This is a genomic window from Kordiimonas sediminis (assembly GCF_014656395.1).
Taxonomy (GTDB): Bacteria; Pseudomonadota; Alphaproteobacteria; order Sphingomonadales; family Kordiimonadaceae; genus Kordiimonas_A; species Kordiimonas_A sediminis.
The window spans coordinates 519,045-634,387 of sequence record NZ_BNCI01000001.1; the positions used below are offsets into that span (position 1 = coordinate 519,045).

Consider the following 115,343-nt stretch of genomic DNA (forward strand, 5'->3'; position numbering starts at 1 on the left):
GTCGCTGCGACGAAAACCTACATCGCAACGCTTGCCGCCATCTTGCAGTTCACTGCGCACTGGTCCCGCAGCGCGCCCCTGTTATCTGCTGTAGATAATTTATCTACTGACTTGCTGCAGGCGGCAGATCTGGACTGGTCTGCTGCGACAAAAATCCTATCCAACGCGCGAAACTTTTTTGTCATTGGTCGCGGTACAAGTTTTGGTATTGCGCAGGAAGCTGCGCTTAAATTCAAGGAAACATCCGGCCTGCACGCAGAAGCATACAGCGCGGCCGAGGTTAAACACGGCCCCATGGCAATTGTCGGCCAAGACTTTCCAATCCTTGTATTCCGGCAGGAGGACCAAACGGCAGAAAGTATCGACAGCGTTGTCGAAGATTTCATTGGCCGCGGCGCACGGGTCATGGTGGCAGGTAAAGACTTTGATGGTGCCGTCAATCTTCCATATATTGTTGATCGGCACCCGGCTGTTGCCCCGATTTTGCTGGTGCAAAGTTTTTACATTATGGTCAATGCTTTATCTGTCATGCGTGGCTATAATCCAGACAAACCACCACATTTAAACAAAGTGACAGAGACAGTATAATGACAATTGCATTCACAGGAGGGGCGATTTTAACGCCTGTCGGTTTTCAAACAGACATGTCCCTACTTGTTGAAGGCAGCGTCATTACAGCTGTTGGCCCAACAGCCCATCAGGATGCCGATACCGTCATTGATCTGGCAGGTGACATGCTGATCCCGGGTTTTACCGACATTCAGGTAAACGGCGGCGGCGGCATATTATTCAACGACAACCCCACTGTTGATGCCATCCGGGCAATCGGGCGTGCACACCGTCCCTTTGGCACAACGGGATACCTGCCCACATTGATCAGTGACGATCTGGACAAAACTGCGGCCGCCATCGCGGCTGTGGATGCCGCGATCACAGAGGGTGTGCCCGGCGTCTTAGGTATTCATATTGAAGGGCCGTTTCTAAACCCGTTGAAGAAAGGCATTCATAACGCCGACAAATTCCGCACGTTGGACGACGCCGCAATTGATCTTCTGTCCAGCCTCAAACACGGTGTGACACACGTCACCCTGGCCCCGGAACAAACATCACCAGACATGATCCGAAAGCTTGTGCAGCGCGGTGTGAAAGTATCAGCGGGCCACACCAATGCGACCTATGAAGAAACCATGGACGCGCTGGATGCGGGGTTAAGCGGCTTTACCCATCTGTATAATGCGATGACCCCGATGGAGAGCAGAAAACCCGGCGTGGTTGGTGCTGCATTTGCGTATGCTCGCAGTTTCGCCGGCATCATTGTCGACGGTTTTCATGTGCATCCCGGCAGTTTAAAAGCAGCAATCGCCGCCAAGGGCATTCACCATATGATGTTGGTAACTGACGCTATGCCGTGCGTCGGCGCAAAAGATAAATCCTTCCGCTTGCAGGGCATAGATATCAAAGTCATCGACGGCAAATGCACCGGACCGGACGGTACGCTTGCCGGGTCTGACCTTGATATGATCTCTGCCGTCAGAAACAGCATTAATTGGCTGGACATATCGCTGGAGAGCGCAGTGGCAATGGCAAGCACATCTCCTGCGGCATATCTGGGCTTAACTGAAACTATCGGCACACTGGAGACTGGCAAGCAGGCAAATATGCTGCGCCTGTCCGCATCACTGGACATAAAAGAAAGCTGGATTGGCGGAAGGGAAGCCACCGATCCGACGAGGAGCACCTAAGAGGGGAAATTCATGGCGTTAACACTTTTCGACTGGAGTATTGTTGCCGCAGTACTGCTAACAATATTGTTTGTTGGGCTTTATGTCAGCAAGCGGGCAAGCGCCAACAGTAGTTCCTTCTTTCTTGGTGGCCGGAATATGCCCTGGTGGCTTTTGGGGACATCCATGGTGGCAACAACCTTCGCCACTGATACCCCCAACCTGGTCACGGGTCTTGTCCGCACGGGTGGTGTTGCTGCTAACTGGGTGTGGTGGGCCTTTTTGATAACCGGCATGCTGACCGCCTGTGTCTATGCCAAGCTCTGGCGCCGGCTGGGTGTGACAACCGACATTGAATTCTACGAAAGACGCTACAGCGGCAAACCCGCTGCCTTTTTGCGCGGGTTTCGGGCGATATATCTGGGGGTCTTTTTCAATGTCATGATCATGGCGAATGTGACACTGGCCATCACAAAGTTTGGTAATGTCCTTTTCAATGTCTCTCCGATTATTGTGGTGATTGTCGCCGCAACCGTCACGGTTATCTTCTCTGCTGCCGGCGGCTTGCTTGGCGTATTGATCACCGACATGATTTTGTTTGTCATTTCTATGATTGGGGCCATTTGTGCGGCTTATTACGCGGTAAACCACGAATCTGTGGGCGGTCTTGACGCACTTTTAAGCGCGCCGGACGTCATCAGCAAAATGGACCTCTTGCCCGACTTTTCCGACCCAACCCAGTGGATACCGCTCCTGCTGATTCCGTTAGCGGTTCAGTGGTGGTCCGCCTGGTATCCGGGCGCTGAACCCGGTGGCGGCGGCTATGTTGCCCAGCGCATGCTGTCAGCCAAAAACGAACGGCATGCAGCCGGGGCTACGACCTTCTTCAACTTTGCCCACTATGCGCTGCGGCCATGGCCCTGGATACTCGTGGCACTTGCGTCCATCGTGGTATTCCCGGATCTGGACAGTATTCGCACGGCCCTCCCCCATGTGGATGAAAGCCTGATCAAAGATGACCTGGCGTATCCCGCTATGCTTACATTCCTGCCATCTGGTTTGCTGGGCCTTGTTGTTGCATCGCTTGTTGCAGCGTATGTATCGACAATCTCGACCAGCCTGAACTGGGGGGCCAGTTATACAGTTAATGACGTCTATTTGCGTTTTATCAAACCAGACGCCACCCCAAAGCAGCAGGTCATGATGGGGCGGCTGATGACGGTTTGCCTGATGGCGATCACCTGTGTCTTTGCCTTGATGCTGGAAAGCGCCATGCAGGCTTTCAACCTTCTACTGTCGGTAGGGGCAGGGACAGGCCTCTTGTTCCTTGTTCGCTGGTTCTGGCACCGGGTTAACGCCTGGTCTGAAATATCTGCTATGATCATTTCATTCAGCGTCAGTATCTATATGCAGTTTTTTGGCCCCGAAGGCTGGGCAGACTGGCAAATTTTCACCGTCTCCGTCGCTATCACGACTGTGGGCTGGATCACAGTCACGCTCTTTACAGGACGTACAGATCAGAAGGTTCTGGACGAGTTTGATGCGTCACTGGTCTCGGAACTTGAAGGGGATGAACAGTCAGTGCGGTCCGGTGTTATCGCGGCTCTGTGGGCGACAGCAGGCGTTTACAGCCTGTTATTTGGCACCGGCAACCTTCTGTACGGCGAGTATCATATCAGTGCCATGTGTCTTGCGGTCATGCTGATCGCTGTCTGGCGTACCAAAAACTATATTATGAGCATCCCGGAGAAATAAACCCAAGCCGAACGCCCTGAACCACAGGGCGCAAAGGTTCCCGGGGACAAAGCACCTCCCTGCTTTCCCCCAAAAGAAAAGGCACCCGCGTATGGGTGCCTTTTTTTGTACCGTGTGGCGTTTTTATACCGCCCTAACGCAAGACAACCTTATCAAGCGTGTACAGCATCTCTTCGCCACCAGCGGGGTCAAAGGCGGGCCGTGCAAAGCGGAAGCAAAGCGCCTCTGCAGCCAGTCCCGCAGGCAACTCTGCAGACAGATCAACAAGCCCAAACGAGCTTTGAACAGGCGCCAAAGAGACACTCACAACCGGTGCGCCAGTACACTGGTTGGCATATATGTTCAGTTCGCCATGCTCGGTTTGTGGCTGGTCAAATGTCACTTTTTTCCAGTCGTCCCCAATCTGGAAATTAAACGGAATTGTGCCAACCGTCAGATCGACGGTGCGAATACCTTCCAGATTTACATCCTTATATATCCAGCAAGGGTTCAGAATATTCAGTGAAAATGCTGCACGCGGACCCGTGTAGGGATAATCATCATCCAGTTTTAAATGATACCCGCTTTCACAGACAGCAAGTTGATCGTCTGTTCTGGTACGCACAGAGATCTGGTCCAATCCGCGTTCCGTCGGCGCAGATAGCATACGTCCATCCACAAACGTAGAAGCTTGCAGCTGGTCCGTCGCATCCACCACCACAGGTGCAGTATAAAGGTCACTGTCTGCTGTAACCTCTGTGCCGTCCAGCGTATAACGAATATTCCCGGCCGCCAGTTGGTTTGACAGCGTGATCTGACGCTGGCCGTCTGCAAGTTCGACAATATCTGCCTGTACTTCAAACGCTACATCCGCATAGCGGATACCCAAACTGTCATAGCGGGCAAGCTGGGCAGGTAGCCGCCCGACAAAGCCGTCGAAGTCCTTGTCCCGGCGCGACCAGACTGTTTCCGCAATCGCACTGGCACGCGGGAAAGTCATATGCATTACATGATCATTGGTCCGCATATGCTCGGTCCAGATATTACCCTGTGCGCCCTTAATCAATGCCACCTGGTCAGGTGTCAGTTCGTTCGGGACGGGGTCATAATCATATAACCGTTTCAGCGGCACCAATGATGTGCGATCTGGCCTGCCTGTTGGTTCACGTGTGCTCAAGGACTGGTGCATATCCAGATACATCATGGGCCACGGGCTCATGATTACTTCATGCCCTTCCTTGGCCGCTTCGATGCCGCCTGCCTCCCCACGCCACGACATGACAATAGAAGACTGGTGAATATCGCCCCCTTCCAGAATTTCATCCCACCCGATAAGCGTCCGGCCATGTTCGTTCAAAAACCCATCAAAGTGCCGGGTGAAATAGGACTGAATTTCTTCAACATCCTTGATGCCTTTATCGGCCATTAGTTCCTGGGTGCGCGGGTCGTTCGCCCAAAGATCCTTTTGCACCTCATCCCCCCCGATATGAACATAGGGGCTTGGGAATAAGTCCATCACTTCGCGCAGCACATCTTCCAGATAGGCAAAGGTATGGTCTTCAAGATTATAGGTGTCCTTGAAAATACCCCAATCGGCGGAAACAGCGCGCGGTGCATCAAACATTCCAAACTGCGGATAAACGGCTGTGGGTGCCTGCGAATGGCCCGGCAGTCCAATTTCCGGGATAATCATAATATGTCGTTCTGCTGCATAGGCGACTATGTCACGTATTTGTTCCTGCGTATAAAAGCCGCCGATCTTTTTGGGTTCGCCCGTTTCAGGATCAATATTTGCCCTCGAAGCCGCCCCCGCCGGCACCCGCCATGCACCCTTCGCCGTCAGTTCCGGATACTTCTTGATTTCCAGACGCCACCCCTGATCATCAACCAAATGCCACTGAAACCGATTAAATTTATGCAGGCTCATCCAGTCGAGCATTCTTTTGACAAAGTCCTCGCCCTGAAAGTGCCGTCCTTCATCCAGCATTAAACCGCGCCAGCCAAAACGTGGCCGGTCTGTAATTGTCATCGGTGTAAGGGTGACAACTTCGGTCCCGTTCAGAGGGGTCAGTATCTGCCACAGTGTCACTGCACCGTAATAGAGCCCGGCGGCCGCATCCGCCTCGACAGTGATTTTACCGTCTCTAGCCTCCAGTTTATAGCCTTCATAGCCAAGACCGGTTTCTGCCAACTGAAAGAGTATCTCTGGCGTGTCTGTCGTGTCAGGCTGAAAGTCAAAAGGACTGTTTTCCATGATACGCTTGAACGCGGTCACCGTTTCATTGTGCCCCCCGATGCGCCATGCATTTGTCACCTGAAACGGCTTACCAGCTTCATATGCAATATCTTCTGGCAAGGGGATAACAGACAAGGGGTGCGCACTTGCATGCTGCCCGGACACCCCGTCCTTTTCTGCACCAGTGTCTCGTACACTCTGGTCAGTGCATCCAGCCGCTAAAACCATTAGTGCGATAATACAGGCTGTTTTTCCCAGCATACTTAATCCCCTATTCTTCCGTGCAGAGCAGTTTATTACATATTGATTTGTTTGAGGTAGGCCATGTGCGGCAATGCCGTATGCGCCAACCGGTCGGACAAGGCCCTGACCCGGGCAAATATTTCTTCACTTTCCCCCAAATCTATCTGCAGGGACAAAGCGGGGTAATGTTTCATGCCGTACAGGATGTACCGGTAGTTTTCATCGCTGAAAACAGTGGAAAAACTGCCCGCCAGGTCATGATATTCGCAGACTTTATGCTTCCATATTCCCAGCTGCTTTTTAAGCCAGGGTGTATGATGGACCGTGTCTGGGGCCGCACGCCAAAAATCCGTATCATCCCGGTCCGTCAAGCAGTAATGCAGCACGATAAACTGTTTTAAGTCCTGATAAAATCCGTTCATCAATCGGTTGAAACTATCGCGGACATCCTGTGTTATTTCCCCGCGGTCAAGGTGCGTTGCCAACAAGCCTGCACTAAGATTAATCAGATGAAGGCCTGTGGATTCAAGCGGCTCGATAAAGCCGCCAGACAGTCCAATGGCAATGCAGTTACCTACCCAAAATTCCTTCAGGCAGCCAACCCGCATATTGATGTGCGTACATTTCAGTACAGCAGAGTCAGGCCCTAAGAATGTCCGCAGCTCTGCCTCTGCTTCATCTGCCGATAACCGGTCCCCGTCATACACATAGCCTGTGCCCTGACGGTTGATCAGATCAATCTGCCACGCCCAACCGTTGCTGAGCGCGGTTGCCGTTGTATAGGACCGCGGCATTTCCCCATCTGGCATTTCCCGCTGCAGCGCCACCGCCTTGGTGCAGGGAAGGGCCTCTTTGAAGCATTGCCAGTTATTGTCTTTCAGCTTGCCAATCAGCAGGGACCGAAAACCGGTACAATCAACAAAAATATCGCCGTCAAAGCGTCTGTCATTTGCAGTCACGGCCTTGATCATCTCGCCTTCGGTCTCGACCGCATCGATCGTGGCTTCGATATGGGTGACCCCGGCCTCAATCGCCTTACGGCGCAGATACCGCGCCAGCAAGACCGCATCAATATGATACCCGTACGGCACCAACCCTTCATATTGGCGGGACTGGGCACTTTTCGGCGCCAGATTTTGTGCGGCCAGCCCAGCGCTTAGGCAAACGCCTTCATCATATCTTTCCTGGCCCGCACGACCGGACAGCATCCACAGGCTGGAAATATCAAGCACTGCTGGCGATGTTTGCGCTTCAAATGGGTGAAAATAGGCATGCTGTGAACCATCTGGATTTGGTTTCATCCAGTTTTTGAACATGATGCCGGTTTTCAGTGTTGCATTGGTTTCACGCAGCAGTTCATGTTCATCAAGGCCCATGCCGCGGAAAAAATACCGCACACTGTGAACCGTCGCTTCCCCAACGCCGATGATACCAATATCGGGGCTTTCAATGACCGTAATATCAATGTTCTTATGGCTGTGATTATACAGACGATTAAGATAGAGAGCCGTCATCCAGCCGGCTGAACCACCGCCCACGATCACCATTTTACGCATGCTGTCCGCTGTGTGCATCTCTCTGTCCCTTTTAAATCTTTTGAAAACCAAACTGCTGCGCCCGCATCAGCAACTCCCGGTGGGGTAGAAGTTGCCCGGCCAATTGCTGCCGGTGCCCTTTGATTGCCTGCATGGTTGCTGCCGCTTCCTGGTCCATACTGTAGCGCGCTTTCAGCGGGGCCATATTGGTCTGGAAATCCATGCCGTACAGCACATACAGATAATTCTCGAGATTAAAGACCTCTAACCGGGACGAGAAATCATAGGCAGTTGGCGGCTGATGGCGCCAGATTTCCAAATTCTGTTGCAGGGCGGCTGGGATTGTCTCTGGCCGCCTGTTGTCTATCCAAAAGTCAGAATCTGTCCGCCGGGACAGGACATAATGGAGCTTGATAAATTCAATCACCTTTTCCCATGTATGGGTAACCCGCGCATTAAAACGGTCGGCCAGTGCCGGCATTGCCTCGAGCGTCGCTGGGAACTGTTCGGCAATCATGCGGGCCGTCGCATCAAAAATCAGAAGACCCGTTGCTTCAAGGGGTTCAACAAACCCCTGACTTAGCCCTATCGCGACACAATTTTTTTCCCAGAATTTTTGCCGGTAGCCTACCTTCATGGGAATACGGCGCAGGGTAAGATCATCTGCCTGATCGCCCAGCGTTTCACGGGCATAGGTTCGCAGTACCTGTTCTGCCGCATCGTGGCTGGTATGCGCGGACGAATAAACATAGCCTGTGCCCCGCCGGTTCAACAGCCCGATGTCCCATATCCAGCCAGCCTCTTTGGCCGTTGCAATCGTATGGCACGGCACTGCTTTTTCGTCGCCGTACGGAATTTGCACCGCCAGGGCCGTATCGACAAACAATATGTCGCTTTTGTCGACGAAAGGGACACCCACCGTGTCACCAAGAAGCAAAGACCGGAACCCGGTGCAGTCAACATACAGGTCTGCAGTCATCGTTCCCAGTTGCGGTGTCTCAATGCTTGCAATCATGCCGCCGTCACCAAGGGTGACCGTCTCGACATCGGCAAGCTGGTGGATAACACCAAGCTTTTCGGTAGCGTGTTTTGTCAAAAATGCCGCAAATTTGGCTGCATCCAGATGATAGGCATAGCTGACAACGCCCTCATATTCCCGGTGGGTCATCGTTTTGGGGCCATAGCCAGCGTCACAAAGTCCCCCCTGAACCGAGACGGTATTCACATAACTGTCATCCCCTGCCAGCCCCATCAGATAGTAAGGGGTCAGGTCGCATCCGTTCTGAACCGGGTAATCAAAAACATGATGATAGGCATGCCGCCTGTCGTCAGGGTTAAAGAGCCAGTCCTGGAACTTGATACTTTGCTTAAAAGAGACGTCACACGCCTGAATGAATTCGCTTTCACTAATCCCTAAATACTGGAGCGACCTACGAATGGCGGGCACCGTGCCTTCGCCAACGCCGATGGTCGGAATATTTGGAGATTCGACCAGAGTGACCTGCACCCCGTCCGGGTCTTTACTATTGAGTTTTTTCGCAAGATGACAGGCGGCGAGCCAACCGGCGGTTCCACCACCTACAATCAGGACTGATTTTATTTGTTTTCCCCCAGTTGCTGCCATGTATCTTATCCACTAACCAGATGCACGACGCTGCTTGCGAGAGAGAATACGGCGCATCTGGTGCAGTGAATTCAAATGCGCATAAATCAGCGGCAAAAGTCCGCGTTTACGCAAGTCCAGAAAGGCCTCATCATCGATGGCCCGTAATTTGTCTTCATCAACGAAATACAGACCGTCAAGCGTCATCTTCTGCCCTCCAATGTTTAAGGTCATGGCACGTTCCGCAAACAGGTCCAGTTTCACAAGGTCCTGAATAAACAAGGGGGTCATGGCACTTTGTTCATACGTGCGTTTCAACAATTCCTTACGGCCAGCCAGATACGGAGTTTCTGTGCCGTCTTCATTGAACAGGGCCTCTCCCTTGGATGTGCTGACATGGCCGCTGTCATCAATGATCGCCACTGTGACACGGTCACTGCCATCATCCGCAGGGATTAGCTTGAAGGGAAAAGCTGCAAATAATTCAGGCACATATGTATTGTCCCACTGATTATTATCGACAAACAGATTTTCTCCGGGTTCAAGCCCTAGCAAGGCAATCGTGGTAAATTGGCCGGTGTCTGAATTTTTGACAAAAAAGACAGGATAGTCCGCAGATGCTGCAGGAATTTCATGGGCGGTTACCGGCGCCATATGCTGATCAGCAACATGCGAAAAGTCAGCCTTCAAAACTTTTAAATCTTTATGCTTTTCAAAATGCAGTGGAACTATAGACATGCCTTTAAAATCCCCTTTCCCCGAAAAGTATGATGCTAGTACCCTTGGCGGGAAAATGCACACATAATTGCGCATAGAACAGAGGGGAGCCATACTCCCCCCTGATTTACTGCTGCAGCTTCTAGTATTTGAAGCTTACACCGAGCGTGATCCGGCGCGCAGTTTCATACTGGTACAGTGGGAACCCATCGGCAAAACCACTGTTTGGTGAAGAAACCTGATTATTACCGAACTGTTTGAAGTCCTGTTTCAGCAGGTTGTTCACGTCCAGGCTTACCGTAATATTTTCATTGGCAAACCATTTACCGGAAAGGTCCAGACTACCGTATCCATTATGCAGGCGGTTACCGTAGGCACCAACTTCCCGCATCATATATTTGCTACGGTAATTGTAGGATGCCCGAACGTTGAACAGTTCATTTTCATAATAACCAGATACGTTAAAGGCATGACGGGAACTGTCTGTCACCACCGGGTTAGCATCTGAGAACTGTTCTGGCGACACGTCAGAGTCTGTGTATGTATAGTTTACAATAGACCCGAACCCGTTACCGTAGTCCTGCTGATACTGCAACTCGAAGCCCTTCAGATCAGCGGAGCCACCGTTTTCCAGTTCCTGCACGGTCCAGCCTGCAGCTGCCTCGTCTGGATCAGGAAGATCGAACGGAATGTCAGACGATCCAACTTCATATTCATTGACCGTTACAAAGTTCTTCACATCCTTGAAGAAGATACCCCCTGAAAGGATTGAGCCTTCGGCAAAGTACCATTCAACAGAAAGATCCAGCTGGTTTGAAACAAACGGCTGCAAGCCAACATTACCTACAATCCAGAACTGGTTAGCAGGCAGATCATCGTTGGTGCCCGTCACATTCGGATTGACGTACATATCAACATATTGTGGACGGGTCAGAACGCGGGCCGCACTCGCACGGACGATCACATCCTCAGCCGCGTCAATCGCAATATTGAAGCTAGGCAGAAACTCGCTGTAAGATGCATCAGTTTCCTGCTGCTGGCCATCCAGGTAATATGTCGACGTTGCGTCAGTATTGACCCAGCGCAGACCGGCGTTACCGCGGAAACCATCCCCTTCAAATGTTGCCATTGCATAGGCTGCAAAGTTTCTTTCATCGATCTCGCTGTACGCGCCCAGGTCTTCTGTTTCGCCAACAATGGCTGCTCTTGCCAAATCTTTCAGCGCCTCGGCATCCAGTTTCAGGAATTCATAATTTCCTGCACCGGCTTCGATGGTACCATCAAGAAGGCCCGCGGTAGAAAAGACATTATCGAAGCCCTCGGCCGTCTGGTAAACATACCGGCGGCTTTTTGTATTATGGTCGGAATAACGAGCACCAACCTTGATACTGTTTATAACGCCGTAGTCAACATCACGTTCGAAGTCTGCCTGAATATATGTTTCAGCATCCTTTTTAGGTGTCCGGTTGAAATTTTCACCAAGACCCATCACAACTGTGCCTGGATCATACGTGCTCATATCAAAAGACCCGGTATCCCACGTCTGCTCACCACCGAAGAAATCATACGTTCCGTTAAGTGCAGGTGCCAGACCATCATCGACAACCATTTCAAAGTCGGTGCCGCCAGAAGCCTCTGTACGACCAACCTGGAAATCGAACACATAGCCTTCACCCGCATAGGTGATATCCATGTCATACACGCGGGACTTCATTGTTGCTTCCCTTGGGCGCGCCTGGAAGAAAGCAACCCCAAGCGGTCCACGTGCCGGAGTTTCGCTGATTTTATCAGCCTCTGGCACCTCAACACCACTCCATGTTGTGTTGCCCTGGGTCAACCACATTGCATAGTTGGTGTTGTTTGCCGCCATTTCCATATTCACATAGTTCAGAACTACGTCCAGATTTTCATTGGGGCGGTACTGCACTGTACCCGTGATCGCCCGGCGTTCACGGTCCTGTTCAAAGGCAACGGGACCTGCACCCCATTCCCAGAATGCTTCGTTACCCTGACGCTGCAAATTACGCTTCTGGTATACGCCAGAAACCAGCAAACCCAGAGTTTCATCATCGTTCTTCCAGCTAAACAAACCCGATGCTTGCGGGTCAATCTTGTCAGAATCATCCTGATGCGACCCTTCGACAGAAGCATAGATGCTGAAATTATCCATATCCAGCGGCTTGCGCGTGTTAACGGTAACCGTACCACCAACACCACCTTCGAGAAGGTCAGCCTGTGAGGACTTATACACCTCTACGCTGCCCACAAGTTCTGATGGCAGCAGGGTATAGTTAAACGACCGGCGCGCCGGTTCGAACACAAACCAGCCCGTAGAAGCAACATTCTGACCGTTCAGTGTTGTCTTGGTAAAACCGGACCCTGCACCACGAATGGAAACGTCAGAGCCTTCACCAAATGCACGCTGAATAGTGATGCCCGGAATACGCTGCAATGATTCCGCAACGTTTTTATCCGGGAATTTACCAATATCCTCCGCAGAAATGGCATCAACGATACCATTGGAGTTTCGTTTAACATCAAGTGCCGCACGCAGACCGCCACGGATACCGGAAACTACAATTTCCTCCAGTTCCATCGAGTCTTCTTGTGCGCCAGCCGGGGCAGACATCGCCCCGCTTGCCATCACTGCCAGTGCTGCTGCACTTACAGAATGGTAAAGACGCGTTTTCTTCGTGAACATATTTCCCTCCTGTTTAAACCGCCATCTTCCCTGTTCTTCGTTTCTGACTATCAAGCCCCATTTAAGCATGTGAACTACCCTTCTATTTAAGCCATAACCGGACAATCACAGCGCTGCCTGTTTGCATACCAACAAGCGGCACCGATAACACCCAGGTGCCCATGATCCATAAGAGTAACGGGAATGGCTTTGACATATGACTGCATCTTTCCCTGGTTGAGATAGCTAGCCAAAAACCGACTTTGTTGCAGATACTCTTTAAACTTCGGTAATATACCTCCTGCCAGGTACACCCCTCCTCTTGCGCCGTAACCGAGAGCCATATTGCCGGCTACAGAGCCAAGAATTTCACAGAATGTCGATAAGGCCTCATCCGCGAGTGCATCGCGCCCGCTGATCGCGGCATCGGATACAAGCGAAGGCCTGTCCAGGACGGCTTGCTGATCATTCATCTCTGCAAGCGCTCCGTAAATATTCAACAGTCCAGAGCCAGACAACAAGCGCTCCACCGTTACAAATTCGTATTTCTTACGTAAAATCTCTGCAATCACTGCATCGCGATCATTTGTCGGGGCAAATGTCATCTGACCTGCTTCTGTTGTCAGCGTGGCCGACCCATCCCCACACGGCACCAGAACCGCCGCGCCTAGACCCGTTCCCGGCCCCAGAACCACCCGCGCCTTACCGGGATGTGCCTTCCCATGCGGATTAAGCTGAATAGCATCATCCCGTGCAGGCAACAGCGTTGAATAGGCAACAGCTTCATAGTCATTTAAACCGTATAGAGTGTTCAGGCCCAGGACACTACGTAAGGGCGCAAGCGATACGGGCCACGGCAAATTGACAGAATGAAGAATGTCGCCGTCAAAATAGCCAGCACTGGCGATCGCACCAGCAACACAGCCTTCCAGCGCATGATCTGCTTTAAATGCTTCGAAAACAGAGGCTAGGGATTCAAAGTCTTTACAGCGGTATTTGGTATAAGCGCGCAAAGTATAGTCGTGAGCATATGATGACGGAGCAGCACCAGGCGCAATGTCCACAATACCAACGCGGGCGTGTGTGCCGCCAATGTCTGCTGCGATAATGGAAACCATAATCTCTGTCTCCGCTTCTCGATCCATCTGGCACTTTCCACCGCCGGATAGCTGCACGCGCACGATCACCTCATGCTCACAACCACCACTTCGGTAAAGCCATAGTAAAAAATCAGGACTTCAAATCCCTACTCCCAGAAACAAGCTACATACAAAATGATAACGTTGTCTATTGTTATTTTCAGCCAAATCTGCAAAAATGATAACGTTGTCAATTTAGACATGACTACGTTGTCAGGAAATTCAAGGGCTTAGACGCCATTTCGATATTTCAGATTTATGACAAACTTTTTCTGGCGGCGTCATATCTGGTTCACAGCCAACGGGGATAATCCATATCAGGGAACAGGGACCTGATATATTTTATAGAAGCTTGATTCGCTTACTTTGATCGGCATACTGGGGGTTTCCAGGGTTCAAACTGGCAGGGGTTCATGGTTAAATCTACAATTAAAGACGTCGCACAATTAGCCGGCGTATCACTGAAAACTGTTTCAAGGGTGATCAATAAAGAACCCTTTGTGCGGCAAGCCACTATTGAAAAAGTATCAAAAGCGATCGAAGAATTAGGGTATCAGCCAAATCTTGCCGCCAGGAACCTGCGCAGCGGGAAAAGTTACGCCCTTGGGCTCGTGTACGATAATCCAAACCCCTATTACATTATAGATATGCAGCAAGGGGCGCTGAATGTTTGCAGGGACATGGGATACGGCCTGCAGATTCACCCATGCGATGCCGCGCAGGATAATATTGCGGAAGAGCTGGTGGATCTGTACCGCGATGCAGACCTCTCTGGCCTGATCCTGGCACCGCCCATGTCAGAACGTGCCGACATTATCAAAGTGCTGCGCCGTAACGACATTCAATATGTAGGAATTGTTTCAGGCACAGCCGAAGACCCTGCTTTGACCCCGTGCGTTCATGTTGATGACCGCAAAGCCGCGTATAATATCACCAAACATCTGCTGTCGCTGGGCCATACACATATTGCCTTTTTCTGGGGGGAAGAAATCCATAAATCCAGCCCTGAACGCTTTCACGGCTATGAAGATGCGTTGCGGGAAGAAGGCATCACGCTTGACCCTTCCCTGATCTTTGACGGCGCCTACAGCTTTGAATCCGGCATTGAAAATGCGCAAAAACTGCTACAACTGCCAGACACGCCCACCGCGCTTTTCTGCAGTAATGACGAAATCGCGGCCGGCGCCTTGACCGTCTTTACAGAAAGGGGACTGCAGGTCCCGCATGATATTGCCCTGGCAGGCTTTGAAAACAGCCCGTTTTCCCGGCATTCAAGCCCGCCTTTGACCACCGCAGAACAATCAACAATAGAAATTGCAGCAGCGGCCACGCGTTTACTGATTGCGGGTATGCGCCCTCATACAATCGAAAGTGAAAATGAGCTCGTTACAGAATTTTCACCAACACTGATTATTCGTCAGTCAACCTGTCCTGTGGATGGTCGCTGATATGTGGCGCCGGGTCCAAGATCATCTTTCCGGCATTATGGCGCAGTGTAATCCTGACCGTTCTCTCGCGATTGATGTGTTTCGGGGGATCACAATCACCGGCATGATATTGGTTAACAACCCGGGCAGTTGGGATCATGTATATGCACCGCTTTTGCACGCAAAGTGGCACGGCTGGACCCCGACGGACCTGATTTTTCCGTTTTTCATCTTCATTGTTGGATTATCTGCAGCCTTTGCAGCCGCCAGTCAGAATAAAATACAGGGCACCACTGCCCCCAACCGGACAGCGCAATTAAAAACAGCGGCGATCCGAAGCGCAAAATTATTCGGCCTTGGTCTGTTTCTCGCAATATTCTATTATGATTTTCAGGCCAGCAATTATAGCTGGTTCACGGAGCGTATTGAAAACATCCGTATTTTAGGGGTGTTGCAGCGTATTGCCCTTGTCTTTTTCTGCATGACACTCCTGCGGTTATATGCATCCAGGACCGTTGAATATGCGGCCTGTGTTTTCCTGCTTGCTCTCTATACTTTCTGTATGGCTTTTACGCCTTACCCGTTACCGACGGGCGGCACTGGTGTTGGCGGCTGGGCATTTGGGGAAAACTTCACAGCCTATATTGATGCACTGATTTTAGGGTCAGCCCACAGTTATTATGCGAACGCGACCCCGTTTCCCTTTGACCCCGAAGGGATATTCTCAACCCTGCCCGCGATTGTTACAGGGATGCTGGGGCTTTTCACCGGGCGCTTTCTGCTTGCGGAAAAGAACGCGATAGCGCGTCTGAAACGTCTTATCCCTGCGGGCATTCTCCTGACACTCCTGGGGCTGGTGCTTGATCCCGTCATCCCGATCAACAAGGCATTATGGACCCCGAGCTATGTCCTTCTGACAGCCGGACTTGCGGTGCTCTCTCTCGCCTTTTGCATCTATCTGCTCGACATCAGAAAAACACAGCGCTGGTCCGCACCGTTTATCGTCTTTGGGGCGAATGCCATCGCGTTTTATATGTTCTCTGCCGTCGCTGCCCGTATCCTGACGATGATACCCGTGGGGGAAACGTCCTTACATGCCCTGCTGTACTCTAAGGTTTTCATGCCACTTTTTGGTCCGCTAAATGGTTCTCTTGCCTTTGCTCTGGCTTTTCTGGCTCTGTCCTACGGTGCCATGTACGCCATGTATAAGCGGAAGATTTTCTGGAAAGTATAGGCAGCGACTTCCCGCAGCGAAGGCTGCCTGGGGCAATTCAACCTGCATATGGTTTAGGCGATCAGGGGCCACCTGGGCCACGCCATTTTAGGCAAAAAACCATCCAAACCACACATATGTTAGCGCCAGTTTGCATGCCAGCGTGCGATTCATCAAAAATGTCGTTGCACTGAAGGCGCAGGATATGTATGGTCCGCCCGTCCTGAAGCGCGCACCCATAGCTCAGCTGGATAGAGCGCTGCCCTCCGAAGGCAGAGGCCAGAGGTTCGAATCCTCTTGGGTGCGCCAACTTTTATCTTTAAATTCAACAACTTAATTCCACAAGGCGCACGCGCTAAAGCGCTGGAGTTTCAATCTGTCACACTGGTGTCACAGTGGGAGACAGAGAAGTGGCGACTATTCGAAAACGTGGAAATCGCTGGCAGGTACAGATCAGACTTAAAGGTTACCCTGCCAAGACTAAGTCCTTTAGTCATAAAGGTGATGCAGTTAAATGGGGCAGAGCAACTGAAACAAATTTACTGTTAGGCTTAGATAACGAAACATTGACTGTCTTCAACAATGTGCGCCTTTCCGAACTTTTCAGCAGATACCTGAAAGAAGTGACCGCATATAAACGCGGTAAAAATGTTGAAGAATTACGCCTCAAAAAAGTTTTAAGGCACCCTATTGCACAAACTCTGGTTTCGGAAGTCTCTGTCGAAAAATTCGCAAGATACCGTGATGAACGCTTAAGGGAAGTTTCCACCAGCACTGTCAAAAGAGACTTGAATTTGCTGCACCATGTTTTCTCTATTGCGATCAATGAGTGGGGCGTCCCATTAAAATCAAACCCATTAACCACAATCCGAAAACCTCAGGAACATGCGCCAAGAACTAGGCGGCTTCTTAATAATGAGGAAGCCAAACTTATCGCAGAGGCAGACTGTTCTCGTACTGAATATTTGAAACCAGCAATTATTCTTGCTCTGGAAACAGGTATGAGACGCGGGGAACTACTTTCCACAAGGTGGGAAGATGTTAATGCCGACGCCCGGCTATTAACTATTAGAGAAACCAAAAATGGGGAAGTCAGAACAATTCCATTAAGCACAAAAGCAATGACTACGATTACCTCCCTCCCTAAACTTCAACATAAACTATTCAATTGCACACCAAATGCTCTCCAAAAATCTTGGAAAAGACTTACTCAGCACATCAACATTCAAGATTTACATTTCCATGATCTGCGCCATGAAGCAATCAGCCGGTTTTTCGAATGCGGTCTAACAATTCCAGAAGTCGCACTTATTAGCGGTCACAAAGACTACCGAATGCTTCAGAGATATACCCACTTAAGACCAGAAGATTTAGTCTCAAAATTATCTTAGGCAGAAATTTTTAAAATTTCTGCAATAGGGACGACCGCCCCTGAACAGTGGTGAACAATGGCGAATGTGATTCGTTGTGAATCTACATTTGAAAACTGGAGACCAGCATGAAACCATTGCTCACAATTGATGAAGCCTCACATTATTTAAGGGTTGGCCGCACAAGTATCTACAAGCTAATTCGCCATCGTCAGTTAAACTCTTACAAAATTGGACGTAGACGATTAGTGGATAAAGAGTCCATCGACTTGCTGCTCAAGTCACTAAGTTCAAGTTAGCATCAACCTAGAAAACAAAACCGCCCCTACTTGTTAGCAAATGTAAGAGGAGCGGCTTTTATCATATCTATTCTGATGTCCAACACCCTAGCATTTCTCCAATATACAGTCGTCCATGGTGGATGTGTATGCTTATGAAGGCCGTCAGTAAATTACATAGGAAAATCATATGACGTTCTCGTTCTCCACCCTTGACCTAACTGCTATCAAACCCGAGCCAACCCCTCCAGAAGCAATGCAGGTAATGGACCTAAACCGCTTCTTGTGCGCCCTGTACAGTAAAGTTGATACAGAAACCGGCAGGCTGGCGTTATCAGCAATACGTCCTAAAAACACATCTCCCGAAGGACAAGAGAATAGCATTATTGGCAATACTTTTAGTCTTATAGAAGCTGCTGTATCATGGACTATTGAGGGTGTGCAGGAGAGAAACTCCTATTGGAGCATAGGGCTAGCGGACACTACCAAACTAGGCCCAAAACTTAAAAAATCCGAAGTACAGCACACTCTTGCTGTCATGGTTGACCTTGATGACCCTAAAGCCGCTGCCAATTGGCAAAATGTAGCACGGGAAAACGGCATCCCTAAGCCTTCAGCAATAGTCAAAACAGGGTCGATACCGCATGAACGGCTCCAATTGATTTGGATATTTAACGAGCCTGAATCTGATTTGAACAAATGGGTTTCGATCTCTAAAGGGCTGTGTTCGCTATTTAGTGGAGATAAAGCCGTAGCTGGTGACTATTCAAGACTATGCAGACTTCCCGCAACACTATCCCACCCTAACCAAGACAAGCGGGATAAAGGATATGTGACAGAATGGACAGAGCTTCTGGACCTGAACGCTGCTCGATATGAACTAGATGACTTTTCCGAATGCAATCCCATCAATGCAATCAGCGACATGCCCCCATCTTGCACTTCTGCTTCCCATCAAGCATTATCTTTTTCTGCTGTAAGGCTTGAAAAAATTGAGGATGGCATTCGACTTCAACTTGAACGGTCCTATGGGGAAAACAACCCTCAACGTCATAAACATGTTTACAGATGTGCCTGCTTGCTTTTCGAAGCAGGATATAATCCGGAACAGACTGCATGGGTCATAAGCCAATTTCCTAATGGAGTAGGTGACAAATGGCTAACCGATTGGGATAAATCTGAATCTATCTTACTCCAAAGAATATCAGCGAACTATGAAAGGTGGAGCCAAGAGCATGAGGCCCTCACCCTTAGTCCCGAAGCTGTAGACGAGATAATCTCGCATATAAACAGCGCACCATCAAACACCGCCCCAAGCACTGGTGCCACAAGTGCAGAACACTTGAAAACTACTCCCACCACCTCCTCAGACACAAAAAAACCTGCTCTCCGGTTAAGAACCTTGGAAGAGGTGTGCTCAATGGAACTCCCAGTGCGGAACAGCTTACTCGGACCTTGGCTGCTAGAGCAATCACTCAACCTCGTGCATGCACCCCGCGGCCTTGGTAAAACACATTTCATCACTGCAATTGGATTAGCCGTTGCAGGTGGCGGAAGGTTTCTTAACTGGGAAGCACCATCTCCCAAGCGAGTGGTACTGATTGATGGTGAGATGCCGAAAGCTGCATTACAAGAACGCTATCTCTTAGCAAGGCCACAATATCCTGAATTAGCGAGTGAAAATTTCCACCTTATAGCATCGGAAGATCACCCCAATGGACTTCCTGACTTGTCTACCGTTGAGGGACAAGAGATTATGGACTCAATCCTTAAATCTGGTGACCTGTTAATCATCGACAATCTTAGTACCTTATGTCGTACAGGCGTTGAAAATGATGCGGAAAGCTGGTCACAAATGCAGCAGTGGCTAATTAAACTAAGATCACGCAAAATTACGGTTATTCTAGTGGCCCATGACGGCAAAAGTGGTGATCAACGCGGCACGTCCAAGAAAGAGGACATTATGGACAATATCATTCACTTGACCCGCCCCAAAAACAAAAGCGCCATGGATGGGGCCCATATGACCGTGACCTTTACCAAATGCCGTAACTCCAAATCGGGGGAGTTGCAGGAAATTACTTGTAACTTAAATGAAGATGGCTCTTGGTCCACTGACGACGGTTACTCCGAAACTGACAAAGCAATCATTGCTAAAATCAAGGAAGGAATACCTTATAGTGAAATTGCTAAAGACCACAACTCCTCCACCTCCTCAATCAGCAGGCTAAAAAAGCGAGCCGAACTGGACGGCCTTTTTGAGCCCAAGCCATAGACTGAACACTTGTTTCAAACGCTATGGGACAGACCATTGTATCTGTCCCATTACCAAAAACATATTGCGGGATGAATTTGTCCTGATATTTCAGATGGTTACAATTTTCGTCCCGCACTATTCCCAGTATATCGGGAATCTTGTCATACCCAATCCCGCTGTCCCGCCACCCTTTAGGGGCGGGACGCTGGGATGAACAAATTTGCAAATTAAACGCTCTTTTCGGAAGCCTGTATAATCATCTCTTCCAAAAGTTGGGGAGAAGGTGAAAAGCCAGATATTCCAGTAGCCGCTTCTTCGAGCTCTGCTCTTGTCATTGTGGTGATGTCCCGCACCTGCGATGAAAAAGACACATCCGTTCTCTTAGGCGGAATCCAGCCCAAACGGTCCATTATATCTTTTGCGGCGGCAAGTCTGGTTCGAGGTGGAGTGTCTGGATCTGTCATTAAGTCCCTGATTACGCTAACGGCTGCCGGGCCTAGGTCCCTTAAAGCAAGGTCAATTTCCTTTTTAATTAGGTTTACGATTTGTGGATTTCTCAACCACTTATAAGCCACAGTATGTGCACTGGCTGCAGGTACGCCAGCCTTCCTCGCTGCATCCGTTGCATTATTTGACCTCGCGTATTCTCGCGCGAAAATATGACGTTTATCCCAATCTGCGGCTGGCATAAAAATTCTCCAACTTTTTTCTCGGATTTCGGATGTTAATTTTGGGCTGTTTAGATGAATGGGTCGTCCCAAAAAAAAAGGTGACATCAAGAACCGTCAGAAATAATGTGCAGAGCGTGACACTAGACGCAGGGGGGATCATGACTAAAGCACCTAAAAAGTCGAACAGTGCCAATCTGGGATTCGAGGAAACACTCTGGTTGGCGGCGGACAAGCTGCGCGGCAGTATGGACGCGTCCGAGTACAAGCATGTAGTCCTCGGCCTGATCTTCCTGAAATATATCTCCGATGCCTTCACCGAACTGCATGAGGAGCTCAGCAAGGATGACATGTCCGATCCAGAAGACCGGGACGAGTATCTGGCCGAGAACGTCTTCTGGGTGCCAGAACAAGCCCGGTGGGCCCACCTGCAGGCAAATGCCAAGTCCCCCAATATCGGTATTATGATCGATGACGCCATGCGGGCGATTGAGACCGCTGAGGGCAACGACAAGCTTAAGGGGGTGCTATCCAAGGACTTTGGCCGCGAAAGCCTGAATAAAACCATGCTGGGGGAACTGATCGATCTGATCTCCAGCATAAAAATGGGGGACCGCGAAAGCCGCTCCAAGGACGTGCTGGGCCGGGTTTATGAATATTTCCTCGGCAAGTTTGCCGGGGCCGAGGGTAAATCGGGCGGCGAGTTCTATACGCCCCAGTCAGTGGTGCGTCTGCTTGTGGAGATGATCGAACCCTTCAAGGGCCGTGTGTACGACCCCTGCTGCGGGTCGGGTGGTATGTTTGTGCAGTCGGAGAAATTTGTCGAGGAGCATGGTGGCCGCATCGGCGACATCGCCGTCTATGGTCAGGAGATGAACCACACCACATGGCGACTGGCGCAGATGAATATGGCCGTGCGCGGGATCGATGCTGACATCAAGTGGAACAACGAGGGCAGTTTCCACCGTGACGAGCTGCAAGACCTCAAGGCCGATTTTATCCTTGCCAACCCACCCTTCAATATCAGTGACTGGGGCGGTGACAAGCTCAAGGAGGATCAGCGCTGGACGCTCGGTATCCCACCGCAAGGGAACGCCAACTTTGCATGGCTACAGCATATCATCCACCATCTGGCCCCGCGTGGTGCGGCAGGGGTGGTGCTGGCCAATGGCTCCATGTCGTCGCAGCAATCCGGCGAAGGGGATATCCGCAAGGCAATGATCGAAGCTGATCTGGTGGACTGTATGGTCGCGCTGCCGGGGCAGCTTTTCTACTCCACGCAAATTCCGGTCTGCCTGTGGTTCCTGTCGCGCTTCAAGGGACAGAACGGCTTCCGCGAACGTAAGCACGAAACGCTGTTTATCGACGCCCGGAAAATGGGCCATCTGGTCAATCGGACGCTCAGGGAATTTACCCGGGAGGACATCGCCAGGATCGCTGACACCTACCATGCTTGGCGCGGTGAGGCAGGTGCCGTCGAGCGCCGCGGTGCCTATGAAGACATCGCCGGTTTCTGCAAGGCCGCCACGCTCGATGACATCAAAAAGGCCGATTACGTCCTCACCCCGGGCCGCTATGTGGGCACCGAGGCCGAGGAGGACGATGGCATCCCCTTCGATGTGAAGATCAGGGACTTCCGCGCTACGCTTAAAGACCAGTTCGCGAAGAGCGCTGAGTTGGAAGACGCCATCAAACAGGCCCTCGGGGGACAGTGGTGATGTTGGTCGAGTTTTCCAAATTATTCGCCGAGCCTACAAGAAATGGCTTGACGAAGCCCAAGCGAGTTCGTGGGCAAGGCTACAAAATGGTCAATATGGGTGAGATATTTGCGCATGACCGAATTTGTGGCATTCCTATGGACCGCGTACCACTTACTGAAAAAGAAAAAGAAGTTAATCTGTTAAATATCGGGGATCTATTGTTTGCTAGGCAATCACTTGTTCTTGAAGGCGCTGGGAAATGCTCAATATTTCTTGGGGATGATGAGGATGTTTGTTTTGAATCGCATATAATTCGTTGTCGACTAGATGCCGAACTGTGTGATCCTCGATATTACTTTTATCTTTTTCAATGCAAATTAGGGCGCGACTTAATTTGGACTATTACAGAGCAAGGCGCGGGAGCATCTGGTATTAGAGGCTCTGACCTTGCAAAGCTTGAATTGCCAAGACCAAACATAGGTATTCAGCGCAAAATTGCAGATACACTGGATTTTTTTAGCGACAAAATAGCGCTGAACCAGCAGATGAATGAGACGCTCGAAGGGATAGCGAGGGCGATCTTCAAGGACTGGTTTGTGGATTTCGGGCCGGTGAGAGCGAAAGAGCGCGGAGAGCACCCCATCGGCCCCGACGGCGAGCCCATGAGCGACGACCTCTTGGCGCTCTTCCCCGACCGCCTCAACCCCGACACCGGCCTCCCCGAAGGGTGGGCGGAACAGCCATTCAGTGATTTCGTGGATTTGCGGCGTGAAACGGTCCAGCCGGGTGCTGTAGAAGCCCATGATCCGTACATCGGCCTTGAGCATATGCCAAGGCAATCAATAGCCCTGCATGAATGGGAAGGTGCAGATAAGGTTACCAGCAACAAGTCCCGATTCTATATTGGCGATATTCTGTTTGGTAAATTGCGTCCTTACTTCCACAAAGTTGGCCGGGCTGTTGTTGATGGAATCTGCTCAACTGACATCATGGTCTTCGCTCCCAAGGCAGAGCAGTATGCAGAGTTTTCGTTGATCTGCGCCTCCAATGCCGACTTTGTCACTCATGCCAATCAGGCGTCGACAGGCACACGGATGCCACGCGCCAACTGGCAGAACGTATCAGAATTCCAGATCACTTGTGGGTCTGAGGAACTTGTTAATGCATATAGCAATCTCACCACAGGGACGATCACCAAAATCGCAGCTAACATTGCTGAAAACAAGACCCTCGCCAAGCTCCGTGATACGCTGCTGCCGAAACTGATGTCCGGCAAGGTCAGTGTTGATGAGATCAGGGAGATCGCTTGATGCCATCGTTGGGGGGAGGAGGCGACCTGTTATCTGATTTCCATGAATGGAACAATGGCAAGCGGCTTTGTGTCCTCCCCGTTCCGAGACTGCTGTTGCATCACAAGCTTACCTCTGATGATACCATCATCTATCCAGCGGACAGTGTTGACCTATCGCCCCTCAACATCGTTTCAACTCCAAGGGATGAGTTTCACCGTACCATCAGTAGAGGAGGCGGTGAACTGGATTGGATGAAGGCTGCCTGTACGCAGATCAGTCTGGATGATCTGAGTGGTAATGCCTTGATGGCATTCTACATGACGATGGACTGGCGCCGGTTTTTAAGCGGTGATCATGACTATCATCTAGACCTGCTTGTGGAAGCTTCGGAAATCGGCAACCGGTTTCTTGATGTGGTCCGATATGATTATTGCAATTTGGCACAGCCTGAGACACTGCCGGGGTCACCCGGCAGTCTGATGGCTGCGCAGGGGCCTTTTTCGACAGCAATATTCTACAGTAATGACGGTGATCATGAAGCTTATATGACCGCCGGGCAGACAATATCACATCACCTTTCCACAGGATTGGGGCTTGAACTTCACTCCCATGGTTCGATGACCACCCTTCCTCGCGGTGACGTGGGGCAGGTTATCAGGCATGCTTTGCGCCTGCGATCTGTTGCCATGGAGAGTAATAGCAATTCGACCAAGTTTATATCAGCCTTGTCCGTGATTGATTTTCTGGCGGCCCCTGCTGGCTATATCAGTCACAAGGATATGGGGAAGGTGGTCGGATTGCATATGGCTAGTAGCAGGCAAGGCTATGACCCTGTCCTGCGCCGTTTTGAAGAGCTGACGGGAGGGAAGGGTAGCGGCGTTCGAACCAAGCTGGTACACGAAGGGTTAAGGCTTGAAGATATACTGGGCAGAGCTGATATTACAGCATTGTTCCGTGAGGTCGACCGCTATATTTGTAAGATCATTCATGATCTGTTGCAGTTCGAGGACGCACAATGGCGAGCGGTTGAGCAGTATCGTGAAGAGCGAAAATATGAACTGGGGCTAAAAAGTGATGGTTAGAGAAGAGATTGCATGACCCGCATTTATAACATCTACTGTGACGAAAGCTGTCATCTGGAAAATGATGGTCAGCAGTATATTGTTTCTGGCAGGGGTACGTTGCCCGGATGAGGTGAAGGATGAGGTCTTTAGCCCCATCACTCATCACAGTGAATGCATTTTGGACTGGTCTGCAAAACATATTCCATTGGATGGGAGCAAAATATGACCCTTAGTAAAGCAACACCCAATGTACTAGATCCTGAAAATCCTTGGGGCGACGATGCTTTGGACCGCAAGCGTGTTGCTGATTATCTGACGCCAGTAGTCGCGGGTATTACTGAGCCTTTTGTCATCAGTCTTAGCTCATCATATGGGACCGGTAAAACCTTCTTTGTGGAAAGATGGCGTTGCGACTTAGAGCAAAAAGGGTTCAAGACAGCCTATTTTAATGCCTGGGAAAGTGATTTTTCACATGATGTGATATCGGCCTTTATTGTTGCACTGGACCGACAGTTTACTCCTGAGGGAGGAGGAGAAGTAACAGACAAGATTAAGATTTTGGCTAAAAAGACAGGTGGTTTTCTTAGGCATAAGGCATTGCCAGTTCTTCTGAAAGGGTTGGGACGTAAACTGATTGGTGAAGATGGTGTGCAGGAGGTTATTGAGGGCTTTGGATTGAAAGAAGATGAAGTTGCTGAGTTGCTCAGTTCCACGGCTATAGAGGCTCTGAACAGTCAAAAAGCCGCAGAAAATGCCATGTCAGAGTTCCGAGAATACCTATCCGAACTCGCTCAGATACTATCCGAACCGGAAGACGAGGAGGATGGAGATCCGCAAAAAAGAAAATTGATTATCTTTGTGGACGAGTTGGATCGGTGCCGTCCTGATTATGCAATTGAAGTGCTGGAACATATTAAGCATCTGTTTGCCGTTGATGGCTTGGTCTTTATTCTCTGTGTTGATGAAGCGCAATTGAAGAGCACGATAGCTTCTGTCTATGGTGCGGGGCTGGATAGTGACGGTTATCTGCGACGTTTCATTGATTGGGGGTTTACACTACCCGCCCCCTCACGGTCTGCGTATACTCAGAGTTTAATCAGCCGGTTTGGTATTGAGTCCCTTGAGATTTACCGAGATACAGATGTGCGCGGATCTCTTGAAAGCTTATTCCATCCTTTATGTGATATATATGAGGTGTCGCTTAGAAAAATGAGTCAAGCATTCATCTTTGTTAATCTTGCTATCCGCTATGCTTCGGAGCAGAAGATCAACAACCGCTGGACCAGTATGATACCATTTTTTGCGGCTCTAAAATTTGCCCGGCCTGATCTGTATCGCCAGATCCAACGTAGAGAGATTAATCCTCGAGCCTTAATCAATGAGCTGATAGATGCATGGAAAAGCTATAGTGAACGCCCCCCCTTTTTACTTAAATGGGGTGAGTTTTCCGCATACATGGAGGCTTATATGATGTCACCTGAAGAGCGCAGGTATTTCTACCAAGAACGCTATCAGAGATTGCGCGATATTGAGCGAAAGCTTCGAGATGGTCAACTGGCCAGAGATGATGATGAAGCGTTGGAGGCTGCGCACCTCCAACTGCTGGATAAACATATTTCTAATGAAATCGGACGCTGTTCTGATGCTGAAGTTGTTATCGACCTTGTTGAAGGCGCGGCTGAATATGCAGCGTAGTCATTCTGCGGATAATATATTCAAAATAACTCGATCACGCATTTTCTCATTTGAGCCATTCATAATATACAATCAGTGACACCAAATACTGATTGACTGTGATTGATCCAATGCTACCTTAAGTCATATAGCACGATGAGGAGGTTTGGGGTTGTGTCAGTTGGGGTGTCTGAAGATGGGGTGGAGGCACTAAGCCTCGAATGGTTTAAGGACCTTGGCTATTCGGTCTTGAATGGTCCTAATATTGGTCCTGATGGCGCCAACACTGAGCGTTCCTCCTACGGCGAGACCATCTTGCAAGGGCGGATGATGGATTCCCTTACCCGCATCAACCCCGACCTGTCATCCGGCGCCATTGAAGAGGCCATGCGGCGAATTGAGGATATCCAGACCCCTTCCTTGATTGAAGAAAACCGCCGCCTGCACCGGCTGATCAGTGAAGGGGTGGACGTTGAGGTGATCCTGCCGGATGGCTCTCGCGGTACCCGGAAATGCCACCTGATCGATTTCGATACCCCGGACAACAACGACTTCGCGGCGGTCAATCAGCTTACTGTCATCGAGGGTGGCCACAATCGCCGTCCGGATGTCGTGGTCTATGTGAATGGGATGCCACTTGGTGTGATCGAACTCAAGCGCCCCGGGGATGAGGACGCCACGCTCGGCGCGGCCTATAACCAGTTACAGACCTACAAGGCCCAGATACCCAGCCTGTTTCGCCAGAATGTGATGCTGGTGACCAGTGATGGCCTCAAGGCCCGTGTGGGCTCCCTGACCGCCGGTGAGGACCGCTTCATGCCGTGGCGGACCATGAACGGCATCGATGTCTCACCGCCCGGTTGGCCGGAACTGGAAACCGTGGTCAAGGGTGTGTTCGACAAGGAACTGTTCCTTGACTATCTGAATGGTTTCATCGTCTTTGATGATGACGGGTCCAAGGTGATCAAGAAGATCGCCGGGTATCACCAGTTCCACGCTGTCCGCAAGGCCCTTGCCAAGACTATTGAGGCGACCCGGTCCGAGGGGGACCGCAAGGCTGGCGTCGTCTGGCATACGCAGGGTTCGGGCAAGAGCTTGTTGATGGCCTTCTATACCGGTCAGTTGGTGCGGCATCCTGCGCTTGAAAACCCGACCGTGGTGGTGATCACTGACCGTAATGATCTGGATGACCAGCTCTATGGGACTTTCTCAAGCTGCGCCGACCTGATCCGCCAGACCCCGGTGCAGGCCAAAGACCGCGATGATCTCAAGGAGAAGCTGTCCGTAACCAGTGGCGGGGTGATTTTCACCACCATACAGAAGTTCCAGCCCGAAGACGGCGAGGAAGCCTATCCGGTGCTCACTGACCGCACCAATGTTGTGGTGATGGCGGATGAAGCACACCGCAGCCAGTACGGTATGACAGGCCGGATGAATGACGAAGGGGTGCGCAAGTACGGTTACGCCAAATATATGCGCGATGCTTTGCCGAACGCCTCCTTCATCGGCTTCACCGGTACCCCTATTGAAACGTCAGATGTGAACACCCGGGCGACGTTCGGTGATTATGTGGACGTCTATGATATCTCACAGGCGGTTGAGGACGGTGCGACGGTGCCGATCTTCTATGAAAGCCGGTTGGCGCGGATCGAACTGGATGAAGAGGTCGCCGACGAGATTGATGATTTCGTCGAGGAAGTCACCGAAGACGAAGACCTTGAAACCCGCGAGAAGATCAAGGGCAAGTGGGCCCGGGTTGAGGCCCTCGTGGGTGCCGAGAACCGCCTGAAACTCATTGCCAAGGATATGGTTGAGCACTTCGAGGCCCGACAGGTGGCGATGGACGGTAAGGCCATGATCGTCTGCATGAGCCGCCGCATCTGTGTCGAGCTATACAATGAGATCATTGCGTTGCGGCCTGACTGGCACTCCGATGATCCGAATGCCGGGGCAGTGAAGATCGTGATGACTGGTTCCGCCAGTGATCCGGAAGACTGGCAGAAGCATATCGGTAACAAGACCTACCGCGACAATCTGGCGAAACGGGCGCGGAAGGTGGATGATCCGCTCAAGCTGGTCATCGTGCGGGATATGTGGCTGACGGGGTTTGATGCGCCCAGCATGCATACGCTCTATGTGGACAAGCCGATGCAGGGGCACGGCCTGATGCAGGCGATTGCGCGGGTGAATCGGGTGTTCGGTGACAAGCCGGGTGGTCTGGTGGTCGATTACATCGGCATTGCCCAGAACCTCAAGAAGGCCCTTCACCAGTATAGCGAGGGTGACCGCGAGAAGACCGGCATTGATGAGGAAGAGGCAGTCGCCGTTCTCAAGGAATGTGTCGAGGTCCTGCGCGGCATGTTCCATGACTTCGATTACAGCAAGGGTGTGCGCGGTGAGCCCAAGGACCGGCTCTATGCACTGGCCGGAGCGCTCAATCATGTCTTGGAGATGCAGGAACGTGACATGGCACGGGAACAAAGCGCAGAAGCCAAGAAGAAGGCAAGGAACCGCTTCTCTGACGCTGTGGTGCGTCTCAGCAAGGCCTTCGCCCTCGCGAGTGCCAGTGATTACGCGCTTGAGGTGCGGGATGAAGTGGGCTTCTTCCAGACGGTGCGCTCTGCACTGGTCAAGGATCAGGGGCTCAGTCGCGGTACGGCCAAGGACCCGAATATCGCGCTGCAACAGGTGGTCAGTCGGGCCGTGATCTCAACCGAGATTGTCGATATCCTCAAGGCCACCGGCATCAAGTCGCAGGACCTGTCGGTCCTGTCCGATGACTTCCTCGCCGAAATCCAGAATATGGAGCGGAAGAACCTCGCACTGGAAGCCCTCAAGCGGCTGCTGAACGGCGAAATTCGCAACCAGTCCCGGCGCAACATCGTGCAGGCCCGGGCCTTCTCCGAGCGTTTGCAGGAAGCCATGAACCGCTATCACGCCAATGCCATCACGGCGGTTGAGATGATCGAGGAACTGATCAGGATCGCCAAGGAGGTCCGCGCTGCCAAGGCCCGGGGTGAGGAGCAGGGGCTGAGCGAGGACGAGATCGCCTTTTATGACGCTCTGGCAGCCAACGAGAGCGCCAAGGACATGATGGGCGACCAGAAGCTGCTGGTCGTCGCTCATGAGCTTCTGGAGCGCGTTAAACGCAGCGTGAGCGTGGATTGGCACAAGAGCGAGAACGCCCGGGCCCGTATCCGCCTGATGGTGAAGAAGATACTCAAGAAATACGGCTACCCCCCTGACTTGCAGGATGAGGCAGTCAAAACAGTCATCGCACAGGCCGAGCAGCTGAGTGCGCTGTGGACAAAATAACCAAGCGTTTCGAATTTTGCTAAATATTTTTGACCTACTAGCTAACAACAATAGAGGGACCATCGGCGGGCACCTATACCCCGCCCCCTGTCACAGTCGTGTCACAATGTGTAATGCAAAGTGTATCGACTTGTTGACAACAACAATCAGAATTAATACAAGCACACTTGTAACAGATTGATTTTATTGTGACATTTTGAGATGTTGGATAGGTAATAACAGTAGAGCGCTGCCCTCCGAAGGCAGAGGCCAGAGGTTCGAATCCTCTTGGGTGCGCCACTTACGGTCAGAAATAAGTACCGATCCCTTCTTCCCTTCTTTTTCATCAAATACGGTTGCAGCTAGCGCTTGCTTAGAGCCGCGTATCCTGACCTCTGAAGCGCTAACTTCAATCCTGTCCACAAGCAGGTCCAGATAGGCCTTTCTGAAGGCTGTAGGGCCGTTCTTTAGCGTTTCTTGAATAGCTGCGCATATCTTGTCCAACTGGCCGTTTGTAAGCCTGTGAACAGGCAGTGACAGCTCACGCTCTTTAATACCAATGAGACGCAGTATATTTTCCTTGGATAGTTCCCTGTCCTTCAGAGCCTTCTCAACCGAACTATGCTGACGCCCTTCGGCAATAAAACTGATCAGGTTATCAATCTCCTTATCAACTGTCCGCAGCTCTCGCTTGAGACGCTTGAGGTCTTGGCGCGCCTGATCCTGACGACTGCCGCTCAGATCCAGCGTTTCCTTGATCAGCGCACGCAGTCTCTCCGGGTCAAAAATTTGTTCTGAGATAGCATCAAGCACAAGCTGATCAAGAGTGGCCTCTGGCAAACTGACAGGCGCATTACAGGCACTTTTTCCCTTCAGCTTCTTGCTGGCGCAGGTGTAGTAGCGGTACTGATTGTTTTTACCTGTCATCAACATCAAACCTTGACCGCACCCACTGCATACCCCCTTGCCAGACAGGAGGAGTTTATTGGAGACCTGTCTAGGATTGCGTTTCTTCGGGCTGTTTGCTGACAGTCTCATCTGTACCGCCTGAAAAGTCTCTGGATCAATGATAACAGGAGCTTCCACCGCGATCCATTCTTCCCGAGGACGCTGCTTGCCAGTCTTACTGCACTTCTTGTTAAAGTAATGGGTGCCGCTGTATGTTTCCCGTTTGAGAATTTTCTCCAAAACACTCGTATAGAATTTATTGCCGTTTCTGTTGCGGTAGGACTTGGAGTTTATGGTATCTGCAATCTTTTTAATCCCCATGGGGCCGGACGTGCCATCACCATGAAGATAGAGACGAAAGATAAGTTTGACGATCTCGGCTTCCTTGGGTTCAATCTCCAGTTTCTTCTTGTGTTTGGCACCACGGACTTCGGCAGTGAAGGTTCTATAGCCAAACGGAGGCTGTGAGCCGTTCCAGAAACCCTGACGGGCATTCTCAACCATCGAGCGGCTAACATGTTTTGCCGTCTCAAGGCTGTTATGTTCGTCAAAGAGCGATGTCACCTTTCGCATCAGATTCCCGGAACCGTCATTGCTGAATTCCTGGGTAATAGAGATAAGCTCTACCCCTGCTGCCTCAAGCTTCTTCTCATAGCTTAAAGAATCCGCAAGGTCGCGGCTGTAGCGGGAAAGGCTATGTACCAGAATACAGTCAAACGGCTGTTCAGGGGATATTGCATCACGGACCATACGCTGGAACTCGGGCCGGTTGTCAGTGCGCCCGCTTACACCGCGATCTGTATAGGAAGCTATTACTTCCCACCCCTTGCTAGCAGCATAGCGCTCCATCTGAGACAATTGGTCAGGGATAGAGATATCTCCATCCGCCTGTCGCTTTGTTGACACCCGTGCATATAGTGCAACCCGTTTCATAGATTATACTCCCCCATTGTCGTTGGCGACTTGCTGAATTAAAACCCCTAAATACTTCTGCAGGAGTTCAGGTTCACCAATGATTACCCGCTTCAGATTCTTTACATCATAGTCGACATGAACCGAATCTGAACGGCTGTTGTCATTTGCGGCTTTCAAGGCTTTGGAAGTATATGCTTCTTTGCGTGCAGTCTGTCTCATAATCCGAAACCCTTTGCTGCCATGCGCTTTGCTATATCCTGATCCCACAGATGAGGCTGATGGAAAGCGTCCATAGAAACGAAAGCCTTGTCCATCGTCTCCTCCAGACTGAAAGGCTCTGACCTACCCTCTGCGAGCGCAAATGTAACTGCCAGCCCCTTAAAGGTTCCGTATACAGACTGCATCTGTTTATAGATCTTATAATCAATGCCATTCTCTGGCCGGTAGGCTGCGATCAGGCCTGTTTGCGGCTGCGCATCTATATGTTCTGTCAGGGACTGCCAGATAGGATGAAGCGGCCATCTTGACCTGTTGCTGTCTGTGTTGGGTACTCTCAGGCTTGTATGACTGGTCGAGAGTTCTCTCAGTAAATCCGCGCCGAATTCCTTCAGGTCTTGCAGTGTTATAATTCCGGCTTTCTTCAGTCGCTCAGTCCTGACCTGAAATTCTACGCGCCAGACATTCTCTCGTTTGCCCCATAGGTCATAAAGCCAGTATTTTTGGCTTTGTTGTTCTATCTCGGCAACTTTATCATACACCCGGACAACAATATCGCCTTTACCAAAGGAGAAAGTCTCAACCGAGCCCCTGTTGCGCCATACACTGTCCTTGCTCGCTCGGCTGACAAAATGATCAATACTGAAATCAACCTCTGGCACATGGAAATCATAGGCAAAGTCAATCCTAGTAATGGATGCAGGACGCAAGGGATACCCTTCAAGGCTCTTGATCCAGCTTTCCACCTCTGCGGTTACAGCATCAAGGCCTCGTAGCCATAATCCCTTGCTGGCATACTGAACCTGTATGTTGGGTATGTTGTTCTCAGACAGAAGGATACGGTAGTCCGCATGCTGTAACTGGAAAGTATATTGTCTGGTACCAGCCGGAAGCAGTGCGAATGTCCTGCCGCCTATCTGAACCGGTGCATAGTTACTCTGACGGTCTGCCTTCAACCGTTCTTTTTGGAAATGCAGTTCCTCCCAATCAATCTGAGGGAGGTTGATATAATAGCTCATATAAAGGCTGTCGATTCCCGACAATAGGAGTGGATCAAAATGGGCCTCTATCCCCTGCGTAGACTTCATATAGATACCTTTCGTTATGTATGTGGTCCGCAGGCAGAACATACATTACGTAGGAAGCCAGATTCCCTACGTAACGTATACGTAGGAAAGTTCAGATTTTTTTGAGAGGAATTTGCAGGTCTCTACACATACGGAAATGTAAAGCCGGGCACTGCTCTGAGATAGGTACTGGCACAGCAATTGCGCAGGCCATTTTGTACTAGAGGGTTCAAGAATTGGAAAATTTATCCAGACGAATACTACGCCCAAAATACCCCCATGTATTTTGAGCCCCCCGTGTTACAAACAACGGGGGACAAACATATTTGGAAATATCATGTGGCAGGAAACATTAATATGTGTGTCCTTCTACGAGATATGACCTATCATTTTCGCTGGTTAGATATTTATATGATTGCATAAATTATACCTAATGTTACCATTCTGCCGATTAGACAGGGAATTGGTATGATTAAAGCAGATAAGATTATTACAGCTGTCAAGGACCAAGTGAAGAGCGCCGGACCGCGATATACACCTCAAGTTGAACAAGGTGCACCAAATATTCAAATTGAGAACTTGCTGAAACCTTTAGCTTCTTTGTCATTTGATAACGGTTTTCGAAAAGAAATAACTATAATCAAGGAAGAACTTTCAAAAGAAGTCAAAAATCAGAGTAGGCAAGTCTCTAGGCTATTTGCGAAGAGGGTTCGCACCCCTTCGGTTCTGGTTGGATTGTTGGAAGAATTAACAGTTACATCTTTGGACCAAGTATCCAAAACATTGAAGAATACCGAAATTGTAGCAAGCCAATGTAAACGGACTCTGAGTAAGGCGTCTGCAAACATTTGGGATGAAATCAACCAAATCAGAACTAACAGTACTGGAGAGGACGAGCTTGCAAGTCACTTAGACAAGAAAAAGCAAAGCTTGAAATATGCTGATCAAGAAATACGCAAGCTCCATTCCTGTGTCGATAAAGTTGTTGATTATCTTGGTAGTTCGTCAAGGCAACTTTTGGAAAACAATATTTGTTTTATAGAAGGCGGCTGGGGCACTGGAAAAACACATACTTTATGTGATTTGGCATTATCAAAACTAGAAGGTAAACGACCTGTCTTTTTTGCGCTTGGGAAGAATATTAACGGCCCAAATATCATTACTGCCGGAATTTTGGATGGCCTAGATAACAAAGCATTATTTGAATACCTTAATGAGGCAGGAAGGAAGATAGGAGAACGCTCACTAGTTATAATTGATGGTATTAATGAGGGGGATAAAGAAGAGTGGTACAATGAGATCTCCAGTTTGTTAACCTTAGCCTCAAACTACCCATTCGTTGGTTTAGTCCTATCGGTTCGCTCTCCTTTTCAAAGCCTTTGTGTGCCAGAAGCTATTTATCTCGCACATACTAAACTTACTCACTATGGATTTGCAGAAAACGAGTTTGATGCTCAAAAAGAGTTCTTCCATTTTTACAATTTAAACTTACCAGAAGTGCCTATTTTGCGAGATGAATTCTCAAGGCCCCTAATGCTCAAAATTGTTTGTGAGCAACTTTCAAATTTGACAACCAAGAAAGCTCGAAAAAACTTCCTAGGGATAACATCAGGTCAGGTTGGAATGACTTATATATTCGAGGGTTTTGTCAAAAAAGTTGGCAGGCGGTTAGAAGATGAGCATGGTCTATCAAGGAATTTCTGTTGGAACATTATTAAGGAATTAAAAGTTAATCCTACTACTACGGTTGGAATTGCCAAAAGCATGGCAGAAAAATCAACAGATTACATACTTCATACTGAAGCTCTAGACCTGTTGATGAGCAGCGAAGGGTTTCAAAGCAGGCAGGCCGCTAAGGACTTTCTTCGCAATATGCTGAATGAAGGCTTACTAATTGATGGCATACGCTACCTTGACCACGGAGAACCAGACTCTAGAGAAGAAATTATTCAACTTCCATACCAGAAGTTTAGCGATCATATTATTTCGAGATGGCTGCTAAAAAATCACTTAGATACATCCTCAGAAGACACTATTAGGCGCTGTTTCTACGGGAATAAGCCTTTGGGCAAAATATTCAATTTTGATAGTAATTCTTGGGAAAAGGAATATGCAGAACCAGGCTTGGCGGAAGCATTAATGATAGAATTTCCCACGCGTTTATCGGGTGAGAAATATGATAACAAGCGGGAACTGATATTCTATTTGCCAAAGGATAAGAGGCTTATCTCTTCATCCGTTACCCCCTTTTTAGAAGGGTTATATTGGCGACATCCATCAGGTATTGGTTTAGATACAAATTCTATAATTCGTCAATTACTTGGAACAAAAGATCAAGAAATAATTGACAATACTCTAGATGCACTAATGGTGTTGGCATTGAAGCCTAACCATCCCCTTGGGAGTAAGAAATTTAGCGATTACCTCGCCGATATGAGTATGCCTGACAGGGATTTGTATTGGGGTGAGTATCTTCGAAAGTTATACAAAGAACAAAGCCCTTGGCGTCTAATAGAATGGGTAACTAAAGCAGAATGCATAAATATCCCCGCTGATTATGTACCGGGTTTACTAAGGGTTCTAAGTTGGTTGCTGGTGACAGTTGATCGTCAATTGCGTGACTTAGCCACTAAAGCGTTAGCTTTGATCGGGGCAGCATTCCCACGGGAGATATATAAATGTTGCCTTAGGCTTCTAACTACGAATGATCCATATGTTTCTGAAAGGCTTCTTGCTGCCTGCTATGGAGTAACGATGCTTAAGTGGCATGGCTCAGATGAAAGATATAAGTCTGATTTGAGTGTGTTTGCCCGCCTGTTGTATAAGAAAATATTCAGAGAAGACGCTAAACACTCGACTAATCATGTTTTGGTTAGGGACTATGCGCTTGGCATAATTGCCCTTGCTCATAAAATTGGTCCCTTTCAATTTACAAGTGCTGAAATTGAAAACATGGAGCCACCATTCCCGACCATCTCAAATATATTTCCTGACCCTGAAGAGATTCAACAGGAAACATGTGATTACGTAAAGCCTGCAATCCATATGGACTTCGGTAACTATACTATTGGACGCTTGATTGAAGGTCGGGCCAACTATGATTCTAATCATCAAGAGTACCAAGATGTTCTAAAGCAGATTGAGTGGAGAATAGCAGACCTAGGGTATGACACTGATCGTTTTGAACCTCTTGAACGACGAGAAGTCTTTGGGCGTCAAGGCGGTGAGGCAAGCAAAATTGATAGATATGGCAAGAAATATTCTTGGATCGCTTTTTTTGAAATGGTTGGTCTGCGACAGGCACATGGAAAACTGCCTGAGTTCCGGCAAAATGAGCGTACTAGTGATTGTGATATTGACCCCACTTTCATATTGCCGCCAGAGCAAGCAGATATTCCTTTGCCAGTGATATACTCGGAAGAAATGAAGATAGAGACTTGGCTGGCAGAGTATGAATATCCGGACCTCACCAAGTATTTAAGTGTGAACCAAGCTGATCAGAAGTGGATAATTATCGACGCTCATTTGAAATCAGACTGCGAAACAGATGATAGAAGTTTTTGGTTAGACGTTAAGGCTTTTATTGTCGAGGATAAGTACTTAGAGACATTTATTGAGTCATTTTCACCAGAAATAAGGTTGGATGAATTCACATCTCCGGCTGAGTTCTATTACACGTATTTCGGTGAAACCCCTTGGAGGGAAAGTGCGTCAGAAAGTTGGTTCGCGCCGTGTAAAGAGCCCACTGAAGAGCAACACTTTACGAAGCATCAATATATTACCGACGAAGAGGCAGAGCCCATACTTCACTCTGGATTAATGGTAAATGGTCAGGTGCTAATAGAGGATGAATATCGTAAACCGGGTGAATGGGTTACGAGTGGTGGGGTTAATTGTATCAGTATGGTATCCCATTATACTTGGGAATCTTATCATTCTATATGTAACGATGTGTCAGGGATCCCGTTCCTAAATACAAGAATTGCCGATCAACTGAATTTGGGTATCAGATCAAGATCACCCGACCTGTACGATGCGAAAGGATGTCCCGCAGTCAAAATGCGTAAGATAGATTTATTCTCTAAGTATCCGTCGAGTAAATACTTGCTTTTACGGAAGGATATTGCGGATAAATTGATAGAAGAAGATAAGTCTATTGTTCTATTAGTCGCTGGGATGAAGGAAATAAAAATGGATTCTAGCTACAAAAGGGATGAGTATGATTATACTTCATACCCTTCTCATATATGCGACATAATAAACGAAAATAGAAATCAAGTCCGGCATCTTTATAGATACAAAAACGGTGCAATATCTGATCTCGCTAAAACGGATGATGGATTTCAGCAATAATGTTTATTGATCAATAAAATAACGGGTACATCTTTTGATGAAAAGTGGGGTTTGATCGCAGGATATACGGTAAATGACGACCTTAAAGAGAAATTGACCAACGACAAAGATTTTATCAGCAAATATGACTCCTACATCAGCCTCCTAAACGAGCACAAAGCAACAGTGAGGCCAAGAAGGATGAGGCAAAAAGAGTCCTACGTGATTTCAATTACAGCAATTGATTATGCTTCAGACATTTACGCAGGCCGGTATAACGGTCAGATGGTTTATGACGCGAGAAGCAACTTTCAGACTATGGCTATTCATTCTGGTGTTTTAGCACCTGATGAGACTGGAATTATCCGAGTGACGGCCCAAAACCCTGACGGAAATAAGCGCGGCATCAAGCTAGAGGGTGTGACACAAAATGATATTACAGGTGTTGGCATACCTACGCGTTATTTTCACACAATTGAGCTGATAGCAAAAAGGCCTTACTAATAGACAGGCAGGTTAGAAAAAAGAAAGCGCTCTATTCGGGCGCTTTTTGGTTCCGATGGATTATGCCACGACTTGAGCGGTTGTTCCGCAGTATATCTGTTCAACGTATCCAATGCAGCAGCAGAACCATGAAGATGAAACATGCTCAGTCTTGTACACCGTCAGCAAGAGTTGGCATATAGAGAGTTTAGGAGCAGTAATAATAATATCCATCCGTTTGATTGAAGCCCTTCTCTACTTTGCGTATCAAAAACTAAAAGGCCTTAAGCTTAAGGTGCACTGTAAGTAACCAGTTCTCATTTTCATCCTCCCCGGCGCGCCACTTACGGTCAGAAATACGTACCGGACCCTTCTTCCTTTTTCATGGCCATTTTAGCTGCCTGCCACGATCTGATCTGCTATAACTACCGTTCTTTGACTAACCTCTAAAACCTCGTTTTGGCTGCCTGCCACGATCTGATCTGCTATAACTATTTTTCCATTTAGTGCCACAGTTAACAGGTTTTGGCTGCCTGCCACGATCTGATCTGCTATAACCTGCTTCGAGAATTGGGTGAATGAGTGGAAGTTTTGGCTGCCTGCCACGATCTGATCTGCTATAACAGGCGCAACCCCTCCCCAAACTGCGGGACAGTTTTGGCTGCCTGCCACGATCTGATCTGCTATAACTCGCTCAAATATTGTAGCTAGTGCAGGGCAGTTTTGGCTGCCTGCCACGATCTGATCTGCTATAACTTTGAGCCGCCTCGAAATCATGCAGGCCGAGTTTTGGCTGCCTGCCACGATCTGATCTGCTATAACGCGTTTGTTTTGTGCTTCTGATCCAGTAGTGTTTTGGCTGCCTGCCACGATCTGATCTGCTATAACTCGCTCAAATATTGTAGCTAGTGCAGGGCAGTTTTGGCTGCCTGCCACGATCTGATCTGCTATAACTTATTATTCATTCATCAACAGCGGCAACGAGTTTTGGCTGCCTGCCACGATCTGATCTGCTATAACGTTTCGCGCCGGGACATCGTCGGTCATCGGGTTTTGGCTGCCTGCCACGATCTGATCTGCTATAACACCACCGGTGGGCTGTGCTTTTTTATACCCGTTTTGGCTGCCTGCCACGATCTGATCTGCTATAACATTCCAGATTGAAGTGGATATTGACGGCGCGTTTTGGCTGCCTGCCACGATCTGATCTGCTATAACCGGATGGCGCGAGTATTTGAAGGATTTGGAGTTTTGGCTGCCTGCCACGATCTGATCTGCTATAACCCCGATCGGCTGTAGGCCGAGCGGTGAACAGTTTTGGCTGCCTGCCACGATCTGATCTGCTATAACGCCCTTGTTTTGCAGTGTGACGCGACCGAAGTTTTGGCTGCCTGCCACGATCTGATCTGCTATAACCTTTGCATACTTGTGCCGACACATAGACTTGTTTTGGCTGCCTGCCACGATCTGATCTGCTATAACCAGATCGGCCAAGGATGCTTCGGAAAAGTCGTTTTGGCTGCCTGCCACGATCTGATCTGCTATAATGAAATATCTAGGATGCGTCGTTCCAATGAAATGTCCCTTGTCTTTATGTCAGTTTAATCGGGCCGCGATCCAGTATTTTGCCTGTTCGGGACACTGAAATTTTACGTAATCCTTCTTTCATGATGGTCCCCGCTGATTTTTGCAGTGGTTTGTATTGCAATTGCGTATCTTTTGTTCTTGACCTTTCACGAATATTCCCCGCTTCGTTATGATCTACCATAACGATTGTTTGGCCCGATAGCTGTTGCACTCTCAGGATGCGGCGTTCTGTGCCTTCCCCTGTTGCGACCATGTCATTAATGTGGAGCCGCATCAGTTTTTTGGCTGTGGGATGGTCGCGCTTTATCTCCGACGTCCAGTCTTTCTGGTGGGCATTATAGCGTGTGACTGTCTCGCCCTTGGTTTTCCCGTTCGGCAGCAGCCAGATATCCATGAAGGCGTTACCGTCTGTCTTATAGGCTTTATAGGGTTTCCCGCCTTTATCCCTGATCAGTGCGAGCGACCCTGCGGACAGGGTTTCGTAAATGCGCACTGACCGTATATTGAGATCGGCAGAGCATCCTAAGCAGAATTGTTGCCATTTTTGTTTTTCGCTTACTGCACCCTCTGCATAGCTTTCCCAGAATGTTTTTAACTTTTGTTTCAGGCCAGGATTTCTAATTTTATCAAGCTCCCCCGGTCCTGACATGCTGTCTAATGGCTTTCTGTATACCAGCGTGTACATGCCTTTTGCGTCAGGGCCATCAACAATGCCGTAAGCTGTATCATTGTGCAGGGCGCCGGTTGTCGTACCTTTTGCGGGTTTCGCATGGTTTGGTTTAAAGTGCACAGTCGAACTACGCACGAGGCTGGCAAGCTCCTCGCGGAAACCTTCCCACGGTACAGGCATATCTGCAATCAGGCGGTCTGTATCTTCTGCACGGTGACTGGCTGTGGCTACTTTTTGCAGGATAGAGCGCGTAGTAAGACCAACGACAGCCGCATCGATCATATGGTGACGATGATCCAGCCTGTCCTTTATGTTGCTATCGTTCAGTATATTGTTTAACCCCCATTTTCCGCGAAGAAGGGCGGTCAGATGGCCGGGAGAAACAGTTATCTTGTCTGGATGTACCACGGTTGTTAGATATTCCCGCACCATTCGTGATAGATAGCGGGTTTCATTAAGCTGGCGGGAAAGAAAGTCGCCTTTAGCTTCGAATTGCTGCCATGCATCAGGGGCAAAGCGCCATGCCTTGGCCGGGATGCAGTCCTGTACACGGGCTATCATTGCCTGATAGGCGTCAACGGACTTTGACTGCATGAACCACTCGGCCGGCGTTCTGCGGCCTTTTTCCCTGTTGGCATCGCGCATAACCAGGACCTTGTTATTGCGCAAGTCGTCAAGGGATTTGGAGAATGGCAGCAGGTGTTCTATTTCTGTGGCATCACTTAATACCATTTCTATATTAAGGGGCGTACCTGTGAAGGGGCATTCAGCAATGCCCGTAGCGTTTTTCTGTTCATGCCACAACTGCATCTTTCGCAAATTATGAGGGGAAAAGGGAACGCCCGCAGTTTCCATTTGTTCTTTCAATAGCAGATTTAGATCCTGATTTTTTTTGTTCTGCTTCTCGATTTCTTTTTTATCGTCCTGCGATCGTTTTAAGTCACGCGCCAGTTCAATTGCCACCTCTGAAGGTTTTCCGTGAAGGTCCGTAATTTCATTGAACAGGCGCCGTATTTGGCCAAGGGCTATATGAACGGTGGGATTTGCGAGACGGCCATAGCGTCCTACGGGGTCGGTATTACCATCTTTTGTAGAGTCTGCCCCCAGCACACTTCGCGGAAGCGCTGCGCCGTAATACGGCAGGGCGACAGCAGAGCCATCATGCTGCAATTGGCTGTGGCTGTCGTAGCCGATTTCTTTTACAGCATCGGACAGGTTCAATCCCTGGTCCTGTATGACCTCAACCAGTGCAGACAGTATAGAAAGCGAAAAACTGGCCGTGCCGGCGGGTAGTGGACTTGTGGTAATTCTCTCTGCGGTGGATTTGTCAGCGATGCCATTGTCTTGCAGCCAGGATATCAGTGCTTCCTCATTTTCCTCATGCAAAAGCTTGGTGACAATTTCATCCTGCTTAGCAAGGGACAAATTTCTCCACTCCTTGCCCCAGCGGTTTTTGTTGGCCATGGAGTAGGCTGTCAGGTCGCCATCCAGTTTACTGCGGCTAGTTCCTTCCAAATTGAAATGTGTTCCGGCAGGTAAGTCGAGTAGTAATCGCATACGGTCGAACGGCAGATCTTTTCTGTTGAGCAGTTCATAATACATTTTATAGCGTTGTGACTGATCAAGAAGTTGTTGTGGCTCACCGGGGCGTGCAAACCGCAGATTAGCGAGGTCCTGCAGAATGCGAAACCGTTGATAGGTTGGCATTGCCTTGTAGGCGCGAGGCAGATTAGGGTTCAGGGTGCATTTCCCAATCTCTACAGGTTTTAGTAGTCGCTGGTAGAGAATCGTATCAATGATTGATTGCCAGTCTTTTTCAGTTATGTCCGGATGATATTCAGCCTGCGCTGCCATGATGACGCCGAGTTCCTGTTCAATCATGGAACGATCCGGGTACAGGCCGTTACCCAAACGCGCCTTGATGCTTCTGCCACTTTTGTGTCGGCGGTTATTCTTTCTAAGGTGAAGAAACTCGCCCAGAGTTCTGGCAGGTGATTGATCAATGCGCTTTTGTAACAGGTTGATATCCTGTTTCATTTTGCCTTTGTCATCAGCTTTGTCAGTTTTTCTGTTACTTTTAAAGCCGCGCCGGTCGTGGAAAGACCACAAGGCTCGTCCCAGTTCAAAGGGTGTGACTTGCCGATCAAGAACCTTTGCTCGTAAATACCAGGGATCAAGCTTGAAAATGGCGTCACGTTCTTCTGACTGTGTCGGTAGCAGGCCCAAATCTGTTAGAAGGTTATCTAAACGCCTTCTGCGGCGTAGGCCACGATCGCGGTTACGGCGTGGACCTCGTTTTTCCCGACGCTTGGTTGCATTTGATGTTTTGTCTTTTGGATTGCGTCCATCTGGAAAAATCAACGTACCGCCATCAACGAAACTGTGATTCTCAGTATCAATTAGAATCCAGCCAATACTGTTTGTGCCAACATCCAGCCCTAATCTGTGCATAATTCACTCCCCCTCAAATAGATATTGCTATACTAATCAGGGAGTGCTAGATATGTAAACAGCAGATCAGATTGTGGCTGGCTTTGGTTTTTTCCAGTCAACAACAAGTTGAGCCTTCGGGCAAGATACACCAGATTGAAAGGCGGTGCTCAGGCCCGCCTTTTCCCATTTATACAATAAAAATTATCGTTGAATTATGGCAATCCTTCCCGGTGCGCCACTTACGGTCAGAAAAACGTACCGGACCCTTCTTTCCAAACCCAATCATGCCATTTGCCGCTTTAGGCCAGCACAGTCGAACCGGCGGGTGCCGATGCATCTACATCATTTACGATCAAGCTGCGCATTTCATTGAGAAAGTCTATGCCCGTGTTGGTGGAATTCCTAATCTGTTCAATCGCACCTTCAAGTGTTAGGGCCATGATATTATCCTTCACCTTCTTGCCATTTTGATGCAAAAGGCCAAAACGTGACAATATGTTGTTGATATTGGCATCTTTCAAACAGTTCAGGGTACGTTGTCTTATCGATTGTATTTAATGCCAGAACTGCTTCTTCCATTATTTTCAAACTTTCCTTGCGGCTGTACCCTTGGATTTGCGGTGTCCTTAGAGGTGGCAGATATTCATCGCCGTCTTTTCTTCCCCGCTTTCCGACAATACGAAATTCAACGATATGTGTCTTATCCGCTGGATAAATTGATCTTTCTTCATCCGTCATGATCCGGGCAAATTTGCTCACTACCTTAAACCCACCCCCCAAGCTGTCACATTCTTTGTTCTTATCTCTGCATTGGCCAGTTCTGTGGAAAAAATATGTAGAAGTATCCATATGACCACTATAGAAGCACAGTTCCAAATCTCTCTTTGGGTCTATTAGGCGGCCACCAGTAACTTGTTGAAACGCCATCACACTTCTCCCCCAATCACAGTCACAGTCTTTTCACCCCTGCGCACATCAGTTTTAATCATGTTCAGTTTTTGCCCCTTCAGGGGGCCCGTCATCATGTCGGTCAGGCAGGTTTGCGCTAGCCATTCTGGTCCTTATAATGTCTTAGAGTCATAATCTTTCTCGACCCCTGACCAATCAAAAAGCACCCTCAACCTTTAATTTAAGACTAGTTAATACATCTAAGGCGAGAATTTTCCCTTAGTTATCCAAGATCTGTCAAATACTTATTTGCCGTGGCCCAGACAGGTTTTCTTAAAACCCCATATCAAACCACAGGGCTGTATCTTCTAGCGACCTGAGCCACCATCAGGGTCTGAGACAGTTGACCGGTAGATCATCGTGACCAGATACTGGCTATTGGCGTCAAAGTCAGCATACTCAGATCGGTATTTTGGCCCCAGTGCAGTCACCACATCCCTAGTGACTTCCTCAGGGCTTTTACTGTTTGCTTTGCCGTTCATCACTAATTTTACGACGTCGCGCAATAACTCACTATCACGAATAACGGATCTGGTGGTTGTTGGCTGGCCGTGTCCGGGCAAAATAATCGCGGGGTTTAATGCCGTTAGGGCCTGCAAACTCTCTATCAAGGCTGTCAGGTTTCCGTGGTGTGTCATGATCGGCAAATAGTCAGAGCTAACGACATCCCCGCCCAAAACCACATTGGGTCCAGGCAGATATACCAATATATCGCCGGGAGAATGACCGTCATTTGAGAAAATGAACGCAGCCTCCAAGTCCCCAAAGAGGCGTTTTTCACCATGGTTTATTATAATGCCCGGCAAAGAAAGGCGCGGTGTGCCTGTGGCCCCCTCTGTCATCTGCGCGAAGGCTTTGACATCCAGCGGCCCGTCATTTTTCATTGTATCAATCGCCTGCGGTGAAGAAAGGATCTCAGCGCCCAAATCTGCAAAGGCGGCATTGCCCAACCAGTGATCAGCATGACTATGAGAATTTATCACCCACCGTATTGGTTTGTCCGTTATGGTCTGTACAGCCCCGATGATTGCTTTCCCAATTTTCTCGGATGAGCCTGTGTCAAACACCAGCACGCCTGTGTCTGTCACAACAAAATAGCTATTTGAATTCCACCCCTGATTTTCTACCGTTGGTCTGCCGTAGGACGGTGAAATAATACTGTAAATACCATCAGTGATATGCACAGGCTTAAAGGATAAATCGGAATCCGATGCCCAAACGCTCCCTGCTGTAAAGGTTTGGAGACTGATACAAAGGGCAGCCAGTATGATTTTGTTCAATGTAAAGTCCTTTAACAGATGGCTAGTACGTGCGGTGCGCTCGTAACAAAAAGCCGAACACGCTTAAATAGATTTGAGATGGGGTGAGCCTTGGCAGGGACCAACGGAAAAGTACAACCATACCCTGAAATGACTATCGCATTGTGTCAGGAATACCACACCTGCAAATAATACAGCCTTAATGTCAGACAACCCCCCATAAACGATTGTATCAGTCTGTAACTTTTGATCTAGTACGCGTGGCACTAAATTTAACGCGTTAACAATTTAGCTAGGGAGGAAATATTCATGCGCAATTCAGAATATTTCAAAAAGTTATTATTAGGCTCTGTTGCAGCTGGGGTACTGGCGGCGCCAAACGCACCAGTAATGGCTGCAGAAGAGGAAGAAGTTGCAAGTCTTGAGGAGATTTACGTAACAGCACGGAAACGTCAGGAACTGATCGTAGAAGTTCCGATGAACATCGCGGCTGTTGGCGAAACAGAAATCCTGAAACGGAACCTTGTCACCAAGGAAGAGATTTTCCGTTCTGTGGCGGGTGCAGCCAGCCCACGTGGCGAACTGATCCTGCGCGGTCTTGCTGGCGGTAACGACAGCACACCGGGTACAACCTCTACTTTTACCGACGGTATTCCATACGACTTTAGCAACCTCTATGATATTGAGCGTGTAGAAGTTCTGCGTGGTCCGCAGGGGACTTTGTACGGTTCAAATGCAATTGGTGGTACGGTTCGCGTAATCACCAAAAAGCCAAACCTGAATGAAATGGAAATTGGTGGCTCTGCCCTGTTCCTGTCAGAGAAGAACCGCCCGGGTGTTGGTGTTCGCGGCTCTGGGTATGTCAACATTCCTGTAGTTGAAGACAAACTGGCGTTCCGTGTGACGGGTTCTGCCGCCAAAGAAAATGGTAAAATTCTGAACACATACACCAATAATACAGGCACGAATGAAGACCACTTCATCCGCGCACAGGCGTTGTGGGCTCCGAACGAAGACACGAAAGTTAATCTTTCTTTCGTGAACTCTCGTGAGTATTCAAGCACCCGCTCTGATGCGGACCGGTCCACGCCTGATTATTATTATGAAGCGATCCTGACAGCCAACCCCGATGCGAAATACGGCTATGATGTCGCTTTCGATTTCCCAAGCTGCCCTGAAGGAACTGAGCGGTCGGAATGTCGCGGTGGTCAGCTTAATGGTCACGACCCGAAATTTGCTGTCTGGCAGATCATGGACCCATTCGTTAAAACAACATCCAATCTGGTTGTCCTGAATGTTGAAAAATATAACCTGGTCGACGGTGTTGATCTGGAATATTCAGGTTCCTGGCGCCGCAATACCTATGATGGCCGTCAGTCTGGCTGGTCACAGTTTGATGCGAACGATATGTTCCGCACATGGATCATCGACAAGGACGGCAATGATCGCTGGACACATGAACTGCGCCTGCAGTCCAACGGCGAAGGACCTCTTCAGTGGACCGTTGGTGGCTTCTACGACAAGGACATCGGTCTGAAGACTCCTGACGGACAGTGGCAGTATCACGCCAGCGACAACAAGTCCCGTGCGATTGCAGCATACCTGTGGGGTGAATACTGGGGCCTGGGTGATCCAACTCAGATCGGCCTTGACTTGTATGGCGACCCGACCAAAAACTACAATTACACCGTTCACAAGTGGAACACGCGCGAGCTCGCATTCTTTGGTGAAGCAGGCTACACGTTTGACCTGAAAGACGCTGGCAAGCTGGAAGTAACTGGTGGCCTTCGCTATTATGATCTGAAAGATGACCTGCATGATGAAGTATCAGGCATCTGGATCGGCGACGAACCCCAGGAAACAATCACCAAAGACGGTGAGAGCGGCACACGGAAGAAAATCAGTGTAAACTGGATGCCGTCCAATGACTTCGCCGTTTTTGCGATCTATTCCGAAGGCTACCGTCCGGGTGGTAACAACGGCCCGAACGCACCTGCTGACTGTCGCAACGACGAGAATATCGGCTCTTACACTGACCGATATTCGTCAGACAAGATCAAGAACTATGAGATCGGCTTCAAAGGTTTTGCGTTTGACCGTAAGGTTCAGTTCTCTTCCGCTGTGTACCAGATCGACTGGACCGACGTACAGGCTGTTGTCTATATGCCGTCCTGTGGCTTCTCCTACACGGCAAACGCGGCGTCTGCACGGTCCCGTGGTCTGGAGTTTGAAAGTACTACAACCATTACAGACAGCTTGAAGCTGATCTTGAACGCTGCATATACAGATTCAAAAATGACCAGTGACGTAGAATCACTGGGTGCCAAAGATGGTGACGATATGACCATGGTGCCTAAGTATAACTTCTATGCAGCACTGGATCAGGAATTTGAACTGTATGGCCGTGAAGCAAGTGTGCGTCTGGATGTTGCCGGTTACGGTGAATATAAATCACACTTTAATACAAAAGATTCTGACGTCTCTCCTGCGTATGAAGTTGTGAATCTGTCCGGTTCTATTCAGATCAACGAGAATGCACGCCTGAGCCTGCATGTGAATAATGTTCTGAATACAAACATCATTACTTACCGCCGCTCCCGTTCCCGGAGCGACTGGTCCGGTAATACGCTGTATGAAACATACGGCGATCAGAGAAATCTTGCTGTTCGCCTGGACTTTACTTTCTAGGCCAGACTAAAATACAGTAAACGAGGCGGTGACCCCAAGTTGCCGCCTCACTTGTATCTAAGCCAACCTTTAAAGATCGGGAACATGCGTATGTCTTTTCACAGCAAAATGGCTGACCTCATCAAAAATGGACAATGGACACAGGCAATTCCAACGCTTGCAGCGCATGTAACTGATAACCCGGACGACGAAACCGCACTGTCTCTCTATGCCACAGCACTGATGCGCGCGGGTGAAAAGGACGCGTCCCTCAAGGTATTATGTGACACTGCCAGGCGGTTCCCACAGTCCGCTGCTGCGCAGGCTGATCTGGGTTTTCTCGCAATGAAAGCTGACAATCTGGCGCTCGCGGTAGAAGGGCTGCAGGCAGCAACAAAACTACAACCAAATTTCTATCAGGCCTGGGTGTTTCTTGCACAGGCCCAGTTTGCGTGTGGCAATATGAAAGAAGCACTGACAGCCAATGAGGCCTGCGAAAATACAGACCCCTTGGGTGCTGAATTTCCCAAAATGCAGAAAGCTATAAAGAAAGGGGACTTCGCCCGCGCAGAAGGAACCGCACGCAACATGCTGGCACGTGTTAATGGACATCCGCGCGGTGCCTTTGCATTGGCCTATCTTGCCAGCACTGTCGGTGCCCATGAAGAACAGGCACAAATACTGGAACATTCGCTGGCACAGTATCCAGCGAACCCCATGCTGTATCGCTCCCTGAGCGAGGCATACGAGGCAGTTGGCGCCTATGAAAAGGCAATCAAAGTCGCCGATATGCTGGTAACCCTTGATCCAAGTGTCACCAGCCACTGGATACGTGCACGGGTCGCTGGCCATGTTGGTGACTTCAATAGCGCGCTCGACCATGCAGACAAGGCAATTGCCCTATTGCCTGGCGGCAGCGAAGAACGCGGCAAACTGGACCTGATGCGCGGTCATGCTCTAAAAATTTTGGGGCAGCGTTCCGAAAGCGAAGAAGCTTACCGGGCCTGCATCAAGAACACACCGGGGAACGGTGCAGGCTGGTGGGGACTTGCCGACCTGAAGACATTTCAGTTCACCCCGCAGGATGAAGCAGATATGCAGACACTGGTGGATGATGAAACGCTGGATGCAGCCCAGCGGTCACAGGCTGCGTTCGCACTTGCAAAGGCATTTGAAAACCGCGGCGATGCAAAGGCAGCCTTCGCACAATATACAGTCGCAAACAACCTGCGCCCGGACATAGATTTTGATCCCGGTAAAAATGACCAGTTTATCACCAGGCTACTGGCTTCATTTGACAGCCAGACATTACAGCAACAGGCAAAAACAGTGCCCACCGGCCCGACCCCGATCTTTATCGTCGGTATGCCGCGGGCCGGGTCAACTCTGATAGAACAAATCCTTGCCAGCCATTCTGCCATTGAAGGGACCATGGAACTGAATACCCTGCCCAATCTGGAACGCACCATCCGTATCGAAGGCGGCAGACGGTTTAAATGCGACTATCCTGAAAGCCTGCAAAAATTCAGTCCTGATGCGCTCACTGCCTATGGGCAACAGTATCTGGATAACAGCGCAATCTTCCGCACTGGGAAGCCCTATTTCATCGATAAATTGCCGCCCAACTATGAACGTATCGGCCTTATCCACAAAATCCTGCCCCAGGCTATTATCATTGATGCCCGCCGAGACCCGATGGATTGCGGCTATAGTGCATACCGCCAGCATTTCGCTGCTGGACATGAATATAGCTATAACCTGGGCCACATCGGTGCTTACTACAAAGGATACTTAAGGGTTATTGACCATTTCAACGAGGCATTACCGGGAAAAGTATTGACCGTTCAATATGAAAATATGGTCCAAAATACAGAAGCGACTATTCGCACGATACTGGACCATATTGGCCTGCCATTTGAAGAAAACTGTCTACGCTTCTTTGAAAATAAACGCCCGGTCAGAACCGCAAGCAGTGAGCAGGTCCGACAGCCTATCTATACGAAAGGCATGGGACAGTGGAAAGCCGTCGAAGAAGAACTGGCCCCTTTGAAACAGGCCTTAGCATCCTAAGTCTTGAAAGAGTTTGCCGCCCCACGGGGCGGACATGCTGCAAAACAAAATGGGCCGGAGTACCGGCCCATTCATCCAATCCTGCATTAAGTAACCTTAGAACGAGCGAGAGAGAGAGAGGCCCCATTCGCGTGGGCGCCCATATACTGCGTTCCTGATACCAAATGCCGGAATAGACTCTGCACTGGTGAAATATTCCTTGTCCGTAATATTCAGGACGAATACAGCCAGTTGCCAATCTTCATCAGCACTGTCCCACGTCAGACGACCGTTCAGAACGGTGTAGGCCTTCTGAGCAATTTCAGGCGTGTTTTGCGGATTATTGAAAGTTTTGCTGCGGTGGACAATATCGCCGCGCAGCGTCAACCGGCCACTGTTATTCAGATCGAAACCATACTGCGCCCCTGCATTAAGTGTCCATTTAGCAGCGTTAGGCAGTTTGTTGTCAATTGAATAGCCCGTTGATGCAGCAAGGCTTTTATACTCATTGTCCATATAACCGATGCCCGCATTCACATCGAACCCTTCTGACAGGCGTGCAACCATCTCGGCTTCGAAACCCCAGATATCGACATCACCTGCATTATCAACCGTTAATAGCAGGGATCCATTTTCTGGGTTAACCGAATTGGAGAAAAGCTGCAGGTCTTTATAGTTGCTAAGGAAACCCGCGACATTAAGGGTCATGCGGTTGTCCAACAGGCGGCTTTTCACACCAACTTCATACGCAGTCAGATTTTCCTGATCGTAGCGCTTGAACTCTGCAGGCTGTAACGGCCGCGGGTTCCAGCCACCGCTTTTAAAGCCTTTGGAATAAGTCGCATACAAAAGCACATCCTCATTCACATGATAATCAAGACCAAACTTAGGCGTAAACTTCGACCAATTCTGACTGTCTTCTGTCGGCGGAGTCGCAACACGTCCCGATGCCGGGTAAATCGAGTCGATGAAATAGGTTTTCTTCTCGTAGGAGTAACGACCGCCAACGGTTACCGAAAGCTTCTCACTGATATCATAGCTGACATGGAGAAATGCCGCCAAATTGTCTGTATCAAGGCTCGTCGTCGGACTGACATCCAAGTCCAGCATACTATTTAGCGGATTGCCGGCGCCGCCAACGCACGGTGCTGGCGGTGCTGCCGGACAGGTTATCCCCGGCACAAGGGGAACAAAGGCACCTGGCATCATCTCCAGGGATTGATACAGACCGTTCGCCAGAAGGGTCAGATTTTGATCACTTATCTGCTCGTTAAAATAATAGCCGCCAAGCAACCAGGACAAGCGGCCGTCAGACGCATCACCACTCAGCTGGATTTCCTGACTGAACTGTTTCTGGTCCTGTTCTTCATCCGTATGGATTACCGGGAACGGTGAATAGTCAATGTCCGTTTGAATAACAGCATCCATCTCGCGGTACGCCGTAATGGACTTCAACGCAACGGTATCAGACAGTGCCCAGTCAATTGTCGAGCTTAGCCCCCAGGTATCATTTTTATCCTGCGTTGGCCCTGTACCGCTAGACAAGTACGGATCACCCGTTACATACCGGTCATCATAAATACTGCCCTCGGGCAACCCTTCCATTGCGGCAATTAACGGCGCTCCGATGGCATTATAAAGACCATACAAACTACCCGGTGAATCAAACGTTTCCAGCAAGGTGCCCGGCGCACCGTTCTGACGAATGCGGCTGGCATCAAAATTCAGATATACCGTCACATCCTCGCTGGCATTCACATTCAAACCAGCGCGGATAACATCAACATTGGTATCCCCAAGGTCCAAACCATCCGACGTGCGTTTTACATATCCGTCCTGGTTTTTAGACGCCACTGCCACTTTGGCGGAGACTTTGTCATCCGTGATCGGGAATTTGATGTCTGCTTCAATATCCAACCTGTCACGCTGGCCAATAGTGGCCTTGACCTTACCGCCAAATTCGCCGTCAGGGCGACTGGAAATAATATTGATCGCCCCACCGATGGTATTCTTACCGTACAGCGTACCCTGTGGACCCCGCAGCACTTCAACCCGCTCGATATCAGCAAGATCCATCATGCCGCCAATACTGCGCGCGATATAGACACCGTCCATATAGATGCCCACGCCCGGATCAGTTGGGAAAATAAAGTCATTCTGACCAACACCGCGGATAAAGATAGATGCATTGGTGCTGCCGCCATCTGCTTTGCCGTGGTTAATGTCAACGTTCGGTGTATAGGCCGAAATATTGCTGACATTGGTAATACCTTTGTTCGCCAGGCCTGACTGTGTAAAGGCCGTTACAGAAACAGGCGCATCCTGCAGGCTTTCAACCCGCTTACGCGCTGTCACTGTAATTTCCTCTAACTGGAAACCGCCCTCCTGTGCGGTCGCGGCTGGCGCAGTTACTACGCCTGCCAGTAAACTACCCGATAATACGGTTGTTCCCAGCAATCGATGCATTCTGGTAATCTTAAACATATTCTCTCTCCCATCTTCCCAAAACTGGGTCCAAAAAAGTCGCGGCCTTACCGCGATAAAACCGCCACTGTGCAGGACTTGGTGTCTCCCTTTTTGTCACCGCCCATACAGTGCGCCACTCCGAGGTTGCAGTCTTCGACCTGTCGGTCGCCTGCTTCCTGTCGTAACTGCGTCACAAGCTCTACGATTTGCGCTACACCTGTTGCGGAAATCGGATGGCCGCGACTGAGAAGGCCACCGGACACATTGACCGGAACCTTGCCGCCCAAAGAGGCATCGCCCCTTTCAACGAACCTGCCGCCCTCGCCTCTCTCACATAGACCAAGGGCTTCATAGTGCAGGATTTCTGCGATTGAAAAAGCATCATGGCATTCAACAATATCAACGTCCTCGGGCGTGGTACCGGCCTTTTCATAGGCCAGCGCAACCGAGGCATAATCCGTATGCCAGCGTGTTAAATCGGCTGGATTTTCATACCGACCTGATGTCAGAACGGCAGACCGAATAGCAATCGCCCTGTCCATTTGAGCGGCGACCCGATCGCCTGCTAAGATCAGGGCCGCTGCACCGTCCGCAATAGGACAACACTGCGGACGCGTGAACGGATCCACGATCATCGGACTTGCGAGAACACTTTCTGTTGTCTCAGGCTTCGTAAACTGTGCGATCGGATTAAGGGATGCATGTTGTCTGCTTTTCACGGTAACAGCGGCCAACTGCTCGGGTGTTGTGCCGAACTCATGCATATGGCGTTTCGCCCTAAGGGCAAAGCCCGCAGGTGTTACCATCCCAAGCAACGTATCCAGCTCGGTTGCCCCGGAGTTGATCAGACCAAAGTCAGGGACACACATCTTCTCTGACCCAACGACAAGGGCGATGTCGCACTCGCCAGCCAGGATGGCGTTTCTTGCAAGATAAAAAGCTGTTGAGCCCGATGTGCAGGCATTTTCAACATTGACCACAGGAAGATCTACCATCCCCATGGCAGATGTCAGATTCTGTCCAAGGGTGGTGTCCCCAAAAAGGGAGCTTCCGAGGGCATTGGCAAAATAGCAGGCACCGATCTGGTCCCGGGTGATGGCTGCATCATCCAGGGCCCGACGGGTGGCTTCTATCGCCATTGAAACGATCGATCGTTCTAGATGACGACCAAAGGGAATTATGCCTGTTCCTATAATAGATACCATGGTTTTATCGCTTACTTATCTGCGCTGAAATAGGGCCTTAGACAGGCCTTCTGCTCGTTATTGACACCGATGGGCGCAACATGGAGGGAAACCCGTTGACCAATCGAGAAAGACCCGGCTTGCTCTGGGTCCATCAGCGCAAATATCCTGCACGGCACATCCTCCAGATCAACAAGCGCTACGCTGTAAGGGCTCGGCAAACCAAGCGGTGCCCGCGTCCGAACGGTCGTCACGCTGTAGATGGTCGCCGATTGACCAAAATCTGCACCGCGTACTTCTGACAGACAGTCAGGACAAATATCGGGCTTTGGGAAATGATGCGCTCCGCACGACGTACACTGTCCCCCTATCAGGGAAGGTGGCTTATCAGCTGTGAAAATACCGGCATATACGGGCGGAATTTGTGAAAAGTCGTTCATGCTTACTGCCCCTTGCCAGCCGCTTCACGGTCAAAGGTGTCTGGTGTCACCCCTTCATCGCGCAGTTGATATTTTTGCACACGCTCGGTGGGAGTTTTGGGAAGTACCGGGAGAAAGCGTACATAGCGAGGGACCATGAAATACGCCATTTGTTTTTCGCAGTGTGCAATCAGATCTTCTGCGGACAAGTGCTGACCCGGCTTCAGAGCGACACAAATCATCACTTCATCTTCGCCAAGTTCAGATTTCACCGCAACAGCGGCAGATTCAAGGACACAGGGATGAGCATTGACGCCCTGCTCTACTTCAAAGGAAGAAATATTTTCACCACGTCTACGCAGGGCATCCTTTTTCCTGTCAACAAAGTAGAAATAGCCTTCTTCGTCCTGCATCAGATAGTCGCCTGTGTGGAACCATAAGTCCTGCCATGCTTCGACAGTCTTTTCAGGCATTTTATAATATTCCAGCATCATGCTACTGGACTGCAGCGGCCGGATCAGCAGTTCACCCGGAGTGTTTGGTCCAACCTCTTCCCCGTCATCATCAATCAGTTTAACCTGATAACCGGGGTTAAGCGTTCCGCAACTGCCCGGACGGCGGTCGCCAGGTGATGTATTCAGGGGCGTTCCAATTTCGCTCATGCCGTAGCCTTCGACAAGCTGGACCCCGAACCGGTCTTCAAATGCTGTGAAAATCTCTTTGTTGGCACCTGCGCCAACCATTACCCGCAGCGGATTGTCCCGGTCATCATCCTGTGGCTCAGCCTTCAGAAGGATAGCAAGGATACCGCCAATATAATTAAACTCGGTACAGCCATGCTTGCGGACATCTGACCAGAAACTGCTGGCAGAAAAACGTTTGGCAAGCACCATGCGTGCACCGCTAATCAGTGCTGGCATTGTCGACAGAGTCTGTGCATTGCCGTGGAAAAGCGGCAAGGCGTTATAAAGACAATCATCTTCGGTGTATTCAGCCATGCTGCAAATAATTTCAGCCATAACAAGCTGATAATTATGGGGGAGCAGCGCACCCTTTGACGGCCCGGTCGTACCAGACGTAAACATCATGGCGCAAGGATCAGACGGCAGCACTTGCACACGGTCAAAGCTGCCGTCATTTTCTATCATCTGGTCATAGGAACATACACGGTCATCAAGGGATACAGGACCATCCAGAACAATAATATGCTTAATCACACCCAGGTCAGACAGCACATCGCGCACCTGATCTGCAAAGCCCGCCTCCAGCACCAGTGCAACACTGTCAGACATACACAGCATATAAGACAGGAGAGCGCCTTTGTGGGCAGTATTGATAGGTACTTCTACCGCCCCCAGTTTGGACAGTCCAAACCAGGTGAACAGAAACTCGGGACGGTTACTCATCATAACCGCTACCTTGTCATTCTTGCCTATTCCCAGCTTTTGCAGTCCAGCCGCGACAGCATTGGCGGATGCATTCACATCCGCGTAACTGAACGCCTGATCTTCAAAAGTCAGAAACCTATCATTGGCGCGCACACTGGAAAGCTGTTCGACAACACCGTGTACTGTTCTGTTTTTGAACTCCAGTCCCATGACCAGCCTTTCTATGCTACCAGTGCCTTGGTTCCAGGATGCGGGAATTCACCGTAATAACGCAGAACATCCTGTGGTGGTGACTGCTTTTCCCACTCCTTGACAAAGGCATCATAAGGCTTGGCAGATGCAATACGTTCCTTGCGTTTGGCAGCACGGGCAGTCTCGGTTGCGGCAACATCAAGACGCATTGTTTCCTTGTCATACACAATGCAGTAGATGTTTGTTGCAGCCCATTCGCTGACCATATCAGTTGCCAGATCACGCATGATGTCTTCTGGATCACGCTCCAGCGCATCGCCAAGGCCAGCGCCGCCACCTGCATATGAATAGACCACATCACCGTCTGCAGAGGGTTCAACAACAGCACTGATATTGCCGTGCGAGACAGAGCCTGTCTCTGGGCTTGTGCCGTCATACACATGTTCAAGGGACGTCGGGAGGTCGACATTACTTTCCCCAAGCAGTTCCTTAAAGTTACTGTGGGCGACCTTGCGCACGAACAGACTTGGCAAACCGTATCCGCCGAAAAGACCCTGCGTGGTTGGGAATTTCGACCCGCCACCATGTGACCCCATCAACAGATAGTCTGTGTCGTGGGTGATCAGGCTGTAGCCAAGGCCGGCACCGCCACGGCGCTTACCATGGCCGTAAGAACCATTATAGTAATTGCGGAACCCATACAGGAACGGCTTGTCTGCCTCGGTTGTTTCAACATCTGAACAGTCAGCCATGGTTGCGAAGAACGCACCCGCCGCATCAACACCGTCCATATCCATCCGGGCACCACACCCGGTTGCGTTAATCTCTGGCGTAATATCTGCCACAGGCTCGCCAAACTGGTTCAGTCCACCAAATGTCGGGATAGAAAATCCGCTGAACCATGATGCCACAGACCGTTCCGGCATCGTCGCATATGTCATCCGGGCGCCAGACTGGAACATGCCGTGGGTGAAAGTGATCTGCACAAGCGGCGCAATGGATGTTGCCACATCGCCTTTGGCATTAATGAACGACCCGTCTGGAAACTTCCAGTCTATTGCCTCCAATAGTCCATTGTTGGGAGGCAGGTCATGGAACAGCCAGCCGCAGAAATACACCATGGCAAGACCAATGATACCCTGAAAATAGGAGTTACACGGCCTGTCCATCAACATGGGTGAGCTGTTCTCCAGATTAAGGGTAATCTGGTCATCCTTTTTGATAACAGTCAGATCAATTTTAACAAGGCCGGAATCTTCGCCAAGCGTGTCAAGGAAACGCGGCTGACGATATACACCGTCGTTCAGACGGGAGATCTTCTTGCGAGCTGCCTGTCCAGTCATCGCCAGAATTTTACGCAGACCACCAATGACAAAATCAGCGCCTTTTTCTTCAACTACCTCAAGAACGCGGCGCTGCGCGATACGGGTTGCTGCAAGACGTGCCTTAATATCCAGGATCATGGTCCGGGGGTCCCGGTTCATGGCAGCAAACATGTTCAAGAGATCTTCTTTCAGCTGATAGTTTTCACCAACCTTAATTGGTGGAATCAGCATCCCTTCATCATACTTGCTTTTTGCGGCGGTCACTGTGCCGCCCGGCTCGGACCCGCCCGCTTCACCCGTATGCACGGCGGCACCGATAAAGCAGATCAGACGACCTTCATGGAACACAGGCACTGACAGCCCCATATCCGCATTGTGAACCCCTGCGTAATATGGATCGTTATAGAAGAAACTATCGCCGTCTTTTACTCCAACGGAAGGTTCTTCCACCAAATGCTTCACAATATACTTCAGCGGAATTTGGCCAAGAACAGCATGGTGATAAATACCCGTGGCACATACTGCCAGATCACCCTGTGCTGTGAAGATACCGAAAGCAACATCGCCAAAACGCATGGCCGTAGAGGCCCCAAGTTTCATGGTTGTTTCTTTACCTTCAAGACCAATCATATGCATTTTATGTTTGAATATTTCAAACTCTACATCATCGATTGTATCCTGTGCCTTTGCTTCTGCTTCTGTCATTGGTTCAGGGCGCATGCGCTGAACGACTTCCTCGTCACGACCGTATGAAATCTTTCCCATGATTTTGCTCCCTATTCCTGTTCCATAATACAGTTGCGATACGCATCCATTGTGAACGTCCAACCTGGCTCCACAACATACGTCGTCTCTAAAGATTCGAGGATCGCAGGCCCCATGATCTGGTTACCCGGTTTGATTTTTTCATAATCATACACCGGTGTTTCCTCGTAGCCCTGCTCTGGCGACCAGTAGACAGGCCGCGCCTCGCGCTGTGCCTCTGCGTCCGGTGTTGGGTCCGCTAACGGAAGAGGTGCTGGCGCTTTATAGGTAGATGTTACAGATGCCGTCAGTGAGAAATTCTCAACATTGATACCACCTGCCGGGAAGGTTGCTTCCGGTGAATAAATCTCGCCGTACAGACGGGTAAATTTATCGCAGATATCCTTAACGTCGGCACTGCTGTCCAGCTGCAGTTTTTCTGAACGCACCTTGATCATATTATACTGACTGCCGTAACGCATATTCAGCTCAAGCTTGAAATGCATCTGGTCTTCTGAATAGCCCTCAAGCATCAGGTCACGTCGTGCCTGATCTTTCAGATCGCGAACCAGTGCGTTGAAACCTTCGACATCCTCAAGATACGTTTGCGTACCCCACTGGAATAGTTTCATTGCATGGCTTTTGTCCCATACCTCTTTGGTCGGCATCGTCGACGCACCGTAAGCGCCAAAAACAGACGACTGGCTGGGTGCAATGATCTTCTTGGCACCAATGAAGGGGCCGAAACCACACGCATGTGCACCACCTGCACCGCCACACGCCAGCACCACAAATGTCCGCGGATCGTGGCCTTTCAGTGCCACTTCGTTGAACACTTCCTGCCCCATACGCGCATCCACCAGACGGCGAATACGGTAGGCAGCTTCTTCTACAGAAATGCCCAGTGGGTCAGCGATTTTCGTCTTGATTGCTTCACGGGCCAGATCAACATCCAGTAGCATTTCACCGCCCAGATAGTTTTCCGGATTATACAAACCCAGTACCAGATCAGCATCACTGATAGTAGGTTCCGTCCCGCCCTGGTCATAACATACCGGACCTGGCATGGACCCGGCAGACTGTGGTCCGATTTCAAGCGCATTACCCATCAGTTCATTCAACCAGGCGATAGAACCACCGCCAGCACCGATAGACTTGACCTCAATCGCAGGAATGTTTGTCCGCCAGCGATCTATCACCGGCATAAAGTCGTGGGCTTTGATCTCGCCGCCTTCGATCAGACCGATATCAAACGAGGTTCCCCCCATGTCAGTGAAGACGATATTTTCATCACCCGTCAGGTTGCCCAGCACCGCAGAGCCGTGCAAACCGGCGACTGGTCCGGCATTATGGGTCAACACAGCCCGTGTTCTGGATGCCTTTTTAGTGCCACCCGTATTGTGAACAAGCGTCAATGGCTTCTTATAACCACCATCCCGCAGCTCGTTACCGAGCTTGGTCAACTCATCCGCCATCACACCGTGAATATAAGCATTCACAATTGTCGTCATGGTCCGGGTGTATTCACCAGACTTCGGGGAAATATCCGACGACAGAATAACTGGCATCGACCCCAGATAATCCTCTGGATATTCCTCTTCAATGATCTCTTTGATCATACGTTCGTGGTCCGGATTGATAAAAGACCAGAGGAGCGAGACAACAAAGCCCTGCGCGCCCTTGTCCACCAGTTCCTGAACCTTCTCAAGAACATCTTCCCTTTTAAGGGGGCCAATTACCTTACCGGAATAATCCATACGCTGACGCACACCGACAACCATATCTGGGCTGATCAAAGGTTCCGGTTTCTGAATCCGCGCCTGATCACGGCCTTCCTGCCAGCCAAGGCCATCAGCCCAGCTTCTTGCACGTCCAACAAAGATCGTATCCTCGAACCCGGCAGTTGTAATCAGACCCAATTTCGGTCCGCTGCGTTCGATAAGCGCATTTGTACCAACCGTCGTCGAGTAGCGCACATGCGAAACATTGGACAAAAAGTCTTCAACGCTTTGTTTATTCTGCCGTGCCAAAAGGGACATACCCTTCATAAAGCCAACGGACAGATCATAATGTGTTGTCGGCGTTTTGCAGGTTTGGGATTGATCGTCACCCGTGCTGCAGAAAAAGTCGGTAAATGTACCACCAACATCAATACCAATAGTGTGTTTGCCTTCTGGATTGGTCATAATCAGCTTCCCATTTCTCTCAAATCTTTAATCAGCTCAAGCGTTGCCTCGAGATCAATCTCGCGGCCCAGTTCGCCCGAATGCGTGAAAAGAATATTCGCCCCTTTGAGTGTATTGCAGGCGTCCTGAGCCTGCTGTCTTGCTGCCTGCGCATCAGTAAAATTAATCGGCACACCAATGCCGTCTACCTCTGCAGCCAAATCACGCAGCAAACTTAAATCCGGCAGATTACCTGCCTTGTCCGCCCCCAAGAAAATGTAAGGCACCTTCAGCTTAGCCAGCGACGGAATCATAGAAGGAACATAGTCTTCCAGATAGATTCCAAGCGGCACACTATAATAAGACGCCATGTTTTTGATGGTGTTATAGGCCTTACGCTCTGCCATGCTGACATCTTGTCCACCAAGGGCATTGCCCTCTCTGAACAGCAAAAGGTCTGGTCTGGTTTTACAGAATGCCTCTGCAATTTCTACAAGGGAATGCTTCAGATCTGCAGCGTCTGGAACCTCTGCCCCAAGGGTCATGGGCCCTGTAATGCTGGCAATACATCCGGTGAAGGACTGCTCTGTTTTGACCAAACGGTCAAAAGCGTCCAGTGCAGTTGTGACACCAGCTGTCTCCAGCGCGGAAGCGCCACCCTTGACAGCATCACGATAAGAGGCAGCACCTGCGCCAAACCCCAGAACCAACGCATCGGCCGATAAGAGCTTACCCGTCTTGGCCAGATTTGAGCTCCACGCCCCGGCATCAGCAATCATGTCTTCTGCCCCAAGCGATCCAACGCGGGAGGCAAGGTCTTCGAACATTGGCACAAGTGGCACTTCCGCGCCTGCCTGCCCGTTCAAAAACCGGTCAAATGCTGCGCGGGTCATTTTTCTAAACCCGCACTATCCGCATGCCGCTTTTTCAGCGCATCAATATCCAGTTCGATTTCGTGCGTAACCGGGTGCCCTGGGGGCAAATACTCATTTTCAAGCATTGTCCCACAATTCGGGCAGTAAAATTCAATCAAGCGACAATAATCTGGATCTGGCATGAAACTGTATGCCTCGCCCTCCACCATCGGTGGATGCACGTCTGCCATGTTACGCTCTGTTACCAGGCACGCTTCCTTGTAGTTTTTCCGCGCGCTATTCAATTCCTGATCACAACGATTACAACACCAGACTTCTTTGGACAGGTCGATATCAAGATATTCCGTAATTCTAAGTTTGGTCATCTTTACTCCCCTTCCAACACGGCATTATTGAATGTATCTAGAGTCATCTTCCACCCTTCAGGTACCAGGATGGATGTCTTGTCACTTTCCACGATCGCCGGGCCAGATATGGCTGCCCCGCATCCAAGTTTGTCACGGTCATAAACCGGCACATCCGCAAAGGATGATTTGGATGCAATATACAGTGGACGATGTGCCTTGACGGCCTGCGCAGGATCGTCAGCTGTGACTGGCATTTCCGACGTTACATAATGGCTGATTTCCGCAGATACCCTTACGGCCAGCGTTTCCAGAGACAGGGCTGCATCAGGGTTTTCCCCTTCTGCTGCCAGCGTTTCCTGCGCCAGTTTCAAAACGACATCAAGGGCAGCGTTATCCTTGTAGAACCCAAGAGGTGCCGGAATAAGAACCTCCTTGTCCCCGCCCTTCGATTTTACAAACAGTTGCAGTTCGCCAGTTAAAGCGTCTTCGCCGAAACCCTCGCCGCGCATATCACGGACAGCTTCCTGCCAGCTTTTGGAGACAAGCTTATCAAGCAGATCCGCATCAATCTTCTCGTCCAGCGCAACACCAGCGCGGGCATAATAAACGTGCCCCACATCCATCAAAGAGGATGAATAGGCAGAGGATACGGACGAGAAAGGTGTCATAATGACTTTTGGTGTCCCGGCTTCTGCCGCAATACCACATGCATGAAGACCACCGGCGCCGCCGTACGCAATCACCACAGGTGCAGCATCTGCATCGAAATTCGTTGCAACATCCGCAACAGCCCGGCCCATTTCCCTATTGACGGTATCAAGGATTTTCTGTGCGGCTTCTTCAACCGTAATTCCAAGCGGACCTGCAATGTCCCGTTCAATCACTTCGCGAGCCTTATCCGCATAAAGCTTCATCGTACCGCCCAGGAAGAAGTCAGGATCAAGTACACCCAAAACCAGATTGGCATCTGTAACAGTTGGCTTGCTACCACCAAGGTTAAAACAAGCTGGCCCCGGCAAGGCACCTGAAGACTGCGGTCCAACCTTGACGGCACCACCCTCAACACGGGCAATTGATCCGCCGCCGGTTCCAAGCGCCCGGATTGCCATCATCGGCAGATTACACGGAAATCCTTCCACATCTGGCTGCAGCGCGTAACTGGCAAGACCATCCTTCACATACCCAATATCATAAGAGGTTCCCCCCATATCGGTAGAGATCAGATTGTCGTATCCATAGAGCGCACCAATTTCGCGGGCACCCAGCAGACCGGCCGCAGGGCCAGAGTTATAGGTATTGATCGCCCGCGTTTTGGCAACCCGTGCAACCGAGGCATTATTGTGCCCGATAAACAGGGTTTTACGGTACCCCTTCTGACGAAGGTCTTCACCAGCTTTATAAAGAAGGCGTGCAAGTTTCGCATGGATATAGGCATTTAAAACGGCGCTGTTCAACCGTTCACGACTACCTGCACGCGCAGTTATGTCTGAACTCAGGAAAGAGGACACAGACCCCAGATAATCCCGCGGATATTCTGCCTTGATGATTCGGCGAACGGCCTGCTCATTTTCTGCATTCAGATGCGAGTTCTCAAAGGACACAACAATTCCGCGCGCACCCCGGTCAACCAGTTCCTGAACCGCTTTCAGAACTTCTGTGGCATCCGGCGCCTTTGTGGCCTTGCCTGCTTCATCCGTTGTTTCAGCAATTTCCATCACCATTTCAGGGTCAACAAGCGGTGCCTTACCGTCATCGCCACCAGTCGGCGCAAGGGATTTCATCCCCTTAGACAACAGCAAACCGATCTTAGATCCATCACGCTGAATAATTGTGTTGGTTCCAATTGTATTGGAAAAGCGAATGATATCAGCCTCGCTCAGAAAATCCTCAACACTTACTCCAAACACTTCCGCAGCTGCGGCAATCGTTTCCTGAAAACAGATGGTTAGATCATGTGGGGTGGTTGGTACTTTTACCAACCGTGCATCGCCATCATGCACCACAAAACCGTCTGTAAACGTACCCCCTGTATCAATATCTAATGTATATCCCATTAGCACTTCCTACTCGCCTTGCCAAAATCGACAACCGGCCCCTTACGCACGTATTACTCGGAACACATACCGTGAAGAACAAAACCGATTATCTCGTCAAAAACTTCCTCTTTACTCATGTCCCCTTCAGGGTCGTACCAACGCAAAAACCAGTTGATCGTCGCCAGAATATTGAACGCCAGTATCTTCAGATTCTTCGTTCTCAATAGTTTGTGGGATTGGAGGATGCGGAGTTGCTCGACATAAATATCCAGAATTTCTTTCTGGATTTGTTTGTTGATCAACTTACCCTTTGGGGAGAGCCGCTCTTCATCAATGAAGAAAATTTTCGTCTCCCGCCGGTGCATAATCGATCTATTCAAATGCACCCGAAGCAATTCCTTGAACCGGTCAAGCGGTTCTCCTTCCCCGTGTGCAACACTGCGAAGCTTCTCTGGAAGCCCCTGCACAGAATATTCAAGAATGGCGAGCCACAGCTCCTCCTTATTCTCAAAATAATGGTACACATTTGACACACTCCGATCGATCGCCTTGGCGATATCGCGGATCGAGGTGCCCACATATCCATTCTGTGCAAACAGATCGATTGCAATCTCCAACAGCTCTTCCCTGCGATATTTTTTCTTGGTCATAGTCTCTCTCTCCAGTTCGACTGTCTCTGAACAGCTTCTACACGAAATCACCATAAAACCACTTCACAGATTAGAGCAACAAACTTAACGAACGTTCGACATTATCGATCGATCGTTCTATTTTCATTAAACGCTATAATTTTTAATGTCAAACATTTTTTGGATCAATCGTTCTAGTAATTTATTCTTTATTTATAGTAGTATATACTTTTGTTAGAAAATTTTCTTGCTGGATCAATTTGTGTGATTTAAGGTCGGGTCAATTATTTTTGGAACTAACGTTCTATTTGAATTGAGAGGAAAACCTATGACTGCCCTCACATCGTGGTACCTGAATTGTGCCGGCAGAAACATGCATTTTCTGGAAGGTGGCGACCGGGAAAATGAAACCGTGGTTATTTGGCATGGAGTAACAGGAACCTGCATGGACCACCTGGAACTGGCTAAAGCACTATCAGACACCTACCATGTTATCTGCCCTGATTCGATCGGATGCGGCCTGTCATCCTGGGTGCAGGACAAAACCAACGACACGGGCCTGCAATTTTATGCGGAGATGGCTAAAAGCCTGCTGTCACAGCTGTCTGTGTCATCCTGTCACTGGATTGGCGTATCCAAAGGCGGCGGCCTTGGCATGATGCTGGCAGATCACAGGAGCGGGCTTAATGTCCGTAAACTTATCCTAAATGATGTCGGCCCCACCCTTGATGACTGGGTACAGGGCGCGGTTGCCAAAGGCGTTGCCAAAACACCCCGATTTGAATCATATCTGGCATTTGAAGATCGCCTGCGCGGCAGCTTGCAAAAACGTGGCCTGAACCTGAGCGACGCCAAATGGCGTCAGCTGGCACAGGCATGGGCACGACGTACCGATGATGGCGGCGTTACATTCCACCATGACCCCGCACTTGCAGAACAGTTTAGCCATCATAAACAGGACTTTGACCTGTGGGATCATTTTGAAAACATTCAAATACCGACCCTGCTTATCAAAGGGCAGCCGTCGATTGTAAGTGATGAAGACACCGCGCGCATGCAGTCTTCAGGCCCTAAATGCACGGTTCACGACCGCACCGGTGGTCATATCAGCTTCATGGACAGCCCGGAAGAACATGCCATCATCAAAAACTTTTTGGGGGCATAATACTAACCCCCGCAACCGGAAATATAGGTGAAGACAAACGGGCACTATATGCCCAAGCTTAAAAAGGAAGACACAATGGGAAGGGTTTCAGATAAAGTATGCTTGGTAACAGGCGGCGCCAACGGTCTAGGCGAAGCATCGGTTAGACTGCTGGCTAAGGAAGGCGCAAAAGTCATCATTACAGACATTGATGACGCCAAAGGCAGCGCACTTGCAGACGAAATATGCAAATCGGGCGGAGAGGCTTTGTTCCTATCGCACGACGTAACCTCAGAAGATGTGTGGAAAAACGTCTTTCAGACCGTGCTTGAAAAATATGGCCGGCTTGATGTGCTCGTCAACAATGCAGGTGGCGGTACCTACAATGACATTGAAACCCTTAGTCTGGAAGACTGGCGCAAAATCATCTCTTTCAACATGGACAGCACTTTCATCGGCACCCAGCTCGCCGTTAAGTCCATGAAGGAGACAGGTGGTGGGTCGATCATCAACATGTCTTCCGTTGGTGGTCTTGTTGGATCTCCCAACCTGGTTGCCTATTCGGCGGCCAAGGCCGGCGTGAAACTTTTCACCAAAAGTGTGGCGGTTCACTGCGGTAACAATAACTATAATATCCGCGTCAACAGTGTACATCCTGGCTTGATTAAAACAGTGTCCGGCATAGACATGGCGTCCAAAGCAACTGGTATGAGCCCGGAAGAAGCAGAAGCTGCCTTTGCCTCCCTGCATCCAATTGGCCGTATCGGCAAACCGGAAGAAATCGCCCAAATGGTTCTGTTCCTTGCGTCTGACGAATCAAGCTTTACCACAGGCGCTGAATTTGTCGTCGACGGTGGCTATACGGCACAGTAATTGCGGATTAATGCACATAGATTCTGAAAAGCTGACCACCTGTTAGGCGCTTTTCAAGAAGATCGCTGGTCCCGGATAAATTAGTATCGAGCACGGGGCCAGCCAGTTTCCCCACACCACACCCCCTCTTTAAAAAAGAACAATATTCCTCCTATTTCTGCATAGACGGGAAGTTTTATTCAATATTTACGGTTTATTTATTTTTGCACCCTAAAAAGCACCGCATGATTGGGATACGCTAAACCGTGGTCGAGTAATGTCTGTAAAGCGATAAGACATTTACACCAGAGTGAAGAGTAGCTTATTCATGTTCCAAATATTTACCCCCAGTAAAACCAACAGTGAAACCCAGTTCATCAAGGCTCTGGACACGTCTTTAGCCATGATAGAGTTCTCCATTACGGGCGAAATACTGAATGCCAATCAAAATTTTCTGGATATCCTTGGCTACAAACTGGAAGACATTGTCGGCAAACATCACCGTATCTTTTTAAGTGAGCAGGAAAGAACAAGCAGTTCCTATAAAGCTTTCTGGCAGGAGCTGGCTGGTGGCATACAGAAAACTGGCCAATTTTGCCGATTCAGTAAATCCGGTGAACAAGTCTGGATACAAGCTACTTACAGCCCCGTCTCTGATAAAAACGGCAAGATAGTCAGTGTTGTAAAAGTGGCGTCCGATATTTCAGCCGAGATGGCGCAGAAATTTCGCAACGATGGAATTCTGCAAGCGATTGACCGTTCTCAGGGCGTAATTGAGTTTGCACCTGATGGCACCATCCTCAACGCTAACAACAATTTTTTGAAGCTGGTTGGGTACACGTTAGAGGAGCTGAAAGGGCGTCATCACCGTCTGTTTGTGGCGAATGAATATGCCATGAGCACAGAATATGAAACCTTCTGGCAAACCTTACGGCAGGGTACATTCTTTTCTGACACTTTCCGCCGCTTTAATAAAGATGGCGATTCTTTCTGGATACAGGCTACCTATAATCCGATAATGGACCATGCGGGCAATGTGATCCGAGTGGTTAAACTTGCAACAGATGTCACAAATGAAGTTAATCGTAATATTGACACAACCGCCCAGCTTGAAGCTCTGCGTAAAACCACGGCGGTGATTGCATTCTCGCCAGACGGTATCATCCTTGACGCCAATGCAAACTTCCTGTCTGCCCTTGGGTATTCTCTACCGGAAATTCAGGGAAAGCATCACAAAATTTTCCTGGATGCCTCCCAGATTGCCTCCAAAGAGTATCAAGAATTTTGGACGAGTCTTGCCAGCGGCAAAGCCTTCACTGGTGAGTTTAAGCGCATTAGTAAAAATGGCGACGAAGTCTGGATTCAAGCATCCTATAATCCGGTTCTAGACACCGACGGCAAGGTAGTGAAAATTGTCAAATTTGCAACCGACATAACCGATGTCATCCAGCGCCGCAGAATACGGGAGCAGGTTGGTGGCAAGGTCGACACGAGCCTGCAAAAAATCCTGACAACTGTGTCAGACGTAACAAACAAATGCACCTCTGTAACCACTGCAACCGAACAATCATTGATGACTGTTCAGTCTGTTGCTGCGGCAACACAGCAGTTCGAAACGTCCAACTCCGAAATTTCCCGCAATATGGCCATGTCGCGGGACATGGCTCGTACTGCGAAGGAAGAAGCAAGGTATGTTGACCGCTCTTCTGCACAGCTGCAAAGCTCAGCCCAGTCTATGAGTAGTGTCACCAAGGTAATTTCAGATATTGCTGCCCAGATTAATCTGCTGGCGCTGAATGCCACGATTGAATCAGCGCGGGCAGGTGAGGCGGGCAAAGGGTTTGCCGTTGTCGCAAGCGAAGTTAAAAACCTGTCCACACAGGTTGCCGCCGCAACCGAAGATATCGGTATCGAAATACGGAAAATGCAAACCGTCAGCGAAGATGTTGTTGGTAATCTTGCACGCATTAACCAATCCATCGAAGAACTGGAACATAACATCACATCCATTTCATCCGCCGTGGAAGAGCAAAGCAGTACCACAAGCGAGATCAACCGTAACATGCAACTGGCCCAACAAGCCGTGACCGAGATCAACAGCAATATTAAGGATATCAGCGATGAAGTAACCTTGACCGATGAACTCGCAAACGCCGGTGTTCTCCTTTATAAGGAACTGAGAGCACAGGAGATGAACGCCTCTTCCGTTCAGTAGCGCATACCGGACCAGGCGCGCAGACCTGAGGGCCTTAACCAAACCCATAGGCAGGTGCGCCTACGATTTCTTGCGGATATCACCTTCAGGCAAACCGGTGGCAATAAAGTGGTTTCAACACCCACGCGAATATGCATGATGGCAGCGTCTAGGAATAGCTTTCATAGTAAAGGATGCCCCAAATGCAAGCAGAGCGCAGACTTGGAAACCAACTGGTCCCACCGGTAGGGCTGGGCTGTATGTGCCTTAGCCACGGCTATTTTCCCGTACCTGACCCCGCAGAAGGCCTGAAATTACTCCATGCTGCGCTTGATATGGGGTACCGGCATTTTGATACTGCGCGTCTCTACGGCATGGGCAAGAATGAGGAACTAGTCGCCAACGTCCTGCGTGATCGCAGGGATGACGTTTTTCTGGCATCCAAATGCGGTTTCAACATGGAAGGCGGACCGCGGCGCATCGACTGCAGGCCCGATACGATCAAACGCGCCGTAGATACCAGCCTCCGAACCCTTGGTGTTGATCATATTGATCTATATTATTTGCACCGAAGGGATTTTGATGTGCCCATTGAAGAAAGTGTCGGCACGCTCGGCGACCTGATTGCAGCTGGTAAAATCGGCGGCATTGGCTTATCGGAAATGTCAGCGGAAACGCTAAGAAAAGCGGCGAAAGAGCACCCCATTGCTGCCATGCAGTCTGAATATTCCCTATGGACGCGCAATCCGGAAATCGCCGTTCTTGATGCCTGCAAAGAGCTTGGTACGGCTTTTGTAGCTTTCTCCCCCCTTGGGCGCGGCGCCTTGGCCGGGGCTGTATCCAACCCCGCCGCCCTGCCTGATCCTGACATGCGGAAAACACAGCCGCGATTTTCCGAGGACCATTGGCCCGCCAATAAAAAATTGCTGGCCGAATTTGCCGCCCTTGCCAAAGATCATGACATGACACCGGCGCAACTTGCTCTGGCATGGCTTCTCGCCGCCGATGACACCCTGCATGTCATCCCCGGCACAGGGTCGATTGCACATTTGCAGGAAAATTGGCAAACAGGCGGAAAGCCAATTACAGACGATCTGTTGAAGGCCGCAGATGCCCTGATCAACCAGCAATCAGTATCAGGCCACAGATACCCCGTCAGCACGCGGCCCGAAATTGATACAGAAGACTTTGAATGATCCTACACCGGGGCGACCGTCACTCTGAAAGGCCTAGAAGTTCCGGTACCATGTCTCTTAGTTTGAATTTCTGTACTTTACCTGTGGCATTGCGCGGTAACTCGTCCATTATAACACAGTGTTTTGGGTGTTTGTAACGAGCAAGCTTGCCCTCTGAGTAAGCTTGCAGGTCATCAAGGGTGACCGTGCAGCCATCTGCCGGCACAATGACAGCGCAGCCAACCTCGCCCCACTGGTCATCACCCACACCGATAACAGCGACTTCTGCAACACTATCAAGCCCGTATAGGGTGCTTTCCACCTCTGCCGGATAAACATTTTCCCCGCCAGAGATATACATATCCTTGGTTCGGTCTTCGATATAGAAATATCCCTCCGCATCACGGCGGGCGATGTCCCCGGACTTGAACCACCCGTCGCTGAATGCTGCGGCATTCGCCTCTTCATTACGCCAATACCCTGGTGTGATCACAGGCCCCCGCATCCAGATTTCTCCTGGCTCATTCGGCTCTGCATCTGTGCCGTCAGCTCGCACAATCCGCATTTCTGTAAACATCAAAGCCTTACCCGACGATCCAACCCTGTCAGGCACATCACTGTGCGATGCAATACAGTTGGATGCGGCCGATTCTGTCATGCCGTATCCATCCAGAATTGTTACCCCGCGATCATACCACCATTTAACCAGCGGTACCGGGACGCTTTCACCGCCTGCCGCTGCGGAGATCAGACGGGAAAAATCGGTGTCTGCATTTTTTGGATGGGCCTTCATTGCCGTATACATGGCGGGAACAGCCAGCATGTGTGTAACCCCAATATCCGGGTCATTGATAACATCCAGCGCCAGGCCCGGATCAAAAGCCCGCATCACCACCGATGTACCGCCCAAAATCAGAATCGGCAGCGATGTCACATTCAAACCACCAATATGAAACAGTGGCATGACAGCCAGACTGACGGTGTCAGTGCTGTTCTTGAAAGGCGCAACCCCGTGATAGGCCGAATAAAAGATCATCCCGTACGTAATGATAACCCCCTTGGGGTGACCTGTTGTCCCGGATGAATACATCAGCAAGCATTGATCATTCATTGTTTGCGGAACACGGTCGTAAATAGGATCAGCGGATGTGATCGCTTTTTCCAGTTCCGATTCCGCGCCTCCCAATCCGTCAAACCTGATCCAGTGGCGAACGGATGTTACCGTCTGCAATTCCGGTATCAAGGCAGCAAATTCTTCCCCGATAAATACAACGTCCGGTTCTGCATCGTTTAAGATATAAGCAAGCTCTGTCGCTGTAAGACGAAAATTCAACGCCAAACTGATTCCGCCAATGCGCCAGGTAGCCAAAATGATGTCTGGAATATCTGTAGTATTCAGCGACAGGAAACCAACACGGTCTCCTTCTGCGACACCCAGTGCTCTGAGATGGCCGGCGATCCCGGCGACACGTTCGTGCATCTGTCCGTATGTTTCACGTCGGCCACTGGCCAAATCAATCTGAGCTACCTTATCAGGTGTCACACCCGCATACTGTTTAACAAAATCACTTACCTGCGGCACATACCCTGGCAGCGTCATACTATTCTCCCTGTTTTCTCCCTATGCATGTCTTAATATACCAAAACAAAAAAGAAAATACCCGTCGGTCAAATTGCTACTGAGTCTCTGACATTAACTCTGACATCCCCCAAATTTACGGCACGACAATTAAAGAGATTCTATCACCCCGAGCAGGGTAGTTTGCCTGATAATCAGGGCAACTTTGACGCTGTAACGATTCTTTTCGAACGGAATTTCTGCATAGAATCAAGCCACTGTGAATATTGTTTAAAATTGAATCTAATGGCTTACCGCACCTTAACAGATTGACGTGCATTATAACTCTGGAAGTGGAATTTCTTAATCTTACTTGCCGTCTGACTTGCACAAGGATCAGCCGGCTCATGCAAAAGGAGATCAAGATCATGTTTAAGAAACTCGGAACACTACTAGTCTTTGCCGCTGCACTCTTGATGGGCAGTGCAGTCTCTGCCGCCGGAGATATGAAATCCTGGCAACAAGCCGTTGTTAAGATGGTGCAGAAAAACCAAAAATACCCACGCTCTGCTGTATCCCGCGAGATTGAAGGCAAAGCAAAAGTCCGTATCTCTGTAGCAGCTGACGGTGCGATCACTACGTACGAAATAGCAGAAGCGACTGGCGAAACCGTACTTGACCGGGAAATCCCGAAACTGATGGAACGGCTGAACCCGCTACCGGCCCTGCCCGAAGGCCAAACAGAACTCACCTTTGTTCTGCCGCTGAACTGGTCGCTTGATTAATCAGCGAGACTAACCATCATTGCTAAAATGAACCCCGGCCATGACCGGGGTTTTTTATTTCTCTCCACAGCGCCGACCACGACTGTGCCGTCATATGACCAACTATCGTATTACTTGATTCGGGCACCCGAGGAATCACACCCTGAAATGAGGACCATATCAGTTAAGATTCGCAGCAAAGATGTTAATTTCAAGCAAAATACAGCGTTCAAAAATTCCACCGAAAAACTTTTCTTGAAAATTTTTTTATTTTTATTTTGTTGTTTTTCAACAAGTTAAGCCTTGTATTTCAATTCAAATAAAATTGTTTCTTTTCGCTTACTCAAGTTTAACGAGCCACGCATATACCTATTGTCAGACGCCAAGGGCAAAACAAGAAACAGCCCGGCGAATTTGCTTTAACACTCGGAAAGGTTACTAGAATGTTTAAAAAGATCAGCGCGCTTATCGCTCTTACTGTTGCAATTTCTTTCACTGGTGCAGTTACTGCTGCAGGTGACATGGGTTCCTGGCAGAAAGCCGTTATTAAGAAGGTTCAGGAAAACCAGAAATACCCACGCTCTGCCGTTTCTCGTGAAATCGAAGGTAAAGCAAAAGTTCGTATCTCTGTAGGTGCTGACGGCGCTATCACTGCACACGAAGTAGTAGAAGCTACTGGCGAGACTGTTCTGGACCGCGAAATCCCTAAGCTGATGGAGCGTCTGAACCCACTGCCAGCACTGCCAGAAGGCCAGACTGAGCTGACTTTCGTTCTGCCACTGAACTGGTCTCTCGACTAAGACCACAGCAGAACTGCTAAATCAAAAACCCCGGTCTGGAAACAGGCCGGGGTTTTTCTTTGCCCTCAAATATAATCACTTATGCAACGCGGTCCGCAACCGCCCTGCCAAAGGGCACCAAAACTGTATCGGCAGGGTCATCCGCAAGGTCTGGATAATCCGACGTATAATGAAGTCCACGCGATTCTTTGCGCATCAAAGCCGACCGAACAATAAGGTCCGCAACTGTCACCAGATTACGCAGCTCCAACAAATTGGCTGTTACGCGGAAATTGCCGTAATATTCCATAATTTCTGACGACAATAGATCAACCCGGCGTTTTGCACGCTCAAGCCGTTTGTCTGTTCGCACAATACCGACATAGTCCCACATAAACCGGCGTAATTCTTTCCAGTTATGGCTAACGACAACTTCTTCGTCCGAATCTGTAACCTGACTTTCATCCCAGTTTCTGGGTAGAGACTGGGCCGGCATCTCGCAGTAACGCGCCAATATATCGTCAGCCGCACTGGCGCCGTATACAAGACACTCAAGCAGGCTATTGGACGCCATCCTGTTTGCACCGTGAAGCCCCGTATGGGCGCATTCCCCAATCGCATACAGAAAGTCAAGATCGGTTCGCCCGGCTTCGTCCACCTTAACGCCGCCACAGGTATAGTGCGCCGCAGGAACCACCGGGATTCTGTCCGACGTAATATCAATGCCAAACTGTAAGCAGTGCCGATAAATCGTTGGGAAATGGGTTACAATAAAGTCAGCATCTTTGTGGGTTATATCCAGCCAGACACACTCTTCACCTGATCGCTTCATTTCCGAATCAATTGCCCGCGCCACCACATCTCTGGGCGCCAGTTCTTCACGTTTGTCATAATCCGGCATGAAACGGCTACCATCCCCCCGGCGCAGCACAGCGCCTTCACCGCGCATGGCCTCGGTAATCAGGAATGTTTTCGCCTCTGGATGATACAGACACGTCGGATGAAACTGATTAAATTCCATATTGGCAACCCGGCACCCTGCCCGCCAGGCCATGGCAATACCATCCCCTGTGCTTGCATCCGGGTTAGAGCTGTAAAGATACACCCTGCTGGCACCACCGGACGCCAGAATCGTCGCCCGCGCGGAAAACGTCATCACACGGCCTGTTTTTGTATCCAGAACATAGACACCGTGCGCCATGTCATTCTTGCCTGACTTGGTACCAAGATGCCGGTTGGTAATGACATCAATGGCAACATGATGGGTATAAATATCGATATTTGCCTCTTCCGCGACGCGTTCAGACAGTGTTTTCTGAACGGCACGACCGGTGGCATCTGCGGCGTGAATAATTCGGCGATGGCTGTGTCCGCCTTCTCGGGTCAAATGATACCCGTACCCGTCTTCGTGCGTGTTCCTGTCAAACCCGACACCCATGTCGATCAAGGATTCGATAGCCTCCCGACCGTGTTCGACAACGAAACGCACCGCCTCTTCACTGCACAGCCCCGCACCGGCCACAAGTGTATCATCAATATGAGACTGTACGCTGTCTGTCGCTTCAAGAACCGCTGCAATGCCGCCCTGGGCCCAGTTGGTTGACCCGGCATCCATATCACCCTTGGAGATAACAGCCACCCGGACATGCGGCGCCAGCCGAAGTGCCGCCGTCAACCCGGCAGCACCTGATCCGACTATGACCACATCGTAGGTTCGTCTCATGCAGCTACCTCTGGTGACTTGGTCAGTTGCAGGAAGATATCTTCCAGGTCGGTTTCGTTGGTAGAAATATCAGTGATATCCAGCCCGGCAGCTTGTACAGCGGCCAGGACCTGTCCGACAGACGCTGATTCCTTACTAATCTGGACGGATAATTTGTTGTCGCCCCGAATTTCCGCATTAAAGGCGGACAATTCTGGCGGCAGGGTACCCACACTTGACCCTACCACAATAATTATCTCTTTTTCATCAATCCGGGACAGAAGCTGTTCGGTTGGTTCGCAGCAAACAACTTCGCCGTGGTTAATGATAGCGATCGTATCGCACAGTTCTTCTGCTTCTTCGAGATAGTGTGTGGTCAGGACAATCGTCGTACCCCGTGCGTGCAGCTCGCGTACATATTCCCAAAGCTGGGTCCGCAGCTCAATATCAACACCGGCCGTTGGCTCATCCAATACCAGAATTGGCGGCGTATGCACCATGGCTTTCGCAATCAAAAGGCGCCTTTTCATGCCGCCAGACAGGGACCGGGAATAGGCATCTGCCTTGTCGAAAAGATGCACAGCCTTCAGCAGTTCATCTGTCCGGCGCTCTGACTTGGGGACACCGTACATGCCCGCTTGCACCTCGAGCATTTCCCGCGGTGTAAAAAAGGCATCAAACATCAGTTCCTGCGGAACAATTCCGATATTCACACGGGCATTCCGAGGATGGTCCGTAATGTCATGGCCCCAGATTTTTGCGGTGCCGGATGTTTTATTCACCAGCCCTGCAAGAATATTAATGGTGGTGGATTTTCCTGCCCCGTTTGGCCCCAAAAGACCAAACATAGACCCCTTTGGAATCGTAAGATCAATCCCCTTCAGCGCGACTTTTTCAGGAGAATTACCGCTGCCTTTATAGACTTTGGTCAGATTACGGATTTCGATTGCATTGTCGGTCACACGATTTTCCTCTTCAACCTGGCAGGGATCACACCCTTTTCGTGGGCTATATATAACGATGTTCAGACCGATTGATAAGGGTCAATTCTTTTGATCTATCAATTTCTGGTGATTATAGCATGCAAGACAGCTTGTCCCTGCACGATGTCGGGGCTATAAAGCAGAAAACATCCACTTAATGAGGCTGACTGATGACATTAGAGGCTCCTGAAACTATTCGTGTAAAAGAAAAACGTGTCTCCTGTGACGGTGATGAAGGTGCACTGGGCCACCCACGCATCTATTTGAACCTTGGGGAAGACGGCAAAGTTGAATGCCCTTACTGCGACCGCCTATTCATCCTTGAAGGATCTGACGCAGACAAAAAATAATCCCTGAATATTTTGGAGGAATTCTATGCCTGATCCGGCTAAACGACCACATTTGTATCTGATTGACGGGTCTGGCTATATTTTTCGCGCCTATCATGCCCTTCCCCCCATAAGCCGGGGGGACGGTACACCAGTAGGGGCGGTGTATGGTTTCTCCAATATGCTGTTTAAACTGCTGCAGGACCTTGGCGACAACGACAGACCAAGCCATTTGGCTGTGATCTTTGATGCAGGCCGTACCACATTCAGGAATGATATCTATCCCGAATATAAGGCCCATCGTCCCCCCGCACCAGAAGACCTGATCCCGCAATTCCCAATCATTCGCGAAGCGGTAGAAGCCTTTGGCGTGGAAGCCATTGAAATGCAGGGTTATGAGGCGGACGACCTGATCGCCACCTATGCCACGCAAGCACGGGACAAAGGATGGCGCGTTACGATTGTCAGCTCTGATAAAGACCTGATGCAGTTGATCGACGATAATATTTCCATGTTTGACAGCATGAAAAGCACACGCATTGGTATTGACGGCGTTGCCGATAAATTTGGCGTCGGGCCTGACCGTGTAATTGATGTGCAGGCCCTTGCAGGCGACAGCGCAGATAATGTCCCGGGGGTTCCTGGGATCGGCGTCAAGACCGCCGCACAGCTTATCAATGAGTATGGGAACCTGGAAACTCTTCTCGATAAAGCAGAAGAGATCAAACAGCCAAAAAGACGACAAAATCTGATCGACTTTGCAGAACAGGCAAGAGTTAGCAAACAACTGGTAACACTGGCAGTTGACGCACCAGTTGAAACAGGCCTGGACGCGTTCGCCGTCAGAAACCCGCAGGCCGAAAAACTATTGTCGTTCATTGATAAACAACAGTTCCGGTCCCTAAGGGCAAAGGTTCTTAATCACTACGGGGATACTCTCGAGGGCAGCGACCCGGTCACAGATGTGCTCGTCACACCTAAAGAGATAGAATATCAGTGTGTCACAACCAAAGACGTCTTGGCCACATGGGTGGAACATATTAAAAAGGCCGGGCAGGTTACCATTGACACGGAAACAACCTCCCTTGACCCAATGTTGGCAGACCTTGTTGGTATTTCCCTGTCCATTGAACCGGGTAAAGCCTGCTACATACCGGTTGGCCACGTCGGGGAAAGTGATGACCTGCTGGCAGAAGCACCGGAGCAACTTTCAAAAGACCATGTTATTCAGACACTGAAGCCCGTGCTTGAAGATCGGTCCATACTGAAAATTGCCCAAAATATGAAATATGACCGCACCATCCTTGCACGGTGCGGCATCAATGTATCCCCCTTTGATGATACAATGCTGATCTCCTATGCGCTGGACGCGGGCAAACACGGGCACGGTATGGATGAACTGGCGGGTATCCATCTGGATATTACCCCCATCCCGTTCAAGGAAATTGCCGGCACCGGCAAAAACCAGATTACCTTTGATAAAGTGCCACTGGACAAAGCAACGACCTACGCTGCCGAGGATGCGGATATTACCGGCCGGCTATGGCGTATTTTGAAACCACGTCTTGCGGCAGAGGGGGCGACCACTGTTTATGAAACGCTGGAACGGCCGTTATCGTCAGTTTTATCGGCGATGGAACAGGAAGGGGTCAAAGTCGACACCGATACCCTGCGCCGCCTTTCAAACGAATTTGCCACCGGCATGGCATCACTTGAGACAGAAATCCACGAACTGGCAGGTCGGGAGTTTAATATCGCATCTCCCAAACAGCTTGGGGAAATCCTGTTTGATGAAATGGGGCTGTCTGGCGGCAAGAGGTCTGCTAAGACCGGTGCCTACACTACAAATGCTGAAGTGCTGGAGGCGCTGGCGGCAGAAGGACACACCCTGCCAGCCAAAGTGCTCGAGTATCGCCAGTTTGCAAAGCTGAAAAGCACCTACACCGATGCCCTGGTCGCACAGGTAAACCCAACAACTGGCCGGGTGCACACAAGCTATCATATGGCGGCAACGACAACTGGCAGATTATCATCCAATGACCCTAATCTGCAGAACATTCCGATCCGGACATCTGCTGGCCGCAAAATCCGACAAGCCTTTATCCCAGAGGCGGGCAATATTCTTCTGGCCGCAGATTATAGCCAGATTGAACTGCGTGTACTGGCGCACATGGCAGATATTGATGCCCTGAAAACGGCCTTTTCAGACGGCATCGACATTCACGCCATGACCGCGAGCGAAGTATTTGGTGTGCCCATAGACGATATGGATCCAATGGTCCGCCGCCAGGCTAAGGCAATCAATTTTGGTATCATTTACGGTATCTCTGCCTTTGGCCTTGCACGCCAACTGGGGATCAGCCGCGGTGACGCCCAAACATATATCAATGCATATTTCGAGAAATTCCCCGGCATTCGCGCCTATATGGACACGACCATCGATTTTGCCAAAAAACACGGGTATGTCGAAACACTTTTCGGTCGGAAGTGCCATATCAAGGCACTGACAGAAAAGAACCCAATGCGACGCCAATTTGGCGAAAGGGCTGCCATTAACGCCCCCATTCAGGGAACCGCAGCCGATATCCTCAGACGTGCGATGATCCGCATGCCAAAAGCCCTGAAAGAAGCGGGTCTTGAAGAGGTTAAAATGCTGTTGCAGGTCCATGATGAACTGGTCTTTGAACTACCAGAAACGTTGCGCGACAAAGCAGAGACCGTCATCAGGGAAACAATGGAAGCGGCGTGTAAGCCTGTGCTGGACTTGTCTGTACCATTGGTTGTTGACTGCGGCTTTGGCGCCAACTGGGACGAAGCACACTAACAGCGGCACAGTACTGCTCTGCAGCGTATTCTGTCTATCAATACAAAAGGCATCTGGATTTCAGTCCAGATGCCTTTTTCTTATCAGTCAGCTAGCTAAGAAGCCGTCTTATAGATTGATAAATATCGCATACAGAAGACCGGACAGCATCGCAGACGCTGGCACAGTAATCACCCATGCCGCGGCAATACCCATCAGATGCTTACGGCGCACAAGGCGGCGACGCTGCTGCTGGAGTTTTTCTTCCTTCGTTAGCTTTTTCTTGCCTTTACGGTTCGCCAGATATTCCCGCAAAAAACCAACGCCGAACACACCGCCTACGGCGATATGTGTACTGGATACAGGCAAGCCAGCCCAGCTGGCAGCAATAACGGTGATCGACGCACTAAGCGCCACACAAAAAGCCCGAACACGATTAAGCTTGGTGATCTGTTCACCAACCGTGCGGATCAGCTTTGGTCCAAACAGAACAAGACCAACAGAAATACCCATCGCACCGATCATCATCACCCAGAGCGGCAGTGCCACCTTACCATTGGTGGCCGTATGTGCGCCTTGTCCAAGTTCAGCTGCCGCACTTACAATCGCTGCAAGCGGGCCAACAGCATTCGCAACATCATTGGCGCCGTGTGCAAAAGAAAGTAGCGCCGCTGAGAAAATCAGCGGTACCGTAAAGAGCGTTGCCACGGACGATCTACGGTTTTCCAACCTGTCCGCAATGCGGTCCACACGAAACTTTGTGAAGCCCCACGCCAGAACAAACATGCCAATACTAACAGTCGCAAGCGTCGCAGTATCCGGCTTCCAGATTTTGCTAAGCCCCTTGATACCCAGATAAAAGGAAAAGGCTGCCCCCATAATCCCCACAAGAACCGGCACCCACACACGGGCCGCTACGATTTTGTCATCCTTAAACAGGATCATCTTTTTGATGAAGGCTAGAAACAGGGCCGCAATTATTGCACCCATCAGCGGGGAGATTACCCAACTGGCGGCAATTTTGCTCATCACCGCCCAGTCAACACTGGAGAAACCTGCAGCCGCAATCCCTGCGCCCATTACACCGCCGACAACCGAATGGGTTGTCGACACAGGTGCGCCAATCCAGGTAGCAAGGTTAAGCCATAGTGCCGCAGCCAACAGTGCCGCCATCATCGCCCAGATAAAGGTCATCTGATCGGCCATGGAATTAGGGTCTACGATGCCCTTACGGATGGTGGAAACTACATCACCGCCCGCCAAAATGGCGCCCGCCGCTTCGAAGAAGGCTGCAATGATCAGTGCCCCAACCATCGTTAGTGCCCGCGACCCCACCGCAGGCCCAATATTGTTGGCAACATCATTTGCCCCAATATTCATCGCCATGTAGCCGCCGATTACAGCGGCTGCGACCACAAACATACCCGCACTGTGTGCATTCTGTTCAATCGCAGCATAGATAAATACAAAAATCAGAAAAACGACGGCAATACCCAGCTTTACAAGCGGTTTATTCTCTCGTCTGACGCCCTGCTGAAACCCTTCAACGCGTCTTAAGTCCTTGTCAATTTTATTCATCGACATTGGCCAGCCTCATTTATTGGCGATATAGGGAATCGCTTGTCATCAATATGTAGCACGGCTGTAACAAATTAGACATAAAAAGCAAAGGCAGAATCAACCCGCCAAACAAGAAAAAAGGGGCAGCAATGCCACCCCTCTCATATATCTATTCGGTATTCTGAACCGAAATGTTAGGACTTAGAAGTCGTACCGTGCAGTTAGACCAAATGTCCGCGGATCATTCGGGTACGCATTGAAACTGCCTGCAGCAGCGATGGAATCAAACACCACCTGATAATCTCTTTCCTTGGTCAGGTTTTTCACCCAGATATACACTTCCCACGGATTATCATCCATGCCAAGCAAGCCAATGCTGGCGTTTAACTGGGTATAGGACGGACGGTCGCCCATCGGATCCCAGTCCCCTGTGATGTTGCGGCTGCTCTTATGATAAATCTCACCGCGGACAAAGCCTGTCCATTTTTCCGAGATTGGGTATTCATAATTCACAGAAGACGAGAAGGTAAACTTCGGCGCATCATCCTTGGCAAACCCTGTCAGGTCACAAGAAGTCTGTCCTGTCAAAATCGGGCAGGCTGCATTCGGATAAGACGTGTAAACCGAATCGTTATAGGCAGCTGCGAATGTCAGGGACAGATTTTCTGTCGGCAGGATCATGGCGTCAACTTCAACCCCGGTCAGATTAAGTGACCCGGCATTTTTCAGCTCAAAACCCAGCCCTGTGAACAAGTTAGACTGGAAATCTGTCACATCCTGATCATACAGTGCCAGGTTGATCCGTGCCTTGCCGTCCCACAGACGGGCTTTAAGGCCAATTTCCCAGCTTTCCACATTCTCCGGCTCAAAGGTTGGGTCATTTCTGCGGGATGTCTCCCGGCTGGTGTCAAAACCACCGGCCTTATACCCTTTGGAATAACTGATGTAGGTATTCAGGTTATCATTCCAGTCATATGCAAGAATGGCATTGCCCGAGAACTTGTCTTCATTCCGTGATTTATCGAAATTATCCCGCGGTACGAAGAACTGCAGCGCCTGGAACCCAAGAAGCGGGTTTTGTGCCGGATCTGTACTTTGTGCTGTCACAATAGCCAGCGCCTGTGCAGCCGCCACATCAGCGGGCAGTCCCATGCCAATAAGTGCCTGAGTAGTCGGCTCCAGCGCCTGTGCAATATAAATATCCGGGAAGCTAAGCGCAGAGAACGGATCAACAATATTGAACGTACCGGCTGCGGACTTATCCTCATTTGTATAACGAAGACCAGCGGTGAATGTCAGCTTGTCTGTAACGTGAACATCTACCTGACCAAAGAAGGCATAGCTTTCACTGTCCGTTTTAAAGTTTTCCTCCAGCAGACCTGTGTTATCCGCGAAGAAGGTGCCCACAGGCAAGCCAAAGGCCAATTCCATCCCTGTTAGGTTATCTGTACCCGGAACAAAGGCATCTGACCCCGCAAGTCCTGCGAAATAGGCACGCGAATCTGTACCGTACGGCACTTCATCCGTTGCTTCCAGATCCTGATTAGACAGGAACGCACCAACAAGCCAGTCCACCTTATTTGCCCCAGTAGAAGTAAGGCGGATTTCGTGGGTCATGATATCAATTTCTGTATGTTCGCCATTCCGCTTGATCAAATCAAGATTGGTGAAATCAGCATCAAAGTTTGCATCAGAAGAAAAATCACGGAACGAGCCAATATAGGTCAACGCCATCGAACCAAAGTCGTGGTTTGCCTCAAGCGAGATACCTTTATCTTCCATTTTGTTCAGCATGTTGGCGTTGGTCGCAACCTTTCGGCTGAACTTATCCACTTCCGGGAAGACGGCGCCGAGGGCACCACTAACCGCGGCGGTTGGCCCCAAACCTATAAACGGTGCAGAACAGCAACGTTCATCAATTTTCGACGCATCGGCAATGATCCGCACTTCGGTCTGATCACTTGGTTCAAATAGCAGTTGCCCCCGAAGCGCCCAGCGGTCCCGGTTATTATATGTATCACCAGATACCGTATCTTCAATAAAGCCGTCCCGTTTGTTGACGTTACCAGAAAGGCGGAAACCAACCTGATCTGAAATTGGGCCAGTCACAGTGCCTTTCAGGATCACCTGATCATAATTTCCGACCGTTGCCTCTACGCGACCACCAAACTCTTTTTCCGGCTTTTTGGTGTGAAAGCTGATCACACCGGCAGATGTATTTTTACCAAACAGTGTACTCTGCGGGCCGCGCAGCACCTCTACCCGCTCCAGCGACAGAAAGTCACCAATTGCTGAGCCGGTTCGTGACCGGTAAACACCGTCCACATAAATACCGACAGATGGCTCCAGCCCCGGATTAAATCCAGACGTACCAATCGACCGGATTGACACAACAGTCTGGAACGATGCAGCAGCCTGCGTTGTCGTCATTGCTGGCACAGCAAATTGCAGATCACGAATATCGCGGATACTTGCCTTTTCCAAGGACTCACCCGTATAGGCGCTAACGGCAATCGGAACGTCAATCAAAGACTGTGCCCGTTTTTGCGAGGTAATGGTAATTTCCTCAATTGACACGTCAGCCGCCGCGTCCTGTGCTGACACCGTGGGCGCAGCAACCATACAGGCAAGCGTCGTCGCAAGCGCAGTACTTACAGTAAATACTGATTTCATAAAAATATCTCCCTATCTCCCCGTGCGGGCCCCTCAACCCATTGCACGCTTCCACTTGCAGTTTCACAATCAGAAACTGTTTCGTCAAGTTTCAACTTTTACTTAAACCGTATTAAATTCGGCAGCATTACTGACGTTACACACTTTACGTTACGGAATGTTGGGGAAACTGCAGGCACAAAAAAACAGGGGCGGCACTGCCACCCCTGTGGATTTGCAACTTTCTGTCTAGTGCCTAGAAACGGGTAGTAATCTTGGCATAGACCATACGACCACGTGGATCATGTGTCTTTGATTCGAAACCACCATTTGTGAACACCTGTGGTGGCTTTTTATCAAATGCATTGATAACACCAAGAGACAGGCTAGTACCATCAAGCGATTCTGAGAAACCACCAAAGTTCATGCTGAAACGGGCATCAACTGTTGTCATGGACCCAATCCGGGTGCCCGGATTTTGGTCATCATCCATACCGCTGATCCGGCGAACATAAACCCGCGCATCCGTTGTTTCGCCAGCAAAGGCCAAACCACCGTTCATGCGCCATTTTGGTGTTGGGCTACCAAAATTGGAGAAGTTACGGCTACCTGCGCCATCAATCTTGCCAGCCTGCGGGTCATCAATATCATAATTAAGAACATGCGTTGCCTCGAAGAATGGCTGGAACACACCCATATCTGTGTTGATGGAGTATTTAGCCGAAATATCGAAACCTTCTGTTTTGACACTTGATGCATTCACAAAATCAACCATAACCATAACGATACTGCCTGTATCGCCGAAGGCACGGATAACGCGGTCTGTATTCATCGGGTCGGCATTCACTACAGCCTGATAATTTTCCCCGATAATAACGTCGGTGAATTTATAGTGCCAATAATCCAGATCGATCTGCAAGCCGTCCGCTGGCTCCCAGGAAATACCGGCATTCCAGGCTTTACCCTGCTCTGGCTTAATCTCGCGTGTGCCGTCTGCAGGCAGGAAGCTGCGTACCGCCGCAAAAGCAGTACTGCCGTCCAGAGGATCCGTTACCTGATTAAGCGAGGTAGATGTACCAGACACCTGGAACACGCTCGGAGCCCGGAAGCTGGTTGAATAGCTCAGACGAATCGCAGTCCGGTCATTCGCGCGGAACAGGCCAGAAATTTTTGGATCTGTCGTACTGCCGATATCACCGCCGTATTTCTCGTGGCGCAGCGCCAGAGACAGGTCAAACTTCTCCGTTACAGGGATCAATGTCTCGGCAAAGATTGCTTTTGCGGTCCGATTATCTTCAAAGTCATCGTTACCAATGATGAAAGCAAAACCGTCTGCATTGGAAATATCATCATATTCGCGACCCCAAAGTTCATCGCGAACCTGAATGCCAACGGCAAGACCAATATCACCAGAAGATGTAGAACCAATCGTCCCAGACAGAATGGCATCCACAACGGTCGTTTTCGACGTACCGTTAATCACCTGTGTGCCAATCACATGATCTAGGATTGACTGACTGTTCGGTGCCGTTGTGTATGACGTGGCAAACGGATTGAAGAATTCACACCCATTTGCACCCGGTACACCCAGACTGGCATTACAGTTATCACCACCATAGCCGAACAAGGCATTCTGGAAGTTTTGCGTAATGACATCACGTGTTTCCAGGTCATATCCGTTATAGGCGTGGGTTACAGCTACATCATAGGACCAGTTTTCACTGACATCGCCGGTCATTGATGCACTGAAACGGTACGTATCTGACGCAAACTGGTTCGGTGACGCGTCCCCGCCGTTACCAATTGCACGTCCCAGGAACACAGCATACGGGCGTGTCGGATCAAAGAATGGATTGGACAAAAACGGGAATTCTGGATGGTATGCGGGCACTACAGAACTAGCCAACTGCAAATATGGGAAAGTTGGTGAGTTATTTCGTGTCGCACGGTTGCGGGCGTAACCGCCTTCTAGACGCAATTCATGCCCGTCTCCAAGCTCCTGCGTCAATGTCAGGTACCCTTGCAGCCGATCTTCTTCAGGCACAAGATTATAATAATCACCGAAATCAAAACGGCAAACACCAAGCGCCGTGCCAGGTGCAATCACGGTACCGCCACCGCCACTGTCGCCGCCGTGTTCATCACACCCAGTAGGGTCAATGATTGGTGTCGCGCCAAGACCCAGGTTTGCGGCCAAAAACTCATTCAGTGCTGGCAGATAAAATGCACCAGGATTACCTAGCGAGGACTGATCATCCTGAGTTCGGCTCAGACGACGTTCGGAAGTAGTCAGCGGCGTCCGATCATAGTAGCTGACAGCGCCCATGACATGGGTCCGGTCATTGCCCCAGCCGAATTTACCTTCAACCTGAAGGTCGCGCTGGCTACCCTCATCAGTCAGCGCCTGCCACTTACCTGACAGTTCCACACCTTCGAAGTTATCATCGGTGATAAAGTTAACAACACCTGCCACGGCATCTGTACCGTAAATGGCTGCGGCACCATCTTTCACAATCTCAATACGCTGGATCGCGATCTGCGGCACAAGGGAACTGGTATCAACAAACGCGATACCGTCATTAGTAATCGTACCTGCCACAACCTGACGGCGGCCATTCAGGAGAACAAGTGTTGATGCAACACCAAGACCACGCAGGTTAAAGTTTGACGTACCGGTCGTACCGTTCTGTGTAAAAGCATCAGGATTATTCTGTGCACCATTATTGATTGTCAGAGTCTGAACCAGATCCGCAATATTACTTGCGCCGATTTCATTCAGGTTAGCTGCACCAATAACTGTCAGGGGTGATGGGCTGTCGAACTGGCTTTTACCTTTCAGATAGGTACCAGTAACAACAACTTCTTCAATGGTCATTTCTTCGTCGGATTGGGCTATTACCTGACCTGATAGTGCAAGTGTCAGACAACCAGCGACGAGGGCCGTAGACCCACGATACTTCAAAGTGCGCATAAACATCCTCCCATGACTTCAACGCGATTTTTAAACTTCCCAATTTAATGGATAAGATTAAATACTCTGAGGTCAAGAAATGTTTATACAATTCCGTTATTTTTTTGACGATTTATCGCCAAGTGGTGTTATTTTGCGACAATCTGTGACTTAACCACGTATATTTTAACCGCCCCTTTACCAAGCCGACGATCAGCAAATGGCGTCAGATAGGCCGTCACTAAATTGGGATCAATCGGACGATCAACCGAAAAAGCCTGACGGGAAAGCGCCACAAGTGCAGCCCCAAAATCTGCTTTCAATTGAGGTTCGCGGTAGGTCACTTCTTCCAGAGGCGTATCATTCAAAATTTCCAGCGCGAGATTGATTGTTACCACACCGCGCCCCCCGGAACGCTGCTTCATGTTGAACGTAATCGGCTGCATCTCAAAAACACTGACAGCTTGTTCAGCAGCTTCTGTATCCTCGTCTTCCTCAAACACCGGGTGTGCAGACACACCGGACGCACCTGTCGCCAGAAAAGCTGCTATTAAACCTACATATGTCCACTTGTTCATCATATCGCCTGATTAGTGTAGTTACCGTGTACCGCTAACGGGATCTGATCTTTTAACCGATCATTCCTTAATAAAACCATTACATTTTACATTATTAGGACCGCATCCCCCGCCATAAACAGGAAAAGCTCCAAACACTGGCTCTCGATTGTTGCAAATTGCGTCATAATTATTGCTTATTGCAATATAATTAACTGCATAATGCAATAAACGCACACCAACAAAAGTTACAATGCCCCCAATCCAATCAGTAACCAACTGATATTACTTGTGTATTTTTACTGTAAAAAAACTGGCACACCTCTTGTATTGTATCTAATACCTCTCGAGCAGGGGTGCGGGGATAGGAAAATTTACTCGACCCCCAATCGTGCACCTGTTCCCGCAACCCCCTGAGGGAGGCAGAAAACCGCCAGCATACGTGCTGACGGTTTTTTTATTGCCGTCAACAATCCTGCCCCAACGCACTATTCTACCCCTCCATAACCCAGAGGGCACTGGCGGTTACCAATACACGGTCAAAAAACAGCACCCGTGACGGTCGTCCTGTAGAGGTTGCTAGAAAAAGCCGCCAGAACTACCAGCCTGCGAATAGCCGGTCAGTCGATTAAGAGCATCTGTGTAGTTTGCAATCCGCGCAGCCATATAAGGGGACGGAGCGCTGTTCAGGCCCGGCTTTTGATTCAGCAAAGACGCCTTAACAGGGTCAAAGATTGTTGATCTGTACGCACGCTGGATCGTGCCGATCGCATCATCCAATAACCCCAAAACATATTTGGCCGTAGTTTTATCCTGCAGGTTCAGCGCCCCTTCAAGCTTCAGCCCGAAGACACCGCCAAGTGTCTCTTCAGAATATTCCTCTTCTTCATCACTAATGCCGAACACTTCTTCTTTCGGCAATAGCTTACCCGGCGTAATGCCAATTTTCTTCAGAATATCAAAGCCGTCTTCACCAGCCAGCAAGTCCACCGACGGACCGCCGTCAAGGGTCGAAATTTTCAGCTTCTGCCCTTCGCTGGTCGTTGAATATTCTGCCTTTACCTTGCCGCCACCTGCAATTCGGATACGGCGCGCCAAATCATCAAACGTATCGCCCGCCTGAATTTCAATTTTCTTTTTCCGGCCACCATCAATAGAAATATAGAAATGGTCCCCTTCACGCACCGACGTTTGGGTCGCGACCGACCGGTCCTGATATGTCTGGGCCGGACCAACGGGAAGCCCTAATGTTGACAGTACCGAATTACCCTTCTCGGTAAAGGCTACGCCAGATACCTCAGAGCGCGCCAGGCTACGTCCAAATTGCTCCTGATCTTCGATTGCGCCGGTAGCCGCATCAAGACGGGCGACAAACCCGTCCACAAGGCCCGTAGACGCCTCGCCCGCAAGAATGTCTTCGGTAGAACCCGCAACATAAAGCTTGCCTGACGCAACCGTCACATCAGCAATACTGTCCGTACCAGTCGTTCCAAGATAGGTGGTATAATCGTAGCTTACAGAACCGCCGCCATCGGTGAATTTAGCAACAAAGCCGTCATACCCACCCGCAGCAGCACCGTTGATATTCGTCCCAAGCGACGCATCATTTGTCAGACCTGCGATATAAATATCATTGCCGTCGACGATCATCTTTTCGATAGAACCGCCCGTACCAAGATCACCCAGCGTGTAGGACGCCAGTTCAACAGACAGATCAGCTGCATCCAGTTTTCGGATAACCGCCTGACCATCCTCTTCTGTGGCAATCAAAATATTACCATCACTTGCAAGCGCGATGCCCTTGACCTCTTCATTCGTCGCGGCACCAATCACCGCTGAGGATGTCAAATCACCTGTTGCGCCATCAAGCTTCAGAACCAGACTGTCCCGGCCCCCGCCAAAACCAGACGTCGCTGAAATAGCAGTGCGCGTATACCCGCCGATAATCACATCATCGTTGGCATCAACAGTGACAGACAGACCGGCCGCATCGCCAATTTTATCCAGCTGATAGGTAAAGACCTCATCACCGCGCTTTGTCAGCTTGGTAACAAAGGCATCCTTGCCGTCAAAAACATCATCTGCTGTCAAAGCGCTGTCGGTCTGACCGGTGATAATGACATTATCCTGACTATCGACCGTAATACCGAACACATCCGCCTCACCACCAACGCCCAGCAGCCGGGAGAATTGAACATTGCCCTCAGAATCAAACTTGGTCAGATAGACATCACCGCCCTCAGACGTATTAATCTGATGGTCCATGCTACCTGCGGTCTGGCCAACAACATAGATACTACCTTCGCTATCTACAACAATGCGGCGTGTTTCCGTGTCAGCGTTCACTTTCACATCACTATCAATATTTGTCAGTGATGTTGCGTTTTCGTCTACTGAGCTTGTATCTGCCTCATCGGACCCGGTTACGTCTGCTTTTGCATCCGCCAGCATTTCATCCCGCAATGCGGCCAGTTTGGGATCAAGATCATCATCATCCAGATCAGCTGTTCTTTCCTTGATATCCGTTGCCGCAAGGTCAGTACTGGCAAAATCAAAACTATTATCCACGGTCAATGTACCGCTCAGGCCGTTAATCTCGGTAACGCGACCAGTGCGGGCATATTCTTCATCCAGATATGACGTGGTAGAAGCCACATAAAGCGTGGGCTCCATCACGGCAGCAGAGAAACCAACCTCTTCCAAAAGAGTACCCGTGTAGGCAATACCGTATTTGCCGTCCGCTGTACGGTTGACAGTAAATTCAGTGCCGTATTTGGAAACCGGATTACCATCCCCATCAAGCTTGATATCTCCATTTTCATCAAGCTGGGGAATTGCCTGTATCTGGGTATTGATATGGTCAACGATATTATTCAGCGTCAGATCCCCGGCAACGCCAGCCAGATCAACCTCAATATCTTCTTTTACGCCAAACTTGGTAATCGAGACGGTAAACACCTCGCTCCCGGTAAGTCCTGCAATGGCCGTGTCCGGGTTGTCCATAATCGCAGACCCAACGAAATTCGTCTGATCCTTGCCAAGACGGACGGTGGAATCGACCGTATATTCCTTATCGCCCATAAAAAGGGCAAGCTTATCCAGGTCCACTTCGGAGATATAGTCACGCACCTGACCAAAGCCCATCTGAAACTGGGCATCAAGCCGCCCGAGGGAGCTTGTGGACGTTTTACTGTCGGCCGCATATTCCGCAAGTGCCCGCAGATTATCCAAAGCCTTATATATTGCAAAGGTGGCCTGTTTATCCGGGTCTTCGGTACCGCTGATAAAAGAATCGCGCAAATCAATGAAATTGGTAAGCGCCCGCGCCTCCCGCACCTTTTGGTTCAAGGTGCGTGTCTCGGACACCTGCTCCCACGGCGTAATGACTGCCGGGTCACTGTCTAGCCGGGCGCCTGAGTTAATCGCCTGCCGATCTGCCAGTGAAAGAGAATTATAACCAGCCTGTGTAAGCTTGGCGCTCATCGCCATGGAAAGGAGGTTCGCGCCGACGCCAACGATCTGTATCGACGGGGACGATGTCCCGCCGCCAAACAAACCACCAGATGTCCCAAAAAACGCCACGCGTTATGCACCTTTCTGTACAACTATACAGGCAATTCTTGCCTATGGGGCAATATTTGCCGCCCATAATCAATCATAAAGCCCGATTCGCACCCTTAAACATGGCAATATTTGCCGAAGGATTGAAATCTGGCATCAAACTATATACCTATTATGCAATTCCTGTGACAATTATTGTGCATAGCGCAAAAGCCCTATGCCGCCTTGGGAGATTTTCTATGACTGCACTTTTCTGGCTTGTGGATACGGTGCTTGGTTTTTACGCACTTCTTGTCCTTGTCAGCATCATCCTTCACTGGCTGGTGGCCTTTAATATTATTAATGCCTATCAGCCATTTATGCGGTCTGTCATGGCCTTTCTGTATGCAATCACGGAACCGATCCTATCAAAAATCAGACAGGTCATCCCGGCGATTGGCGGTATGGACTTGTCTCCCCTGATCCTCCTGCTGGCTATTCATTTTGTCCGTATCCTGCTGGCCACATCGGTGGCGCCAGCCCTTGGGGTCTACGGTTATTAATCCCCTTTTAGAGGCGTCTGCAGACGGTGTCAGGCTACACATCAAACTGACACCCAAAGCTGCGCAAGACAAACTGGACCGACTGGAACAAGCAGATGACGGCTCGGTCCGAATGCGGGTCACAGTTACGGCTGTGCCTGAAAAGGGTAAAGCCAATGCAGCCTTGATAAAGCTTCTATCCAAAAAACTGGCCTTGCCCAAAAGCCGGATACAGATTATAGCGGGAGAACAATCCCGACTGAAAACCCTGATGATTAGCGGGGATTCGACTTTATTGCTGACCGACCTCAATGGCAAACTGCAACACATCGGGATACTGTGACAAACCCCAACTCCCGGAGCCAGACCGTGAGCGCAAAAATAATTGACGGTAAAGCCTTTTCCCAAACAGTTCGCGATGCAGTAGCCCGCGACGTAACAACCCTGAAAGACAAGCACGGCATTACGCCCGGTCTTGCTGTTGTCATTGTCGGGGAAGACCCTGCAAGCCAAGTCTATGTCCGCAATAAAGTGAAGCAAACAGCCGAAAGCGGCATGAACGGTTTCCACTTTGAAATGCCGGCAACAGCAAGCGAAGAAGACGTATTAAACAAAGTGCGTGAGCTCAACGCCGATGACCGGGTCAATGGTATCCTGGTACAGCTTCCACTGCCAAAACATATGGACGAAGCCAAGGTAATTGAAACCATCGCCCCGGAAAAAGATGTCGACGGATTTCATGTTATTAACACAGGCCTCCTAGCCACAGGCGGTAATGCCATGGTGCCGTGCACTCCGCTTGGCTGCATCATGATGCTGAAAGACACATTGGGTGATCTGTCTGGTATGAAGGCGATTGTTGTTGGCCGGTCAAATATTGTCGGCAAGCCAATGGCGCAGCTTCTTCTGGACGAAAACTGTACTGTCACTATTGCCCACAGCCGGACCAAAGATCTGGCCGCCGAAGTGAAGGCAGCGGATATTGTTGTTGCCGCTGTTGGCAGACCGGAAATGATCAAGGGTGACTGGATCAAAGACGGTGCAACCGTGATTGATGTGGGCATCAACCGTATCCCCGCACCCGAGCGCGGCGACGGCAAAAGCAGGCTGGTCGGAGATGTCGACTATGAAGGTGCTGCACAGCACGCGGGCGCCATCACGCCTGTTCCTGGCGGTGTTGGCCCCATGACCATCGCCTGCCTCCTGCGTAACACAGTAACCGCCACCTGCCGTCAAAACGGCATTGATTGCGACACTTTGCAGTAAAAGCAACAAGGACACCCCACGCCCATGTATGAAGCCTTTATCGCAGCCTTTATCGCCCTGTTTGTAATCGTCGATCCAATCGGCATTGCACCGGTTTTTGCCGGCCTGACACAAGGAACAAGCAAAGGCCACAAGCGAAAAATGGCTATCAAGGGCGTGGTTGTCGCAACCGTTATTATGGTGTTTTTCGCTTTTGCGGGAAAACCCTTCCTGAATGCGCTTGGCATTTCGATGGATGCGCTAAGGGTTGCAGGTGGGTTGATGCTATTTATCATTGCCCTTGAAATGGTCATGGAAAAACGGACTGAACGGAAACAGGAAACCGCCGACAAGCTGGATGAATATTTCGAGGATATTTCTGTCTTTCCTATCGCCCTGCCCTTGTTAGCAGGCCCCGGCGGGATTGCTACCATCATGCTGTCGATGACCCCGTACGAAGGGCAATATACGCATCAGGCGATGGTTCTTCTGGCCCTTGGTGTGGTCATGATTATGACCCTGATGACCTTTCTGATGGCGGGCAAAGTGATGGAACTGCTTGGCCCCAGCGTCAATGCAGTTTTGACCCGGGTTTTAGGGATCATCCTTGCCGCCCTTGCCGCCCAGTATGTGTTGGACGGCATATATGGCACCTTTATCGGCCCAGCCTGACACCTGCCTTGCGCGGGTACTGTCTGCACCGCCGCAATCTAAACACTAGCCTTGGCCAACGCCCAGTAGCAGCATAATTGTGAACATAGTCACGGGTGCTGCTGTAACCGACAACAGGATAATGCTGGCCACCCTGCGCGGTGCAATGTCCTGCTGCAGGGCAAAGGTATAGGGTATCATGCCAGACGGCAGTGCGGCCGTCAGAACCGCAACCGCCACCCACAAGGGCTGCAAATCAAAGATAAAATGTGTCACCAGATACATAATGGCCGGCAGGATACAAAGCTTGATAAGTACCCCTCCTACCGCCTGCGGCAAATCCCCTGCAAGCTTGACCCCAACCAGCGACAATCCCACCGCAAATAAGCCCACAGGCGACGCAGCCGCAGCCGGTAATGCAAGAATATGATCCAGCCACACCGGGTATGGCAACCCGAGACCTGACCAGATAAACCCGGCAACCAGCGCCAGAATGATTGGGTTATCTTTGATGGATTTACCCGTCCGGAACAAAATGGACAATACGCCCGTATTGGCACGTCCCTTTTCCACAAACACCGTCGTTACGGTCAACAATGTCAAAGAATGGAAGCTAAGGATAATCAGCAACAGCCGAACCCCTTCTTCGCCAAACGCACCATCAATGATCGGAATACCAACAAAGCCGCCATTGGCAAAGCAGGTTGCCAGCGCATACATCGCCTGTTCTTCAAGCGGGCGCTTGAACACAAACTTCATCACCAGCATAGCTACCCCGTAAACAAGGAGCATAGCCGAATAATACCCAAGAATGAGATAAAGCTCGCCAAAGGGAATAGGCCTTGACGCGAGCGACTGAAACAACAGGGCTGGAATGGCCACATACCAGACAAAGGCGATCAGTGCGCTTGAAGAATTTTCAGGGAATAACCGTGTGTGCCCAAACCCGTATCCCAGTGCCAACACAGTAAAAACCGGGGCAAGAATTATTAGAATGTCAATCATCTGTCTGCCCCGGTTCTTTGATTTTTACTTGCTTAGCTTACTTCTGCATCAAGCCGCGCTGTTTCAGAAGCTGTAATCGAAGGGCATTCAATTTGATAAAGCCTTCTGCGTCGCGCTGGTCGTAGACAGTGTCTTCTTCGAAGGTCACATGCTCCATGGAATAGAGGCTGTATGGACTCTTACGGCCAACCACATGAACGCCGCCCTTAAACAGCATCAGGCGCACTGTACCTGCGACAAACTCCTGGGACTTGTCGATCAGCGCCTGCAGCATCTCCCGCTCTGGCGAGAACCAGAAACCGTTATAGATCAGCTCGGCATACTTTGGCATGATCTCATCCTTCAGGTGCATGGCGCCGCCATCCAGTGTGATTTGCTCGATACCGCGGTGCGCTGCAAGAAGGATTGTACCACCCGGCGTCTCATAAATACCGCGGGATTTCATGCCAACAAACCGGTTTTCAAGCAGATCAAGACGGCCAATACCGTGCTTTTTGCCGTACTCATTCAGACGTGTCAGCAACGTCGCAGGCGACAGACTTTCACCGTTAATGCCAACCGCATCACCTTTTTCGAAATCAATGTCGATATACTCAGGCTCGTCTGGCGCCGTAAGCGGATTATCAGTACGGCTATAGACATATTCTTCGGCGCTAACCCATGGGTCTTCAAGCGCTTTACCTTCGCTTGACGTGTGCAACAGGTTTGCATCAACACTGAAAGGCGCTTCACCGCGCTTGTCCTTTGGAACAGGGATCTGATGCTTTTCTGCGAAATCAATCAGATCCGTGCGGCTGTGAAGATCCCATTCACGCCACGGCGCAATTACCTTAATTTTCGGGTTCAGCGCATAATAGCCAAGCTCGAAACGTACCTGGTCATTTCCTTTACCGGTCGCGCCGTGACAAACGGCATCCGCGCCAACTTCACGGGCAATTTCAATCTGACGTTTTGCAATCAGGGGACGGGCGATGGATGTGCCCAGCAGATACATGCCCTCATACACCGTGTTGGCACGGAACATCGGGAATACATAGTCAGCTACAAACTCTTCGCGCAAATCTTCAATGAAGATTTCCTTGATACCGAGCATTTCAGCTTTCTTGCGTGCTGGCTCTAGCTCTTCCCCCTGCCCAAGGTCGGCTGTGAAGGTCACAACTTCACAGTCATACGTAACCTGAAGCCATTTTAAGATAATAGACGTATCGAGACCGCCAGAATAGGCAAGTACGACTTTGTTAATTTTGTCAGACATAACACTGTCTCCGGGATTAAATGCCGTTAGATTCGGCGCGAGTATAGGCGTAACGCACGGCGGGTCAATCACTTGTATGAAAGAAACCACCTTATTTCACAGGGTTTTCATGGCTCTGAGGGTCAGTTGGCGCGCCCTCTGACAAAAATGCTGCCCATCCCCAGCTTGCAGCGTCAATTTCTTCCCGGTATGGTGGCCAAAATACTCCATCAAACGAACAGGTGCCGAACTGACTATTGTGTCTGTTGCCTGCAACGGAAATAGAAAATGCTATCTGCCAACCATGACCCAGCGGCCCTGCATGCCCCGTACCTGAAAAATGGTCGCATACATATTCCGTCCATCCTGACAGAACACGCTGCCGATACTCTGTCAGCCGCTATTCTGGCCTTCGAAGACTGGAATCGTGTCCTGTATCAAGGCGGAAAACATTTCGATATATACCCGGCGCAACTGCAGGCAATGACAACGGCCCAGCATACAGACATCCGGAACGCAGCTTACACGGCGGCGCAGAACGGCTTTTCCTATCTTTATGATAACTATCCACTGCACGATGCTTATCAGGCAGGCACCTGTCCAAAAGGACTACTGTCAGACATATATGAATTTCTAAACAGCCCGGCATTTCTGGATTTTGTAAGAACTGTAACGGGGCATGCGGACATTGCTTTTGCCGATGCCCAGTTAACCCGGTTTGCACCAGGCCATTTCCTGACCAGCCACGACGATGCCGTTGACGGTAAAAACCGCCGGGCGGCCTACGTGTTGAACCTGACCCCGCGCTGGCGGCCTGATTGGGGCGGTCTGTTGCAGTTTTTTGATCAGGCCGGGAATGTTGAAGGCGGCTTTACACCGACATTCAACGCCCTGAATATGTTCTCGATCCCGAAACCGCATGCAGTAAGCCAGGTCGCCACCTTTGCTGGCGGTGCCCGCTACAGCATTACCGGTTGGCTGCGTGCAGAATAAACCGTATAAACACATTCATGATACCAGTATCCACACCGAAATTCGAGCGTTGCATCCTGCATATTGGGTCCGGCAAAACCGGCACCAGCAGCCTGCAAACCAGCTTTTTTACGGCTAGAAAATATCTGGCCACCCAAGGATACTTTTATCCAAACAATGGCGAAAACCATATATTTCTGGCATCTCGGTTCCGGACTGACCCGCGGGAGATCGCGTTTCATGCCCGCTATGGGCGTATAACACTGGACGCCATCCATCACTACGATTGTGACCAGATGCAGCGGCTGGAAAAAGATCTCGCCGCCTTTGACGGCCATACCGTGATCTTCTCCAGCGAATATTTCCCGCCCGGATCGGAACAAGATTGCCAGAAGCTCAGGGACTATCTTCTTACCTGGGCAAAGGAAATACAGATTGTCTGCTATGTACGGCACCCAGTATCCCATGCAGTATCCCGGTCCCAACAAAGTCTGAAGATGGGCTTTTCGACACTGGACAGACCAAAGGAAACTTTCTTCAGTCCCCAAAAAATACTGCCCAAATTTGTACGCGTATTTGGCAAGGATGCGGTCACCGTGCGGGCGTTCGAACGGGACGCCCTGCAAAACGGCAGCGTCGTTTCGGATTTTGCTGCCCTTATCGGGCTGTCTGACGATCAGCAGGCACACCTGCAGGATAAACGCGGCAATGAAAGTCTGAGCGTTGAAGGCGCGATCCTGTCCGACGCGCTGACCCGTCAATTCCCCCGTATGGTTGACGGTAAATGGAACCCAGACCGCGCCCAGAAAATTACCATGATGAATATTCCAGGTCAGAAATTCACGCTGCCGCGTTCTGTCCTTGAAGGGATTATGGAAGAATGCCAGCCAGATATCGACTATCTGCAGAACGAGTTTGGCCTGACCCTGAAAGCCCCTGACTTGCCAGCCAGTGATACCCTTGCCCCGACATGGGGCCAAGGGACGATCGACAGTATTGCCGCCCGCATGAATGCGACAGAGCTGCGCATCCAGCATCTAGAAGCTGAACTGGCGCTCAAAGACGGGATGTTATTGGCGCGGGAAGACAAACCACTGAAGGCCATAGAGAAGTTTAAACAGTCTGTCGCGCTGAAACAGGATAACTGGCCCGCGATTTCTCGATTGGTGCACCATCTTTGCCGTACCCGTCAAAAAGAGGAAGCCGCCAAAAGATTAGCGGCTTACCGTGATATGAACCCGGATGAAGAACGGGTACTTGCGATCTGCGAGAAATACGGCCTACAGCTACCGGCCTGATCCAGGCCGGGACAAACCGTCATTCAACGCCAAATGCCGTATGACTATGGTGTCAGGCCATTTGCCTGGTGGGTCGCCTGCTCTCGCAGGATTTCTGCTTTGGACTTTTTCTCGGACGCCGACTTTAGCTGGCCACACGCTGCCATAATATCGCGACCGCGCGGTGTCCGGATCGGTGCGGAAATCCCGCTTTCGAACACGATAGTGGAAAACCGTTCGATCTGGTCCCAGTCACTGCATTCATAGTCCACACCCGGCCAAGGGTTGAAAGGTATCAGGTTAATCTTTGCGGGCAGTTTATATTTCCGCATCAGGCGAACCAGTTCACGGGCATCTTCGTCACTGTCATTTTTGTCTTTCAGCATGACATATTCAAACGTGATGCGCCGGGCATTATGGGCACCGGGATAGTTCGCGCAGGCGCGTAGCACTTCTTCCAGATTATACTTCTTGTTGATCGGCATGATTTCGCTGCGAATATCGTCGCGTACAGCATGCAAAGACACAGCAAGGTTGACACCGATTTCGCGGCCACAACGCTCCATATGCGGCACTACACCGGATGTGGAAAGCGTGATACGGCGACGGGAAAGCTGGATACCTTCCTCGTCCATAATGACATCCAGCGCCTTTTTCACATTATCAAAATTATAGAGAGGCTCGCCCATACCCATCATAACGATGTTGGTAACCCGGCGTCCTTCGGTCGGGTTCTCCCACTCGTCCAGATCATCACGGGCGATCATCATCTGGGCAACAATCTCGGCTGCTGTCAGGTTTCGCACCAGACGCATCGTACCCGTATGGCAGAACTTACAGTTCAGCGTACAGCCAACCTGACTGGAAATACACAGCGTGCCCCGGTCTTCTTCTGGAATATAGACGGTCTCTGCTTCATTACCGTCCGCGAACCGGATCAGGTATTTTCGCGTACCATCATTTGAATATTGCGCCTCTACCACTTCAGGCCGGGCAATGATGAAATGTTCATCCAGTAATGCCTGTACCGACTTGGAAACATTATTCATCGCATCAAAGCTGGTAACACCGTGGTGATAAATCCAGCCCCACACCTGTTTGGTGCGCATGTTGACTTGTTTTTCCGGTACACCAATGGACAAGAGCGCGTCTTTCAGTTCTACGCGGTCAAGACCAAGAATATTACGTTTGCCGGACGGATCGATTGGCGCGTCTACACGCGGCTGCACGATTGGCTCATGGCCATTCGGGGTAATCTGCATTTTGCCTCCTGCCTTTTGCCCTGCAATACATGATAGCGGGCGCCAGGTCGTTTCAAACCTTCCGGCGTTTCACCGAAAAGCGGGGTTATTTTCGAGCGCTGTATAGTGCCAATCTACATCCGGGTAAAGTAAAGATATATTTAGACATCGCTTAATCCGCTACTATAGTGAAAATTCAACATGTTACGATACATGCCAGTTGGCATTATTGAGGCAAAGGGCCCATATGATAGATATGAAAAATGCAGCACTGGCACTGCAACATTTCAAAGAGTCGCGGTTTTATGCCCTTCTACAAACCCGAACGGCCCGATTTACAATTCTTGGAATAGCACTTGTCCTGTTTTCAGGAGGCCTATATTTTTCGGTGCAATCATATCCTGTTTCCCTAACAGACCTTAATGTCAGCACGCTGCTATTCATCACACTAGTATTGATGCCCCTGATTATGATTTTCAACGCCTTGGAATTCATGGTTTCTGCACCGGCGCTGGATGCCCACCCGGACTTCAAAGCATCCTTTAAAACCATCACCATTGGAAGCGCCATTAATATGCTGCCAATGCCAGGGACAACACTGGCCAAACTTACCAAGCTTAAGTCAATGGGTGTTTCCTTGCGTCAAGGCACACTTATGACCATGCTTATCTCCCTGAACTGGCTACTTATCAGTGGCGTATTTGCCGGGATTTGCCTTCTCCTGCTTGACTTGAAAGTTTATGGCATTGTCGTCGGGGCAGTCAGTTTCACCGCACTGATTGGATTGATTACAATCTCTGTACCCTATTGGGGAGGCATGCGTCGGTGTCTGAAAGTGCTGGGTGTGCGCTTGGTTCTTGTGCTATTAGCCGCTGCCCAAACATATCTGAGTTTCAAGGCCATTGGTTCCCTGTCAAGCCCTGCTGAAGCTTCACTTATCTCTATTTCATGGATCTTTGGGTCAGCCGCGTCGGTTGTGCCTGCAGGACTGGGCGTCAGCGAAGCCATCAGCGCCTTGATTGCGATTGCAATTCAAACATCGCCAGCGACAGCCTTTCTCGCGATTTCTTTGACCCGAATATTAAACATGGTTACGGTGCTGCCTGTCGCTGCTTTTCTGTGGATGCCAAACACAAAAAAAACATGAAAGAAGTCCAAAGTGCACAAGACTGACTTTGAGATATTATCGGACCTGGGTCCGTCCTTGCCTGGAAAGAACTGGATTCCTGCGCCCCGCTATTCTTTGCGCCGCGCCCGCATTCTTAAGATAATTGCGCCCTTTGTGCCTGGAAAATGTCTTGATATTGGATGTGGCCCTGGCGCCCTCTTGTATGAGATGAACCAGCAAGGCTGGCAAACAAACGGGCTGGAAATATCCGAAAACGCCCACGAAGCAGGGGCCGTACTGCATGCTGAAACGTCAACGAAGATCCATAAAGAACCGATACCTCAGTGGGATACTACATTTGACCTGATCTTGGCACTGGATGTTGTAGAGCATATTGAAGATGATCATGCAGCAGTTGAAAGCTGGCGACACTGGTTAAAAGATGGCGGCCGTGTAATTTTTTCGGTACCCGCACACCCATCCTGGTGGAATGACAGAGATGTGGCTGCCGGGCACTTCCGGCGCTATACTCCAAAAACGCTCAGCGCCTTGCTGGAAAAGTGCGGGTACGAAGTAGAACATATCGAATATTTTGGTTTTCCGATTGCTACCCTAATTGAATTTGTCCGCTTTGGACCATTAACACGCTTTCTGCGACGTCTTACTGGCTCTAAAGGGTCTGCCAATATCCAGCGGTCTGTGTCTCAGGAGATTGAAGACCGCACCAAAGAAAGCGGTACAAACCGTGAAGACATCATGAAATTTTATCCGATAGTCAGACTCTGGATATATCAAAAGACCATCAAATTTTTTAGCGTCATACAGCGTCTGCCAATACTGTCTCGGCTTGGTAACGGCTTGATCATTGTCGCGCGAAAACGAGCCTAGGGGTACAATCAGCCGGCTTTGCCTGTGGCCTAGAAACGACTCTATTTCAACAGATACTTATATAGATCATTGGAAATTGCCTTTTGTGTCATAATTTCCAAAAGGTCAGCACGAGGCTGTGGCAGTCCCTCTTCTTCCATATCCCTCACAGCATCCAATAATTTCTGAGGATTTCCAGGTGGCACCAGCTTCACGCCGACTTCAGATGTTTCAACGAGCTCTCTGATCGCTGGCGAATCCCTGGTAATCAAAGGCTTTCCGCATCTGAGAATTTGACATACCTTATTTGGAATAACGCTTGCAGCTTTCTCGGAATTGCCAAAAATACCAAGACAAATATCTGCGGATGCAATTTCTACGGACAGATCACTATATGGAACCCACGGCTTCCAAACTATATCGAGGTCACCATCTGTCGTCTCTAACATATCTCTGATTTTACCGGCATCCTGCCCATCACCAATCAGGACCCACCGATAACATCGGTCGCGTGAAAGGCGCGCCGCCTCAATAATTGTTTTTATCCCGTGCAGCGGAATAAACTGCCCATAGAAAAGTATAGTAAGGGGCCCGCCGCTCCCCTTTTGGGGTTTATCACCTGTGATATCAAAGACTTGATCCTCAACCCCTAAATACACAGTCCCAACTGACCCGGCCTTAAGCCTGAACAACCGTTCAACAACAGCAGCATGTGCTTTCGTGTCCATAAGCACATAGGAAGCGAGCCGTACCGCAACCCATTCAAGCAAATATAAAAATACACTTACAGGATGCCATTTTCTGAACTTTTTTCGGTCACGCACCACCGTGTCATAGAGACAGATAAACATGTCCCAGACAATTTTTTCGCGCCGGATAAAAGCGATTGGCGCCAGCAACAGCACGTCAAGTACGCCCGGATAGCCAACGAGAACTGCATCTTGGTGACCAAGGCATGCATATCGCCATAAAAGTTTAGGGTAACCAGCAATCCACCGCCATGCCAATCCAATTTTAGTGCCAATGCCGCTGACCTGGCTTTTGTCTTCTATACCTGTCCAGACGTCATGGTGCAAAAAGGTAATATCTGCTTCCTTCGTCTCCAGCGCCTTTGCCAGAATACGATTTCGCGGCTTACCAAGATCATAGGTACCCCAAAATACTATTTTTGGTTTCCTCGCAGTTTCTGACATGTGGTCACGTGTCACCTGCGGTTATTCCTTCTCGAGCAGGATTTCTATCAGCCGACGATTACGTGCAATCAGATCAGCGACCAGGCCAATCAAGCCAGCAATCACCCCTAGTATGACGAACACACCACCAAGTATCAGAGACTGAATGTGGCCAGTACCATCACCCATAATGAAAAACTGATAGAGGAACCGCAGGATCGGCAAGGCACCAATTGAGAAAAGTATCAACCCAATCCAGCCAAAAAATCGCAGCGGCCGATACATGGCATATATTCTGAAAATAGTAGCCACCTGATTGGTGATAAAACTGCGTTTACTGGTAAACAGCCTCGAAGGCCGCTCAACCAGATTAGTGCCAACTGGTACGCTCTCAATCGCCATGCGCTTTTGTCCAGCCTGAATCAGCGTTTCAATCGTGTAGCTGTATGTAGACACTATATGCAGATTTTTCGCAGCGTGCCTGGAAAATGCACGAAAGCCACTGACCGCATCCTCCACATCTACACCAGAGAACTTCATGACTGTATTGCTGCCAAACTTTTGCAGAAACCTTTTCAAAGGGGAGAAATGCGAAATGGTGGCCGTCTGGCGGTCGCCAACAACAATATCTGCATCGCCCCTTAAAATAGGGGCAACCAGTTTAGAAATATCCGCCCCTACATACTGATTATCCGCGTCCGTGTTGACGATAATGTCTGCACCAAGTTTTAAACAGGCTTCCTTACCGGTAGAGAATGCAGCCGCCAAACCGCGATTACGGTTGTGACGGACAATATGATGTGCCCCGTGCTTTCTTGCCACGTCAGCGGTTGCGTCGGTACTGCCGTCGTCAATGATGAGAATCTCTATGCTGTCTATGCCATCAATCTCTGTCGGCAGGTCCGCGAGTGTGGCTGCAATTTGATGTTCCTCATTTAAACAGGGAATCTGGATGATCAGCTTCACAGCGTACCTCTTCTTCGCGGGATAATTTCTTGCTTTCACCTAAACATAACATATTCTATCCATGCAAGGTGATTTACGGCGGTTTTAAATATACTTACGGCATTGGCCGCATGCTGATACAGGGAAACAAAAAATATGGTTCAACGGTTCAGTAGCATTGAGAAATTTCTACTGATTCAAATTGCCTTCATTTTCCTGCTACGGACTCATCTTGCCTTTGTTTTCGAAATTAATTGGGATGAATTTTACTTTTTATCCCATATCTACCAATACCAGCGCGGTGAACTGACCGGCGTCTTTCAGACAAGCTTTGTCCATCTGTTTACATGGTTGCCTTTGGTCGGCAGCAATGAAGTTGATCAAGTCATTCTGGCACGGCTGTTAATGCTGATAGTCAACGGCATTACCGCATACTTTCTATATAAAATTTGCAGATTAGCAGTCTCACGCCCCAGTGCATTGCTTGCAATTGCTCTCTATTTTTCATTTTCTTTTATCTTCCGACACGGCGCCAGTTTTCGAAGTGACCCGATGATTACCTGCTTGCTGATTTCCTCAGTCTGGCTAGTCATTTCACCCGGTAAAACAACGCTTAAACTGATACTGGCAGGAGCGCTGATTGGCCTGGCAGGGTCCTTTAACATTAAGTCAGTGCTTTATGCGCCCCTGTTTGGAGTTTATTATCTGTACAATTTTCTGCGGGCTAAAGACAAAACTACAATACTAAGCACGATCAAAGAAGCAACGGGCCTTCTCCTGATCGCAGCAGGCAGCTTTGTAATGATCTACATTTTTCACAAAGCAACATTGCCGACCGATGGTTCCGCTACGCAGTATATAACTGGCGCTGCGTCAAAAACATTCTCCGTGGATATTTTCCCTCAGCCATATCACTTAAACAATGCCTTTGTTGGGAACTTAATCTTTATAGTGATACTGTGTCTGGGGGCTGGCTATTCTGTCATAATTACCAAAGATCACGTTCCCTGTGATGCAAAACCCTCTTTACATCCTTTTGTCGGTTTAGGGTTCTGTTTAGTATTGCTGTCATTAATCTTTTATCGAAACAGTTTTCCTTATTTTTATCTCTTTGCACTTGCGCCATGTATTGTTGTCCTTGCACTCGGCGTAAGACTGCTCGAATCTAGTCGGTTCAAAACTATATACGCATTGGTAGTTTGTTTACCTGCAATAATGGCTACCATACTCTACAACAATATCTTCCACCAGACCAACACCAACCAGAAGCTCTATTTATCTGTAATTCATAAGACATTCCCTGAGCCTGTCTCCTATTTTGACCGCTCTACCATGGTAGCTTCCTTCCCCAAAAAAGGCTTCTTTATGAGCACCTGGGGCATTGAAAATTACGTTGAAAACAGAATTCCTGTATTCAAAAATATCGTTGAATTAGAAGCCCCTGCATTTCTGCTGGAAAACAGCCCATTACTTAGCCTCGACGAAAGTGAAAACACCTACCTGGTGTCTCTTCTTGCTACGGACCAGCACATACTTAATGAAAACTACCTTCCTTTTTGGGGAAGGCTTCGTGTTCTCGGGAAATCAGTAACATTATCAAATGAAGACTCCCCGGTATCCTTTCAGATTTTCCGGGAAGGGCATTATACTAACAAAGATATAGCACCTGTCATCATCAATGAACAGACAGTCATGCCGGGAGAGGCTCTCTATTTAACCAAAGGCGTCCATACAGCACGCAGTACGCTGGCTGATCAACACCTACGGCTATTATGGGGGGAAAACCTGTCTACGCCAATCCAACCAGCACCCGACGGTCCAATCTTCACAAAATTTTAGATGTGATGTTGAATTGATTACCTGCAAGCGCGTGTGATGGCGTTATAGGCAGCCGTAAAACCGGACAGGCTATATTTATCCGTGGTTTCTGTCCCGCGGCCAGACACACCCTTGATAACCATATTATTGCCCCGTTTCATCGCAGCAATCAAACGGGCATCATCCTGCGCGTCATACGCCCAGGCACCACTTCCTTCTGTAAAAAGCTTTAAATCTGCCTTGCCGTCAACACTGAGTGCGACCTGGCTGTCCTGACGCAAAGGGTAGCCCATCACGGCATTCACTTCACCGGTTACACCGTACGAAGGCCGGTGTGTCACCATCAGATAGATATCTCCGCGGCGTACATTCTTTTTGCTGGCGGACCAGCTTTTTGGCATCGAAATCATGTAACAGGTTTTGCGCTTCTGGGCGTCCACACTTACAAGCGCATCCCAATCACGAAAGCTACCTATCAGGTCCCGTTTGTCGCGTGCAGCAGCACTGGTTGCGAGAACCGCAGCGCCAACAACCATGAAACCAGCCTGTTTTAGAATGTTTTTGATACCTTTACTCACTTGTCTCGCCTTTATTTCGTGCCAATTGCTTTTCCCGGCGCTGAAGCCGGGATATCGGTTTGCCGTGTATATGCTCTTCCACCGGATCGGGCTGACGGCCAGCCATCACCGGGCGTTCAGGAAACTTCCCCAAAACCCGCATGCGGTCATACATTACTATAGCGCCTGCAGTTGCTACGTTAAGAGAGAATTTTGACGGGATTTTGATCATATGGTCACACCGGTCCGCCATTTCCTCGCTCAATGAGGTGCGCTCTCCTCCCAAAACATAGACCGCCTGCATAGGATGCCGGAAACTGGGCAGATCAATCGCATCGTCTGTGATCTCAACCCCCACCAAGCGGCATCCCTTAGGTACCAGAAGGTCATCCACTGTCTCAAAATTATAAAAGGGAATTTGTTCATGACTTTTTGCCGTATTGGCAAAGTCTTTCGTGATGATCTGGCCGGTCAATACTTCCCGCTTCGGGTTCACAGCAAAGGCAAAGGATGCCCCAAACGCATGCGCGGTCCTGACAAGATTACCGACATTGCCCTTCTTTGACACGCCGTCAATCCCAACTCCGAAATACCCTCGCATTTCCACCATTATACTGCCTTTTCCGTTAATGCCGTAACGCGTTTCGCGTCCGGGTGAACCATACATATCAGACAGATAGCAAATATCGACAATCCTGCAATCACGAAAACTGCTTCGATCCACCATTCCAGCATAAGGCCAACGACCAGATTAGCAACCGGGACCAGCCCGACAGATAAAAACATCAGGATCGACATAACCCGGCCCATCAGTTTTTCCGGGGTGATTGTTTGTATCCAGGTTACGATAAACACCCACACCCAGTTATCCCCAATCCCCGCAATGAAGAACAAAATCATCGGCGGCACCACAGAATAAAACAAAACCACACTGGCAACTGTCAAGCCGGAGAAAGCCCACAGCGCAAAGGCTATTCTAATCAGCTTCTCAGGTTTTGGTCCCCGTGTCAGGACGGCTAATACACCACCGATCAGAGCACCGGCACCATATGCCATTAACTCCAGTGCATAAATTAAAGCGCCCTCTTCAAACCGGTCCTGCGCCAGTACCGGCAGGCCAACAAAAACCGGTGCCAGAAAGAAAAAATCCAGTCCAATGGTCCCAATAAAAATAAGCCTGAGCGCCGGGGTCTGCCATACAAAGGCAACCCCCTCCTTCAACGACTGAACAACCGATTGCCCCGTAGGCTCCGGGTCCCTCAGGCTCCGTGCTTTTGTGAACAGCAGGCTGATGCAGGACACAAAGAACGTAACAGCATCAAAAATCAAAGCATTTGCGATGCCGCCAAACGTATCGTCTGTTTTTGTCACCGTTTCTTCTGATACACCGTGGACCGTATCAAGACTGAACTCCCCCGCAATCAATAATCCGGCAATCAGGGGCCCAAACACGATCGAAATCTGATAGCTGATTTGCACAAGCCCGTTACCGTCCTTCAGTTGCGAGGCGGGCAATACACTGGGCAGTACGGCATTGGCGGCTGGGAAATAAAAGGCATCGGCAAGGCCAAATGCGAAAGCAAATAAAAACACATGCATGACAGTCGCCATGCCGTATAGCAATAGAACGGCCAGAATAAGCACGATCACAAGCCGCACAAGGTTACAGACCATCATAACCTGTCGCGGGCTTGATTTATCAACCAGCACGCCGCCCGTCAGCATGAAGACCGCCCGCGGCAAACCCTGGGTGGCAAACACAAGCCCCATTAAGGCCGGGCTGCCGGTCAGCGTCAGCACCAACCACGGAAATGCAATAATCGATACATGGTCCCCTACGGCTGAAATAAAATTCCCGACCCAGAAGACCAGAAAATTACGATCTTTAAACAGTTGAAACATAAAAAGCCTGACTACATAGAGGGATTTCTGCTATCTATCCCCATGCTGATCAAAAGCGCAAGCCCGACGATAAGGATTACAACCCAGTGAAAGATTCTCAGACGACACCAGAAACACCCGATACTGCCTCCGCTCAGGACCTGCAAAAACAGCCTTCCTGGGTTAAACTGGCGCTCGAATTTGGTCCGTTGATTATCTTTTTCCTCAGCTTCAAGTTCGGGGATATTTTCATCGCAACCGGCATCTTTATGGTGACAATGATCATCTCTATCCTGATTACGAAAAAGCTCCACGGGCATGTGTCGCTGATCCAGAAGCTGACCTTCGTTGTGGTGATGATCATGGGCGGCCTTACCATTTATCTACAGGACGAAACTTTCACCAAAATGAAGCTGACCATCATCAATGGTATCTTTGCCTCTATCCTGCTGATCGGGCTTTTACGCGGACGCCTGTACCTGAAAATGGTAATGGAAATGGCCTTTGAAATGGATGATGCCGGCTGGAAAACATTTACCAAACGATATGTTGGTTTCCTGATCGTCATGGCCGTGATTAATGAAGTGATCTGGCGCACACAAAGCACAGATTTCTGGGTTAACTTCAAGACATTCGGCTATATGGGGCTGACTTTTATTTTCATGTTCGCCCAAATGCCCTTATTCATGAAATATATCAATGAAGAAGACAAAGACGAACAGGCGTCAGACTAACAAAAGTACCGGCATATACTGCTCTATGGTTCCGTATATTAAACGTCTGCCCACTCAGCAGGGTTGGTGAAAGGTGCAAATCCTGCCTTGCCTTCCACTTCCCGGAAATGACCTAACGCCCAGTGGACGCTTGGGAAAGCAAGGTCATCCCACGGAATTTCTTCCCACGTGAACAGGCCTACTTCCAGGCTTTCAATTCCGGGTTTGATATCGTCAGACAGTAGTTTTGCCCGGTACATCATATGTACCTGAGAGATACGCTTGACGGTGTAAACCGCCAAAAGGTCAAGTATTTCGATTGATGCTGTTGCTTCCTCGTACGCTTCCCGCATCGCCCCTTCTGCAGGCGTTTCGTGCACTTCCAAAAACCCGGCAGGTATGGTCCATTTTCCTTTCCTGGGTTCGATCGACCGGCGGCACAGCAGGATTTTGTCGCCAAATGTCACAACGGACCCCGCAATAATCTTCGGGTTTTGATAATTGATGAATCCACATTCGCGGCAAACCAACCGTTCACGGTCATCCCCATCGGGAATAGCCGTACTGAAATTTTCATGCTCATCATGCGGATTTGTCATAAGCACCAGTTTGTCGTGGCTTGCCAGCAAGGTCCAGCAAAATCCATCCAACCGATTGATTATAAGTGCATATTATACGCGAATATCGATGATCGAACCCAGCGGTACATCCCGGCCATCATCCCGCTGTTGAGACAAACGGCCAAAAGGTGCTTCGCTGGTTCCGGCACCGCCGGTGGTAAAACTGGCGACACGCTTTTTAGCGTCTTCCACCTCTGCCTGTGACGATAAATCCGTACCGCGTTCTGACTTCGCGGGTGGTTTGGTCTGCCCAAACGGGTCCCGGACGGTATCTGGCAACTGCCCCCGGGATGCAATATCCTGTGCACGTTGGTCCTGTATTGGCTGCTGCCTGACCTGCTGCCTCTGCTGCTGGTCAAGTTGCGCCTGCAACTGTGCTTGTAGTGCACCACTATTGTTTTTAACGTCCATAAAGTCCAACCCTGCACAAACAGTTCAGCCAACCGGTAAAACCGGTTTTAGGTGTAATTTCCAGTGGACGACTTCTTCGAACCGACAGACGGTGTTTTACCGTGTTCATAAGCCTTATCAGAAAAAGGTAACTAATTTATAAAATCTTCATTTGATCGAAGTTTGTCAAGTAACCTTTCAAGATCCGGCTTGTATTGCGTAGAAACTGTATCAAGCGCATCCGTCAATGCCGCGATTGCTTCGTCCCGCTTTCCAACCTGGACGTAGGCACGGGATAACATTTCCCAGCCGCGCACATCGTCAGGGTTTTCAGCCAGTCTCGTAGCCAGACGGTCAATCATGCTGGCGATAAATGCCTGCTGGTCCTCAGGGCTCATTGCCATCACGGCTTCGCGGTCCGCCTCGGACACCTGCGGCAAGCCGCTTGGTGCCTGCGCAATATCCTCACCTTTCAACTGCGCCAGCTCATTTTGCAGGGTCCGGGCAAGCCCAGACTGCGCATCAGTGCGCTCCAGCAAGTCTGACCAGACCTGAATCGCACCAGCTGTGTTCCCTGTGTCTTTGTAAAACTGACCCATATAGAAATATGCTGCAGGATGGTCGCCGTGCGCTTTCACCACACCGTCAAGCGCAAGTCTAAGTGCTGGGTGCCACGATCCACTCGCCATCACCAGCATTGTCTCCAGACGCTGGACTGCCCACTGTGGCTCTTCTGGTTCCAGTTCCATCAAACGGCCATAGGCTTGTTCGACCGTATGCAAATCTGCCGCAGCTCGTGCTGATATGGCCAATACTTCCCAGCCGCGCGTGTCGTCAGGATTATCCCGCAAACGGGCCTTTACCTGTGCGATCGCCTCACGAAGGGTTGGCCCCCCTTCCTGAATAGGTTGATCCGAAAGCGCTATAACAGGCGCAGGAGCAGCCGGGGCGTCATGACTGCCGGTTTGCAGATAAATCCACAAACTGCCCGCAATACCAACCGCCGTCAGTGCGCCATACAGCATAATCCCTGCGCGGGAACTGCTTTGACTGGAAGTGTTTTCTGCAACCGCTGCATCAAGCCGCAAGATACGACGTTCGATCTCAAGCCGTGCAGAATGGGCCTGATCCTTATCGATCAAACCGTTCGACAGATCACTTTCAAGTTCCCGTAACTGGTCTTTATACAGCGTCAGCGAACTTTGCGTACGTCTGCGCATTCTCGGCGGCAACAGGACTGCCGCAATGAAAACCAGCGATAGAACAGCCAGAACACCCCAGATCATTTAGTTTCGTCCTTTTCCAGAAGTGCTTTCAACCGTTCTTGTTCTTCTGCCGTTAAATCCGACACACCCTTTTGGGCGCTACCCTGCCGTGACCGCATGATCAGCATGACCGCAACAATAATCAAAAACAGGGCAGGTGATCCCCACAGAAAAATTGTCCCTGCCCGCAGTGGGGGCTTCAGCAGAACCCAGTCACCGTACCGGGCCACAAGAAACGCCTTCACCTCGTCTGGCGACTTCCCGGCACCAATCTGTTCCCGGATAATAACGCGCAAATCTTTTGCAAGATCAGCGTTAGAGTCCTCGATAGACTGGTTTTGACAAACCAGACACCGCACCTCTTTCATCAGGTCCCGCGCAAGCTGTTCCCGCGCCGGGTCTGGCAGTTTTTCTTCGTCCACTGCAACGGAAAGAGCAGGCGCAGCAACCACAAAAACCAACAACACAAAGGAAATCAGGGACCGTATCATCTGGCTTTCTCCAGCTCGGGCAGGATTTTATCCTCAACTGCCGTCCCGATCACCGGACCCCAATGCCGATAACGAATAACGCCGTCACCATCAATGACAAAAGTTTCAGGGACACCGGTGACACCAAAATCAATCCCGACAATCCCGGACAGGTCTGCCCCCGTTTGCACATAGGGGTTACCCAACTCTTCCAGAAATGCTCTGGATGCTGTGACCTTGTCTTTATAAGCAATCCCGTACACAGGCACCTTATAGGTTTCCGCCAGTTTCATAAGGTTTTCATGTTCCGCACGGCACGGCACGCACCAACTGGCAAAGAAATTGACAATAATCGGATCGCCCGTTGCCAGGGCAGTATTGGACAGGCCCTCTTGTCCCTCAATGACGCTTTCAAGATCAAAAGCCGGCGCTTCCTTCCCAATCAACACACTTTTCAATTCCTGTGGGTTTCTGTCACCACCCATCATGGCCGCGAACAAAACCACAAGAAATACAACAATCAATAAGGGGACAAATCTATTCATGCCGGTGTCTCCACTTTCGCAGATGCCGCCGCAGTATCGCTGGATGGCTGCTTGGTGGCCTGATCCCCACCAGCGGTCTTTACGGATGCATGCTTCTTGCGGCCTTCCGGGCTGCCGATCCGCAGCCGACGGTCTGACAGGGACAATAGCCCCCCCAGCATCATCATGATTGACCCAACCCACAGACCAGAGATCATCGGCTTGAAATAAAGACGCATGGACCACGCCCCGCCACCGGCAGATTCGCCGATCACTGCATACAGATCACCACTGAAAAGCGGTGTGATGGACGCTTCGGTCGTATTGGTAACCGGGTTAGTATAAACACGGTCTTCCGGTGTCAGCACTGTAATCAGCCTACCGTTTTCTGTGACATCAAGCGTCCCCCGTACCGCGGTATAATTTGGCCCGGTCGTACCTTCAACACTCTTGAGAGTAAAGACATAGTCGCCTACCTCCGCACCTTCTCCTGGTCGCAGGACAGTCAGTGTTTCATCGGTAAAGGCCTCGCTGACTGTCATGCCAAGAATAACAATCGCCAACCCGAAATGTGCGAACGCCATACCCCACGATGCCCGCGGCAAAGACCGCAATCTGCCAAAAGCCTTGCCCGGAGCCTTAAAGAGCTGGATGCGACCAGCAATCTCCAGAAGAACAGACACCGCAAGATAAAGCGCAAGCGCAAAACCAAAGGCCGTCATCACAACGCCCGTACCTGCAGACAGGGTTAGGGCAATCCCCCCCAGAACCGCTGCCAGAAAGGCAGGCAATAATATTCGGGCCGCACGGGATAGATTGCCCCGCTTCCATGCCAGAAGGGGACCAAACCCAAGAGCAATCACAAGGGGCGACATCAACACCGCTGCCGCAAATTCAAAGAAAGGGGGTCCGACTGAAATCTGGCTACCGTCAAAAGCCTCAAGCACCAGTGGATAAAGCGTACCAACCAGCACCACACCCGCAAAAGTCGACAGCAGAATATTGTTTAGCACCAGCGCGCTTTCGCGGCTGACCATGCCAAACAAACCGCCCGGCACCAGTGACGGTGCCCGCCAGGCATAGAGTGCAAGCGACCCGCCAATGACAAACGCCAAAAATCCGAGAATGAAAATACCGCGCGTCGGATCACTGGCAAACGCATGGACACTGACAACAACACCGGACCGGACGATAAATGTCCCCAACAGCGAAAGCGAAAAGGCAATGATTGCAAGTAAAATAGTCCAGCTTTTCAGCGCATCGCGTTTTTCAACAACAATGGCAGAATGCAGCAGGGCTGTCGCAGCCAACCACGGCATAAAGCTGGCATTTTCCACAGGATCCCAGAACCACCAGCCGCCCCAGCCAAGCTCGTAGTAAGCCCACCAGGACCCAAGAGCGATACCACCCGTAAGCAGCACCCACGCAGCCAGCGTCCATGGCCGGACCCAGCGCGCCCATGCGGGACTGACCTCGCCTTCGATCAGGGCAGCAACGGCAAAGGAAAAAGCGGCGCTTAGCCCCACATAGCCAAGATACAGCATGGGCGGATGAAAGATAAGACCCGGGTCCTGCAGCAAGGGATTCAGGCCATTGCCTTCAATCGCAACAGGGTCAAGACGCTCAAACGGATTACTGGTCGCAACGATGAACAGCAAAAACCCGAATCCGAGCAAATTCTGGACCGCAATGGCCCTGCTCTGAAAACGGAGCGGCAGTCTTTTACCGCGCAGGGCAACAGCGGCAGCAAACAGGCTTAACATCAAGGCCCACAACAATAAGCTGCCTTCATGATTACCCCAGGTGCCGGCAATTTTATACAGGAGCGGTTTGGCAGAATGGCTATTTGTCGCAACATTTAAGACGGAAAAGTCTGATATGACATAGCTGTACATAAGTGCGCCAAAAGCCACAATCATGCAGACAAACTGCACATAGGCCATCCGACCGCCCAGTATCATCAGACGATCATCATTTCGGGCGATACCTACATGGGGAAACGTGGCACCAATAAGGGATGCAATCAGTGCCAGAATAACAGCAAAATGACCAATTTCTGCAATCATCAACTATCCCTATCCGCCAGGATGCACGCATGCATCCGTATTAGTTGGCATGGTCCCCGGCGGGGCATAATTTTCGTCATGTTTTGCCAAAACCGTTGTCGCGACAAAAACACCGTCTTCATTCAGCGCCCCTTCCGAGACGATGCCCTGCCCTTCGCGGAACAGGTCAGGCAGCAAGCCTTTGAAAACGACCGGTACGTCCACAACACAGTCAGTGACGGTAAACTGATGGGTCAGCCCGTCTTCTGCTTTGCTGTATGATTCCATCGCAACAAGCCCACCAAGGCGGAAATGCCGCCCCGGCTCCATCTGGCGTTCCTGAACGCCGCTTGGCTGCAGAAACAAACTCAGGCTGTCTTTACCCATCGCAAAAAGAACCAGAAACACGGCAGCAAACAGAACAACAATACCGGTGATCATAACCAGTAAGCGTTGCTTTTTGCGTGTCTTCATACCGGACTTCGCCATTTTTAAAAATCCTCAACACGAGATTTACGGAGAGCTTTCAAGGCCTCTGCTTCCTTACGGGCTTTTTGCTGACCTAGTTTGGAGAAAACAGCAACTGCCAGAAGAACCACAGTCACAATGCCGTAGGACAAGGCAATATAGCCACTATAGTCACCCGTATTCACAATTTCATTCATGAACCACTTACCTCCTGAAGCCGAAGGACAGCTATCTTGCGTCTGTCAATTTCAAGCTTCATGCGCCAGAAAAAGACAATCACAAAATACGCCTGAAATGCGATCGCCATCATAAACAGCGGCCACAGCATACTGCCGTCAATGGTGGAACCATCAAGACGCATAACACTGGCTGGCTGATGCAGCGTGTTCCACCAATCAACGGAAAATTTGATAATGGGAATATTCACACTGCCAACAAGGGCCAAAATCGCAGCAGCCCGCCCAGCCTTTTCTTCGTCGTCCATAGCCTGCCAGATCGCCATATACCCCAGATACAGAAAGAAAAGAATCAGCACAGATGTCAGCCTGCCGTCCCATACCCAGTAGGTTCCCCACATGGGCTTGCCCCACAGTGCCCCGGTCACCAGTGCAAGCGCAGTGAACGCAGCACCTATTGGCGCGGCTGCCTTGCCCGCAATTTGCGCCAGTGGATGCCGCCACACAAGGGCAACAAAACTGGAGACGGCAATCACCATATAGGTAAACATCGACATCCAAGCAGCAGGCACATGCACGTACATGATCCGAACACTTTCACCCTGCTGATAATCAATAGGACTATCGAAGAACGCCAAATACAGGCCGTAACCAAGCGTGCCGATAAATACCACAACGGCCCACGGCATGATCTTGTCTGCGAGGCGCACAAAACGCGCTGGATTGGCAAATATATGCATGAAGAAGTTCCTACCCTGAACAGCTACCAAGGGCAAGTGTGACAAACTGTCTTGCCCTGGAACACATCAAACCCAAACACCTTATATACGGACCACTATATGGTGCCACCTGTTTCATTATTCCAGTGCCAGCCGGATAGCTGATGCTGATGCAATCGGCCCCAAAACAACCGCCACAAGCGTAATCGCCGACAACAGTGCCGTATGCGGCAGTACATCAAGCCCCATAATCGCAGCATCAATACCCGTTACACCGAAAATCAGGCTCGGTATATACAAGGGCAACACCAACAGCGACAATAAAACGCCGCCCCGCCGCATCGCAACGGTTAGTGCTGCACCGATACTCCCAATAAAACTAAGTGCCAACGTCCCAATGGCAAGGGACAAAACCAATTGGACATAGCCTTCTGCCGGTAAATTCATCAGCAGCCCCAGCAAAGGGCTTAAAAGAACAAGGGGCAGGCTCGTTGAAATCCAGTGCGCCAGAATTTTTGCAATCACGACAGGCAACAAGCCCGCCGGGGACAGAGCCAGGTCGTCCAGACTGCCGTCTTCATAGTCTGCCTGATACAGTCGGTCGAGACTAAGAAGACATGCCAGAAGTGCCACCACCCAGATCACGCCGGGTGCAATGCGCGTCAGCACCTGCGGTTCGGGGCCCACACCAAAAGGAAACAGGGTGACGGCGATAAAGAAGAAACTCAACGACATAGTTCCTGTGCCGCCTTGCGACCAGCCAAGACGCACATCCCGCATAATCACCGATATCATAATAGCGAAAGACGCGTTCATGCCCAGTCCTCCAGAAACGCTGAGGAGAACGGACCCGAATTGTCCGATGCTGGCGCAAAGGCTGAGACGTCAAAATCCGTACCCGCCGCTGCAACAGGATCATGCGTTGCCGCCAGTATGATCCCGCCTGACGCCAGCTTTTTCTCCATCAATCCCGCCAATGCATCTCGGTTTTTACTGTCCAGACCAACAGTAGGTTCATCCATCAACCAAACAGGCCGGTCAATCAGACCAAACCGCATCAATGCGGCGCGGTGTTTCTGACCGCTGGAGAAATAACGAACAGGCTGATCAAGAAGACGGGACAGGTCAAAATGCTCTGCAGTTTCAAGCAATCTTTCAACCGGGGCATCACGCCCAGTCATTATACGGCACAGGGCATCACAATTTTGCCGCAACGTCCAGATGGGCTTTAACGCATTCTGGTGCCCCAGATATAAAGCATAGGCGCTAAACGGAATATCGTGTTGCTGCAAAACTGTGCCGTCATAAGAAACTGTTCCAGAACTGGGGGCCAATAGCCCGCCAAGAATCCGAAGCAGGGTGGATTTGCCGCAGCCGTTCGCACCCTTCAAATACAGAAGATGTCCGGCTTTTACACGAACCGACAGGCCTTCAAAAACAGGCCGCCCTCCACGCTGACACGCAAGACTATCCAAAACAAGTTCTATCATAGGCTGATCAATAGCCATTGCGGGCAAACTCAGCAACCCTTATATCAAATAACAGGACTATTCATCGGGGGTGTGCTTTTGCTGGATCTTATTCAGACAACATGGCCAGTCAGTGGCTTCTTGGCAATCGCGCTTCTGTGCGCTGTCTTGTTAGCCACGTCCCATATCCTGCGAACAAAAGACACTGTCAGTAGCGCCATCGCATGGATTGGCCTTGTCTGGCTGGCCCCTGTGTTTGGCCTGATTTTTTACTTCCTGTTTGGTATCAGCCGAATTAGACGCCGGGCCAGACGGTCCCGTGAACAGCGCGGTATGACAGTCAGGGAAGAAACAGGCGACCCTTTTGGCGAAGAAGGCTCAGTAGATAAGTCACTGCCATTCCGCTGGCAGGTACATGACCAATTGGCTTCCCGTGTTTCGGGCATGCCCATTACAAAAGACAATGCGCTAGAACCCCTTATCAGTGGTCGGGACGCTTACGATGCCATGATTGATGCGATCGATCAGGCCCATTCAACCATCATGCTAACGAGCTACATCTTTCAGGCCGACCAGGCTGGCAGACGTTTTATCGCAGCACTGTTACGGGCGAAGGAACGCGGTGTTAAAATTCGGGTCCTTGTAGACGCCATTGGTAACCTATACGGATTGAAGCCCGTGACCCCGCTGCTGCGCCGTAAGGGTATCAAAGTTGCTACTTTCAACCCGGCCCGTCTTTCCTGGCGTCTGGCGTTTTTCAATCTACGGACACACCGAAAAATCCTGATAACGGACGGTATTACGGGATTTACCGGCGGCATGAATATCCGCAAACACCATCTGGGGCACACGGACAAGGACGGCAACCATGTCCCAAAGGTTCGGGATATTCATTTCAAGCTGACCGGTCCGATTGTAAGGCAGATGGTGGCCTGCTTTACCGATGACTGGTTCTACTCAACCAGCGAAGAACTTGACCCGGCGACATGGATGCCGCAAGTACCGAAACCAGTGGCAGAGGGTGTAGAGGCCAGAACGCTTCCCGATGGTCCTGATGACCCATTCGAGGTAACCGCCATGGTCATCGAAAGCGCGTTGGCGTCCGCCTACGAAAGTGCGAAAATCGTCACCCCTTATTTTATTCCGAGCGAATCCTTAATTGCAGCCCTAAAGCAAGCTGCCCTGCGCGGCGTGAAAGTAGATATTGTCACGCCCAAAGTGTCTAACCTGCCGTTCTT

At 50.0% G+C, this 115,343-nt stretch carries 87 protein-coding genes, 1 tRNA gene and 1 CRISPR repeat array (2 of these 89 cut by a window edge); of the genes, 37 read left to right on the forward strand and 51 right to left on the reverse strand.

The features are described from left to right. The 3 genes in view from IE181_RS02390 to IE181_RS02400 are tightly spaced (at most 12 nt apart) and all read left to right on the forward strand, a layout consistent with a single transcriptional unit that may run on beyond the window. Positions 1-588, forward strand: the 3' portion of a protein-coding gene (locus IE181_RS02390; RefSeq protein WP_191249953.1) for an SIS domain-containing protein. 450 nt of this gene lie to the left of the window's left edge; the window shows 588 of its 1,038 coding nt (coding positions 451-1,038); the start codon falls outside the window, past its left edge; the stop codon is at positions 586-588. Then, a complete protein-coding gene (gene nagA / locus IE181_RS02395) occupies positions 588-1,742 on the forward strand; it encodes an N-acetylglucosamine-6-phosphate deacetylase (protein WP_191249954.1) in 1,155 nt (384 codons plus the stop codon). The genes IE181_RS02390 and nagA overlap by 1 nt, the downstream gene beginning before the upstream one ends. Positions 1,743-1,754: 12 nt before the next feature. Beyond that, positions 1,755-3,476 (forward strand): sodium:solute symporter family protein, encoded by a 1,722-nt coding sequence (locus tag IE181_RS02400; RefSeq protein ID WP_191249955.1) that lies wholly within the window; start codon positions 1,755-1,757, stop codon positions 3,474-3,476. Between the two features lie 133 nt (positions 3,477-3,609). On the opposite strand, the gene IE181_RS02405 is transcribed toward IE181_RS02400, so the two are convergent. From IE181_RS02405 to glk, 6 genes are all read right to left on the reverse strand, one after another. Next, positions 3,610-5,952 (reverse strand): beta-N-acetylhexosaminidase, encoded by a 2,343-nt coding sequence (locus IE181_RS02405; protein WP_191249956.1) that lies wholly within the window; start codon positions 5,950-5,952, stop codon positions 3,610-3,612. A gap of 35 nt (positions 5,953-5,987) precedes the next feature. Next, the gene (locus IE181_RS02410; protein WP_191249957.1) at positions 5,988-7,508 is read right to left on the reverse strand and encodes a tryptophan halogenase family protein; all 1,521 of its coding nucleotides are present in this window, start codon (positions 7,506-7,508) and stop codon (positions 5,988-5,990) included. 13 nt (positions 7,509-7,521) lie between these two features. Next, positions 7,522-9,093, reverse strand: coding sequence for a tryptophan halogenase family protein (locus tag IE181_RS02415; protein ID WP_191249958.1), 1,572 nt, complete (start codon positions 9,091-9,093; stop codon positions 7,522-7,524). Positions 9,094-9,105: 12 nt separating this feature from the next. Beyond that, a complete protein-coding gene (locus IE181_RS02420; RefSeq protein WP_191249959.1) occupies positions 9,106-9,810 on the reverse strand; it encodes a SapC family protein in 705 nt (234 codons plus the stop codon). A 121-nt stretch (positions 9,811-9,931) separates the two neighbouring features. Continuing rightward, the gene (locus IE181_RS02425) at positions 9,932-12,490 is read right to left on the reverse strand and encodes a TonB-dependent receptor (protein WP_191249960.1); all 2,559 of its coding nucleotides are present in this window, start codon (positions 12,488-12,490) and stop codon (positions 9,932-9,934) included. An 86-nt stretch (positions 12,491-12,576) separates the two neighbouring features. Further along, positions 12,577-13,614 (reverse strand): glucokinase, encoded by a 1,038-nt coding sequence (glk, locus tag IE181_RS02430; RefSeq protein ID WP_191249961.1) that lies wholly within the window; start codon positions 13,612-13,614, stop codon positions 12,577-12,579. Positions 13,615-14,021: 407 nt separating this feature from the next. Between glk and IE181_RS02435 the strand changes: the two genes are divergently transcribed. The 6 genes from IE181_RS02435 (at position 14,022) to IE181_RS02460 (ending at position 20,171) form a co-directional block, all read left to right on the forward strand. Next, on the forward strand, positions 14,022-15,056 hold the full coding sequence (locus IE181_RS02435) for a LacI family DNA-binding transcriptional regulator (RefSeq protein WP_191249962.1): 1,035 nt from the start codon (positions 14,022-14,024) through the stop codon (positions 15,054-15,056). 1 nt (position 15,057) lies between these two features. Continuing rightward, entirely contained in the window at positions 15,058-16,269 is a 1,212-nt protein-coding gene (locus IE181_RS02440) for an acyltransferase family protein (protein WP_191249963.1), read from the forward strand. 211 nt (positions 16,270-16,480) lie between these two features. Continuing rightward, a tRNA-Arg gene (locus IE181_RS02445) sits at positions 16,481-16,557 on the forward strand. Positions 16,558-16,658: 101 nt separating this feature from the next. Further along, complete coding sequence (locus IE181_RS02450; protein ID WP_191249964.1) at positions 16,659-17,639, forward strand: site-specific integrase; 981 nt, start codon at positions 16,659-16,661, stop codon at positions 17,637-17,639. Positions 17,640-17,746: 107 nt separating this feature from the next. Continuing rightward, complete coding sequence (locus tag IE181_RS14725; RefSeq protein WP_191249965.1) at positions 17,747-17,917, forward strand: helix-turn-helix domain-containing protein; 171 nt, start codon at positions 17,747-17,749, stop codon at positions 17,915-17,917. Positions 17,918-18,086: 169 nt separating this feature from the next. After that, entirely contained in the window at positions 18,087-20,171 is a 2,085-nt protein-coding gene (locus IE181_RS02460) for an AAA family ATPase (RefSeq protein WP_191249966.1), read from the forward strand. Positions 20,172-20,380: 209 nt separating this feature from the next. Here IE181_RS02460 and IE181_RS02465 read toward each other — a convergent pair whose 3' ends face one another. Beyond that, the gene (locus tag IE181_RS02465) at positions 20,381-20,842 is read right to left on the reverse strand and encodes a terminase small subunit (protein ID WP_191249967.1); all 462 of its coding nucleotides are present in this window, start codon (positions 20,840-20,842) and stop codon (positions 20,381-20,383) included. A 140-nt stretch (positions 20,843-20,982) separates the two neighbouring features. Between IE181_RS02465 and IE181_RS02470 the strand changes: the two genes are divergently transcribed. The 5 genes from IE181_RS02470 to IE181_RS02495 all read left to right on the forward strand — a co-directional run bounded on the left by IE181_RS02470 (position 20,983) and on the right by IE181_RS02495 (position 29,866). Beyond that, positions 20,983-22,539, forward strand: a complete 1,557-nt coding sequence (locus IE181_RS02470; protein WP_191249968.1) for a class I SAM-dependent DNA methyltransferase — start codon at positions 20,983-20,985, stop codon at positions 22,537-22,539. After that, positions 22,539-23,831, forward strand: a complete 1,293-nt coding sequence (locus IE181_RS02475; protein ID WP_229819232.1) for a restriction endonuclease subunit S — start codon at positions 22,539-22,541, stop codon at positions 23,829-23,831. Before IE181_RS02470 ends, IE181_RS02475 begins: the two co-directional genes overlap by 1 nt. After that, positions 23,831-24,895, forward strand: coding sequence for a hypothetical protein (locus IE181_RS02480; RefSeq protein ID WP_191249970.1), 1,065 nt, complete (start codon positions 23,831-23,833; stop codon positions 24,893-24,895). Before IE181_RS02475 ends, IE181_RS02480 begins: the two co-directional genes overlap by 1 nt. A gap of 204 nt (positions 24,896-25,099) precedes the next feature. Next, positions 25,100-26,572, forward strand: a complete 1,473-nt coding sequence (locus IE181_RS02490) for a KAP family P-loop NTPase fold protein (RefSeq protein WP_191249971.1) — start codon at positions 25,100-25,102, stop codon at positions 26,570-26,572. Positions 26,573-26,725: 153 nt separating this feature from the next. After that, the gene (locus tag IE181_RS02495) at positions 26,726-29,866 is read left to right on the forward strand and encodes a type I restriction endonuclease subunit R (RefSeq protein WP_229819098.1); all 3,141 of its coding nucleotides are present in this window, start codon (positions 26,726-26,728) and stop codon (positions 29,864-29,866) included. 183 nt (positions 29,867-30,049) lie between these two features. On the opposite strand, the gene IE181_RS02500 is transcribed toward IE181_RS02495, so the two are convergent. From IE181_RS02500 to IE181_RS02510, 3 genes are read right to left on the reverse strand one after another with little or no spacing between them, the layout of a single operon-like run. Next, on the reverse strand, positions 30,050-31,726 hold the full coding sequence (locus IE181_RS02500) for a recombinase family protein (protein WP_191249973.1): 1,677 nt from the start codon (positions 31,724-31,726) through the stop codon (positions 30,050-30,052). A 3-nt stretch (positions 31,727-31,729) separates the two neighbouring features. Next, complete coding sequence (locus IE181_RS02505) at positions 31,730-31,927, reverse strand: hypothetical protein (protein WP_191249974.1); 198 nt, start codon at positions 31,925-31,927, stop codon at positions 31,730-31,732. Beyond that, positions 31,924-33,012, reverse strand: a complete 1,089-nt coding sequence (locus IE181_RS02510; RefSeq protein ID WP_191249975.1) for a replication initiation factor domain-containing protein — start codon at positions 33,010-33,012, stop codon at positions 31,924-31,926. The genes IE181_RS02505 and IE181_RS02510 overlap by 4 nt, the downstream gene beginning before the upstream one ends. Positions 33,013-33,459: 447 nt before the next feature. Between IE181_RS02510 and IE181_RS02515 the strand changes: the two genes are divergently transcribed. Both IE181_RS02515 and IE181_RS02520 read left to right on the forward strand, forming a co-directional pair. Next, positions 33,460-37,344 (forward strand): NACHT domain-containing protein, encoded by a 3,885-nt coding sequence (locus IE181_RS02515; protein ID WP_191249976.1) that lies wholly within the window; start codon positions 33,460-33,462, stop codon positions 37,342-37,344. Between the two features lie 6 nt (positions 37,345-37,350). After that, positions 37,351-37,827: a hypothetical protein gene (locus IE181_RS02520; RefSeq protein ID WP_191249977.1), complete on the forward strand. Its 477-nt coding sequence runs from the start codon at positions 37,351-37,353 to the stop codon at positions 37,825-37,827. A gap of 368 nt (positions 37,828-38,195) precedes the next feature. After that, positions 38,196-39,354: a CRISPR direct-repeat array (repeat unit 37 nt; unit sequence AGTTTTGGCTGCCTGCCACGATCTGATCTGCTATAAC). Positions 39,355-39,397: 43 nt separating this feature from the next. Here IE181_RS02520 and cas9 read toward each other — a convergent pair. The 4 genes from cas9 to IE181_RS02540 all read right to left on the reverse strand — a co-directional run bounded on the left by cas9 (position 39,398) and on the right by IE181_RS02540 (position 44,724). Next, positions 39,398-42,514, reverse strand: coding sequence for a type II CRISPR RNA-guided endonuclease Cas9 (cas9, locus tag IE181_RS02525; RefSeq protein ID WP_191249978.1), 3,117 nt, complete (start codon positions 42,512-42,514; stop codon positions 39,398-39,400). 281 nt (positions 42,515-42,795) lie between these two features. Then, complete coding sequence (locus IE181_RS02530) at positions 42,796-42,936, reverse strand: hypothetical protein (protein WP_191249979.1); 141 nt, start codon at positions 42,934-42,936, stop codon at positions 42,796-42,798. 4 nt (positions 42,937-42,940) lie between these two features. Then, positions 42,941-43,423, reverse strand: a complete 483-nt coding sequence (locus tag IE181_RS02535) for a hypothetical protein (RefSeq protein WP_191249980.1) — start codon at positions 43,421-43,423, stop codon at positions 42,941-42,943. A 329-nt stretch (positions 43,424-43,752) separates the two neighbouring features. Then, the gene (locus tag IE181_RS02540; RefSeq protein ID WP_229819100.1) at positions 43,753-44,724 is read right to left on the reverse strand and encodes an MBL fold metallo-hydrolase; all 972 of its coding nucleotides are present in this window, start codon (positions 44,722-44,724) and stop codon (positions 43,753-43,755) included. A gap of 288 nt (positions 44,725-45,012) precedes the next feature. On the opposite strand from IE181_RS02540, the gene IE181_RS02545 reads away from it, so the two are divergent. Next, positions 45,013-47,391, forward strand: coding sequence for a TonB-dependent receptor (locus tag IE181_RS02545; protein WP_191249981.1), 2,379 nt, complete (start codon positions 45,013-45,015; stop codon positions 47,389-47,391). A gap of 90 nt (positions 47,392-47,481) precedes the next feature. Beyond that, a complete protein-coding gene (locus tag IE181_RS02550) occupies positions 47,482-49,440 on the forward strand; it encodes a tetratricopeptide repeat-containing sulfotransferase family protein (RefSeq protein ID WP_191249982.1) in 1,959 nt (652 codons plus the stop codon). A gap of 96 nt (positions 49,441-49,536) precedes the next feature. Here IE181_RS02550 and IE181_RS02555 read toward each other — a convergent pair whose 3' ends face one another. Genes IE181_RS02555 through IE181_RS02600 form a run of 10 tightly spaced genes read right to left on the reverse strand, consistent with a single transcriptional unit; the run spans position 49,537 to position 63,210 of the window. Continuing rightward, a complete protein-coding gene (locus IE181_RS02555; RefSeq protein WP_191249983.1) occupies positions 49,537-51,903 on the reverse strand; it encodes a TonB-dependent receptor in 2,367 nt (788 codons plus the stop codon). Between the two features lie 47 nt (positions 51,904-51,950). Further along, positions 51,951-53,090: a thiolase family protein gene (locus IE181_RS02560; protein WP_191249984.1), complete on the reverse strand. Its 1,140-nt coding sequence runs from the start codon at positions 53,088-53,090 to the stop codon at positions 51,951-51,953. 11 nt (positions 53,091-53,101) lie between these two features. Beyond that, the gene (locus tag IE181_RS02565; protein WP_191249985.1) at positions 53,102-53,509 is read right to left on the reverse strand and encodes a Zn-ribbon domain-containing OB-fold protein; all 408 of its coding nucleotides are present in this window, start codon (positions 53,507-53,509) and stop codon (positions 53,102-53,104) included. 2 nt (positions 53,510-53,511) lie between these two features. Beyond that, entirely contained in the window at positions 53,512-55,086 is a 1,575-nt protein-coding gene (locus IE181_RS02570; protein ID WP_191249986.1) for an AMP-binding protein, read from the reverse strand. 11 nt (positions 55,087-55,097) lie between these two features. Continuing rightward, a complete protein-coding gene (locus tag IE181_RS02575) occupies positions 55,098-57,158 on the reverse strand; it encodes a hydantoinase B/oxoprolinase family protein (RefSeq protein WP_191249987.1) in 2,061 nt (686 codons plus the stop codon). An 11-nt stretch (positions 57,159-57,169) separates the two neighbouring features. Then, positions 57,170-59,323 (reverse strand): hydantoinase/oxoprolinase family protein, encoded by a 2,154-nt coding sequence (locus IE181_RS02580; protein WP_191249988.1) that lies wholly within the window; start codon positions 59,321-59,323, stop codon positions 57,170-57,172. A 2-nt stretch (positions 59,324-59,325) separates the two neighbouring features. After that, positions 59,326-60,195, reverse strand: a complete 870-nt coding sequence (locus IE181_RS02585) for a hypothetical protein (protein ID WP_191249989.1) — start codon at positions 60,193-60,195, stop codon at positions 59,326-59,328. Next, complete coding sequence (locus IE181_RS02590; RefSeq protein ID WP_191249990.1) at positions 60,192-60,542, reverse strand: acetone carboxylase subunit gamma; 351 nt, start codon at positions 60,540-60,542, stop codon at positions 60,192-60,194. Before IE181_RS02590 ends, IE181_RS02585 begins: the two co-directional genes overlap by 4 nt. A gap of 2 nt (positions 60,543-60,544) precedes the next feature. Beyond that, a complete protein-coding gene (locus tag IE181_RS02595; protein WP_191249991.1) occupies positions 60,545-62,578 on the reverse strand; it encodes a hydantoinase/oxoprolinase family protein in 2,034 nt (677 codons plus the stop codon). Positions 62,579-62,631: 53 nt separating this feature from the next. Then, complete coding sequence (locus IE181_RS02600) at positions 62,632-63,210, reverse strand: TetR/AcrR family transcriptional regulator (RefSeq protein WP_191249992.1); 579 nt, start codon at positions 63,208-63,210, stop codon at positions 62,632-62,634. Between the two features lie 307 nt (positions 63,211-63,517). Between IE181_RS02600 and IE181_RS02605 the strand changes: the two genes are divergently transcribed. The 4 genes from IE181_RS02605 to IE181_RS02620 all read left to right on the forward strand — a co-directional run bounded on the left by IE181_RS02605 (position 63,518) and on the right by IE181_RS02620 (position 68,575). Further along, positions 63,518-64,354, forward strand: coding sequence for an alpha/beta fold hydrolase (locus IE181_RS02605; RefSeq protein ID WP_191249993.1), 837 nt, complete (start codon positions 63,518-63,520; stop codon positions 64,352-64,354). A gap of 75 nt (positions 64,355-64,429) precedes the next feature. Then, the gene (locus tag IE181_RS02610; RefSeq protein WP_191251509.1) at positions 64,430-65,206 is read left to right on the forward strand and encodes a glucose 1-dehydrogenase; all 777 of its coding nucleotides are present in this window, start codon (positions 64,430-64,432) and stop codon (positions 65,204-65,206) included. A gap of 307 nt (positions 65,207-65,513) precedes the next feature. Next, entirely contained in the window at positions 65,514-67,400 is a 1,887-nt protein-coding gene (locus IE181_RS02615; RefSeq protein WP_191249994.1) for a methyl-accepting chemotaxis protein, read from the forward strand. Between the two features lie 182 nt (positions 67,401-67,582). Continuing rightward, positions 67,583-68,575, forward strand: a complete 993-nt coding sequence (locus IE181_RS02620) for an aldo/keto reductase (protein WP_191249995.1) — start codon at positions 67,583-67,585, stop codon at positions 68,573-68,575. Between the two features lie 19 nt (positions 68,576-68,594). On the opposite strand, the gene IE181_RS02625 is transcribed toward IE181_RS02620, so the two are convergent. Further along, the gene (locus tag IE181_RS02625; RefSeq protein ID WP_191249996.1) at positions 68,595-70,154 is read right to left on the reverse strand and encodes an acyl-CoA synthetase; all 1,560 of its coding nucleotides are present in this window, start codon (positions 70,152-70,154) and stop codon (positions 68,595-68,597) included. A gap of 386 nt (positions 70,155-70,540) precedes the next feature. On the opposite strand from IE181_RS02625, the gene IE181_RS02630 reads away from it, so the two are divergent. Together IE181_RS02630 and IE181_RS02635 are read left to right on the forward strand one after the other, a co-directional pair. Next, a complete protein-coding gene (locus tag IE181_RS02630) occupies positions 70,541-70,897 on the forward strand; it encodes an energy transducer TonB (RefSeq protein WP_191249997.1) in 357 nt (118 codons plus the stop codon). Positions 70,898-71,319: 422 nt separating this feature from the next. After that, complete coding sequence (locus IE181_RS02635; protein ID WP_191249998.1) at positions 71,320-71,676, forward strand: energy transducer TonB; 357 nt, start codon at positions 71,320-71,322, stop codon at positions 71,674-71,676. Between the two features lie 79 nt (positions 71,677-71,755). On the opposite strand, the gene nadB is transcribed toward IE181_RS02635, so the two are convergent. Continuing rightward, positions 71,756-73,378: an L-aspartate oxidase gene (nadB, locus tag IE181_RS02640; RefSeq protein ID WP_191249999.1), complete on the reverse strand. Its 1,623-nt coding sequence runs from the start codon at positions 73,376-73,378 to the stop codon at positions 71,756-71,758. Next, positions 73,375-74,319: an ABC transporter ATP-binding protein gene (locus IE181_RS02645; protein ID WP_191250000.1), complete on the reverse strand. Its 945-nt coding sequence runs from the start codon at positions 74,317-74,319 to the stop codon at positions 73,375-73,377. The genes nadB and IE181_RS02645 overlap by 4 nt, the downstream gene beginning before the upstream one ends. A gap of 191 nt (positions 74,320-74,510) precedes the next feature. On the opposite strand from IE181_RS02645, the gene IE181_RS02650 reads away from it, so the two are divergent. Both IE181_RS02650 and polA read left to right on the forward strand, forming a co-directional pair. Beyond that, positions 74,511-74,690 (forward strand): zinc-finger domain-containing protein, encoded by a 180-nt coding sequence (locus IE181_RS02650; protein ID WP_191250001.1) that lies wholly within the window; start codon positions 74,511-74,513, stop codon positions 74,688-74,690. A gap of 25 nt (positions 74,691-74,715) precedes the next feature. Further along, positions 74,716-77,493: a DNA polymerase I gene (gene polA / locus IE181_RS02655; RefSeq protein ID WP_191250002.1), complete on the forward strand. Its 2,778-nt coding sequence runs from the start codon at positions 74,716-74,718 to the stop codon at positions 77,491-77,493. A gap of 108 nt (positions 77,494-77,601) precedes the next feature. Here the strand turns inward: polA and IE181_RS02660 are convergent, their stop codons facing one another. The 5 genes from IE181_RS02660 to IE181_RS02680 all read right to left on the reverse strand — a co-directional run bounded on the left by IE181_RS02660 (position 77,602) and on the right by IE181_RS02680 (position 88,773). Further along, a complete protein-coding gene (locus tag IE181_RS02660; protein WP_191250003.1) occupies positions 77,602-79,056 on the reverse strand; it encodes an inorganic phosphate transporter in 1,455 nt (484 codons plus the stop codon). 177 nt (positions 79,057-79,233) lie between these two features. Further along, positions 79,234-81,705 carry a TonB-dependent receptor gene (locus IE181_RS02665; RefSeq protein ID WP_191250004.1) on the reverse strand — a complete coding sequence of 824 codons (2,472 nt, stop codon included), beginning with the start codon at positions 81,703-81,705 and terminating at the stop codon, positions 79,234-79,236. 235 nt (positions 81,706-81,940) lie between these two features. Then, a complete protein-coding gene (locus IE181_RS02670; RefSeq protein ID WP_191250005.1) occupies positions 81,941-84,655 on the reverse strand; it encodes a TonB-dependent receptor plug domain-containing protein in 2,715 nt (904 codons plus the stop codon). 128 nt (positions 84,656-84,783) lie between these two features. After that, positions 84,784-85,215 carry a hypothetical protein gene (locus IE181_RS02675; RefSeq protein ID WP_191250006.1) on the reverse strand — a complete coding sequence of 144 codons (432 nt, stop codon included), beginning with the start codon at positions 85,213-85,215 and terminating at the stop codon, positions 84,784-84,786. Positions 85,216-85,770: 555 nt separating this feature from the next. Further along, a complete protein-coding gene (locus tag IE181_RS02680; RefSeq protein WP_191250007.1) occupies positions 85,771-88,773 on the reverse strand; it encodes an NHL repeat-containing protein in 3,003 nt (1,000 codons plus the stop codon). 218 nt (positions 88,774-88,991) lie between these two features. Between IE181_RS02680 and IE181_RS02685 the strand changes: the two genes are divergently transcribed. From IE181_RS02685 to IE181_RS02700, 4 genes are read left to right on the forward strand one after another with little or no spacing between them, the layout of a single operon-like run. Further along, entirely contained in the window at positions 88,992-89,294 is a 303-nt protein-coding gene (locus IE181_RS02685) for a YggT family protein (protein ID WP_191250008.1), read from the forward strand. Further along, positions 89,275-89,616, forward strand: a complete 342-nt coding sequence (locus tag IE181_RS02690; RefSeq protein ID WP_229819103.1) for a DUF167 domain-containing protein — start codon at positions 89,275-89,277, stop codon at positions 89,614-89,616. Before IE181_RS02685 ends, IE181_RS02690 begins: the two co-directional genes overlap by 20 nt. Positions 89,617-89,642: 26 nt before the next feature. Further along, the gene (gene folD, locus IE181_RS02695) at positions 89,643-90,539 is read left to right on the forward strand and encodes a bifunctional methylenetetrahydrofolate dehydrogenase/methenyltetrahydrofolate cyclohydrolase FolD (protein WP_191250009.1); all 897 of its coding nucleotides are present in this window, start codon (positions 89,643-89,645) and stop codon (positions 90,537-90,539) included. Positions 90,540-90,563: 24 nt separating this feature from the next. Next, positions 90,564-91,190, forward strand: a complete 627-nt coding sequence (locus IE181_RS02700) for a MarC family protein (protein ID WP_191250010.1) — start codon at positions 90,564-90,566, stop codon at positions 91,188-91,190. Between the two features lie 45 nt (positions 91,191-91,235). On the opposite strand, the gene IE181_RS02705 is transcribed toward IE181_RS02700, so the two are convergent. Next, positions 91,236-92,174 (reverse strand): AEC family transporter, encoded by a 939-nt coding sequence (locus IE181_RS02705; RefSeq protein ID WP_191250011.1) that lies wholly within the window; start codon positions 92,172-92,174, stop codon positions 91,236-91,238. A gap of 37 nt (positions 92,175-92,211) precedes the next feature. Next, positions 92,212-93,429 carry an argininosuccinate synthase gene (locus IE181_RS02710; RefSeq protein WP_191250012.1) on the reverse strand — a complete coding sequence of 406 codons (1,218 nt, stop codon included), beginning with the start codon at positions 93,427-93,429 and terminating at the stop codon, positions 92,212-92,214. 267 nt (positions 93,430-93,696) lie between these two features. Between IE181_RS02710 and IE181_RS02715 the strand changes: the two genes are divergently transcribed. Both IE181_RS02715 and IE181_RS02720 read left to right on the forward strand, forming a co-directional pair. Then, positions 93,697-94,401 carry a 2OG-Fe(II) oxygenase gene (locus tag IE181_RS02715; protein WP_191250013.1) on the forward strand — a complete coding sequence of 235 codons (705 nt, stop codon included), beginning with the start codon at positions 93,697-93,699 and terminating at the stop codon, positions 94,399-94,401. Between the two features lie 17 nt (positions 94,402-94,418). Beyond that, on the forward strand, positions 94,419-95,678 hold the full coding sequence (locus IE181_RS02720) for a tetratricopeptide repeat protein (protein WP_191250014.1): 1,260 nt from the start codon (positions 94,419-94,421) through the stop codon (positions 95,676-95,678). A 44-nt stretch (positions 95,679-95,722) separates the two neighbouring features. On the opposite strand, the gene rlmN is transcribed toward IE181_RS02720, so the two are convergent. Further along, positions 95,723-96,919: a dual-specificity RNA methyltransferase RlmN gene (gene rlmN / locus IE181_RS02725; RefSeq protein ID WP_191250015.1), complete on the reverse strand. Its 1,197-nt coding sequence runs from the start codon at positions 96,917-96,919 to the stop codon at positions 95,723-95,725. Positions 96,920-97,145: 226 nt separating this feature from the next. Between rlmN and IE181_RS02730 the strand changes: the two genes are divergently transcribed. Continuing rightward, the gene (locus IE181_RS02730) at positions 97,146-98,045 is read left to right on the forward strand and encodes a lysylphosphatidylglycerol synthase domain-containing protein (protein ID WP_191250016.1); all 900 of its coding nucleotides are present in this window, start codon (positions 97,146-97,148) and stop codon (positions 98,043-98,045) included. 12 nt (positions 98,046-98,057) lie between these two features. After that, positions 98,058-98,894, forward strand: coding sequence for a class I SAM-dependent methyltransferase (locus IE181_RS02735; RefSeq protein ID WP_191250017.1), 837 nt, complete (start codon positions 98,058-98,060; stop codon positions 98,892-98,894). A 41-nt stretch (positions 98,895-98,935) separates the two neighbouring features. Here the strand turns inward: IE181_RS02735 and IE181_RS02740 are convergent, their stop codons facing one another. Together IE181_RS02740 and IE181_RS02745 are read right to left on the reverse strand one after the other, a co-directional pair. Beyond that, a complete protein-coding gene (locus tag IE181_RS02740) occupies positions 98,936-100,081 on the reverse strand; it encodes a glycosyltransferase (protein WP_191250018.1) in 1,146 nt (381 codons plus the stop codon). Positions 100,082-100,087: 6 nt separating this feature from the next. Next, entirely contained in the window at positions 100,088-101,011 is a 924-nt protein-coding gene (locus IE181_RS02745) for a glycosyltransferase family 2 protein (RefSeq protein ID WP_191250019.1), read from the reverse strand. Positions 101,012-101,146: 135 nt separating this feature from the next. On the opposite strand from IE181_RS02745, the gene IE181_RS02750 reads away from it, so the two are divergent. After that, complete coding sequence (locus IE181_RS02750; protein WP_191250020.1) at positions 101,147-102,829, forward strand: glycosyltransferase family protein; 1,683 nt, start codon at positions 101,147-101,149, stop codon at positions 102,827-102,829. Between the two features lie 17 nt (positions 102,830-102,846). On the opposite strand, the gene IE181_RS02755 is transcribed toward IE181_RS02750, so the two are convergent. Genes IE181_RS02755 through IE181_RS02765 form a run of 3 tightly spaced genes read right to left on the reverse strand, consistent with a single transcriptional unit; the run spans position 102,847 to position 105,267 of the window. Then, a complete protein-coding gene (locus tag IE181_RS02755) occupies positions 102,847-103,386 on the reverse strand; it encodes an invasion associated locus B family protein (RefSeq protein ID WP_191250021.1) in 540 nt (179 codons plus the stop codon). Beyond that, positions 103,379-103,975: an RNA methyltransferase gene (locus tag IE181_RS02760; RefSeq protein ID WP_229819105.1), complete on the reverse strand. Its 597-nt coding sequence runs from the start codon at positions 103,973-103,975 to the stop codon at positions 103,379-103,381. The genes IE181_RS02755 and IE181_RS02760 overlap by 8 nt, the downstream gene beginning before the upstream one ends. Further along, positions 103,975-105,267, reverse strand: coding sequence for an MFS transporter (locus IE181_RS02765; RefSeq protein WP_191250022.1), 1,293 nt, complete (start codon positions 105,265-105,267; stop codon positions 103,975-103,977). The genes IE181_RS02760 and IE181_RS02765 overlap by 1 nt, the downstream gene beginning before the upstream one ends. 86 nt (positions 105,268-105,353) lie before the next feature. Between IE181_RS02765 and IE181_RS02770 the strand changes: the two genes are divergently transcribed. Then, entirely contained in the window at positions 105,354-105,980 is a 627-nt protein-coding gene (locus tag IE181_RS02770) for a septation protein A (RefSeq protein ID WP_229819106.1), read from the forward strand. 38 nt (positions 105,981-106,018) lie between these two features. On the opposite strand, the gene IE181_RS02775 is transcribed toward IE181_RS02770, so the two are convergent. The 11 genes from IE181_RS02775 to ccmA form a co-directional block, all read right to left on the reverse strand. After that, entirely contained in the window at positions 106,019-106,558 is a 540-nt protein-coding gene (locus IE181_RS02775; RefSeq protein ID WP_191251517.1) for an NUDIX hydrolase, read from the reverse strand. 72 nt (positions 106,559-106,630) lie between these two features. After that, on the reverse strand, positions 106,631-106,990 hold the full coding sequence (locus IE181_RS02780; protein WP_191250023.1) for a hypothetical protein: 360 nt from the start codon (positions 106,988-106,990) through the stop codon (positions 106,631-106,633). A 131-nt stretch (positions 106,991-107,121) separates the two neighbouring features. Further along, positions 107,122-108,255, reverse strand: coding sequence for a c-type cytochrome biogenesis protein CcmI (ccmI, locus tag IE181_RS02785; RefSeq protein ID WP_191250024.1), 1,134 nt, complete (start codon positions 108,253-108,255; stop codon positions 107,122-107,124). After that, positions 108,252-108,725, reverse strand: coding sequence for a cytochrome c-type biogenesis protein (locus IE181_RS02790; protein ID WP_191250025.1), 474 nt, complete (start codon positions 108,723-108,725; stop codon positions 108,252-108,254). Before IE181_RS02790 ends, ccmI begins: the two co-directional genes overlap by 4 nt. Further along, positions 108,722-109,249, reverse strand: a complete 528-nt coding sequence (locus IE181_RS02795; protein ID WP_191250026.1) for a DsbE family thiol:disulfide interchange protein — start codon at positions 109,247-109,249, stop codon at positions 108,722-108,724. The genes IE181_RS02790 and IE181_RS02795 overlap by 4 nt, the downstream gene beginning before the upstream one ends. After that, a complete protein-coding gene (locus tag IE181_RS02800) occupies positions 109,246-111,294 on the reverse strand; it encodes a heme lyase CcmF/NrfE family subunit (protein ID WP_191250027.1) in 2,049 nt (682 codons plus the stop codon). The genes IE181_RS02795 and IE181_RS02800 overlap by 4 nt, the downstream gene beginning before the upstream one ends. A 9-nt stretch (positions 111,295-111,303) precedes the next feature. After that, complete coding sequence (gene ccmE / locus IE181_RS02805) at positions 111,304-111,762, reverse strand: cytochrome c maturation protein CcmE (RefSeq protein WP_191250028.1); 459 nt, start codon at positions 111,760-111,762, stop codon at positions 111,304-111,306. Between the two features lie 2 nt (positions 111,763-111,764). Continuing rightward, positions 111,765-111,938, reverse strand: coding sequence for a heme exporter protein CcmD (ccmD, locus tag IE181_RS02810; protein ID WP_191250029.1), 174 nt, complete (start codon positions 111,936-111,938; stop codon positions 111,765-111,767). Further along, the gene (locus tag IE181_RS02815) at positions 111,935-112,657 is read right to left on the reverse strand and encodes a heme ABC transporter permease (RefSeq protein ID WP_191250030.1); all 723 of its coding nucleotides are present in this window, start codon (positions 112,655-112,657) and stop codon (positions 111,935-111,937) included. Before IE181_RS02815 ends, ccmD begins: the two co-directional genes overlap by 4 nt. 117 nt (positions 112,658-112,774) lie before the next feature. Continuing rightward, positions 112,775-113,431 carry a heme exporter protein CcmB gene (gene ccmB, locus IE181_RS02820; RefSeq protein WP_191251519.1) on the reverse strand — a complete coding sequence of 219 codons (657 nt, stop codon included), beginning with the start codon at positions 113,429-113,431 and terminating at the stop codon, positions 112,775-112,777. 17 nt (positions 113,432-113,448) lie between these two features. Beyond that, the gene (ccmA, locus tag IE181_RS02825; RefSeq protein WP_191250031.1) at positions 113,449-114,144 is read right to left on the reverse strand and encodes a heme ABC exporter ATP-binding protein CcmA; all 696 of its coding nucleotides are present in this window, start codon (positions 114,142-114,144) and stop codon (positions 113,449-113,451) included. A 60-nt stretch (positions 114,145-114,204) separates the two neighbouring features. On the opposite strand from ccmA, the gene IE181_RS02830 reads away from it, so the two are divergent. Then, a protein-coding gene (locus IE181_RS02830) for a phospholipase D-like domain-containing protein (RefSeq protein WP_191250032.1) crosses the window boundary here: on the forward strand, positions 114,205-115,343 show its 5' portion. It continues 331 nt past the right edge of the window; the window shows 1,139 of its 1,470 coding nt (coding positions 1-1,139); the start codon lies at positions 114,205-114,207; the stop codon falls past the right edge of the window.

Coding starts and splice junctions, on each gene's coding strand:
- nagA (WP_191249954.1), top strand. CDS start 588: ATGACAATTGCATTCACAGGAGGGGCGATTTTAACGCCTGTCGGTTTT.
- IE181_RS02400 (WP_191249955.1), top strand. CDS start 1,755: ATGGCGTTAACACTTTTCGACTGGAGTATTGTTGCCGCAGTACTGCTA.
- IE181_RS02405 (WP_191249956.1), bottom strand. CDS start 5,952: ATGCTGGGAAAAACAGCCTGTATTATCGCACTAATGGTTTTAGCGGCT.
- IE181_RS02410 (WP_191249957.1), bottom strand. CDS start 7,508: ATGCACACAGCGGACAGCATGCGTAAAATGGTGATCGTGGGCGGTGGT.
- IE181_RS02415 (WP_191249958.1), bottom strand. CDS start 9,093: ATGGCAGCAACTGGGGGAAAACAAATAAAATCAGTCCTGATTGTAGGT.
- IE181_RS02420 (WP_191249959.1), bottom strand. CDS start 9,810: ATGTCTATAGTTCCACTGCATTTTGAAAAGCATAAAGATTTAAAAGTT.
- IE181_RS02425 (WP_191249960.1), bottom strand. CDS start 12,490: ATGTTCACGAAGAAAACGCGTCTTTACCATTCTGTAAGTGCAGCAGCA.
- glk (WP_191249961.1), bottom strand. CDS start 13,614: ATGGATCGAGAAGCGGAGACAGAGATTATGGTTTCCATTATCGCAGCA.
- IE181_RS02435 (WP_191249962.1), top strand. CDS start 14,022: ATGGTTAAATCTACAATTAAAGACGTCGCACAATTAGCCGGCGTATCA.
- IE181_RS02440 (WP_191249963.1), top strand. CDS start 15,058: ATGTGGCGCCGGGTCCAAGATCATCTTTCCGGCATTATGGCGCAGTGT.
- IE181_RS14725 (WP_191249965.1), top strand. CDS start 17,747: ATGAAACCATTGCTCACAATTGATGAAGCCTCACATTATTTAAGGGTT.
- IE181_RS02460 (WP_191249966.1), top strand. CDS start 18,087: ATGACGTTCTCGTTCTCCACCCTTGACCTAACTGCTATCAAACCCGAG.
- IE181_RS02465 (WP_191249967.1), bottom strand. CDS start 20,842: ATGCCAGCCGCAGATTGGGATAAACGTCATATTTTCGCGCGAGAATAC.
- IE181_RS02470 (WP_191249968.1), top strand. CDS start 20,983: ATGACTAAAGCACCTAAAAAGTCGAACAGTGCCAATCTGGGATTCGAG.
- IE181_RS02475 (WP_229819232.1), top strand. CDS start 22,539: ATGTTGGTCGAGTTTTCCAAATTATTCGCCGAGCCTACAAGAAATGGC.
- IE181_RS02480 (WP_191249970.1), top strand. CDS start 23,831: ATGCCATCGTTGGGGGGAGGAGGCGACCTGTTATCTGATTTCCATGAA.
- IE181_RS02490 (WP_191249971.1), top strand. CDS start 25,100: ATGACCCTTAGTAAAGCAACACCCAATGTACTAGATCCTGAAAATCCT.
- IE181_RS02500 (WP_191249973.1), bottom strand. CDS start 31,726: ATGAAACGGGTTGCACTATATGCACGGGTGTCAACAAAGCGACAGGCG.
- IE181_RS02505 (WP_191249974.1), bottom strand. CDS start 31,927: ATGAGACAGACTGCACGCAAAGAAGCATATACTTCCAAAGCCTTGAAA.
- IE181_RS02510 (WP_191249975.1), bottom strand. CDS start 33,012: ATGAAGTCTACGCAGGGGATAGAGGCCCATTTTGATCCACTCCTATTG.
- IE181_RS02515 (WP_191249976.1), top strand. CDS start 33,460: ATGATTAAAGCAGATAAGATTATTACAGCTGTCAAGGACCAAGTGAAG.
- cas9 (WP_191249978.1), bottom strand. CDS start 42,514: ATGCACAGATTAGGGCTGGATGTTGGCACAAACAGTATTGGCTGGATT.
- IE181_RS02530 (WP_191249979.1), bottom strand. CDS start 42,936: ATGGCCCTAACACTTGAAGGTGCGATTGAACAGATTAGGAATTCCACC.
- IE181_RS02535 (WP_191249980.1), bottom strand. CDS start 43,423: ATGGCGTTTCAACAAGTTACTGGTGGCCGCCTAATAGACCCAAAGAGA.
- IE181_RS02545 (WP_191249981.1), top strand. CDS start 45,013: ATGCGCAATTCAGAATATTTCAAAAAGTTATTATTAGGCTCTGTTGCA.
- IE181_RS02550 (WP_191249982.1), top strand. CDS start 47,482: ATGTCTTTTCACAGCAAAATGGCTGACCTCATCAAAAATGGACAATGG.
- IE181_RS02555 (WP_191249983.1), bottom strand. CDS start 51,903: ATGTTTAAGATTACCAGAATGCATCGATTGCTGGGAACAACCGTATTA.
- IE181_RS02560 (WP_191249984.1), bottom strand. CDS start 53,090: ATGGTATCTATTATAGGAACAGGCATAATTCCCTTTGGTCGTCATCTA.
- IE181_RS02565 (WP_191249985.1), bottom strand. CDS start 53,509: ATGAACGACTTTTCACAAATTCCGCCCGTATATGCCGGTATTTTCACA.
- IE181_RS02570 (WP_191249986.1), bottom strand. CDS start 55,086: ATGGGACTGGAGTTCAAAAACAGAACAGTACACGGTGTTGTCGAACAG.
- IE181_RS02575 (WP_191249987.1), bottom strand. CDS start 57,158: ATGGGAAAGATTTCATACGGTCGTGACGAGGAAGTCGTTCAGCGCATG.
- IE181_RS02580 (WP_191249988.1), bottom strand. CDS start 59,323: ATGACCAATCCAGAAGGCAAACACACTATTGGTATTGATGTTGGTGGT.
- IE181_RS02585 (WP_191249989.1), bottom strand. CDS start 60,195: ATGACCCGCGCAGCATTTGACCGGTTTTTGAACGGGCAGGCAGGCGCG.
- IE181_RS02590 (WP_191249990.1), bottom strand. CDS start 60,542: ATGACCAAACTTAGAATTACGGAATATCTTGATATCGACCTGTCCAAA.
- IE181_RS02595 (WP_191249991.1), bottom strand. CDS start 62,578: ATGGGATATACATTAGATATTGATACAGGGGGTACGTTTACAGACGGT.
- IE181_RS02600 (WP_191249992.1), bottom strand. CDS start 63,210: ATGACCAAGAAAAAATATCGCAGGGAAGAGCTGTTGGAGATTGCAATC.
- IE181_RS02605 (WP_191249993.1), top strand. CDS start 63,518: ATGACTGCCCTCACATCGTGGTACCTGAATTGTGCCGGCAGAAACATG.
- IE181_RS02610 (WP_191251509.1), top strand. CDS start 64,430: ATGGGAAGGGTTTCAGATAAAGTATGCTTGGTAACAGGCGGCGCCAAC.
- IE181_RS02615 (WP_191249994.1), top strand. CDS start 65,514: ATGTTCCAAATATTTACCCCCAGTAAAACCAACAGTGAAACCCAGTTC.
- IE181_RS02620 (WP_191249995.1), top strand. CDS start 67,583: ATGCAAGCAGAGCGCAGACTTGGAAACCAACTGGTCCCACCGGTAGGG.
- IE181_RS02625 (WP_191249996.1), bottom strand. CDS start 70,154: ATGACGCTGCCAGGGTATGTGCCGCAGGTAAGTGATTTTGTTAAACAG.
- IE181_RS02630 (WP_191249997.1), top strand. CDS start 70,541: ATGTTTAAGAAACTCGGAACACTACTAGTCTTTGCCGCTGCACTCTTG.
- IE181_RS02635 (WP_191249998.1), top strand. CDS start 71,320: ATGTTTAAAAAGATCAGCGCGCTTATCGCTCTTACTGTTGCAATTTCT.
- nadB (WP_191249999.1), bottom strand. CDS start 73,378: ATGAGACGAACCTACGATGTGGTCATAGTCGGATCAGGTGCTGCCGGG.
- IE181_RS02650 (WP_191250001.1), top strand. CDS start 74,511: ATGACATTAGAGGCTCCTGAAACTATTCGTGTAAAAGAAAAACGTGTC.
- polA (WP_191250002.1), top strand. CDS start 74,716: ATGCCTGATCCGGCTAAACGACCACATTTGTATCTGATTGACGGGTCT.
- IE181_RS02660 (WP_191250003.1), bottom strand. CDS start 79,056: ATGTCGATGAATAAAATTGACAAGGACTTAAGACGCGTTGAAGGGTTT.
- IE181_RS02665 (WP_191250004.1), bottom strand. CDS start 81,705: ATGAAATCAGTATTTACTGTAAGTACTGCGCTTGCGACGACGCTTGCC.
- IE181_RS02670 (WP_191250005.1), bottom strand. CDS start 84,655: ATGCGCACTTTGAAGTATCGTGGGTCTACGGCCCTCGTCGCTGGTTGT.
- IE181_RS02675 (WP_191250006.1), bottom strand. CDS start 85,215: ATGATGAACAAGTGGACATATGTAGGTTTAATAGCAGCTTTTCTGGCG.
- IE181_RS02685 (WP_191250008.1), top strand. CDS start 88,992: ATGACTGCACTTTTCTGGCTTGTGGATACGGTGCTTGGTTTTTACGCA.
- IE181_RS02700 (WP_191250010.1), top strand. CDS start 90,564: ATGTATGAAGCCTTTATCGCAGCCTTTATCGCCCTGTTTGTAATCGTC.
- IE181_RS02705 (WP_191250011.1), bottom strand. CDS start 92,174: ATGATTGACATTCTAATAATTCTTGCCCCGGTTTTTACTGTGTTGGCA.
- IE181_RS02710 (WP_191250012.1), bottom strand. CDS start 93,429: ATGTCTGACAAAATTAACAAAGTCGTACTTGCCTATTCTGGCGGTCTC.
- IE181_RS02715 (WP_191250013.1), top strand. CDS start 93,697: ATGCTATCTGCCAACCATGACCCAGCGGCCCTGCATGCCCCGTACCTG.
- IE181_RS02720 (WP_191250014.1), top strand. CDS start 94,419: ATGATACCAGTATCCACACCGAAATTCGAGCGTTGCATCCTGCATATT.
- rlmN (WP_191250015.1), bottom strand. CDS start 96,919: ATGCAGATTACCCCGAATGGCCATGAGCCAATCGTGCAGCCGCGTGTA.
- IE181_RS02730 (WP_191250016.1), top strand. CDS start 97,146: ATGATAGATATGAAAAATGCAGCACTGGCACTGCAACATTTCAAAGAG.
- IE181_RS02750 (WP_191250020.1), top strand. CDS start 101,147: ATGGTTCAACGGTTCAGTAGCATTGAGAAATTTCTACTGATTCAAATT.
- IE181_RS02760 (WP_229819105.1), bottom strand. CDS start 103,975: ATGGTGGAAATGCGAGGGTATTTCGGAGTTGGGATTGACGGCGTGTCA.
- IE181_RS02765 (WP_191250022.1), bottom strand. CDS start 105,267: ATGTTTCAACTGTTTAAAGATCGTAATTTTCTGGTCTTCTGGGTCGGG.
- IE181_RS02775 (WP_191251517.1), bottom strand. CDS start 106,558: ATGACAAATCCGCATGATGAGCATGAAAATTTCAGTACGGCTATTCCC.
- IE181_RS02780 (WP_191250023.1), bottom strand. CDS start 106,990: ATGGACGTTAAAAACAATAGTGGTGCACTACAAGCACAGTTGCAGGCG.
- ccmI (WP_191250024.1), bottom strand. CDS start 108,255: ATGATCTGGGGTGTTCTGGCTGTTCTATCGCTGGTTTTCATTGCGGCA.
- IE181_RS02790 (WP_191250025.1), bottom strand. CDS start 108,725: ATGATACGGTCCCTGATTTCCTTTGTGTTGTTGGTTTTTGTGGTTGCT.
- IE181_RS02795 (WP_191250026.1), bottom strand. CDS start 109,249: ATGAATAGATTTGTCCCCTTATTGATTGTTGTATTTCTTGTGGTTTTG.
- IE181_RS02800 (WP_191250027.1), bottom strand. CDS start 111,294: ATGATTGCAGAAATTGGTCATTTTGCTGTTATTCTGGCACTGATTGCA.
- ccmE (WP_191250028.1), bottom strand. CDS start 111,762: ATGGCGAAGTCCGGTATGAAGACACGCAAAAAGCAACGCTTACTGGTT.
- ccmD (WP_191250029.1), bottom strand. CDS start 111,938: ATGAATGAAATTGTGAATACGGGTGACTATAGTGGCTATATTGCCTTG.
- IE181_RS02815 (WP_191250030.1), bottom strand. CDS start 112,657: ATGCATATATTTGCCAATCCAGCGCGTTTTGTGCGCCTCGCAGACAAG.
- ccmB (WP_191251519.1), bottom strand. CDS start 113,431: ATGATATCGGTGATTATGCGGGATGTGCGTCTTGGCTGGTCGCAAGGC.
- ccmA (WP_191250031.1), bottom strand. CDS start 114,144: ATGGCTATTGATCAGCCTATGATAGAACTTGTTTTGGATAGTCTTGCG.